At 35.9% G+C, this 115,343-nt stretch carries 111 protein-coding genes, 1 tRNA gene and 1 riboswitch (1 of these 113 only partly in view); of the genes, 84 read left to right on the top strand and 28 right to left on the bottom strand.

Annotated elements, in window-relative coordinates:
* Positions 1-605: 605 nt before the first annotated feature.
* The 5 genes from ACIQZA_RS11360 (at position 606) to ACIQZA_RS11340 (ending at position 4,599) form a co-directional block, all read left to right on the top strand.
* Positions 606-1,322 (top strand): vWA domain-containing protein, encoded by a 717-nt coding sequence (locus tag ACIQZA_RS11360; protein WP_402881637.1) that lies wholly within the window; start codon positions 606-608, stop codon positions 1,320-1,322.
* A gap of 116 nt (positions 1,323-1,438) precedes the next feature.
* Positions 1,439-2,290, top strand: coding sequence for a hypothetical protein (locus ACIQZA_RS11355; RefSeq protein WP_402881635.1), 852 nt, complete (start codon positions 1,439-1,441; stop codon positions 2,288-2,290).
* 346 nt (positions 2,291-2,636) lie between these two features.
* Positions 2,637-3,221, top strand: coding sequence for a hypothetical protein (locus ACIQZA_RS11350; protein WP_402881634.1), 585 nt, complete (start codon positions 2,637-2,639; stop codon positions 3,219-3,221).
* A 193-nt stretch (positions 3,222-3,414) separates the two neighbouring features.
* On the top strand, positions 3,415-4,038 hold the full coding sequence (locus ACIQZA_RS11345) for a recombinase family protein (RefSeq protein ID WP_402881632.1): 624 nt from the start codon (positions 3,415-3,417) through the stop codon (positions 4,036-4,038).
* Positions 4,039-4,071: 33 nt separating this feature from the next.
* Entirely contained in the window at positions 4,072-4,599 is a 528-nt protein-coding gene (locus ACIQZA_RS11340) for a hypothetical protein (protein ID WP_402881630.1), read from the top strand.
* Positions 4,600-4,768: 169 nt separating this feature from the next.
* Here ACIQZA_RS11340 and ACIQZA_RS11335 read toward each other — a convergent pair whose 3' ends face one another.
* Positions 4,769-7,165 carry an HD domain-containing protein gene (locus tag ACIQZA_RS11335; RefSeq protein ID WP_402881628.1) on the bottom strand — a complete coding sequence of 799 codons (2,397 nt, stop codon included), beginning with the start codon at positions 7,163-7,165 and terminating at the stop codon, positions 4,769-4,771.
* Between the two features lie 965 nt (positions 7,166-8,130).
* On the opposite strand from ACIQZA_RS11335, the gene ACIQZA_RS11330 reads away from it, so the two are divergent.
* The 10 genes from ACIQZA_RS11330 to ACIQZA_RS11285 all read left to right on the top strand — a co-directional run bounded on the left by ACIQZA_RS11330 (position 8,131) and on the right by ACIQZA_RS11285 (position 21,607).
* Positions 8,131-10,254, top strand: a complete 2,124-nt coding sequence (locus ACIQZA_RS11330) for an HsdM family class I SAM-dependent methyltransferase (RefSeq protein ID WP_402881625.1) — start codon at positions 8,131-8,133, stop codon at positions 10,252-10,254.
* Positions 10,242-11,402, top strand: a complete 1,161-nt coding sequence (locus ACIQZA_RS11325; protein WP_402881623.1) for a restriction endonuclease subunit S — start codon at positions 10,242-10,244, stop codon at positions 11,400-11,402. The genes ACIQZA_RS11330 and ACIQZA_RS11325 overlap by 13 nt, the downstream gene beginning before the upstream one ends.
* Before the next feature lie 252 nt (positions 11,403-11,654).
* Entirely contained in the window at positions 11,655-11,804 is a 150-nt protein-coding gene (locus tag ACIQZA_RS11320) for a hypothetical protein (RefSeq protein ID WP_402881621.1), read from the top strand.
* Positions 11,805-11,915: 111 nt separating this feature from the next.
* Positions 11,916-12,800, top strand: a complete 885-nt coding sequence (locus ACIQZA_RS11315; RefSeq protein ID WP_402881619.1) for a hypothetical protein — start codon at positions 11,916-11,918, stop codon at positions 12,798-12,800.
* Between the two features lie 250 nt (positions 12,801-13,050).
* The gene (locus ACIQZA_RS11310; RefSeq protein WP_402881617.1) at positions 13,051-13,887 is read left to right on the top strand and encodes a macro domain-containing protein; all 837 of its coding nucleotides are present in this window, start codon (positions 13,051-13,053) and stop codon (positions 13,885-13,887) included.
* A gap of 78 nt (positions 13,888-13,965) precedes the next feature.
* Complete coding sequence (locus ACIQZA_RS11305) at positions 13,966-14,439, top strand: TIR domain-containing protein (protein ID WP_402881615.1); 474 nt, start codon at positions 13,966-13,968, stop codon at positions 14,437-14,439.
* 776 nt (positions 14,440-15,215) lie between these two features.
* On the top strand, positions 15,216-16,397 hold the full coding sequence (locus ACIQZA_RS11300) for a DUF2399 domain-containing protein (RefSeq protein ID WP_402881612.1): 1,182 nt from the start codon (positions 15,216-15,218) through the stop codon (positions 16,395-16,397).
* Positions 16,388-17,791 (top strand): hypothetical protein, encoded by a 1,404-nt coding sequence (locus ACIQZA_RS11295; protein WP_402881703.1) that lies wholly within the window; start codon positions 16,388-16,390, stop codon positions 17,789-17,791. Before ACIQZA_RS11300 ends, ACIQZA_RS11295 begins: the two co-directional genes overlap by 10 nt.
* The gene (locus ACIQZA_RS11290) at positions 17,742-18,413 is read left to right on the top strand and encodes a hypothetical protein (protein ID WP_400938905.1); all 672 of its coding nucleotides are present in this window, start codon (positions 17,742-17,744) and stop codon (positions 18,411-18,413) included. Before ACIQZA_RS11295 ends, ACIQZA_RS11290 begins: the two co-directional genes overlap by 50 nt.
* Positions 18,410-21,607: an AAA family ATPase gene (locus ACIQZA_RS11285; protein ID WP_402881609.1), complete on the top strand. Its 3,198-nt coding sequence runs from the start codon at positions 18,410-18,412 to the stop codon at positions 21,605-21,607. Before ACIQZA_RS11290 ends, ACIQZA_RS11285 begins: the two co-directional genes overlap by 4 nt.
* A gap of 23 nt (positions 21,608-21,630) precedes the next feature.
* Here the strand turns inward: ACIQZA_RS11285 and tnpB are convergent, their stop codons facing one another.
* From tnpB to ACIQZA_RS11265, 4 genes are all read right to left on the bottom strand, one after another.
* The gene (gene tnpB, locus ACIQZA_RS11280; protein WP_402881607.1) at positions 21,631-21,912 is read right to left on the bottom strand and encodes an IS66 family insertion sequence element accessory protein TnpB; all 282 of its coding nucleotides are present in this window, start codon (positions 21,910-21,912) and stop codon (positions 21,631-21,633) included.
* 471 nt (positions 21,913-22,383) lie between these two features.
* Complete coding sequence (locus tag ACIQZA_RS11275) at positions 22,384-22,971, bottom strand: hypothetical protein (protein WP_402881605.1); 588 nt, start codon at positions 22,969-22,971, stop codon at positions 22,384-22,386.
* A 19-nt stretch (positions 22,972-22,990) separates the two neighbouring features.
* The gene (locus ACIQZA_RS11270; protein ID WP_142509337.1) at positions 22,991-23,353 is read right to left on the bottom strand and encodes an RNase A-like domain-containing protein; all 363 of its coding nucleotides are present in this window, start codon (positions 23,351-23,353) and stop codon (positions 22,991-22,993) included.
* A 70-nt stretch (positions 23,354-23,423) separates the two neighbouring features.
* Positions 23,424-24,551 carry an RNase A-like domain-containing protein gene (locus ACIQZA_RS11265; protein ID WP_402881603.1) on the bottom strand — a complete coding sequence of 376 codons (1,128 nt, stop codon included), beginning with the start codon at positions 24,549-24,551 and terminating at the stop codon, positions 23,424-23,426.
* Between the two features lie 1,114 nt (positions 24,552-25,665).
* On the opposite strand from ACIQZA_RS11265, the gene ACIQZA_RS11260 reads away from it, so the two are divergent.
* Positions 25,666-27,132: a DUF7309 domain-containing protein gene (locus ACIQZA_RS11260; RefSeq protein ID WP_402881600.1), complete on the top strand. Its 1,467-nt coding sequence runs from the start codon at positions 25,666-25,668 to the stop codon at positions 27,130-27,132.
* Positions 27,133-27,198: 66 nt separating this feature from the next.
* Here the strand turns inward: ACIQZA_RS11260 and ACIQZA_RS11255 are convergent, their stop codons facing one another.
* Positions 27,199-27,639: a cell wall hydrolase gene (locus tag ACIQZA_RS11255; protein ID WP_142509340.1), complete on the bottom strand. Its 441-nt coding sequence runs from the start codon at positions 27,637-27,639 to the stop codon at positions 27,199-27,201.
* Between the two features lie 130 nt (positions 27,640-27,769).
* Positions 27,770-28,321 carry an ECF transporter S component gene (locus tag ACIQZA_RS11250; RefSeq protein WP_400938885.1) on the bottom strand — a complete coding sequence of 184 codons (552 nt, stop codon included), beginning with the start codon at positions 28,319-28,321 and terminating at the stop codon, positions 27,770-27,772.
* A 187-nt stretch (positions 28,322-28,508) separates the two neighbouring features.
* Between ACIQZA_RS11250 and ACIQZA_RS11245 the strand changes: the two genes are divergently transcribed.
* The 3 genes from ACIQZA_RS11245 to ACIQZA_RS11235 all read left to right on the top strand — a co-directional run bounded on the left by ACIQZA_RS11245 (position 28,509) and on the right by ACIQZA_RS11235 (position 31,298).
* Positions 28,509-29,360: a pyridoxamine kinase gene (locus ACIQZA_RS11245; RefSeq protein ID WP_400938959.1), complete on the top strand. Its 852-nt coding sequence runs from the start codon at positions 28,509-28,511 to the stop codon at positions 29,358-29,360.
* 137 nt (positions 29,361-29,497) lie between these two features.
* Positions 29,498-29,791: a hypothetical protein gene (locus ACIQZA_RS11240; RefSeq protein WP_400938883.1), complete on the top strand. Its 294-nt coding sequence runs from the start codon at positions 29,498-29,500 to the stop codon at positions 29,789-29,791.
* 313 nt (positions 29,792-30,104) lie between these two features.
* The gene (locus ACIQZA_RS11235) at positions 30,105-31,298 is read left to right on the top strand and encodes an alpha/beta hydrolase fold domain-containing protein (protein ID WP_400938880.1); all 1,194 of its coding nucleotides are present in this window, start codon (positions 30,105-30,107) and stop codon (positions 31,296-31,298) included.
* 76 nt (positions 31,299-31,374) lie between these two features.
* Here ACIQZA_RS11235 and ACIQZA_RS11230 read toward each other — a convergent pair whose 3' ends face one another.
* Both ACIQZA_RS11230 and ACIQZA_RS11225 read right to left on the bottom strand, forming a co-directional pair.
* Positions 31,375-31,713: a CHY zinc finger protein gene (locus ACIQZA_RS11230; protein WP_402881596.1), complete on the bottom strand. Its 339-nt coding sequence runs from the start codon at positions 31,711-31,713 to the stop codon at positions 31,375-31,377.
* Between the two features lie 29 nt (positions 31,714-31,742).
* Positions 31,743-32,315, bottom strand: coding sequence for a DinB family protein (locus tag ACIQZA_RS11225; protein WP_402881593.1), 573 nt, complete (start codon positions 32,313-32,315; stop codon positions 31,743-31,745).
* A 117-nt stretch (positions 32,316-32,432) separates the two neighbouring features.
* Here ACIQZA_RS11225 and ACIQZA_RS11220 point away from each other — a divergent pair, with 117 nt between their 5' ends.
* Positions 32,433-32,930, top strand: a complete 498-nt coding sequence (locus ACIQZA_RS11220) for a GNAT family N-acetyltransferase (RefSeq protein ID WP_400938872.1) — start codon at positions 32,433-32,435, stop codon at positions 32,928-32,930.
* Positions 32,931-33,009: 79 nt separating this feature from the next.
* On the opposite strand, the gene ACIQZA_RS11215 is transcribed toward ACIQZA_RS11220, so the two are convergent.
* The 4 genes from ACIQZA_RS11215 to ACIQZA_RS11200 all read right to left on the bottom strand — a co-directional run bounded on the left by ACIQZA_RS11215 (position 33,010) and on the right by ACIQZA_RS11200 (position 34,524).
* The gene (locus tag ACIQZA_RS11215; RefSeq protein WP_400938870.1) at positions 33,010-33,294 is read right to left on the bottom strand and encodes a hypothetical protein; all 285 of its coding nucleotides are present in this window, start codon (positions 33,292-33,294) and stop codon (positions 33,010-33,012) included.
* 563 nt (positions 33,295-33,857) lie between these two features.
* The gene (locus tag ACIQZA_RS11210) at positions 33,858-34,160 is read right to left on the bottom strand and encodes a hypothetical protein (protein WP_400938867.1); all 303 of its coding nucleotides are present in this window, start codon (positions 34,158-34,160) and stop codon (positions 33,858-33,860) included.
* Positions 34,161-34,238: 78 nt separating this feature from the next.
* Positions 34,239-34,412 (bottom strand): YvrJ family protein, encoded by a 174-nt coding sequence (locus ACIQZA_RS11205; protein ID WP_016993736.1) that lies wholly within the window; start codon positions 34,410-34,412, stop codon positions 34,239-34,241.
* A 41-nt stretch (positions 34,413-34,453) separates the two neighbouring features.
* A tRNA-Cys gene (locus tag ACIQZA_RS11200) sits at positions 34,454-34,524 on the bottom strand.
* A gap of 122 nt (positions 34,525-34,646) precedes the next feature.
* Here ACIQZA_RS11200 and ACIQZA_RS11195 point away from each other — a divergent pair.
* The 3 genes from ACIQZA_RS11195 to ACIQZA_RS11185 all read left to right on the top strand — a co-directional run bounded on the left by ACIQZA_RS11195 (position 34,647) and on the right by ACIQZA_RS11185 (position 35,822).
* The gene (locus ACIQZA_RS11195; protein WP_400938865.1) at positions 34,647-34,889 is read left to right on the top strand and encodes a glutaredoxin family protein; all 243 of its coding nucleotides are present in this window, start codon (positions 34,647-34,649) and stop codon (positions 34,887-34,889) included.
* A 144-nt stretch (positions 34,890-35,033) separates the two neighbouring features.
* Positions 35,034-35,618, top strand: coding sequence for a sigma-70 family RNA polymerase sigma factor (locus ACIQZA_RS11190; RefSeq protein WP_400938863.1), 585 nt, complete (start codon positions 35,034-35,036; stop codon positions 35,616-35,618).
* Between the two features lie 3 nt (positions 35,619-35,621).
* Positions 35,622-35,822: a hypothetical protein gene (locus ACIQZA_RS11185; RefSeq protein WP_400938861.1), complete on the top strand. Its 201-nt coding sequence runs from the start codon at positions 35,622-35,624 to the stop codon at positions 35,820-35,822.
* 103 nt (positions 35,823-35,925) lie between these two features.
* Here the strand turns inward: ACIQZA_RS11185 and ACIQZA_RS11180 are convergent, their stop codons facing one another.
* Both ACIQZA_RS11180 and ACIQZA_RS11175 read right to left on the bottom strand, forming a co-directional pair.
* The gene (locus tag ACIQZA_RS11180) at positions 35,926-36,825 is read right to left on the bottom strand and encodes a 3-hydroxyacyl-CoA dehydrogenase (RefSeq protein WP_400938858.1); all 900 of its coding nucleotides are present in this window, start codon (positions 36,823-36,825) and stop codon (positions 35,926-35,928) included.
* Positions 36,826-37,011: 186 nt separating this feature from the next.
* The gene (locus tag ACIQZA_RS11175; protein ID WP_400938856.1) at positions 37,012-37,668 is read right to left on the bottom strand and encodes a hypothetical protein; all 657 of its coding nucleotides are present in this window, start codon (positions 37,666-37,668) and stop codon (positions 37,012-37,014) included.
* 473 nt (positions 37,669-38,141) lie between these two features.
* Between ACIQZA_RS11175 and ACIQZA_RS11170 the strand changes: the two genes are divergently transcribed.
* The gene (locus ACIQZA_RS11170; RefSeq protein ID WP_400938854.1) at positions 38,142-39,170 is read left to right on the top strand and encodes an S-layer homology domain-containing protein; all 1,029 of its coding nucleotides are present in this window, start codon (positions 38,142-38,144) and stop codon (positions 39,168-39,170) included.
* Positions 39,171-39,211: 41 nt separating this feature from the next.
* Here the strand turns inward: ACIQZA_RS11170 and ACIQZA_RS11165 are convergent, their stop codons facing one another.
* On the bottom strand, positions 39,212-39,898 hold the full coding sequence (locus tag ACIQZA_RS11165; protein ID WP_400938957.1) for a ZIP family metal transporter: 687 nt from the start codon (positions 39,896-39,898) through the stop codon (positions 39,212-39,214).
* Between the two features lie 330 nt (positions 39,899-40,228).
* Positions 40,229-40,909: an NUMOD4 domain-containing protein gene (locus tag ACIQZA_RS11160; protein WP_402881587.1), complete on the bottom strand. Its 681-nt coding sequence runs from the start codon at positions 40,907-40,909 to the stop codon at positions 40,229-40,231.
* A gap of 432 nt (positions 40,910-41,341) precedes the next feature.
* On the opposite strand from ACIQZA_RS11160, the gene ACIQZA_RS11155 reads away from it, so the two are divergent.
* The 9 genes from ACIQZA_RS11155 (at position 41,342) to ACIQZA_RS11115 (ending at position 50,434) form a co-directional block, all read left to right on the top strand.
* Positions 41,342-41,785, top strand: coding sequence for an SACOL1771 family peroxiredoxin (locus tag ACIQZA_RS11155; RefSeq protein ID WP_142509353.1), 444 nt, complete (start codon positions 41,342-41,344; stop codon positions 41,783-41,785).
* 333 nt (positions 41,786-42,118) lie between these two features.
* On the top strand, positions 42,119-42,757 hold the full coding sequence (locus ACIQZA_RS11150; RefSeq protein ID WP_402881584.1) for a sugar transferase: 639 nt from the start codon (positions 42,119-42,121) through the stop codon (positions 42,755-42,757).
* A 47-nt stretch (positions 42,758-42,804) separates the two neighbouring features.
* The gene (locus tag ACIQZA_RS11145) at positions 42,805-43,899 is read left to right on the top strand and encodes a glycosyltransferase family 4 protein (protein ID WP_402881583.1); all 1,095 of its coding nucleotides are present in this window, start codon (positions 42,805-42,807) and stop codon (positions 43,897-43,899) included.
* Position 43,900: 1 nt separating this feature from the next.
* Positions 43,901-45,574, top strand: coding sequence for a GNAT family N-acetyltransferase (locus ACIQZA_RS11140; RefSeq protein ID WP_402881581.1), 1,674 nt, complete (start codon positions 43,901-43,903; stop codon positions 45,572-45,574).
* Positions 45,555-46,301 carry a hypothetical protein gene (locus tag ACIQZA_RS11135; RefSeq protein WP_402881578.1) on the top strand — a complete coding sequence of 249 codons (747 nt, stop codon included), beginning with the start codon at positions 45,555-45,557 and terminating at the stop codon, positions 46,299-46,301. Before ACIQZA_RS11140 ends, ACIQZA_RS11135 begins: the two co-directional genes overlap by 20 nt.
* Positions 46,289-47,314, top strand: coding sequence for a polysaccharide deacetylase family protein (locus ACIQZA_RS11130; RefSeq protein WP_400938840.1), 1,026 nt, complete (start codon positions 46,289-46,291; stop codon positions 47,312-47,314). The genes ACIQZA_RS11135 and ACIQZA_RS11130 overlap by 13 nt, the downstream gene beginning before the upstream one ends.
* A 381-nt stretch (positions 47,315-47,695) precedes the next feature.
* Positions 47,696-48,688 (top strand): agmatinase family protein, encoded by a 993-nt coding sequence (locus ACIQZA_RS11125; protein WP_400938838.1) that lies wholly within the window; start codon positions 47,696-47,698, stop codon positions 48,686-48,688.
* 141 nt (positions 48,689-48,829) lie between these two features.
* The gene (locus ACIQZA_RS11120; protein ID WP_402881576.1) at positions 48,830-49,375 is read left to right on the top strand and encodes a GNAT family N-acetyltransferase; all 546 of its coding nucleotides are present in this window, start codon (positions 48,830-48,832) and stop codon (positions 49,373-49,375) included.
* Positions 49,376-49,546: 171 nt separating this feature from the next.
* The gene (locus tag ACIQZA_RS11115; protein WP_402881574.1) at positions 49,547-50,434 is read left to right on the top strand and encodes a 5'-3' exonuclease; all 888 of its coding nucleotides are present in this window, start codon (positions 49,547-49,549) and stop codon (positions 50,432-50,434) included.
* A gap of 275 nt (positions 50,435-50,709) precedes the next feature.
* Here the strand turns inward: ACIQZA_RS11115 and ACIQZA_RS11110 are convergent, their stop codons facing one another.
* Both ACIQZA_RS11110 and ACIQZA_RS11105 read right to left on the bottom strand, forming a co-directional pair.
* Positions 50,710-51,213, bottom strand: a complete 504-nt coding sequence (locus ACIQZA_RS11110) for a C39 family peptidase (protein ID WP_142509385.1) — start codon at positions 51,211-51,213, stop codon at positions 50,710-50,712.
* 58 nt (positions 51,214-51,271) lie between these two features.
* Entirely contained in the window at positions 51,272-51,616 is a 345-nt protein-coding gene (locus ACIQZA_RS11105) for a thioredoxin family protein (protein WP_256469537.1), read from the bottom strand.
* Between the two features lie 364 nt (positions 51,617-51,980).
* On the opposite strand from ACIQZA_RS11105, the gene ACIQZA_RS11100 reads away from it, so the two are divergent.
* The 20 genes from ACIQZA_RS11100 (at position 51,981) to ACIQZA_RS11005 (ending at position 79,680) form a co-directional block, all read left to right on the top strand.
* Entirely contained in the window at positions 51,981-54,365 is a 2,385-nt protein-coding gene (locus ACIQZA_RS11100; protein ID WP_402881572.1) for a 3-hydroxyacyl-CoA dehydrogenase/enoyl-CoA hydratase family protein, read from the top strand.
* Between the two features lie 428 nt (positions 54,366-54,793).
* Positions 54,794-55,966 carry an acetyl-CoA C-acetyltransferase gene (locus ACIQZA_RS11095; protein ID WP_400938830.1) on the top strand — a complete coding sequence of 391 codons (1,173 nt, stop codon included), beginning with the start codon at positions 54,794-54,796 and terminating at the stop codon, positions 55,964-55,966.
* Between the two features lie 148 nt (positions 55,967-56,114).
* Positions 56,115-57,899 carry an acyl-CoA dehydrogenase family protein gene (locus ACIQZA_RS11090; protein ID WP_400938828.1) on the top strand — a complete coding sequence of 595 codons (1,785 nt, stop codon included), beginning with the start codon at positions 56,115-56,117 and terminating at the stop codon, positions 57,897-57,899.
* A gap of 364 nt (positions 57,900-58,263) precedes the next feature.
* Entirely contained in the window at positions 58,264-58,620 is a 357-nt protein-coding gene (locus ACIQZA_RS11085; RefSeq protein WP_400938826.1) for an arsenate reductase family protein, read from the top strand.
* Between the two features lie 173 nt (positions 58,621-58,793).
* Complete coding sequence (gene gcvH, locus ACIQZA_RS11080) at positions 58,794-59,174, top strand: glycine cleavage system protein GcvH (protein WP_142509367.1); 381 nt, start codon at positions 58,794-58,796, stop codon at positions 59,172-59,174.
* Between the two features lie 435 nt (positions 59,175-59,609).
* Entirely contained in the window at positions 59,610-59,951 is a 342-nt protein-coding gene (locus ACIQZA_RS11075) for a toprim domain-containing protein (protein ID WP_132361835.1), read from the top strand.
* A 15-nt stretch (positions 59,952-59,966) separates the two neighbouring features.
* Positions 59,967-60,269, top strand: coding sequence for a thioredoxin family protein (locus ACIQZA_RS11070; RefSeq protein WP_400938822.1), 303 nt, complete (start codon positions 59,967-59,969; stop codon positions 60,267-60,269).
* Positions 60,270-60,333: 64 nt separating this feature from the next.
* Positions 60,334-60,438, top strand: a riboswitch (SAM riboswitch).
* 289 nt (positions 60,439-60,727) lie between these two features.
* Positions 60,728-61,756: a methionine ABC transporter ATP-binding protein gene (locus ACIQZA_RS11065; RefSeq protein WP_400938819.1), complete on the top strand. Its 1,029-nt coding sequence runs from the start codon at positions 60,728-60,730 to the stop codon at positions 61,754-61,756.
* Positions 61,746-62,414: a methionine ABC transporter permease gene (locus ACIQZA_RS11060; RefSeq protein ID WP_402881569.1), complete on the top strand. Its 669-nt coding sequence runs from the start codon at positions 61,746-61,748 to the stop codon at positions 62,412-62,414. Before ACIQZA_RS11065 ends, ACIQZA_RS11060 begins: the two co-directional genes overlap by 11 nt.
* Positions 62,415-62,499: 85 nt before the next feature.
* Positions 62,500-63,354 carry a MetQ/NlpA family ABC transporter substrate-binding protein gene (locus ACIQZA_RS11055; RefSeq protein WP_400938817.1) on the top strand — a complete coding sequence of 285 codons (855 nt, stop codon included), beginning with the start codon at positions 62,500-62,502 and terminating at the stop codon, positions 63,352-63,354.
* Positions 63,355-63,814: 460 nt separating this feature from the next.
* Positions 63,815-64,699 (top strand): response regulator, encoded by an 885-nt coding sequence (locus ACIQZA_RS11050; protein ID WP_402881567.1) that lies wholly within the window; start codon positions 63,815-63,817, stop codon positions 64,697-64,699.
* Positions 64,696-65,742 (top strand): HEAT repeat domain-containing protein, encoded by a 1,047-nt coding sequence (locus ACIQZA_RS11045; protein ID WP_402881564.1) that lies wholly within the window; start codon positions 64,696-64,698, stop codon positions 65,740-65,742. The genes ACIQZA_RS11050 and ACIQZA_RS11045 overlap by 4 nt, the downstream gene beginning before the upstream one ends.
* Positions 65,739-67,163: a glycosyltransferase family 2 protein gene (locus tag ACIQZA_RS11040; protein ID WP_402881562.1), complete on the top strand. Its 1,425-nt coding sequence runs from the start codon at positions 65,739-65,741 to the stop codon at positions 67,161-67,163. The genes ACIQZA_RS11045 and ACIQZA_RS11040 overlap by 4 nt, the downstream gene beginning before the upstream one ends.
* On the top strand, positions 67,160-70,339 hold the full coding sequence (locus ACIQZA_RS11035; protein ID WP_402881561.1) for a hypothetical protein: 3,180 nt from the start codon (positions 67,160-67,162) through the stop codon (positions 70,337-70,339). Before ACIQZA_RS11040 ends, ACIQZA_RS11035 begins: the two co-directional genes overlap by 4 nt.
* A gap of 181 nt (positions 70,340-70,520) precedes the next feature.
* Positions 70,521-71,684: a dicarboxylate/amino acid:cation symporter gene (locus ACIQZA_RS11030; RefSeq protein ID WP_402881559.1), complete on the top strand. Its 1,164-nt coding sequence runs from the start codon at positions 70,521-70,523 to the stop codon at positions 71,682-71,684.
* A 540-nt stretch (positions 71,685-72,224) separates the two neighbouring features.
* Positions 72,225-73,550: a nucleotide sugar dehydrogenase gene (locus ACIQZA_RS11025; protein ID WP_402881557.1), complete on the top strand. Its 1,326-nt coding sequence runs from the start codon at positions 72,225-72,227 to the stop codon at positions 73,548-73,550.
* A gap of 15 nt (positions 73,551-73,565) precedes the next feature.
* On the top strand, positions 73,566-74,993 hold the full coding sequence (locus ACIQZA_RS11020; RefSeq protein ID WP_402881555.1) for a polysaccharide deacetylase family protein: 1,428 nt from the start codon (positions 73,566-73,568) through the stop codon (positions 74,991-74,993).
* 5 nt (positions 74,994-74,998) lie between these two features.
* Positions 74,999-76,864 carry a glycosyltransferase family 2 protein gene (locus ACIQZA_RS11015; protein WP_402881553.1) on the top strand — a complete coding sequence of 622 codons (1,866 nt, stop codon included), beginning with the start codon at positions 74,999-75,001 and terminating at the stop codon, positions 76,862-76,864.
* The gene (locus ACIQZA_RS11010; RefSeq protein ID WP_402881552.1) at positions 76,861-78,612 is read left to right on the top strand and encodes a polysaccharide deacetylase family protein; all 1,752 of its coding nucleotides are present in this window, start codon (positions 76,861-76,863) and stop codon (positions 78,610-78,612) included. Before ACIQZA_RS11015 ends, ACIQZA_RS11010 begins: the two co-directional genes overlap by 4 nt.
* 21 nt (positions 78,613-78,633) lie before the next feature.
* On the top strand, positions 78,634-79,680 hold the full coding sequence (locus ACIQZA_RS11005) for a glycosyl hydrolase family 18 protein (RefSeq protein ID WP_402881549.1): 1,047 nt from the start codon (positions 78,634-78,636) through the stop codon (positions 79,678-79,680).
* 279 nt (positions 79,681-79,959) lie between these two features.
* Here ACIQZA_RS11005 and gltC read toward each other — a convergent pair whose 3' ends face one another.
* Positions 79,960-80,862 (bottom strand): glutamate biosynthesis transcriptional regulator GltC, encoded by a 903-nt coding sequence (gene gltC, locus ACIQZA_RS11000; protein ID WP_142510741.1) that lies wholly within the window; start codon positions 80,860-80,862, stop codon positions 79,960-79,962.
* 391 nt (positions 80,863-81,253) lie between these two features.
* Between gltC and ACIQZA_RS10995 the strand changes: the two genes are divergently transcribed.
* From ACIQZA_RS10995 to sufB, 6 genes are all read left to right on the top strand, one after another.
* Positions 81,254-81,646 (top strand): hypothetical protein, encoded by a 393-nt coding sequence (locus ACIQZA_RS10995; protein ID WP_402881547.1) that lies wholly within the window; start codon positions 81,254-81,256, stop codon positions 81,644-81,646.
* 709 nt (positions 81,647-82,355) lie between these two features.
* Positions 82,356-83,135 (top strand): Fe-S cluster assembly ATPase SufC, encoded by a 780-nt coding sequence (gene sufC, locus ACIQZA_RS10990; protein ID WP_142510739.1) that lies wholly within the window; start codon positions 82,356-82,358, stop codon positions 83,133-83,135.
* Between the two features lie 18 nt (positions 83,136-83,153).
* Positions 83,154-84,461, top strand: a complete 1,308-nt coding sequence (sufD, locus tag ACIQZA_RS10985; RefSeq protein ID WP_142510738.1) for a Fe-S cluster assembly protein SufD — start codon at positions 83,154-83,156, stop codon at positions 84,459-84,461.
* On the top strand, positions 84,461-85,690 hold the full coding sequence (locus ACIQZA_RS10980) for a cysteine desulfurase (protein ID WP_400938781.1): 1,230 nt from the start codon (positions 84,461-84,463) through the stop codon (positions 85,688-85,690). The genes sufD and ACIQZA_RS10980 overlap by 1 nt, the downstream gene beginning before the upstream one ends.
* Positions 85,680-86,108: a Fe-S cluster assembly sulfur transfer protein SufU gene (gene sufU, locus ACIQZA_RS10975; protein ID WP_142510737.1), complete on the top strand. Its 429-nt coding sequence runs from the start codon at positions 85,680-85,682 to the stop codon at positions 86,106-86,108. The genes ACIQZA_RS10980 and sufU overlap by 11 nt, the downstream gene beginning before the upstream one ends.
* A 100-nt stretch (positions 86,109-86,208) precedes the next feature.
* Positions 86,209-87,606 carry a Fe-S cluster assembly protein SufB gene (gene sufB / locus ACIQZA_RS10970; RefSeq protein ID WP_142510736.1) on the top strand — a complete coding sequence of 466 codons (1,398 nt, stop codon included), beginning with the start codon at positions 86,209-86,211 and terminating at the stop codon, positions 87,604-87,606.
* A 195-nt stretch (positions 87,607-87,801) separates the two neighbouring features.
* Here the strand turns inward: sufB and ACIQZA_RS10965 are convergent, their stop codons facing one another.
* Entirely contained in the window at positions 87,802-88,659 is an 858-nt protein-coding gene (locus ACIQZA_RS10965; RefSeq protein WP_402881544.1) for a tyrosine-type recombinase/integrase, read from the bottom strand.
* Positions 88,660-88,963: 304 nt separating this feature from the next.
* Between ACIQZA_RS10965 and ACIQZA_RS10960 the strand changes: the two genes are divergently transcribed.
* Entirely contained in the window at positions 88,964-89,209 is a 246-nt protein-coding gene (locus tag ACIQZA_RS10960) for a hypothetical protein (protein WP_402881542.1), read from the top strand.
* A 220-nt stretch (positions 89,210-89,429) separates the two neighbouring features.
* Positions 89,430-89,663 carry a hypothetical protein gene (locus ACIQZA_RS10955; protein WP_402881541.1) on the top strand — a complete coding sequence of 78 codons (234 nt, stop codon included), beginning with the start codon at positions 89,430-89,432 and terminating at the stop codon, positions 89,661-89,663.
* Between the two features lie 187 nt (positions 89,664-89,850).
* On the opposite strand, the gene ACIQZA_RS10950 is transcribed toward ACIQZA_RS10955, so the two are convergent.
* The 4 genes from ACIQZA_RS10950 to ACIQZA_RS10935 form a co-directional block, all read right to left on the bottom strand.
* The gene (locus ACIQZA_RS10950) at positions 89,851-91,179 is read right to left on the bottom strand and encodes a hypothetical protein (RefSeq protein ID WP_402881539.1); all 1,329 of its coding nucleotides are present in this window, start codon (positions 91,177-91,179) and stop codon (positions 89,851-89,853) included.
* 59 nt (positions 91,180-91,238) lie between these two features.
* Complete coding sequence (locus ACIQZA_RS10945; RefSeq protein ID WP_402881537.1) at positions 91,239-91,496, bottom strand: DNA methyltransferase; 258 nt, start codon at positions 91,494-91,496, stop codon at positions 91,239-91,241.
* Positions 91,493-91,780: a hypothetical protein gene (locus ACIQZA_RS10940; RefSeq protein ID WP_402881534.1), complete on the bottom strand. Its 288-nt coding sequence runs from the start codon at positions 91,778-91,780 to the stop codon at positions 91,493-91,495. Before ACIQZA_RS10940 ends, ACIQZA_RS10945 begins: the two co-directional genes overlap by 4 nt.
* Positions 91,781-92,113: 333 nt before the next feature.
* Positions 92,114-93,379, bottom strand: coding sequence for a DNA cytosine methyltransferase (locus ACIQZA_RS10935; RefSeq protein ID WP_402881531.1), 1,266 nt, complete (start codon positions 93,377-93,379; stop codon positions 92,114-92,116).
* Between the two features lie 132 nt (positions 93,380-93,511).
* On the opposite strand from ACIQZA_RS10935, the gene ACIQZA_RS10930 reads away from it, so the two are divergent.
* The 8 genes from ACIQZA_RS10930 to ACIQZA_RS10895 all read left to right on the top strand — a co-directional run bounded on the left by ACIQZA_RS10930 (position 93,512) and on the right by ACIQZA_RS10895 (position 99,483).
* Positions 93,512-95,008 carry a Sau3AI family type II restriction endonuclease gene (locus ACIQZA_RS10930; RefSeq protein WP_402881529.1) on the top strand — a complete coding sequence of 499 codons (1,497 nt, stop codon included), beginning with the start codon at positions 93,512-93,514 and terminating at the stop codon, positions 95,006-95,008.
* Positions 95,009-95,173: 165 nt separating this feature from the next.
* Complete coding sequence (locus tag ACIQZA_RS10925; RefSeq protein WP_402881527.1) at positions 95,174-95,800, top strand: ParB N-terminal domain-containing protein; 627 nt, start codon at positions 95,174-95,176, stop codon at positions 95,798-95,800.
* 51 nt (positions 95,801-95,851) lie between these two features.
* Positions 95,852-96,379, top strand: a complete 528-nt coding sequence (locus tag ACIQZA_RS10920) for a DNA methyltransferase (RefSeq protein WP_402881524.1) — start codon at positions 95,852-95,854, stop codon at positions 96,377-96,379.
* A gap of 78 nt (positions 96,380-96,457) precedes the next feature.
* Complete coding sequence (locus tag ACIQZA_RS10915) at positions 96,458-96,643, top strand: hypothetical protein (RefSeq protein WP_402881522.1); 186 nt, start codon at positions 96,458-96,460, stop codon at positions 96,641-96,643.
* Positions 96,644-96,729: 86 nt separating this feature from the next.
* A complete protein-coding gene (locus ACIQZA_RS10910; RefSeq protein WP_402881520.1) occupies positions 96,730-97,254 on the top strand; it encodes a hypothetical protein in 525 nt (174 codons plus the stop codon).
* A gap of 71 nt (positions 97,255-97,325) precedes the next feature.
* Positions 97,326-97,532, top strand: a complete 207-nt coding sequence (locus tag ACIQZA_RS10905; RefSeq protein WP_402881518.1) for a helix-turn-helix domain-containing protein — start codon at positions 97,326-97,328, stop codon at positions 97,530-97,532.
* A 353-nt stretch (positions 97,533-97,885) separates the two neighbouring features.
* The gene (locus tag ACIQZA_RS10900; RefSeq protein ID WP_402881698.1) at positions 97,886-98,485 is read left to right on the top strand and encodes a terminase TerL endonuclease subunit; all 600 of its coding nucleotides are present in this window, start codon (positions 97,886-97,888) and stop codon (positions 98,483-98,485) included.
* 113 nt (positions 98,486-98,598) lie between these two features.
* Complete coding sequence (locus ACIQZA_RS10895; protein ID WP_402881515.1) at positions 98,599-99,483, top strand: GIY-YIG nuclease family protein; 885 nt, start codon at positions 98,599-98,601, stop codon at positions 99,481-99,483.
* Positions 99,484-99,502: 19 nt separating this feature from the next.
* On the opposite strand, the gene ACIQZA_RS10890 is transcribed toward ACIQZA_RS10895, so the two are convergent.
* Complete coding sequence (locus ACIQZA_RS10890; RefSeq protein ID WP_402881513.1) at positions 99,503-99,742, bottom strand: hypothetical protein; 240 nt, start codon at positions 99,740-99,742, stop codon at positions 99,503-99,505.
* Positions 99,743-99,964: 222 nt separating this feature from the next.
* Between ACIQZA_RS10890 and ACIQZA_RS10885 the strand changes: the two genes are divergently transcribed.
* Complete coding sequence (locus ACIQZA_RS10885) at positions 99,965-100,144, top strand: hypothetical protein (protein ID WP_402881511.1); 180 nt, start codon at positions 99,965-99,967, stop codon at positions 100,142-100,144.
* A gap of 880 nt (positions 100,145-101,024) precedes the next feature.
* Positions 101,025-102,383, top strand: coding sequence for a lytic polysaccharide monooxygenase (locus ACIQZA_RS10880; protein ID WP_402881509.1), 1,359 nt, complete (start codon positions 101,025-101,027; stop codon positions 102,381-102,383).
* A 128-nt stretch (positions 102,384-102,511) separates the two neighbouring features.
* On the opposite strand, the gene ACIQZA_RS10875 is transcribed toward ACIQZA_RS10880, so the two are convergent.
* A complete protein-coding gene (locus tag ACIQZA_RS10875) occupies positions 102,512-103,378 on the bottom strand; it encodes a ferritin-like domain-containing protein (protein WP_402881507.1) in 867 nt (288 codons plus the stop codon).
* Between the two features lie 1,056 nt (positions 103,379-104,434).
* Here ACIQZA_RS10875 and ACIQZA_RS10870 point away from each other — a divergent pair.
* The 12 genes from ACIQZA_RS10870 (at position 104,435) to ACIQZA_RS10815 (ending at position 114,529) form a co-directional block, all read left to right on the top strand.
* Positions 104,435-104,872 (top strand): Rrf2 family transcriptional regulator, encoded by a 438-nt coding sequence (locus ACIQZA_RS10870; protein WP_400938955.1) that lies wholly within the window; start codon positions 104,435-104,437, stop codon positions 104,870-104,872.
* Positions 104,873-105,172: 300 nt separating this feature from the next.
* Positions 105,173-105,772, top strand: coding sequence for a DsbA family oxidoreductase (locus ACIQZA_RS10865; protein ID WP_400938772.1), 600 nt, complete (start codon positions 105,173-105,175; stop codon positions 105,770-105,772).
* Between the two features lie 91 nt (positions 105,773-105,863).
* Positions 105,864-106,466, top strand: a complete 603-nt coding sequence (locus ACIQZA_RS10860; RefSeq protein ID WP_400938769.1) for a nitroreductase family protein — start codon at positions 105,864-105,866, stop codon at positions 106,464-106,466.
* 199 nt (positions 106,467-106,665) lie between these two features.
* Entirely contained in the window at positions 106,666-107,523 is an 858-nt protein-coding gene (locus tag ACIQZA_RS10855) for a DUF72 domain-containing protein (RefSeq protein WP_402881504.1), read from the top strand.
* Positions 107,523-108,344: a sulfite exporter TauE/SafE family protein gene (locus tag ACIQZA_RS10850; protein WP_402881502.1), complete on the top strand. Its 822-nt coding sequence runs from the start codon at positions 107,523-107,525 to the stop codon at positions 108,342-108,344. Before ACIQZA_RS10855 ends, ACIQZA_RS10850 begins: the two co-directional genes overlap by 1 nt.
* An 82-nt stretch (positions 108,345-108,426) precedes the next feature.
* Positions 108,427-109,791 (top strand): bifunctional metallophosphatase/5'-nucleotidase, encoded by a 1,365-nt coding sequence (locus tag ACIQZA_RS10845; RefSeq protein WP_402881499.1) that lies wholly within the window; start codon positions 108,427-108,429, stop codon positions 109,789-109,791.
* A 41-nt stretch (positions 109,792-109,832) separates the two neighbouring features.
* Positions 109,833-110,942 carry an HD-GYP domain-containing protein gene (locus tag ACIQZA_RS10840; protein WP_400938759.1) on the top strand — a complete coding sequence of 370 codons (1,110 nt, stop codon included), beginning with the start codon at positions 109,833-109,835 and terminating at the stop codon, positions 110,940-110,942.
* Positions 110,943-111,006: 64 nt separating this feature from the next.
* Entirely contained in the window at positions 111,007-111,774 is a 768-nt protein-coding gene (yunB, locus tag ACIQZA_RS10835) for a sporulation protein YunB (protein WP_402881696.1), read from the top strand.
* A 271-nt stretch (positions 111,775-112,045) separates the two neighbouring features.
* Positions 112,046-112,969, top strand: a complete 924-nt coding sequence (gene lipA / locus ACIQZA_RS10830; protein WP_132361772.1) for a lipoyl synthase — start codon at positions 112,046-112,048, stop codon at positions 112,967-112,969.
* 32 nt (positions 112,970-113,001) lie between these two features.
* The gene (locus ACIQZA_RS10825) at positions 113,002-113,355 is read left to right on the top strand and encodes a YutD family protein (RefSeq protein ID WP_142511003.1); all 354 of its coding nucleotides are present in this window, start codon (positions 113,002-113,004) and stop codon (positions 113,353-113,355) included.
* Positions 113,356-113,742: 387 nt separating this feature from the next.
* The gene (locus ACIQZA_RS10820) at positions 113,743-114,270 is read left to right on the top strand and encodes a D-glycero-alpha-D-manno-heptose-1,7-bisphosphate 7-phosphatase (protein WP_402881496.1); all 528 of its coding nucleotides are present in this window, start codon (positions 113,743-113,745) and stop codon (positions 114,268-114,270) included.
* Positions 114,271-114,334: 64 nt separating this feature from the next.
* Entirely contained in the window at positions 114,335-114,529 is a 195-nt protein-coding gene (locus ACIQZA_RS10815) for a hypothetical protein (RefSeq protein WP_142510565.1), read from the top strand.
* Between the two features lie 177 nt (positions 114,530-114,706).
* Here the strand turns inward: ACIQZA_RS10815 and ACIQZA_RS10810 are convergent, their stop codons facing one another.
* Entirely contained in the window at positions 114,707-114,973 is a 267-nt protein-coding gene (locus tag ACIQZA_RS10810) for a DUF3055 domain-containing protein (RefSeq protein ID WP_142510564.1), read from the bottom strand.
* A gap of 88 nt (positions 114,974-115,061) precedes the next feature.
* Between ACIQZA_RS10810 and ACIQZA_RS10805 the strand changes: the two genes are divergently transcribed.
* Positions 115,062-115,343, top strand: partial view of a DUF86 domain-containing protein gene (locus ACIQZA_RS10805; protein ID WP_400938745.1) — the 5' portion only. It continues 171 nt past the right edge of the window; the window shows 282 of its 453 coding nt (coding positions 1-282); the start codon lies at positions 115,062-115,064; the stop codon falls past the right edge of the window.

Below are 115,343 nucleotides of genomic sequence, written 5' to 3'. Positions count from 1 at the left end.
CTGGGAATTTTATAAAAGAAAAGAACGAAGGATAAAAGAGGAAGAGGCTTTTATAAAAGCCATGTAATTTTTTATAAAAGGGACTGCCTTTTCTTTTGATTTTTTTAAAATAAATGTTTTTTGATTGTTTGCTAATTTATTTGCACTTGTTTGCAATATACGAGATGTAAACTAATTTATTGTAAACAGCTATTCACCCTATAATCATGCCATAAAAAATGCTTCTTCTATATTTCAGCTCATAATTCGTTACTTCCACGAATACATCCCCAGTTTATGATTTACCTACTGAGAAAATCAGCGGCCTTTTTTTATATTTAAACCAACGTACGCACTACTTTTATTTGTAGTAGTGATAGTTGATATTTTTAACAGTTTCCATCTAACCAAAATTACTAAATAGGGGAAACTTAATAAATTACTTATTAAAAATTACACTAATTTTCTACTAGTCATTATTTTGAAGGCTTTATCTCTTGAGGCTCTAGGGGATTCTGACACATAGAAATTTTAAAAAACAAACAGTATCAAAAGATTAAGTAGTTTTCCAACATTTTATTAAGTCTCCCAGAAGCATCTGCTAATCACAGAGAGGATGGAGCGAAATGGCTAAACTGATTTTCAGAAAGTTTATAGAAGCAAAAGAGCAAATAGAGGCATCACTGAGAAGAAAAGAAATATCTGGTGAAGACTTTTCATTAGAAACTAAACAATTATGCGCCCTAAAGCATATCTATGAATATATCAGAAATGATGAAACCTGGGCGGGGCAAAAGAGGTCTAGAATTAAAGCAATGATTTTCTTAAAAAATCATTGTGACTATGAAAAAACAAAAGAAGAGCTACATGCCAAAAGTAAAAACAGCATCGAAGTATCCATGAGCTACTTATCAAAAAAACTTGAGTCGAAAATTGGTGCAAATACGATTTACTTGATAAAGGAAGGGAAAGTGGATGAGGCTATCATTCAATTCGAAATAGGAACTGGGATGTTAAATCCGAAAGATTATGTCATCGAGGGACTGATTGATTTGTTACCTGCTCCAGTTCGTTCACACACTACATTATCGGCGTGTGAAAAGGAGCTAAAGCTCTTGCTAGTCTTTACACAAAACCACTTAACGGAGCTAGCTGCAAAATATAATCAGGAAAACTTGTCCTACCTAATGTATGTTCTTACATCACCGGATAGAGCGGTAGCTAATGATCGGAGAGTATTGTATCAATTATTAAAGGGAGAATTCAGTAGAGACACAGGCGGTGAATCTGTAGAATTAAAAGTCCAAATAGCAATGGCACTTGAAGAGTATGCAAATCGATAGGAGCCCTAGCTTTGTTTAGAAATTATCGTATCATACCCGAATAAGGAACAAAATGGACATGTTGTCAATGGTTAATGCTTCTTGTTAAGATAGGGGAAAACAGGAGCTAATCTAAAATGAATAACTATAATACGGGAAAATCAAGTATACCAGTTGAAAATTTATCAAATCAAAAGAGCAAGAAAAACAGAAGTGAGCCAACTGTTAAATCGACATCGGAAAGTAAAGAAGGGAAGACATACTATAAAATAACAACAGCCAATGCCCTATTATTTGCCGAGGGAAACAGGCTGATAGAAGAAATGAGCGAAGAAGAAAAAGCAAGATTAGGTAGTCAGTCAGATACTTTACATTTTATATGGTTACTTGGTTTTGCATCAAAACAAAAAACCCGAAAAATAGCGAATTATTATGGGGTCGAAGCTACAAAAATATCAACTCCGATAGGGGTGAAATTAAGAACGGATATTGATATTGAAATACCTTATTTGAAGGATGTGACTAAAAATAATAAGACGGGGATTGACCCAATAGAAGATTTTGACTATAGAATAGTGAAAGCAGGGGAAGAATTCAACCTGACTCTTTACGAGTTCATGTATTTAATCATTCGTGATGAATACAACGGCAGATTAAGTGTTAATGGGAAAGATTTTTATGCTTATCTCTCAGTAAAGGCTCATGCTTATGGAGAAGTTTATAAGTTGAAAGATAATGAAGAGAATGTTAAGAATTCAGGAATACAGTCGTCTAAAGATAAAAGAACCAATCTACTACCTACCCCTACTATTATTTTTGAAAAAGATAATGGTTCATCAAGAGAAAATATGGTTGACATTGATGTACGAAATGAAGAAGGAGAATGGTTTATTAAAGAAGAAGAATACAAACGGTTTGAGCCATTACTTAATAGAAGAAAGAAAAATAAAAGAAGTAAGATTGTAACGGTTAGTGAAGAGACTGAGTAATAATTCAAAAATCAAAACAAAGAAAGTAATGTTCTTGGATATCCTAATTAAATAGGAAAATATAGAGAGTTTCATTATTATCTTTGGGGAAGAAAGAAATTGAAATTAAAAAGGATTCATTTACAAATGTAAAACATATTTTAGAGAGTCAGAATAAATCTGTACTCTCTTTTTTTATTATTTTGGATACATCTATAGAGCTACGTTATAAATCAAAGCAAGATATAGGTTTGGTAAGCCATATCTTTCGCTTTTATAAAATAAATCAGAGTTAACATATTTGTTTAGAATGTGTATGGGTTTTGCATTTGTTAACCTTGAATGTTTATCCAAAGGAGTGGTCACAATGTTTGAAGTAAAATCGCATAGCTTTGTTGTCGATGGAATTAAATCTATAACGAAAGGGGTAATGTACTATTTTATAGAACAATCGTACATGGAGCATACATGGACATTGATAGCCTATAATATTCTTTCAAAATACATTGTAGATAACCAACTTAGCACCATAGTTCCTGAGCCAAGCAATATCTTTTTACATGAGAAGGTTCCAAATAGTATTAGGGTTCAATGTAACGTGTTCCCAAGCATAGGTATAGAACAGGGGGTTTTTGACGCTACCCATGAATTTGAACTCTACAGGGGAAATACCAAAATAGAAGAGGTCATGTTCCACACTGTTTATTTAAAGACAGATTTTACTAATGATGTACGTAACCTTATTATAAAGAACCTAATGCAAGGTATCATTGGTGATAAAAAGAAAACCATTTTGTTGGCAATTGTTACTCCAGATATGGACTGGCATATTGGAATAATTACAATGGAAGAAATACAACGAGTCTATAAATTTGCCGCTACTGGAATAGGTATTCAGGTTAATATTTATCAAAACCGTGAGGATGTATTAGATTTATTAAGGGAATTTTAATAGTAATTTATATATATAGATATGACTTATAGGGTAAGGAGTCCTAAAAGCTTCGGCTTATGGGGCTTCTTCTTTTTTTGATAATAAGGTCTAAAAATTTTTAAAAATAAACCTTTTCGCCCGTCTAAAAAAGAATTGTACTTTTTGCATTATTACGTTAACATACGAACACTTATAAGAAAGGGGTGCTAGTATGGGTTTGAATTTTTGCTATATGAGGGTTAGTACGACAGCTCAAAATCTAGATAGGCAAGAGGATGCTTTGATGAAATTTGCATCTTTCGATGAAAATGGTAAACCTTACTTATATTGTGATAAAGCTAGTGGAAAAGACATGCAGCGTGAGGGGTTTCAAGAAATGTTTCGTGCTATGAGACCTGGAGATACTTTATACGTAAAGTCGATTGATAGGATTGGTCGTAATAAGCATCAAATTAAACAGTATCTTGAAAAGTTAAGAAACAAACAAATTCGAATAAAGATAATTGATATTCCGACAACTATGCATGACTTTCCATCGGAACAAGATTGGGTTGCTGATATGATTAATAATATACTAATCGAGGTCTATACTTCTATCGCTGAACAAGAAAGAAATATAATCCTACAGCGCCAGCGTGAAGGAATTGATGCAGCAAAAGCAAAGGGTAGGCATTTAGGAAGACCTATAATTGAATATCCCCCTGATTGGAGCCATCTGTATAAACTTTGGGAAAAGGGCATTATTTCTTCAAAAGAATTCATGATTAAAGTCGATATGAAAAAATCAACATTCTATGCAAAGGTTAAAAAATACAGACAACAACAAAAAACATAGTAGTTTAAATACAGGATTAGAAAGGAGTATTGTATGGAAGAGAGTAAAACAGGTAGTGTATTACCATTAGAAAATTTAAGAGCTATACAATGTATGCGTAGATTATCACTCTCACGTAGCATCATTGATACTTACAAATATCAAAATAAGGTATTGAAAACATTCTATTATAACTTAAATCATATTGAGGAAACTGAGATGGATGCCCAAGATCGATTGATAGTTGACGAACTGGATAAGTACGGTAGAAAAGTATTTCATATCTTTCACTCCAGAGGGATGGTCGAGTATTCTCCGAATAAAAAGGATTGGATGATGAGGCGAGCGTATGTATTTATTAACAGAATAAGCAATGATCACAATATTAATTCAACTAGTCATAACGAAATAGGACAAGGGGTATTAGAAGCCTTTGTTATTTGTGATCCAATTGATACTGAAACAACAGAGATAATAGTAGACGGTGTTTTTTCGCCTATAAACTTATCAAAGATTAAAAATTTAAATGGAGAAGAAAAGGTATTTTGGCATATTGGAGAGATCTTTGATCAGAACAGTTAGGCGGATACTTTTTAGCTCATTCATTATCAAGTTAATTAACTTGATAATGAATGAGCTAGTTTTAAAAGCTTAAACGCAGAAATAGTAAATAAAAATTTACTATTTCTGCGTTTTTTATAGATAATAAATATACTGGTTTCTAGCAGTTATAGTTTAGTTTTTGTTACAATTATTTTGATAAGACTTCTAATTCCTTTATTCTATTTTGTACTAAACTTTCGAATATATCATTAAACTCTGTGCCATAAACTTTTTGGAAAGATAATATTTTATTTACATTATTAAACTGTTTTAATAAGTTACTTAGGACAACTCGAGTTAAGGTGTTTTTAAAGTCATTCCACTTCTCATCAAGAATTATCTTATCTCTTGCTGCATTTAAGTTTAAATTCCTCTCATTACTTAAATTAATAATAAAATTAACTGGGAAAGGTAGTTTTATTTTACCTTTCTCGTTATTCTTCCAAAAATCCGGACTTTCAAATATCTCATCATCGACTAAAATTCCTTTTAAATAAATCTTTCCATTTGTTGTGATATGTGTTGACCACCCGGTATTAGGGGCACCATCAATATCTATAGATTCTGATTCTTTTTGTATCATATTTGTATTTATTCGCAAAGTTTCACTTAATTCTATTTCCTCAAAATAATTAGTATTAATAATAATGTTAGTTAAAAACGTATCATCTTCTGCAAGTAAAGCAACTCTTACCTTGCCAAAAATCCCCTCTTCACATATATCAAGATCATAATATTTTATATACTGTGATTTCATTTTCCATTGGTGATCGTGATACAGTTCTATTTTATTGGTTTCAATACGCTCGTTATCAATAAATATTTCTATATCGTTTGAAAAATTTATTAGGTCCTCTACATATTTTTTTAGTGAGTTTTTATCTAGAGGTAAATTATGCTCTTCTTTTAATTTCAGTGTTATTTTAGTACCAACGATATTGTTAATTCCCTTGTTAAAGTAGAAAAGGCCTGATAAACCGTCGATAGTTAGATCTAATGGCTGTGAAGTCTTATATCTATCAATAATTTTAGTAGTTTGGACATCTACTTGATCTGCTATCATAAAAACAGATAAAAATCCGATACCAAAATTGGAAATAGGACTATAATTACTTTTAATATTAGTTTGTAGTTTCATAAATTCTTCTGATTTATAATAAGATTTACCTACATTTGAAAAGTAGTTCAAAATAATGTTCTCATCCATACCAATTCCGTTGTCTGTGATTTCTAAATAATATTCATTATGGCTATCTTCTAATAAATTAATGTTAATAACAGCCTTATATCCGGTCTCTCCCCAGTTCTTACTACAAATACTTCTCACTCTACAAGCATCTATTGCATTTTGAAGTATTTCCCTCAAAGCTACAGAACTATTTCCGTATAAACTAGTTCCCATTAATAACTTTATTATTTCTTGTTGATCCAAATTAAAACTCAAGTCTTTATAAGTATAAATTGGGTGACCATCGTAATCGACTTTTGCTCTAACCTCCGAAGTATTAACTTCATACGGTAAAGGCATATTATAAATATCTTTTAAATTTTCTCTCTGTCTATCGTACATACCATTTAGTGCTATTTTGCAATTATATAGCTCTTCTTCTATATAATTGCAAAATTCTTTTATTGTTTTCTCAATTGCAGGATGTTCACATTCTGCTGCGAACATTATTCGTTCACCGCTAATAGACCAAGATTGAATAGAGCGATGTTTTGACCATTCTTGTACACTAATTGGATTTTGAATATCCAAGTGATTGTATAACACATCAGGGGTTCTTTCAGCGTCAAAATCTAAAATATCTGCTAAGCGTAATACTATAGATAAAAATAAAGAATTTAAATATTCATCAGGTGCAACGGGAATTGAAGTATTGATTAAAGGATTATTAATTTCTAATATATTTTCGTTATGACTTTCACATATTTTAGATAGAAATCTTCCAAAGCTAAAATTTTTATACTTTAAACATTTTGCCCATACTTCGTTATTTTCTATATCCTGAATTATTTCTTTAATTTTTATAGAATGGTTAACCCGTATGTATTCCGTAATTCTATGACTTTCTAAAATTCTAGCTAATCCCAAATCTCCGGATTTATAAGCACGTTCAATTCGTTGCTTTAAAGATAAGTTAGATTCGCAATAGATATAAAAATTTTCTAACAGTATCTCTTCTTCATCACTTAACTTTTCATCTTTAGCTAGTAATCCTTTATATATTTTGATTTCTTTTTCTTTGGGAGCCATTCCTAAATCGTGAAAAAATGCACTTAATATTAATAAAGCTAGCTCTAAAGGTTGTAAGTTATTTAGTGTTGTTTCTGGGATTATTTTCTCCATTAAACTTAATATTCTATGTAGATGAGTTTCATCATGCAATGTGTACTCATCCATATAACGAATTACAGTTTTTGTTCTACCTTCTGCATATTCTACACCACTTTCAACTATGGAAAGCAATGATCTTACTTCGGGTTCATGGTGTGAATGTTCTAATAGTTTATTATAAATTTTAGAATAAGTAATAGATATCAAAATACTTACCTCCATGCAAATAATAATATTGGAAAATAATTACGTTTAATTAAAACACTCTTTTTTCTATTAATTTAGATACTTCTTTGTTTCCTTCTTTGTTTATAATACAGTTCAAAAATATTTCATTCAATTTGTTAGACAAGCTTCTTCAACTAGTTATGGTGAAATAGAACAAGGGATATTAGATGCCTTTGTTATTTGTGAACCCATTAATACAGAAGCATCTTAAGTATTAGCAGACGGTGTTTTTTCATCTAGTTTATCATAGATTAAAAATTTGGTTGGCGCAAAAAAAGTCATTTGGTCTTTTGAAGAGATATAAATGCGATTTTAAATGTTTAAAAGCGCTTAATAGAAGCAACTTCGCATTATAATTCCCTTCTAGAGGGAAGATTTTTATGACCGTATTCCGTATCAATTTAATTTGAGCAGAACATAGATTTACCTTATGAAGAAAAACAGCTACCATCAACTAGAAATAGTCGATGGCAGCTGTTTTTTTTCTATGATATTACATCTAAACCATCTACGACTATGAGTAGGAAGAGACCCTTGTTCCTAAAGTGTTTAGAATGTTGATATAATAGCGTTTATAAGGTGTATTTTGTTCGGAAGATACGTCATCTGAAACAAATTTATTTCAAAAAGAGAGCCTTTTTTGTTACTAATTATAGAGCTACCAGATGATTTTAAGTTGAATCAGCAAATTCAAGGGAGAAAACCAAAATACATTTAGATGTGTATATGGTGATTAACAAGATGGTAATGAATTTATGCGTGATGAAATGCAGATATAGAGGGGGAATTCCGCATTATAGTGAGGTGTGAAAATGGATGTAGGTAGCTTAATCACACATATGAATGGTAATGACGATTCGTGACGAAAATATAGTCGATATAAATCGATAATCTTTGTAAATAGATGATATAATTTATCATTATATGGATTGAGGGGTAAGAAAATGGCTGAACAATTAAATAAGAATGATTATATAAATCATCCTGATAAAATAGGTATGCTAAATTACTATTCTTTGGGAGAAACGACTGTGAAACAATTACAAAAAAATGTGATTATTTCATCTAAGACAAAAAAATTTCTATCAAAAAGGCCAGATGCATTAGTAACAGATGACCATAAAAATGTTTTGGTATTTATTGAAAATAAGGATATCGGTGCTCTAGATACTGAAGAAAGTATTCAAAAGGCGATAGATCAAGAGCTTGAAGTTGCTAAGGCTTTGAAGGCGCCTATTTATGTAGTTACTGATACAAAAAAATCTTATTGGTTAAATACGTTGACTGGAGAACGAATCTTAAATGAAAATGGGGAAGAATTACGTACAGTATTTAAACCTAATGAAAATAAAAAACAATTAGAGAAACTTATAAAAAAAATTGTGAGTTCAATTGACAAGCAAAATAATCAAATAAAAGAGATTGTTTATCTTGACCCAAGCGATTTAGCTACAGCAGTACATCAAAAAATTTGGATTGCTAAAAATTCTTCTCCGGAAACGTGTCTATATACTTTTGTAGAAATCTTTATTTTTAAGTATTTAAGTGATCTAGGTGTTTTAAATGGGGATTATTCATTTGATGCATTATGTAGAAAATATGAAGATGAAGATAATAGTGATGAATATGTTTTAGACTTTTATTTAGGTGCTACAGGTCCAAGAGAAAAAATAAAGAGTTTATTCCCAGCTGGTGAAGATGGAACAACAGTCGTTAATGGTGATATTTTCCATGTTGTTAGAGATAGAGATGGTGAATATGTGAAGAATGGTGACGGTGCAACTTTTAAAAACATTATTGAAGAATTTAAAAAATATGAAGAAAAGTTTGGCAAATTTTTAAATGTAGATAAGGACTTTAAATCAAAGTTGTTTGAATCATTTTTAAAGAATGAGAAAGATAAACAGAAAATGGGGCAATTCTTTACGCCGCTAAAAGTAGTAGAGCAAATGAACCGCATGATTGAAATAAAGGAGGGCATGAAGATATGTGATCCTGCTTGTGGTGTAGGTAAATTCTTATTAGAAGCAATTGAACCAGAAATAGAAAATTTGTATAAATTCAAAGTAACGAGAGAAAATGGTAGAGATATAGTAAGTTTAGATAGTAAAGTCGAAATCTATGGTTTTGATAAATATTCTGAAGATAACTCTGATAGAACTATTATATTAGCTAAAGCTAATATGCTTATTTATTTTTCTAAATTAATTACTGAAAATCCAAGTCCGACATATACTCGAACATTAGCTAATGAACTATTTAATAAATCCTTTATTATGAAAAAAAGTAATTTAGGATCATTAGAAGATTTAGAAGAAGACAAATATGATGTAATACTTACAAACCCACCTTATGTTGTAAATGGTAGTGCAGATATAAAGAATGCAGCTAAAGATACTAAGCAATATACATGGAATGGTTTAGGGCTAGAAGCTTTATTTATGGAGTGGATTGGAAAATCACTTAGAGAAAATGGCACAGCTTTAATTGTAGTTCCAGATGGAATCTTTTCAAATTTAACAAATAAAACATTGAGAACAGCTATTTTAAAAATGTGTAAAATTGAAGCAATTATAAGTTTACCTATAAATACTTTCTTTGGTACTCCAAAGAAAACATATATTTTAGCATTAAAGAAAAAGGTTACTGATGAACTAGGAGATACAAAAAAACAAGAGACACCTGTTTTTACTTATATTTGTAATTCTATTGGTGAAACTTTAGATATATATAGATTTGATACAGATGAAAATGATTTAGAACAGGCTGTAAATCAATATAAACTTTATCAAGCTACGAATGAGAAAGATAAGTTTAAAGCAATTTTATATGATGAAAATGAGGTTCCTTTTTATGATAAAAAAATGAAGTTAGTTCCAATAGAATATTTTTACACAAATGTAGGGAAAGATTGGATAGTTGATAACCTATGGAGTGATGAAGAAAAAATTGAATTAGGTTTTAAAAAACAATCTAATGTGTTGAGTGTAGACGATCTTCAATCTTTAATCGATGTTATTGTAGAGGATATGAGCACTTATAAGGAGGATTTGAAGTGTCTGATGTAGTTTATAACGAGGTTGAACTTGATGAAATAATTGATTTCTCCCAAAGTAAAACTAATGGCAGTTTTTTTACTAAAACACTAATTAATAATTTTAAAGGTTTGATTCCTGTTTATGGTGCTTCTAAAGATGAAAATGAAGTAGGTTATGGATATGTAGTTGATAACCTAGAAATTCAGGATAAAAGAGGGAAAAAGGTTAAAGTAAAGTATTTTGAAGACTGTCTAACATGGAATATAGATGGTTCAGCCGCTATCTTTTATAGAGAAGGGAAATTTAGCCTTTCAGAAAAGGTTATTCCATTGATACCATTCGATGGAGTAAGAGAGTCGGTTGATTTAGATTATATAAAAATTTGTATTGAGAACTCTAAAGAAATGAATAATTTTAGTTTTTCTAACAAGGCTGGTAAAAGTAAGCTTAAAGAAATAAAAATACGTATACCTGTTAATGAGCTAGGTTATGACCTTAAGTTACAAAAAGAATTTGTTAAAAAGTATAAAGCTTTAATGGGTACCCAAAGTAAATTAGAGGGTTATAAAACGACTCTTGAAAATGCCTTGGTTGAAGCAGATTTTACAAATGAATATAAACATATCGAACTTAAAATCAATCAGTTATTTACTCCTATGAGTGGTGGTATGCAATACACAAAAACATTCTGTAATAAAAACAAAGGAGAATATCCTATTTACTCTGGGAACACTAAATCAGAATTTGCGAGTATAAATAATTATGATTATGATGGGAAATACTTAACATGGTCAATTGATGGTTTGGCAGGATATATTAAGGTTCTTGATGGGAAGTTTTCAATCACAAACCATAGAGGGATTTTAATTCCAAAAGAAGAAGTTGATTTTACATTGTTAGACATAGAATATCTTAAATATATAATAGAACCCATATTTAGAAAACACATTAAAGGTCGTATGGGGCATGATGGACAAAATGAATACACAAGTCTAAAGCTGAATGCAGTAAATAAAATAGAGCAGAAAATATTGGTTCCTGTAAATGATAATGGAGATTTTGATTTAGAAGCACAGCGAGAAATTGCAGAGAAGTTTAAAAAAATTAATAAAGTGAAAAACGGAGTGTGTGAAAAGATAGGTTCAATACTAGAGAAAAAGATAGCTATATTCGAATGAATTTAATCCCGAATATTTCGGATACGACTCTCTTTTTATACCAAATTTAATTTCATATATCCGTTATCGAAGTTGAATAGTGTTGTAAAATACCCTTTCATCTGCGACAATTGAGTGGGAATAAGATGACATACCTTATGACTCGTAAGAGGGTTGTCTGAGTGAGTAATTACTTGCTCACCTGCAATTGCGTTTCAAAACAGGACTTTCCTTTATTCATGTTTTTCATGATATAAGGGAGGTCTTTTTTTTATGGTTAGAATCATTGATTTGATTGATGATTTCAAAATGAATCAAGTAATCATTGGTCGTGCAACAGAAATTGAATCGGTAAAAGTCAATTATATTAAGAAATACATTCAGTACCGACAACATCTAGTTGAAACAACGCTTCAAGCATAAGGAGAGCTATGTGGTAGAAAGAGACAAACTCTATGGATGCTAAATTATAAGATTTATTTCTAAATTTGTTCTATAATGGGGTATTATGGTTGTTACAGGAGGATATGGTTTATGGTAAACGTTGCTACTGATTCAAGAGAAACTATCAGAAATGAAAAAAAGGTTTTAAAAGTTGGGTTAATCATGCCTATCTCTAATACAGAGGGGTTCCCATTAGGGCATTGGGCTGATGTTAGAAAAATAGTTGAAGAAGCACTTGAAGAAATTATAGAGTTTAAAGTTGATGTAAGTATGGTGAGTGAATCAGAAGATACAACCTTGATTCAAAAAACTATTATCCAAAGAATTTATGAAGATGATATTGTTGTTGTTGATGTAAGTTCTAAAAATCCTAATGTAATGTTTGAATTAGGAGTTAGATTGGCTTTTGATAGACCATTTATACTACTTAAAGATGATTTGACTGATTATATTTTTGATATATCATCAATACACCATATTAACTACCGCAGGGATTTAAGATACAAGGATATTGTAGATGTTAAGAACCAGATTAAATCTAAGTTAGTTGCTACATATAAAAAATCTTTATCTGAAGAAAGTATGTATCTAAAAGATTTCGGGACTTTTAAGGTGGCAAATTTACAAAGTACCGAAATACCTATGATGGATTACCTTCAAAAAATGTTTAGTGATGTTAAGAGAGAAATTAGAGAAGTAAAGCCTAATAAGGTTGAATCGAAATTAACGTATCAATTTAATGAGGAGAATAGGAGTAAAAGGGAAAAGATGTTAAAGGATAGAATTAATTTGATAGTTAATGAATACATTTTGAATAATGATGTAGGGGATGGTTCGGTGTTATTTAGTGAAGAACATGAAATTAGAGAATTGATTTATAGAGATAATATAGTTAAGAGAATAACTAAAGATGAGAATGAATTATATTTAGTATTAAGCAATGTTTTAAATGACCTCGGTTATTTACCATTTTAATATATTGCTATGAAGGATTGATAATGAAATAGAAAAACGATTTAGTGTATTGAATAAGTAGAAGCAAAATAGTTTAGACATATTGTATCCTATTGTTGATGGTCAGGCTATCTGAGTTGAGGAACTTAGACGCAGAGAAACTACAGGGGTGGTTAAATAGCTATAATACAAGACCGAATAAAGAAATTCATAGGCTAGATGTTTTATATTTGGGTAAGGACTTATTTAATATAAGGGGATATTTGGAAAAATGACAATTAAGATTAAATTTTTTGATAAAAGAATTATAGAACAATTTCTAAAAATTGTTGGTGGAGTTAGTGCTGCTCTGTCTTTAGTATTAATTTTTTGTGAGTTACCTGATAATTGGAAAATAAAAGCTGGGGTTATTTTTATTATCATTCTGTGTTTAATATACATTGGAGTTTGGATTTATGCTAATAGATTAGCTGAAACTAATTTAAGTATTGGAGGAACTACTGTTCATATAAAAAAAGGTGATATTTTTAGCCAAGAGGGGCTAAAAGTTATACCTTTTAACGAATATTTCGACACTATCGTTGATGATAAAATTATTGCAAAAACCTCTCTTAATGGAAAATACATTCTGAATATCTTTACAGATGCCAATGAGTTATCTAAAAGAATAAAAGAAGATGACGAATTAAACGTTTCTGAAAATATACTATGCGAAAATGTTCCTAGAAAAGGTGGAACAACAAAGTATAAATTAGGAAGCTCGATCGTAATAGATGACTATGTATTGACTGCATTTTCTAAATTTAATGATAAAAATGAAGCTGAGTTAACGATGACGGAATATATAAATTTTCTTCTACAATTTTGGAATGAGATTAATAGAGTTTATGCACAAAAAAGCGTAACTGTACCAGTATTTGGGTCCGGAATAACAAGGTTTAAAGGTGGATTTAATAATATTGAAATTGGTGAATTACTGAAAATAATGCTTTGGACATTTAGGATTAGTGAGACTAGGTTTAAATATCCAGCAAAATTAACTATAGTCATCTATGAAGGTTTATTTGATCAAATTAATTTATTTAGCTTACAGGAGGATGTAGACTAATGGCATATAGAAATGGGACATATGTAGCGTTTGACGGACAAGGTACAACAGATCCAACAAAAAGTGATATGAAATATTATGGACTGCTTCAAACAAAGTAAAAGCAATACTTTGACTTTTAGTGACAGTCACAAGAAAACATATCAAGTGCAAGATACAAGTTCGATGGTAACTTTGCAAAATAGATTACTTGAACGAATGAAAAATTCGAAAAATATGCTTCTGATAATTTCAAAAGATACGGCTTGGGATAGGGGGTTACTTAATTTTGAAATTGAGAAAGCTGTTGATGTATACGACTTACCAATAATTATTGCTTATACTGGATATAATGCTATAACCGCGCCAAGCCAGTTAAGCAATTTGTGGCCAAAAGCTTTAACTTCTAGGATAAGTGATGGATCGGCTAAATGTATACACATTCCTTTTAAAGAAAAAGCTATAATGACAGCTATATCACAATTTAGTATCCATAGTACAGGGGATAATATTCTGGCTAGTTCATATACTACATATACAGCAGAGACATACAGAAAATGGGGTTATATGTGATATTTCCGAAATTATTAACCGTATAAAAATGTTCCACGATGGTAAGTAGTGCAAGAGGAAAAATTTTATATTTATTTTTGTTTTATTAGATAAATGTTCTGTTAAAAAATTATTTTGTATTGATACATTCCTAATTAAATTATATTAAATATTAAAAATGCCCCCACAACATATAATTTTTAATTAAACGTAGTCAAATACGTAGTCAAATACGTAGTCAAATATTTCCGTTAGTAGCTATAAACCCTTAAGAACACTGATATTATAGTGTTTTATGAGACGGTAGGTTCGACTCCCGCCGTCTCCATACATTAGAAAAAAATAGTTTCAAAAAGTGCCAAGTTTCTTGAGATATCAAGGGTTTGGCACCTTTTTTGTTACCTAAATGAATTTAGTATTATTCAATCTCGAAATTTATAGGGCTGTAAAATTTCATGACATAGACTAGCTCGCACAAGCCCCTCTCTATCGGTGGGGGGTAAGATATAAAGAGTATTGATCCTACAGTTATAATATATAATTTAACTGGGGGAAAATCTTCAAGACCTTTAATCAGTCCTCTAATGCTTCTGTCTGTATTTAAGTAATGTCCCTCAAAAAGATGTACCAGTAAGAAATGGCTACGTACGAAAAGATCCACCAGTTGGTATACCCCAATCAATTTACTCAATAGCCATCGCAGGTACGGTTGTGTGACTCGTTTTCTTTCCCCACAACAAACAAAACATATGGTACGCTACTATCAACCTGGGCACAAAGTAGAGGAGGTTTTCAAGATGCATGAGGCATTTATCCAAGCGTATTTTTTGAAAAAAGATGAAACGATTGAAAGGGTAGAACAACAAGAGCAACTATTTGTTGCGACTATTGTCAAAAAGACGGCGCGTACATTTCGTAAAGTCGCTTATTTAAAGTTTACGATGAATACAGAATTCACTTCACCGCTTCCTAAAAAATTAGCATCCTATAAATTTACACCAAATGCAAAACGAACGTTACATGAAACGAATGACACGATTCAGCAGTGGCTACAACAGGGCTGGATTGTGCGCGAAATTCGTTATCACACAGACGGAATTAGCGTTAAGGAAGATTATTACCGCATTGGCCCGGCTTACATAGAAGCTCAACAAAAATCCGAGCAACAACAGTTCGCAAAACAACAGCAACAGATGCAGGCGTTAAAACAAAAAGCCGAGAAACTAGCGTTACCGGAGTTATTCCAACAGGCGATCGAATGGAATATGCTACCTGAACAGTGGACGCTGAAAAAGCGCATGAAATACATTGAGTTTTGTTTAGCGTTTTATGCGTTATCCTTGCAAAAAGAGCTATTTGATTTTAAAGAAATCGGCGCGGCCTTACACGATACGATTGGGGGTTCAAAGGTATTTGACCAAGAGCGCGAGGTTTTTTTAGCGCAGCTAGAGCACAGTGGTATTGACCCGATGCTTTACGGGCTAGTGAGCATCGGAAAAATTGTGCCAATTTATTTTACTGGTGATGTGCAAAATAACGTTGCAACGTATGCGATTGGCGCGGTGCATGCGACGACGGATAATGCGGTCTTAACATCACCTTTTACAACGACAAATACAACATTATGGCTTGTTGAAAACCGCGCTATTTTAACGCGTTTAGCTGTAGAGACGGAATTTTTACGGCAAACGAATTCTTGCATCGTTTGTTTAGACGGACAAATTCGTTCTGCACATAAACAATTTATTGAGCAATTACTGCAATCAGCTATTAAACAAACGATTATTTGGACAGATACCGATAGCGCGGGCATCACGATTGCCAAGTATGCTGCAGCATTAGTTAAGGGAACTGTAAAAATTGTTGGGCGGGATTATGAATTGTATCATTCGATTGAAAGCTTTACAGCCCAGGTGCAAGAGGCGCATGAACAGGAGCAGCAGTTAGGAGGGGTTGAACAGTGGATAAAATGGATGTAAAAGCACCGATTTCGATTTTTACAAGCGATTATCAAACCGCAGAATTTATGAAATCAATGCGGGATTTAGCATCGTTAGCAGGTGTGTTAAAAGAATTAAGTACCGAAAAAATGTACGATTCCCCAATCGAAATTATTCGTTTTTTAAATGTCATTCAGTTAATTAACGAAGCATCTCTCGGCATTAAAGATCCCATCGATAACGAGGAAATACTATACTATCGATATCAGTCTACGTATTCACTAGACAAAGAACCGCCAACATTAGCGCAAATTACAAGAATGCTCACGATTTTAGAGCGCAATAATTGGATCATAAAACAGAGTCGTCAAATTAAAATGCGTGACCGTGGGAAAAATTTAATGGATGGGTTGATTCGCATGGGTAACGATGCGCTTGCCTATTATTTGCAAGATGATATTGGACGCTCTCTATTTCAAGCAAGACGAGATGCTGAAATAAGCGCTGCCTACGACGATCAAGGAATTTCCGGAGGCAATAAAATCGCATCGATGATTTACAACGTTGAAGAGGCGATTAAGCAATTAGAGGAACGCCAGCTTGAACTTCTTGCTGATCGCAATGCCTTACCGCAGCTGGAAAAGATTAATCAACTAATGCTTGAGCTTGAAACAAAATTAAATGAACGTTTACAACAGTTTGGTACCGTCGAAGAAAGTACGAAAATGAGCGATTTAATGCGTCGTGGAACGGCTGCCATTTCAAAAGGGACCTCTCTTAGCTTGAGCTTACTGACAAAATATATTCGCTTTGTCAATATGCAGCTCACACCTACTGCTGACACCATTTCACCAGAAAAGGTGCGCCAGTTTATTTTGGCGATGCATTCACCTGAAGCTAATACGAATATCCCAACAGCTCATGATATTTTAAGTTTTATGGAACAAAATCAATATGAACAAGAAGCGATGGATGGGCTGTGGGTCCCTGTGAAATTTGCTGCACCGATTGGCCCGCAAGATATTACAGATGCTATATATTATTTACAAACGTATGAACCGAAGCTAGAAAAGCCGATGTCTCATCAACTTGAGGATGAATATGAAGAGATCGAAATGGATGTTCGTCCTATAAAAGAAGCATTGCAGGATGCTTCATGGAAAATGACACAATCTCTGATTGATACCGAACGAATTGAAAATTATTTAACCGAGCATGGTGAAACGGAAATGGAAGAGCTCATTGTGGAATCGAGTTCAAACAAATGGCATGATGCGATTCTTTCATTATTAGCTGTATCGGCACTTACGAGTAACAATAAGGTAGAACAACAGCCTATCGAGCAAGCGAAGGACTATGAAAAACAATGGGAGTGGATAGACGATGATGACAAACGATTTACCGTTCGACAATACCCTTATGATGATGAATAGCTTAAAGGGCTATTTGACGACCGAAGAGGAATTAGCGTTTATGCAGTTATTATTTTCTTCATCTGCATCGATTAAAGGGGCAAATTACGGCTTAGCAAAGAAGGATTTAGCAAAGATGCTAGGCATTAATAATGGAGATGATGAAGCTTTGCATTCATTTATCAATCGTTTAAATGCAGCGTTAAGTCGCTATTTCCGTGTCATTTACGATGCACGTCGAGACCGCGTCATTGTCATGATGCATGTAACCGCAAAACATGCGAAATCAACATTAAGCAGTGAAGCGCTCGCAATTATGCTGTATTTGTTTTATCACCAAGAAGTACTCGGGCATGAATTTACGCTCTTGCATCAAATCCTGGTTGATTTTGGACATGAATCATTGAACGCCAACCGCAAATTGAAAAATAATATTGACCAACTGAAAAAAATTGGTGCGGTTACAGACTACGAATCCGTTTCTGAAGAGGCATTTATGTTAACAGCCATAGGAGTACATATGTTTTCGGAGTCATTTTTACGACGAACAACGGAATTTGCTCAGGAAACACAGCTTAGTAAAGAAGAAGTAATGAAGTTTTTCAATCGTTATAACTTACATATTGAGGAGGAAAACGAATGATTCCGTATCAATTAAAAATTCAAGGCGTTCGCGACTACTCACCTCGCAGCATTTATTTTGGGGAACCAGACGAGCATATTTTAATTACTGGTCCAAATGGTGTAGGAAAATCGACATTAACATTTTGCCTTGGTGCCGTGCTACATTCATCAAAGGTAGAACTAGAGGGACTTCGTTCAACAAATTTAAAAGTAAATGACCCTTGGTATGCACGTATTACACTCGTATTTTTAAATGATGGCCGGACGAAAATTGATGGTCCAAAATTCATTGCCTTTCAGCTAACGGTCAATCAAGATACGAAAAATAGCCCGATTCAGCGCGAGTACGAGGTGTTAAATGGGCCAGACGAAGCGAACTTAACATCTCATGCCCGCTATACATCTGGTGGAATAGCGGGACGTACATTCAAGGCGTATCGTGAAGATTTGCGCGTGCGCTATAAAATTGAACCAGATGTTTTTTATTTAATTTGGTATCAGCAAGAAGTCAATCAATTTGCGGCGATGTACCCGGAAGAGCGTTTTCGCAAATTTAGTGACATGTTCGAGATTTCTGATATGCAAAAGGAATGGGAAGCTTCATTAGAAAAAATTAAAGAAGTTCGTATGGAAATTGAATATTTAAAGGGTATTCAAAAAGGTGCAGAGCTAAGCGTGAATGCGGCTCAAACCGAGCTCAATAAATATTTAGATAACAAAAAACGTATTTTCACATCTGGCCAGAAATATTATACGTTGCTCCATCAAATGATCGCGTATTATAGTACTTCGATTGAAAAGACGTCCGAGCAAAAAGCTAATGATCAAGTGGAAAAGGAAAAACTAGTCGTTTCGAGGCAACAATTAAAGCATAACATTAGTGAACTAGAGCAACAAAGAACACAATTGTCAGGGGATGTTGGGGCATTATCACAGCAATTAACCCAAATAGCAGGTCAGCTACAACAACAGCAAAATGAAGATACACAACAACAAAAATCGCAGGAGCAGTTAGAACAGCAGCTTGAAGCTATCGATAAAAAGAGAAAGCATTTACGCTTTGATGCCGAAACGGTACAACGTAAGCTAGAAGAAACAAAAAATCAATTAGCGATGATTACAAATCAATTAAGTGAGCTCAGTAATCAACAAATGCAACTGCGCAAGCAAGAACGCGAGCTCAATCAAGAAAAAAGCTTTTTACAAATGACTACATCGCACCTAAAAGATGAAATCACAAAGGCAGAAAAGCACAAGGCAATCTATGTAAGCAGTGTGCAGATCGAGCAAAAAATTAATACCTTAGCACTACAAAATGAACGGGAATTTGAACAGATACAGCGTCTTAAGATAGAACTAAAAATGATGGAACAAAACGTTAAACAGTATGAGCAAAAAAAGGTAGTATCCAAACGCCAGCAGCAAGGACTACTGCATTTAAAGCAGCAACAACTAGAAGCGTACCCGTTACGTGAGTTAATAGAGCTCATGCCATCTGCTCCATTGCAGTTAGAAAAGCAACTTGATGGGATTAAATATACCATTTTTTATGTTGGGAAAAACTATAAGCCGGTCAATGATTTATATTACGTATCACTTCAGCAACTTGTGCCGACAGAAAGTATCTCGAAGCTACCAGAGTACGGCTTACAAATTCGTAGTGATTTAACTGAACAGCAGAGGAATTATGCCAATAAAGCACTTTGGTGGGTGAAACAATTTTTCTTAGAGAGTCCGAAAATCGAGCAAGGCTTGTTATATGATACGCGCGGTATTCGTGGTGCACAGGAAGCGGCGCAATATATTTTAAGTGATGTGGCGATTGAAAGGCTATTGCAGGAAGTACAACAGTCATATTCAAAAACAAAGAACGAGCAGCAACAATTAGAACAACAATATGCAGAAAACAAGCGACAGTTGAAACAGCTACAAGGCCATCTTCATACGATGCAATTAGCCGAAAGTACACTATTAAAGCAAACGGATTATGCATCTTATATTCAGCAACTTGAACTAGTCGAACAAAAATTGTCAGCACTTTATGATGAGCAAACGGCAATTGAAATTCAACAAGACAAGCAAAAAAGCGAGCATAGTGAAGGAAAGTATAATCTGGATTTTTATGAGCAACAATGGAAAATTCATGAGGAGCTCGGCGCATTTGCAGAGCAGCAAATGCAACTACAACAGATTGAGCAGGCAAGAAAATACTTGCAACAAAAAATTCGAGTGCTTACAACGGAGCAAGAGATAAAAGAACATGAAATTATTAAACAAAAACGAAAGCAATTACGACTAGGTGAACAGCAACAACAATTCGAAAGCAATTTGAAAATAGTCGAAAGTCAAATAACAGGTTATGAGTTAACGATTAAAAAGGCAAAGGACAAGCTAGAATTAGATGAAACGATGAAAAGTCGCTGTGAGCTTGATATGATTGAACTTGAACAGGTGCTACCGCAAGAAGCACAGCAACTAGATGAACAACTAGCAACGAACTTGTCACTGACGATGCTACAGGCTGAAAGCGAACAAGCAAAAGCTGAGCTACGCAATGCCCGCTTAGAAAAAATTAACGAAAATGCCCAGCAAAATTACGATCAACAAAAAGCTGATTTCGATAAGAAAAATGCTGATTTAGCGAAATCAGAGCAACTCCTTGAAAGCAATACGGTTCGTGCAAATGAGTGGGAAGACCGCTTAGAAACCACGATTTCGATGCACTTAATCAAAATCAATACGCTTTTCCAAAAATATATGGATTTGTTCCAGTTTGAAGGGCAAGTGGAAAAGGAACGCATTGAAGAAAAATCAGGTCGTGTCAATTTCCGACTGTATATTAAAGCGCGTAAAATTGGGCATCAAGGTGCACTTGAAGATGTGAGTATGAAGGCTCGTAGTGGAAAGGTGGGGCTAGGTGTATCGGGTGGGGAGGAATCACTAAGTTCACTTCTTTTCGCGCTCGCACTACTGCAAAACTTAGCTACTTCACCAGGCTATATCGTGCTCGACGAGTTTGATAGCGCATTAGATGATGAGCGAAAAAATAAGGTGTTTAATCTTTATGCCGAGGAACTGCAACGTAAGCTGATTATAGTGTCGCCAAAGGGACATGATGAAACGTATTACAACTGCTTCTCGAAAGTATTCATTGTTGAGCATGATGCAACGATTCCGAAAAGTACGATTCGAGGGATACAGAATAAGAAGTGAATGTAATTGTTTTTGATTTATAATTAAGCATTGTCAGAAGTTTGTTCCAAACAAATCATTCCATAGGATTTCTTCTTTGAAATTTTAAGCGTTCTTTTTAGATAGTTTCCTATGAAACAATTAACCGCATTTTCAAGTTGTTCCCACTCAACCTGTGGGGTAAAACGGTCTTTGCTCCATCCTGAAAATAAGAAAATGGAATCTCTAAACGGATCTAATTCAAAAGAATCCTGAATGAGTATAGAGAGACCATCAATACCTTTACGGATGTAGACATTCTGCACGCTTGTAAAATCATGCATCATCGTTTGTTCAATCCTTCAGGATCGTTTGGATGATGCGCTTATCTCACCATTAAAAGAAGGAAATTTCAGCACTAGTTGTTTTAATGATGCAGCTCGGCTCTAGAGAATTTTGTGGTGAAGTTGTTGCTGAAGAGTTATTAGTGATGATAGGATCTAGTGTCATAGGGACAATTTTTAGTTTAGTAGTTGATATAAAGAAGCACCTCCTTAAATTGATATATTTATCGTACAGGAGGTGCCTGGTTGTTTATATGTGTTATTTGAATACGGGCTTACAATTGAAAAAGAATAACAATAAGAATAAATAAATTTTTATATTCGATAAACTTGTTTAATCAAAAGTATTATAGAATTAAGGTTAGGATGAGTTAGGCTTTATGAGGTCTACTCGAAATGAAAAAACTAACTATTTCGCACCCCGAAAGTTCATACTTATGGTGTGTGAGAGGTCAGCTAGCCTCATATCATTAATTATGACAAACTCTTCATAACTTCTTGAATAAAAGAATCTCTATATTCAGAGTCAAAAATATAAACACCTTTTTCATGCGAAATTTTAAGTATCTCTTCAATCTTTGATTTATCATTCTTTTTAAAGGCTTGTTCTACATACTCCAAATCTTGCTTGAAATGTTGAATAAATGTATCGCCTTCTCTTTGAATATCGATAGCTAAAAATGGATATGATAGTGATGTTTTTGTTGGGATTATTATAGTTTCAAACATATATTTTAGACTTTCTAATGGAATATAAGAAATTTCTTTTTTTAATTCGAATTTTTCAATAATAGGTAAAATTTCATTCACAAATCTTTGCATATGCTCAATATCAGATAATTTCGTACCTTCTAAATCGTTGTTCACAATAATTTTTTTTACTATTTCAAATTGATTTTGATCTAACAAATTTTTTATATATAAAATTTCTTCTTTGAATTTAGTTCTTTCCTCTTTACTTAATTTTCGGTGATCAATAACTACATCTTCTATCAACTCCCAGCCAATACCCGGGATAAAATGTGCGTCTATAAAATACTTTATTTCTTCTATAACTATCATATTTAGCGACTCCTTTTAGCTAGTATTCAATTAATGGTGCAGAAAAAATTATATAAAATCCTTCGTCATGCAAACCAGACTTTTCTAAAATGAGGTAACTCTTTGTTAAGTCAGTATATTTTTGCTTGCTCTTCTTTGAAATACCATAGCCTATAGGGAATTGGTGAGTGAACTCTAATCTCATACGTCTATGTGATTCACCGGGATCTTGCCATATCCATTCTGCGATTTCTTCGCTATGCATAACTAAATTTTCATTTATAGCCTTTATTGCAATATCTCGACTATAAAAACACGTAATATCAGTAAATGTAATTCTTAATTTTCTTTCAAGTTCTTCATCCGTCAATTTACAAAACATTACTTCATTGTTTGATATCATTTTTTTTCTCCCTTTAAAACTGATTAAAGAATATGTTAATAAATAAAACATAAAACTTCAACGGTTGTAATTATTTTTTCACTATAGGGTAACTGGTATATACAATAAAACCATATTCATTACTATTATCTTTTCTTAACACTACTTTTCCTGTATCAAGTTTATCAACATGTTTATATGTTTTCTTTTTTGCATCATATATGTATCCATCCCCTAAAGAGGTAGTAGACTTATGTTTTCCTGATACAAAATCTTTATTATTAGAGCTCTTTAACCAAGAGGCAATTTTATCTGCTTCTTTATCTAATACATTATTTACAAATTCATTCATAACTTTTGGACTACTAAATCTACTTGCACCATCTCGAGCATCGGTCTTAGAACGATATTGTAATGTTTCGTCAGTTATATTAAGATGTTTGTCTTTTGTATGTCCACGACCTTTACCTTCAGAAGCGTTAATAAGTCTTTTCGTATCATCTATATCCATTTTTCGGATTTTTGCAGCAGATGTTTTAACTAAAGCATCCGTTAATTTTTTTGCAGTAGATTTATTTAAACTAAATTTGTCTATAATTACATCAGCAAATTTTTTCAACTTGCTAACACTCGGTCCAGGAACTAAGTCAACTAAAGCCAATGCAATATCTGCAACCTTTGATTTAGGGTCTACGATTGTCTTATAAACATTATAAATGTCTTTTGCAGTGCCAACTCCAGGGATAAAATCAGTTACAATATCAAAAACAGTTCCTGCAATATCCAGATATTTATCTTTTGAAGATTTAGCCACAAATAATTCTCTTGATTTCCCTGAAATTTCCACGGTATCTAACGATGCTGTTCTCACACCGTCCATACTATTGAGATTGTTAAGTGTAATCACTGAACTACCAAGGCTAGAGGAATCAACACTATAAAAAATTTGATAATCAGTATCTGATCTAATATTAGTTGGATTGTTCGAAATTGAATTAGATTGTCTGTTAGTAATTTGTGATCTTACACCATTTTCTAGTGCAGATTTTGATTTAGTTATAACTTGTTTAGGATTTTGTTTACTACCTTTAGAAGAATTACTAGTGTTTGAGTTTGATTTTTTTTCTAAGGCAATGTTCCTCATGACTTTTGTCATTTTGTTTGTGTCAATACCATATGTACTAATTTTTTTACTAGGACCGGGAATACTTCGAACCATATACAAAACCACCTATAATTTATTTTTTTACAATTTTATTACAAAAAATAGTATATGTTACCAAGGTTGGGTTAGCAAATTATTTTTGTGTATATAATTTTGTATATTAAGCAATTTTATTCTCTTTTAGGTATAAATGTTAAGAAATAAGAATATAGAAACTTTTGAGAAAATATGTAATTATATGACAAGTGTAAGGGCTTTTGGATATGGGTTAGAAATAAATAAGGAGTCTAATGGTGTGAAATTCTCCCTTAGACATCGTGACAAAGGATTTATTATTTATTTAATGAATAGGACATTTAAATCTTACATAATAATTGGCAGATAGTTCGTTGGTGCATCAATCCTAGGAGTGAAAATACTTACATTTAAAATTGGATATAAACTTCCAAAAAAAGAATGCACATTATGATGCAATTATGCAACTACAACAATCGGGATGAATTAAAGCCGACGGAAAAAGGAAGCTTCAATCTAATGATAGGGAATTGTTGGATTTTCATAAGAACGAAATAATAGAAAAGGAAATAGAATTCGAGTACGAGGATGAGTGACTTTTTTTAAATACTATTAAATGACGAACTAAAATTCACAAAAACACCTTTCTAAAATGTAATTTTTATAAACACAATAAAGCGCTGTTACTAGACAACTTATGGTGTTTTTCACAATTTACACTGCAAGTATTGAGGTGTGTAACAATTGGTGAGAAATGGATTTTGAAGTATTGCAGAACAGACAGGTTGTTAGTAGAGTTAATAGAGAGTGGTTTAATAGCTACAAAGTAGAAATGTTTAACTTCTTTCAGCAGAAATCTCCCGCCTCTGTAGGTGGTGAGATGCTGTACCTGTTGCTACGCTTTCGGTACAAAAGATATTTGCTAAAAGAAGTTAAAGTCTCTGGTGGATGTCACGGAATCGGAAAGGAGTTAATAACGGCTAACTACCTGCGTCGTGCAGGCCTAAGCACAAGGCCGATTCTGGACGCATCTATGCCGAGGCATAATTGATTGAAGAGATAGAGCAAGTGATTATTGCTCTAGTGTGTGAATGTAACGTAAGCCGTAACTTCATTAGCATCACTTTAACAAGTAGAAGAAGGAGGTTAAACAATGATACAGTTGCATATTGAAAGTCAGAAAAACCCAGAGATTTATCGAAAGTTATTATTACCGAAGAACAGTAGTTTTTCCTTGCTAGATAACATGATATTACTTAGCTTTGATTTGGATGGGGCGGACTATTTTAATTTTGAAATGGTTAAAAAAGATGGACGGGAATCTAAAGAAAAGATTTGTTTTTTACCTAAAAATGATACGGATTTAGATACAGATGAAGAGTTGGTCGACGAATGGCTTCGAAAATCTGGTGATGAAGCCATTGCACATATAATTGATAATAGTGAATCGTTTATTATTCGATTAGAGAACAATGAGGATTTACCGACGAACTGTGAAACTTTTTTATGTATTGCGGGAGCAGGTAATATTCATACGGGTAAGATGGACAAGATTGATTTGGAGGAAGTTAATGAACGGATAAGGGAGGATGAAGAGGCCAATAGTTTACTAGAAAACCTAGAGCCGGATTATCTTACTTTATTGGAGCTCACAAATTACCTAAAAAAACTAAAGCCATGGCAATATTTTAGTGATGATGAAGTTGTAGGCATTCATTTTGCAGATGTAGATTACAAAGTACTTGTTTCTGTTATGGGAGCGGGTGGTGAAGAGTTTGGGTTAATGATTTTTGACATGGAGCTTGGCTATCATAGCTTAGCTAACATTCTTTATGAGAAAAATTTACCGAGCGATTTCTCTTATGGTTTAAATGCTTTAACTGTGAATTTTGTTGATAGGGAAGAGTTAGACCTAGCAGATTATCTATTAATTAAAGATTATGGGCTGTCGTATAGAGGGAAGAAGAACTGGATTCAGTTCCGTAGCTATCTGGAGGGAACGCATCCTGAAAGACCAGATTATTTAGAGGTAGAGCTATTAATTGATGTTATAGGTAGGATGATTAATATTACAGAAGCTCGGAAGGATGGCTGGGAATATCCGCAGCTAGCTGAACATCAATATCCAATGTTTAAAGTGCAAATGGATGGTGAGTTACAAGAGATCTATATTTTGCAAATAAATATGCCCAAGCCAACGTTTGAGTGCTATGAGGAAATTTCGATGTTTGAAAAAGCAAAATATAAGAAAAAGCCTAAAAGCGCGTTACAAGTAGAATATGATGTATTTTACATGCCTTTTGGCGTAGAATCGGAAGAAACGAGCCGCACTGTTTATCCGATTGCTGGTATGCTTGTAGAACGAGGAAGCAATTTGGTTATTGAACATGAATTGTTCCCGATGCCTAAAACGCCACCAATTGCACAAGGTGTGTTATGGGCATTTTTACAGGGCTTAGAGGTAAGACCAAGTAAAATATTTGTTTCTAAAGAGTTAAGTCCGATGCTTCAACCACTAGCAAAAGTTGTAGGGGTGGAACTTGTAGAAAGTGAACTTCCTTGCATTCGAGAAGTGAGACAATTTATGAAAGACATGTCAATGGATTTAATTGAAGAATAGTGAATAAGCAGACTACACAAAATCCCACTGAAAAGTTGACTTTTCCGTGGGATTTTTTTGTTATACCTATCCTTGATAAACACTTTCACATGTATCAGGTGCTGGTTCATAGAAGCAATGATTTTTAAATTGACCAGTAAAAGGTTGACCGTACCATGTTGGAGGACATGGTGCGTATGGATTGAAATACCAAAGTGCGTATTTCGCTGGATGATCTCGCCAATAATCCAGCGTCAGTTTTGCTAATCTTCTTTCATTAGGTCGCGCCCTTTGGTAAAACATATTCCCTTTTTGAACAGCTTCAAAAGAATAATTTCCTCCCTGTACCTGATAAATAACATCATTAATCGTTCTTAAATCTTTAAAGTCTGGACATTCTGCTATCACACGATTCACAATAACATTGCCAACATATAGCATTCCTTGGTTTCCTTCACCTACCGCTTCTGCCCTCATCATCCTTGCCACTAGGTCAACGTCGGAATTTATATACTTTACTCTTGGCATTTTTTCACCTCCACCATATAGTATGAAAAAAAGCCTTCATTATTGTCATTTGAAATTCTAATAATAGTTTTATAATTGAAAAACACACCATCGATGCTGTCGGCAAAACAGTAAGATGGCGTGTTTATTATTAGAAATTCTTTTTGAAGTACGGTGTTTTTTTCATCACGATACATACTGGGATCGCGATCATTAAGCCGACAACGTTTTGAATGACGTCCCCTGGAATGGATGCCATAGGGGCAACCCAGCTTTTGAACATAATCGCTTGCCCGATATAGTAGACCGCAATCATCACGGGCATAGCAACACCGACTGCTAAAATGTTTAATCGGATGTCGTCGCCTTTATGTCCTTTAGACCAAGCGATTTTCCCAACGATGGCGCCTTGTAATGCGCGGGAGATAATTGTAGTTGGCGCCCAAATTAACCAACCACCTACGATATCGAATAAGCCCATTCCGATTGCTCCAGCAAGTGCCCCTTTTTTAGGACCAAATAAAATCGACGTGATCAAAAGCATGGATGTTCCTAGGTGAATAAGTCCACCTTGCCCGAATGGTAGCTTTATATTAATAAACATTGTCGCGACGAAAACAAGTGCTGCAAGAATGGAAGTAATGACTAAATCAAATGTTTTCGTGCGTGGTTTTGTATAGGATTGACTTTGTATATTTTGCATTTGCATGTCCTCGCTAGGATGAATTTTTTAATAATTTTTACTTTAGCAAAGGACTGACTATCGTAAAAGTGCCAATTTGATAAAAAAAGTAAAGGTCAGTTTGTTTTTCTATAAGGGAGTGCATTTTCGCATCTAGCTAATTATGATACGATGAGAGAATACAAGCAGGATTAGTTAGGTGGAGAGTATGATGAAAAAAGTTGCTGTAATTCAGGATATGTCATCCTTTGGGAAGTGCTCGTTAACGGCTGCGATGCCTGTGCTGTCAGTGATGGGTGTTCAGGCGGTGCCATTACCAACTGCAATATTAACCGCGCAAACAGGGTATTCAAGTTTTTATTGTGAGGATTTAACGTCAAAGATGGACTACTTTGTGGATGAGTGGAGCAAGCTTGGAGCAACCTTTGATGGTATTCACACAGGTTTTGTGACAGGGAAGGAGCAAATCGATAATATCTTTCGGTTTTTAAACGTCTTCCACTCGAGTGAAACAACGCTGCTTGTCGATCCGGTAATGGGCGATTTGGGCGAGGTTTATAAAATGTATACAGGCGAGTTGCTTGATCGTATGAAGGCGCTAGTGAAATGTGCAGATATTATTACGCCAAATATTACAGAATGTTGCTTGCTTACGGGATTGTCATACGAGAAGCTACAGAGCTATCAGGACGATTTAGATTATATTCAGGCGATAGAGGAAGCGGGCCATCAGCTGCAGCAGGAAACTAAAGCGAACGTTATAATTACCGGTTTGAATCCGCCGCCAGCAGACGCGAATAAGCGCTATGTAGGCAATATGTATGTCGATGCACATCGTTCGTTTTCTAGTATCCGAGAATACAACGGCGAGAGCTATTCAGGCACAGGTGATTTGTTTGCATCCGTCATTATGGGTGGCATGATGCGCGGACAGGATTTAGTTGAGTCGATGAAGCTTGCCGAGACGTTTTTGGCTGCTTCAATTGAAGCGACATCAAAAGCGCAAATTCCACGTGAAGCAGGCGTGAACTTTGAAACGTTTTTACGAATGCTGCTTTAGCAATGTCAGGGTTTTTATAACTGCGTTGTGACATGGATATTCATCAGTTTATTGAAGGTAAGGCCCGTGCGAATTGATAAGGGATGGATTTTTAGTAAACAGGTAATAATGAAAATCATGAATTAGGGAGGTGTATAATGGATTCAATTAGATATTATGTAGTGCAAGTAGATAATCGCTATTACCAGGGGGAAATTGACCTTCTTACATTTACGGATGACGAAGAACAAGCCTTTACGTTTACGGATATTGTGGCGGCAAACGAATTGGCTAATGAGGTCAATGGAATCGTCCTGACAAGAGAAGTCAGTTATAAGGAGCTAGAAGACTTTTCAGCACAATATCTGGTTGAGTACGAAGCATTGCCAAAAGAAGAGCGTGACACGATAGAATCATTTTGTAGGGAGCTCAGTATAGGAATGTTTGAATAAATGCCGAATCGAATCTTTTCGGCTCTTTTTTATGCAGTTTTTGACTGAGCTTAAGCATTCTACCCTTCTAAAACATGGCACTTTCTCAATTTATTCAATGAAATAGTGAACAGCCCGTAGCCAAGATTAATGGTTGCGGGCATTTTTTGAAATATCAAGTATGATTTATGCGTGTAGAATTAACATGTGGTGACAAAATTGAAACTACTAGATGAACTTGGGGCTGCATGTTTAAATGGGAATGATAATAACATATCGTATATATTAAACCATCGCACGGGTGAAGTTCTTTAGAATAGGGGAGGTTTTAAAAATGAATCAGACAACAAATTGGCGACCTAGAGGTTTTCTTCAGTGGCTACTCACAATCCTCTCTGTGATAGTATGTTTTATTATTATTATAGTGGCCTACTATATTTTTAATCCGAGTAATATGGATAAAATAATGAGTCTACTTGCATGGGGAGTTTCTATATTTCCGATTATTCTAGTAGTTACAGCATTAATACTAATAGTTTTATTAGCTCTTTCTTTTTGGAAGAAAACCTTAATTGCTCTTACAGTGTTATTTCCTATTTTGTTGTTATTAATGTTTTTAACTGTGCAGCCAATTAGTAATATGAAAAGCTATGCTAAAAGCGAGAATGTATCGGTTGCTCTTAGTTCACATTTTTTCTATAAACAAAATATCTCAACAAAGCCTAGTGTAGATGTGGTGTATGGGAAAACTACGGACGGCATTGAACTAAAGCTTGATGTGTGGCCAGCGAAGAAAAAATCAGAGGATGTTTTAACACCTGTCATTGTTCAAGTGCATGGGGGTGGTTGGGTAAGTGGGGATAAAGGCCAAGTGCAAGACTGGAATCAGTGGATGAATAATCAAGGGTACACTGTTTTTGATGTCCGATATCGTATGCCTCCTGAAGCAGGTTGGAAAGATGAAGTAGGGGATGTTAAATCGGCGATTGGTTGGATCGTGCAAAATGCAGATACGTATAAGATTGATTCGAATAGAATTATTTTAATGGGAGAGTCTGCTGGGGGAAATCTAGCTATGCTTGCTGCATATAGTATGGGAGATAAGCATTTACCGCCATCAACGGATGTTCCGGATGTACCAATCAAGGCAGTGATTAACATGTATGGGCCGTCAGATATGACTGCGTTTTACAAGAACAATCCAAGTAAGAGTTATGTCCAAGATGTTATGGCTAAGTACATTGGAGGTTCACCATCCGATTACCCTGAGCGTTATAAGATGCTTTCCCCTATAAGCTATATCCAGGAACATACGCCACCAACTATTATGTTTTTAGGGACGGATGATCGTATTGTTCCTGTAGAGCAGGCAAACGTATTGGGTGAGAAACTGACTACAAGCGGTGTAGCGCATGAACATTATCTTCTTCCAAAGGTCGATCATGGCTTTGATGCAAATCCAGGTAGTTTGAGCACGCAATTTGCCAAGGAGAAAGTAAAAGTATTTCTTCAAAAATATAATAAATAATCATTACGCGTAGCTCCTGTTATGGTAATAGGAAAAGCCTTTGAAGGAATTAATCATTCTTCAAAGGCTTTTATAATTAGAAAGTACATGTAGGATTATTATTATCCGTCTCAAAGTATATATGAAAATGCTTACTGCAATTTGGATTGAAAAGAGTATGACAATGTTTACAGCTTGTGTGATTCATATATTCATGAATCGTTAATTCACTTTTACATACACCACAAAATATTGCCTTTTCATGAAAGTCCTCTTTCTTCCATGGCTGAATTTTATGATTTGAATTTTCCTCATGACATTTATAGCAAGGATAATACTCTCCACAGCATTTAAATTTAATTGAAATGGTATCTTGTTTTTTAAAATAGTGTTTACATCTTCCTTGATCATCAATAATATTTCCTAGAATCTTCATATTTCAAACCTCTTTTCATTTTAAAACGCTTAAATTAAAACTTCACTAGATGCAATCAATCGATTATATTGCTCCGTCATTGTTGTAAAATGATGCTTTTCATGGATGGCAAGTAGCTGGATAGATTGAATAAGGTTAGGGTAGTGAGCAATGGGATCTGGAAAGACAATATGCCCGGCAATATCCTTCTCAATATTTTTTACTAATTCTTGCATTACACTCGTTTCGTTTACTAGTAATTGTTCGATTTCGTTGCTGCTTAGCATAAAACGAATTTTAGAGGGGGGCACTAATATTCCTGGAGCTCTCATGCCGCTTCCTTTTTTGTTTTTATATTCCTCGTATATATCATGTATTTCTGTAGCGAAAGGCTTGTTTCTTCGCATTTTTGCGTAAGGCGTCAGTAGTAAGGAAAACTTTGTTGCTGTTTTCAGCATTTTTAAGATTAGATAAAGGTGATAGAAGTGTTCACCGATAGACCATTTTCCTTCTTTATCGCGGTGCCATAGTTGTTCCTGTGGGAGTGAATGAATGCAAGATACGTAGTGAATTCGCTGCTCTTGTAATAGATGAAAATGATGCGCCATACTGTTAGATTTCATATTTTAACATTCTTCTTTGTGCTGTTATTTCCATTTTAGGGAATTATCTTGTGGAAGTACATAAAATACTATTAAGAATTGGCGATAAAAATGGAAAGTATCGTAGGAGGGATAAAAATGAATAGTAGACTTTTAATAGCTGCAGACGCTGAAGCCTATCGGAATTTAAGATTAGAAGCGCTACAAAATAATCCTGAGGCATTTGGCTCTAGCTTTGAGGAGGAAAAGGATAATCCGATTGAGCTGTTTGCCAGCAGATTTGAATCACAGGGGGCTTATACGATAGGGGTATTTGATCAGGAAGAATTAGTGGGTGTTGCGACGTTAGTGCAGGAAAGTAAGCTTAAGTTAAAGCATAAAGCGAGCATCTTTGCGGTGTATGTTTCTCCGAAAAAGCGAGGGCTTGGTATTGGTAAGCATTTAATGGTCGAAGCAATTAACAAAGCGAGGGAGTTAAAGAGAGTTGAACAGCTTCATCTAACGGTTGTGTCAACGAATGCTTCAGCAAAAGGACTGTATTCTTCTTTAGGGTTTGAGGTTTTTGGAACGGAGAAGAGGGCATTAAAAATAGGTCAGCAATATTTTGATGAGGATTATATGGCTTTGTATCTATAACTTATTTCAGTGGATGCAGCCACTGAAATAAGCTAAAGCGAAAACTCCAAGAGCTTTTACCCTTGGAGTTTTTTGATTTTTATGGCGTGGTCCAATGAAACAAATAGAATAAAGCAATGATTAAAATAATGACAGCAATCGTAAAAGTGACGTAGCTACTAGCATTACCCGTTTTATTTTTCAGTAGCTTTAAGCTCAGTACTATATTGATGATTGATAATGGGAATACTAACCAAAATCCTAAATTGCCTAAGAGTTCAATTTGAATTGGTACATGATTGTAAAAATAATTATAGGTGATACCTAACGCAAGTAAAATTGCCAGCGCAATATTGACCTTTGCAATTTTAATGTTGCTAATCATAATTGCCTCCAATCGATCCCTTTATAGTTGTATAGTATGCTTAAAATAAAAATCTGATAAAGCATGTAAGCTTCCAGGATTTGATCACATTACTCGGTTCATTAATCTGAATATTCAGATTGATGAATGTGTAAATCTTTAGTTTCTAGGACCTATTCTTCCACCTTTCGTTAACCAATTCCAACATATCTCGAAAAACTTTACCTTTTCTTGTAATAAATAAGGAAAACCAATAAACAACCAATACAAAAAAGCAAGAACCAATACACCGGTTAATATACTGTTCATTTGTGTTGCAATAAAAATGCTAAGGAACATAATAAGAAAATATAGTACAGCAATTCTCCTGTAGGCTATCATAAATTTCCCCTTCCATTATTTACAATCATACAGAAAAGATAACCTTTTTAGCAATAAATTATATGCTGGTCAAAATCGAAAGCGAAAGACAAAATAATACACCCACTAACGCGAGTTAGTAGGAAATGCAAGTGTAAGTCAATTACCTGCACAATAATAAATATAAGCGTCAAATGAAAGTCATATAAAAGCAATAAAAGCTGTTACGCATCCGTTGGCTTAATAGCTTTAGCTTTCCCTTTTTTAAAAATTCCTAAAAGAAGAAGCACAAGTCCCGTTAAAAATAGAAGTGGAAACATGACCATCATTAGTACGACCGCCGCAAATCCCTCACCTTCATATCTCCCATACAGAATAGAAACAACCCCTGAGAATAAAGGAGCAATTACTAACATCATAGTTATTCCCAAAATTATATATTTCTTTTTACTCGATTTACCAAGACTTATCATAATAGCTATTCCTAGTACTAATACTAACCCCAAAGCAACTAATCCAATTCCCAATTTAGACCCTCCCACCCTTCATTTAAATTTTAGCAGATGTTTGAACACCCGCCATTAATTTTTCAATTTCTATGTGGTTCACCCTCCTTTTTTGTAATTAAGAGATTTTATAACTTCCGATAACTCCATGATAACCGCTTCTAATTTATCTATTTTCCTTTCAAAGCGAATGAATAGATAGACTGTAATGGCAATAGGGAATCCAAAATTTCCTATTAGGCTAATCCAAATTGGAACATTTTCTGGTGTCATAATGTAAATCACCCTCCCTCTTACTCCAAATTAGTAATATAAGGTGATACTCGGATTCGAACCGAGGATCCAGGTTTTGCAGACCCTTGCCTTACCGCTTGGCTATATCATCAAAATTGTAACTGTACTATGTAAAGAGGATCCTTCTGTAATAAAAACAACCTTCCTGTAAAAAAATATTATTTTGTCATGGTTTCCATTTCTTATGTTTTAGACCTCTTTAAGGTCTTTAAGATGAAATATGATATAACGGTATATTCAAGCGAGGAATGTCAATATTGTGTTAGGTTAAAGGAATGGTTAGAAGAAAATAATATTACGTATACCAATAAGGATATTAATGAAGAGCACGTATTAAAGGAGTTTAAGCATTTTAATAGTAGTGCTATCCCATTTACTTTAATAGTCGCTGATCATAAAGTGGAGAGAATTATTGGTTATCAGCCAGAAAAAATAAAAGCTATTTTAGATATTTGAAAGAGTTGGATTAAATCACCTTTTTTGTATAAAAGGTGTTTTTTTTATTCTTTTTAAGAACATTTGTTCCTATTTTAGTTTATAATATAGATACAACATTCACTTTAAATAGAGAGAAGGCGGAAGTATTGGAGGGATAATTAAATGGAGAAACAAAAAATAGAGGAATTCTTCTATAGAAATAATGCGCAGGTTAACAATCCAATCATAAAAAGCTTTTTGTCGGATTCCAATAATCTTTATTTGGTGCAAAAGGCGATCTTATATCCAACCGAACAAAATAAGAAACTTGTCGATGAATCTTTCCAATCTCACTATATAAATGTTAGGAAAATCAAATATGTCAGTAATTTAATTTATTTTTTTAGCTTAGATTTTGATAAAAAAAGGAGAAGGCTACAAAATCGTGCTTTATTAATATTAGATAAGGGCTTATCAGAAGAAGGTGGCACGACTGCGAAAGAGCTAATAGAAGATGCAAGCGTCGAAATTGAACTGGATCATATAGTTGATGGAGGATTATTTGACAATATTGAAGATGAATTGCTTTTAAAGTCTTTGCAAAAACTAACGGTTAAACAACTTCAAATATTAGAGATGATTTATGTAAAAGAGCTTTCTATAAAAGAAATAGCTCACACATTACAAACTACACCGCAGAATATATCAAACCTTCATAGGAAGGCTTTAAATAAACTCAAAACTACACTCAGCAAAAAGGGGGAATAATATATGACGATTTTAGAAAATCAATACAATGAGGAGACGCTAACGATTATAGAGAATTTCATACCGAAAATAAAACAATGTTTGCACAATACAGACTTTCAGGAAAGGGAAGACTTGGAACAAGAAATTAAATTGAAAATTATAGAGAAGCTTGCAACAGTAGAATTTCAGGATGCACCTAGTTTTTGGGATTTTTTCTCGTGAACTTTATACCCGGTTGTTTCGAGTGACTACCCGCAACCTAAATTCCGCCTTGAAATAAAAAACGATGCACATAGTGAAGACACTATGTACATCGTTTTATTAATTAGCCTTTTAGGAAATCAGGCTTTGCGAAGTTAGGGTTTGGATATTTATAGAACCCTTCGCCTGTAGCGCGGCCTAGTTTGCCTTTTTCGATATACTCTGTTTTTAAGAGGTTGGCTAGTTTATTAAAGTTTTCATTACCTGTAGCAGCGGCTTTTGCCTCTACAATGTTGAATGCAGTGTTAATGCCGACAATGTCAAGGATGGCGAATGGACCTAGTGGTGCTCCTGTTCCAATCATCCATGTTTTATCGATTGTTTCTGGGTCTGCTACTTCTTTTACTAATAGTGATTCAGCAGCATCTAAAAATGGAACTAGTAATGAATTCAAAATATAGCCTGGTTGTTCTTTATATAATGGAAGTGGAACCATGCCGATTGCACGTGCAAATTCTACGACTTCATCGAACACTTTCATATCAGTGCCTGGATGCTTCATAATTTCGGCTGTGTTGTTTTTCCAAATCGTATTTGCAAAGTGAAGCGCTATAAATTTCTCTGGACGACCAGTTGCTTCAGCAAATTGGCTCGGTAATAATGTAGATGAGTTTGTCGCAAAGATTGTTTTAGCAGGGGCAACTTTGCCAAGGTTTGTGTAAAATTCCGTTTTAATTTTAACAACTTCGGGAATCGCCTCAATCACAAGATCGGTATTTGCAACCGCTTCTGATAAATCACTTTTAAATGATAAACGTGCATATGCAGCATCAACTTCTTCTTGCGTCGCGCCTAAGTCTTCTTGGTATAACGGTTTTAATTTTGTGATACGATCTTGTGCATTTGTTAAGGCCTCATCATTAATATCGTATACTGTTACATTAAATCCTTTAAAAGCTGATTGATAAGCAATTTGACTACCTAGAACACCGCTACCTGCAACTGTAATATTTTGATAATTCATCCTAAATTCCTCCTTCGAAATTGCTACATTAATATAATTGTATGGGTATGTGCTGTATCCCTTGTTACACCTCCATACTACTTCTTCTAATATTGAAAAATCAAATGAAAGCCTCAATTATTATAATAATATAACGACTTCATTAATTTCCCCAAAAGTAAAAAACGTCACCCGAGAGAGTGACATTTAATGTTCAATAGACGCTAATGCTTTGTTCATTTGGCGTTCATTATATTTTATTGCATGACTATTAATGGATTCAAGTCCCTTAAAAGTATAATTAACGTTTTGATAAAATCCAAAGACAAAATCATTGATTGGCGTTTCTTCTTCCCCATAGTATCTATTCACTACATATGCCTTAAAAATATTTTCTAGCATATATTCATTATTTTGTACGTCTGCCAAATATTTTTTATTTTTATATTCGGCTTTCATGTAATCCTCGAATTCTTTGATTTCAGTCTTTGTAGCGGGATACTTTTTAGCGTAGGCTTCAATTGTATCGAACTTTTTAGAAGAAGTGCTATTAAGAGAAGCAACCTCCTTTACTTTAGTCTGCCAAGTTGCATCTTCTGTTGATTCTACTTTAGCTACTGGTTTTTCTTCATATGTAATAGTCATCTTTTCTTTATTTGCTTTGTATTCAGGGGAAATATCCCAAAATCCTATCATACAAAAAATCATAATGATAATGGGGATCGCGGTTAATTTCAACATTTTCAGTGCTTTAATCTTATCCATCTTTATGAAATTGATCACTGCAAGAAGAAGAAAAACAATTGCTATAACAATACTGAAGAGAGTTATAAGGACAAATATATTTACAAGAGTATTTACCAAGTACTAAAACTCCTTTCTTTAGATAGAAATCTTTATATATCAAATATTTTAATATATAGAATAAAATAGAACTATACTTAACATTGAATTTTTTTCCACGCAAAGAAAATCCTTTGATTTTTTCAATTTAAAGAGCATGAATTAGTGTTGGCTATCTACTTTATACCTACTAAAGAAAAAACAAGATTTACTAATTTTTCTGCATAAATAAAAAGAGGCATAAAGCATATTTATGATACGGTGTTTATTCTAAACGAAGAATAATGGTACATTTCATTGGATTTATTGTAAAAAGTACCTGATGCATTGTAAAAATTATGTAATATACTTCCTGATATTTTTGGAGATTTAGTAATTTTGTATTTTTAAGAAAATAGGACTTTTTTATAATTTTGAATAATTTACATATTTTTATAGATTTACTAACAGTTGTTTTAGTACACTGAATTTATGAATGGAAAGGGGCAAGTATAATGAAAAAGACGTTTTTAGCTGGTGCACTTAGTATTGCATGTTTTACAGGAGGTTTTGGATTACAAGCAAATGCTCAAGAAACTGTAGATGTTTCTAGTATTATCCATCCGAAACAGGCAGTTGCAGCGACTAAACAAGCGCAATCGATGACATACCAAGATCTTTATAAAACACTAGTAATTTCTAAATTATCTTATGAAGATAAAGAGATGACATTAGTAACGACGAAAAATAATATGACAGTAAAGATTTCGTTACAAGCACTATTGAAAACTACTGAAATGAGTGCACAAGAACAAAAAGAATTTAAAGAGCTTTTCGGTGACTCTATTCAAATGAGATTTACTCCATCTGGAAATGCATTTAAGGCGGAAGTTTATGCTGAAGGGAAATGGCAAGCTTTTGCTGATGAGGATTTGAATGATTTTATTGGATCAATTAAGGAAAATGATCTTGTGTTAAAACCAGGTGGTTACTTCACGGATACTATTGGACATTGGGCAGAGGGCTATATCCAATTATTGTTCCAATTAGACATTATTAAGGGTACATCTGCTACAACATTTAATCCAAATGGTCAAGTAACACGCGGACAATTAGTTACTATGATTTTCGGTGCTTCAGGATTAGATGTGAAGGAAGATTATGAAGGTCCTGCTACATATAAAGATTTGGCAAAATACCCGGGTGCGAAGGAAGTAGCGATTTTAGAGGAATATGGCATAATTGATATTTTTGATGGTGTTAATTTTGAGCCGTATAAACCTGTTACACGTGAGGAAATGGCATTTGTAACTGCAAGATACTTAGAAGGAATGGAATTTGATGTAAGTAAGGTTAGCAAAAATAACCCATTTGCAGACAAAAACCAAATGCGTAAGGAAACTGTTGAATCAATCGGATTATTAAAGCAATTAGGTGTGATTGATGGAGCAAACGGTCAATTTAATCCAAAAGGTAATCTTTCACGTGCACAGTTCGCTAAAATCTTATCACTAACATTTATGTTAATTGGTGACGAAAAGTAATTAAAAAAGAAGCAATCCACAATATGGGGTGGATTGCTTTTTTATTCGACTAGCATATGAAATACGTGACTTAATAAATAACCTAATAAAACGAATGCTATAATTGATTTTATTGATACTGAACGAATATGATGCAAAATAAATTCTGAAATACTGGCTGTTGCGATTAACCCAATCGATACGCCCATTAGTACGCCTTGTGCCTTATCAGATAACTCCCAATATTGACCAATCTGTATGAAAACACTAAAGAAAATCGAAAATGCTATAAAATAAATAAAGAGTCTCCAAAGCCGTTCTCCTTGTGATAATAATGCTGTAGAAAGTGCAAAGCCTTCTGGTAGATGATGTAGAATAATAGAAGCTGTAATAGCAATACTTAATGAGGCTTTCCCTAACAACTGTCCGATAGTAAGACTCATCGGAATAGTGTGGATAATGATAGCGATTGCCAATAGTGATACTGAGGAATTTTGAGTATGAGAAGTGTGAAATAAACTATTAAGTATTTCAAACATTAAATAGCCCAACAAAATGCCAAGTAACAGGCCAAATGATTTGTATATTTGAAAAGAAGAAGGAATGACGTCTACTACAAGTAAGCCAACTAAAAATCCACCACATAATAATGATAATCCATGAGTTGTATGCTGGAATAGCCTAGAGAATACCCAAGCTAGAGCTCCTCCAATGCTAGCACTAAAAAAAAGAAAGCCACCAAGTATCATTGCGCTCAACTGCAAAATTCCTCCACCCTATATATTCTTTAAGCTGTTTTTAAAAAATATATGCTAAGTAGAAACGAATATGATAGTCGTAAGTTTTAGAAAAAGGTCCGTTGTATGAATTACTAAAAAGTAAGAGATTAATTTATCGATAAATCTATTATTAGGGGCTTTATTATCGAAATCTGCGTAATCAAACCGGAATAGATATCAATCGCAAATTATAGTAGGTTCCTTTCCATAATTTAAAAACCCCGAGCGTCAATGCATCGACGTTCGGGGTTTATAAATCAATTATGCTTCTGCAAAATTTCGTGACACTCACTAAGAGGGTTAAAAGTGTATACCCGGTTTATCGCTTAGCTTGCAGCCTGTACCATATTTCGCTTTTAAGGCACCTTTAAAATTAGTTTGTTCAAGTTCAGGGTATGCCTGTTTCCAAAGTTCAAATACATTGTGACTTGAAGCAGTACCCTCTTTTGTTAGTCGAACAATATGGAAACCATATTCATCGTTGCATCGAGCTAATGGGCGATTCTCACGCACTGTAATGATCCGACCGCTCGCCGAAACATCATATAAGCCCTCGTAACCTGAAATAGCACGTCTTTCTTCATCGAAGTCAGCTGTTTTTTCTACTTTTTCTTTTTTTGCTTCTTTGGCTTCATTTTTTTCTACAGGTTTAGCAGTTTCTTTAATTTCAGCTTTCTCTGCAGGCTCCACTACTTCTTTGATTTCATCATTCTCTACAGATTCAGCCTCTCCTTTATTTTGAGTTGAAAGCTGTTCCACAATAACGAAATCCTTGTTAGAAGCTTTGTCGCTCATTGTAGCCATGACGTTCATAATAGAACCTACATAACGTACTGGTTTATCTTTGCCTTCTTCAAATACAAAAATATTATAATCGGTTTTATTCATCTTCCTTATAATAATATTTCCTGTTTTAGTAGTAAAACCGATAAATTTGTTCTTTTTAAGTGCTTGTATTGCTTGTTGCTTTGTTAAAATCATTTTTAAAATCTCCTAAAGAATTGTTTTTTCTATTTTACCATAAAATCAGTTTTACTGTTTTTCTTAAATATTGGATGTTTCATTATTGCACTGATAATTCTTTATGCTAAGGGAAGAATTGTGTTTGTCGCTATAGTGTGGGGTTGATTTCCGTTCGGGTTGGGCGTTATCCTAGGGGCGTACGATGATCCCGAAGGAGTCGACCAACCTCCATTTCCATAAAATCACTTTAAAAAATTAGAATCCTTCGAAGGGAGAAATGGAGTTGTACGTAGAATTGTTCTAGTAACCTTGCAAACTGATTAGGCAGATAATAGAATTGGTCCGGTAACGAAGAAAACTGATTGGGTAAAGTGATGGAGCAAAGAACTGCTCATGTCCCAAAGGTAAGCGCTCTACTCGTACCCAATATAATCAAAGGAGGATTTATTTATGGTTCAACATTTATTTACTATGAATTTACAATGGTCGGAGGGGAGAAATGGGACGGGTAATATTGTTGCAGACAATCTAAATACGAAAATTTCTATTCCTCGAGAAATGAATGGACCAGGGATGGGGACAAATCCTGATGAAATGCTGCTAGGAGCGGCAGCAACCTGCTATTTAATTACACTGGCTACATTACTTGAAAATTCGAAGATTGCTGTGTTGGATTTGTCTATGCAAGCTGAAGGTTTTGTTGATGTCACGAACGGTGTTTTTACTTATGAGAAAATTTTACATAAGCCGAAAATTATTGTACAAAATTTATCTGAGCGAGAACGAAAAAGAATTAATCGATTAGCTGAGAAGGCAGAACAAACATGTATGATTAGTAAGGCATTAAAAGGAAATGTTCAAATTACATGCGAAGTACAGATTATACAAGGATAAAAAGGAACATCTCTATTAAGGGCTAAATATGAGGAGTTATTCAAAAATGATTTTGAAATAACTCCTTTTTTGATTTATTACATGTATGCATTTTTAGTAGGCAGATTGGAGTAAAGACTTTACGTCTTATTGACGGACGCTTCACTTTCGGGCAATAAACATCGTTTCCCCGACATCCCCTAGAAAGCGCCTAACCAGAACGGAAATCAACCCACGTTATGGTGATGTACCTTTTTTCTACATATTATTATGGAATTGCTTCTTCAAAAGTAGTTCTATAAATGTCCCAAATGAATATATAAAGTTAAGTGGTAAAAAAATACGAAGGATGATGTGTTGCACGAGCAGTCAGCTCAGACTATTAAATTTTATAGTCAGTACGGGAAAAGAATTTTTGATATTGCGGGGGCACTCCTATTACTTTTCATTACCATCCCTCTTATGTTAGTAGTATTCCTCGTTTTACTTATTAGCACAGGCCGCCCTGTTTTTTTTAAACAAATCCGTACCGGACAGGATCATCAGCGCTTTGTTATTTGGAAGCTGCGGACAATGACCATACAAGCAGTTCCAGTGAATATGCCTACTATGTGTGCAGACGGAATTCCGGATGATTATTTTTTTAAAACTGAACAGGATGCACGAATCACAAAAGTTGGGGCCACTCTTCGCAAGTTCAGTATTGATGAAATTCCACAGCTCATTAATGTTTTAAAAGGAGATATGAGTATTGTTGGACCACGTCCAGAAGTTCCAACCATCACAAATGCTTATAACACTTTACAGGCACGGCGTTTAGAAGTAAAGCCAGGTTTAACAGGTCTAGCTCAAATTAACGGCCGCTCTAATATTTCTCACGGGCAAAAAATTTCATATGACTTAGAATACGTTGATCGTTATTCCTTTTGGATGGATTTTAAAATTATCATCAAAACACTTTTCGTAGTTTTAGCGAGAACAGGTGCTTATTAAAAATTAAGGAGTGTTAGGTTCTGAAGATCGTTCAGCTTATTACACGTATGGATAAGATTGGAGGAGCGCAAAAGCATGTGGAGGCACTCGCCATAAAATTAAAGCAAGATAGTCACGAGGTAACTATTGTAACAGGCCTTTATGATCCGTCACTGTGGCGCTTTCAAGAAGAAAAAATTGATGTTATCAGTATCCCAGCCATGCAGCGAGCGATTCATCTAAAAAAGGATTTACAGACCTTTTGGCAATTAAGAGCAACATTTAAAAACATACAACCAGATATTATTGCTGCGCATTCATCGAAGGCGGGCGCAATTGGTCGTGTAGTAGGAAGGCTTTTACGCATTCCAACTGTTTTTACGGCTCATAGCTGGAGTTTTACAGAAGGCGTACCGCACAAAAAAAAGAGGATGTATCGTCGAATGGAAAAATCAGTTCAGCCGTTGACAACTAAAATTATTACGGTATCTGAATATGATCGCAAGTTAGCATTAATGCAAAAAATTGCTCCTGCTCATAAAATGCTGACGATTCATAATGGCATCGATCAAATAGAGAAGCAAGTAGCACCTATAAAAGAGAATGAGGAGCATCCATTAATCGTGATGGTTGCTCGTTTTGAAGTGCCAAAAAGACAGGATTTATTGCTAGAGGCTTTAGCGGAGCTTTCTGATGTACCTTGGCGCTTGCAATTGATCGGTGATGGCTCACTGCGCCCTAGTTTAGAAGAATTTATTGCCGATAAAGGTTTAATAGATCGTGTCTCATTTTTGGGCAATCAATTAGATGTCACATCCTTACTTGAGGAAAGTCATGTATTTGTCTTGTTATCAGATTGGGAGGGCTTACCGATTTCAATTATTGAAGCAATGCGAGCAGGACTTCCAATTATCGCTACGAATGTGGGCGGTGTCAATGAGTTAATTTCTGAGTATGAGAATGGATTTTTAATTAATCGAGATGATAAAGATCTACTAAAGAACAGGCTTAAACAATTGTTAATAGATGAGAGCTTACGTCAAAAAATGGGGGACGCAAGTGAACGCCGCTTTTTAAGGAATTTTACGTTTCTACCAATGTATCAGAAAACGCTATTTATCTATGAACAGGCTGTATTAAAATCGGCTAAGAAAGGTGATTAATTTGCAATTAATTCGCATTCGAACTGATGATGAGCTTATGTGGTACAAGGATATTTGGGATGAAATTTTAGCATCTGAGGACAATGATAATCCATTTATAGAATTTGCTTGGTTTTATAACTGGTGGCAAATTGTTGGACGAAGAGAGCGTGTCGAGCTCTATGCTGTTGAAGAAAATGGTACTATCATTGCCTTTTTCCCCTTCATGGTTCGACTTCGATGGGGAGTACGAATTTATGCCTTTGCGGGAGAAAATATTGCGAATTATTCAGGTGTTGTAGCGAAAAAAGAATGGCTGTTACCCGCTACAACCTTTGTGTTTGATCAGCTCATTGAAAAGTATAAACATCTACTATTTTCATTTCATGGATTATTGGAAAGCAAAGACTCTACAAAAGTCATTGAGCAATATTTTGTTGAAAGGCAGTTACGTCCAAGTATTTTTCGTGTAGTGACTCCGTATCTTGCCTTTCATGATGTAGATATTCCTAACTACTTTAATCAACGTAGAAAAATGCATGGTATGGATAGAAGAGAACGGAAGCTACGAAAATTAGGCTCATTAACGAGGAAAATCCCTTCGCGAGACGAACTTTGGCAAATGTTTAGATTATTTGATCGACGATGGGCTAAAAAAATAGATACAAGTGATTTTACGAAAGGGAAGAAAAAGGATTTTTTCGAACAGTTAACGCTTCTTAAAGGGGAGGCATTGCAAGTCGAGGTAGACGCACTTGTTTTTGAAGACCAATGGATTGCCTTCACATATGGAATTTGCTGTCGTGGACGTTATGTAACTTACGCACTTGCACATGAGCCAACATTTAATATATTTGGGCCTGGCAGATTAGTGAATCAAGAAACGATTAAGCGAACGTATTCTGAAAACTATCGCTTGTTCGATATGAGTATTGGCTATGAGCCGTATAAGTTCGATTGGCGCTCTAATATTGATTTTACGAGGCGCATGCTCGTAAGCGGTGGAACGAAGCAAGCAAAGCTATTGGCGAGTAGCTATACGCTGAAGGAATGGCTCAAGGAATTTTTAAAGGGCAATCATCGTGTCGTGGAATGGAAACGCAATACTCTAGGTCAATTACGTTACTTAGTAAAGTATGGGAAAGTAAAAAATTGGCTAGAATATGGACAACTATTCGTAGAAAAATTTATTCGTTTTAAGCAAGTGAATTTGTATGAATTATCCCCATCAGATAATGTTACACCGCAACGACCTGTAGGAGATTTATTTGAGGAGTTGTCGATACAGGAGGCGATGCAACTCGATAAGGAAGAAATTATTTCTCTATTTTATAAGGGATACACGATTTACAAAGATTCTTATGCAGAAACGAATAAACCTGCGTTTGCATTACATGCGGTGAACTGGCGTGTAGATGATTTGCAAATTGTTGAAGCATTGCCAAAGCAGACATATTTTTTAACATATGATGTTTATAAAAATATCGATATTATTACAGCCTTCTTCCAAAAAATGAAACCTGCACAAACACTTTGGGTTACTGCGAGATTTTGGCAATGGCGAAAGCGTAAACGATTATTGCAGCTAGGCTATAAACGTATTTCTCGAATGAAACATTTTAAATGTGCTCGTTATGAGCGAAATCATGTAGAAAAATACACAGAGAGTGGGGGCGATGTTCATTCTGTCCATTAAAAGTAAGCGATGGAATATCGCAATGCAGCATTTTTATTTCGTAGAGAAGCCAGCCAATGTTAGAAAATCAATGAAGGTTATTGGCTATACAAATTCACTTGTACCAAGCCGTAAGCTTGTTAAAAGTGAAACGGTTCATATTCACCTTACAGATAGTGAGTTATCATTGTATCTTGCTCTTTCAGAAAGTAATCGAAAAATTCTTCGTCGTGCACAAAAAGAGTCCTATCAAGTTTTTATTTATAAAGAACCATCAGATGCCAATTTACGAGCCTTTCAACAGTTTTATAATGACTTCGCAAAAAGAAAAAAACTCGAGCTAATTAGTAAGTCTCAAATGGAAGCTATTACGCTTTTAAAAAATAAAGGAGCACTATGGTTGTCTGAGATTCGCAGTATTTGTGGACAAACACTATGCTATAGACTCGATATTATATACGCTAAAAAAGCGATGTCCTATTATGTAGCGACTTGTCATTCACAATCAATGCCAGAGCATTTAAAAAGACCAATTCGATATGCAAATCGGTTCTTACTATGGCATAATTTATTGCATTTAAAGGAGCAAGGCTTTGTTTTATATGATATGGGGAAGCTGACAGATGATCAAAATGTTCGAGCGTTTAAACTAGGCTTCGGTGGACAAGTCGTCGATGTATATTCTGGTTACATTACCCAATCCAAAATACGTGCACTGTTACTGGGCGTGCAAAAATGGAGGAAGTAGTCATTGAAGTAAATCGTGGAGGTCTTGTTATATCATTGGATTTTGAGCTAAATTGGGGTGTCCACGATGTATTTAAGCACGGGCAATACAATAAAAATTTATATGGCGTCCGTGAAGCATTGCCTAAAATACTAGAGTTGTTTGAACAGTATGGCATTCATGCGACTTGGGCAACAGTAGGTCTATTGTTTGCAGAAACAAAAGCTGAAATGGCTCACTACTTAAGAGGTATTCCAATAAAATATAAAAACATGCGCTACGCAGCACATACACAACTTGCAAAAGTAGGAGAAAATGAGCAAGAGGACCTTTTACATTTCGGCAAATCCTTAATTGAGAAGATTAAACGTACGCCACATCAAGAAATAGGCAGTCATACATTTTCACATTTTTACTGTTTAGAAAATGGACAAACTGAGGCAAATTTCCGTGCAGATTTACATGCTACTGCTATGATTTGTGAAGAAAATATTGGACCGATGAAATCGATTGTCTTTCCGCGTAATCAAGTGAATGAAGCATATTTTTCAGCATGTAAGGAAGTAGGGTTTGTATGCTATCGAGGAAATGAAAAACACCCGTTGTACGATCCTCAAAAATTTACGAAAAAAAGTCGACTATTAGGTGCGAAAAAATGGCTGGATAGCTATGTTAATATAACGGGAAATCATCTAGTAACGCTAGAAGAAATGCAAAAGGATTCCTTTATTAACATTCGTTCAAGTGCATTTTTAAGGCCCTATTGTAGCCCTTTACGATTTTTTGAAGGCTTAAAAGTCCAACGTATAAAAGAGGGAATGCATGCAGCTGCAAGGTCTAAAGCTTTTTATCATTTATGGTGGCATCCTCATAATTTTGGCAAGAATATCGAAAAAAATTTAGCTATGCTTGAGGAACTTTTACAGTATTATCAGGAATTGCATAATCGATATAACTTTCAAAGCTATACGATGTACGAAGTCGCAGAAATTTGCCAAACTTTATCCCGCAAAAGCCCGATAGGTGAAGACTAATAATCAGTAGGGGTGAAAAAACCCCACTGAATCAAACATAAAAAGTAGCAAACTAGAAAATTGCCTAGTTTGCTACTTTTTGTGTATAAAGGGGTAAATGGAGTATGTAGATTTTTTAAGAAATTAAGAGGGAAAATACCGAACTTTGACGAAATTGTATGTACTAATGGTACTATTAATATGGAAGATATTTCACTAGGTATATTTATAGGATCAATAAAGAAGTATAGGGCAATTAACTTTAATTCGGCATTGGACGCCCCAGGGAAACGCCCAGCCGAAATGGAAATCAACCCTTCGTTATGCTGATGAATTTTCAATATATAGAATGGGAAAATTTGAAGATAGTATAGAAAAATGACGTAAAGGCGGTCGGTTAACATGTTTATTCAACCAGAATGGCAGTATAAGCAAGAAAATGGTTCAGCTATGCATCAATGGGTGAAGCAAAAAGAAAATCCACTTCCAAATGATGTAGATATTATTTTGTACGGTGCTTTATTATCGTATGATAGTAAACCATCCGAAAAGGCACTGTATCCAACAGCATTTCGAAAGGCTTGGCCAAGTTTTCAATCTTATAATTTAGATGAGCAAGTAGATTTGCGCGCGTTGGCAGTCGTTGATGTAGGTGATGTGGCAATCCATGAGACGGATAGAATGCTTTCAGAGTCAGCTATAGAAGCTGCGGCTGAAAGTTTAAGCACCGCATATTCTAAAAGTTTCACGTGTCTGATAGGTGGAGATCATGCGATAACAGCTTGCTCTCTTAGAGGAATAAAGAATGCATTTCCAAAGGATCGCATAGGGATTATTCAAATTGACACGCATTTGGATGCTCGGAATCAGGAGGAAATTGGTTTAGCTATGGATTCTCCAATACAGCAGCTCATTGCAGCAGGCGTTGTAGAAGGGAAACATGTTTATAATGTCGGGTTACACGGATTTTTTAATTCACCTGAAATGATTCACTACGCGAAAGAACAAGGAATACATATGATTACGTTAAAGCAAATGCGTCGTGATGGCATACAATTAACAATTCGTGAAATGCTCCGTCAGCTTATGTATGAGGTAGATCGTATTTATGTATCTGTTGATTTGGATGTGCTCGATATTACATTCGCCCCAGATGTACCTGCTGCAACACCAGGTGGTTTAACGGCCTGTGAATTATTTGATATTCTAAAGCTCATTGGAGAAAATGAAGGAGTCCGCCATATTGACTTTGTCTATGCCGATCCAAAGGAGGGGGATCTACGCCCCGAAACAGTGAAAATGGGTGTGACAGCATTTTTACAATGGCTAACAGGTATTCGACTGGATTACCGCAATCGTATTCAAAAAAATAACGTCCAAGGTGTCAGTAAATAATCCAGTAAAAGTCGGTTTCTCACGCAGGTCGTAAAGTGTGATGCAATCAACTTAAAAATTTTATGGCCTATAAAAAGTTATCGTTTTGCATAAAGATTGTCCAGAACAAGGGGGCTTATTGATAACAAAGGGGGAGGAAATATGGTTATAAAATTAGAATCCGAGCGTCTATGTATAGAACCTTTTACTATGGATGACGCATCCAGAATCAAAAAATTGGCTAATGACAAAAGATTAGCAGATATTCTTGGGCTTCCGCACCCATATGAATTGAAGTTCGCACAAGATTGGATTAATATGCAGCCAGAACTTATAAAACGAGGAGTCGAATACCCTTTAGGAATTGTTTCAAAAGAATCGAGAGAAATTGTAGGTACGATTACGTTAAGAATTGACAAGGTCAACAATAGAGGTGAACTTGGCTATTGGCTTGGTCAGGACTATTTGGGGAAAGGTTTTGCAACCGAAGCTGTAAATAGCATGATTCATTTTGGTTTTATCGAACTAGGTCTTAACAAAATTTGGGCATCTGCCATTTCTAGAAACAAACCATCGACTAGGGTGTTAGAAAAGTGTGGATTGCGCAAAGAAGGAACATTGAGACAAAATAGATTTTTAGTGGATACATATGAAGACGTTGATGTTTATGGGCTTTTAAAGGCAGAATACCCCGTCTCGGCTCTCTAATAAAATGATGATTATGGCGAGGCATAATGATGGAAGTTTAGGTACTGCATAAAATTAACACTATGCTATATATTGTAGATGTTCTCATATAGTTTGCTATAATAGACAATGCTTCATAAAAGTATGATAGATAAATACAATTATTGTATTGTAATAGAGAGGACTATTTATATGACAACAAAACCAAAACTTTTAATTGTGGATGGCATGGCGCTATTATTCCGTTCATTTTTTGCATCGGCTGCGATGGGGCATTATATTCGCCTGGCGGATGGGACACCTTCTAATGGTGCCCAAGGATTTGTGCGTCATGTATTAACGGCACAATCTATTATGAAGCCGACCCATCTTGCTGTTTGTTGGGATATGGGTGCACATACATTCCGTAATGAATTATTTGATGGCTATAAGGCTAACCGTCCATCACCACCAGAGGAAATGCAACCGCAATTTGATATGGCGAAAAATTTATCGCAACAAATTGGGTGGCAAAATTTCGGTGTTAAAGGAATGGAGGCAGATGATTTAATTGGCTCAATGATTACAAAGTTTCAGGATGAGGCTGACATTACGGTAATTAGCGGAGACAAGGATTTACTGCAACTTTTAAGACCATCAGCAGAAATTGCTTTTACGAAAAAAGGCTACTCAGAGTATGACGTTTATACGCATACGCGCTTTCAAGAGGAATATGGCATCGAACCTATTCAATTTGCACAGGTCAAAGCGTTTATGGGAGATACGAGTGACGGTTATCCAGGCGTTAAAGGTATTGGACCAAAGCAGGCACTTACGTTAATTCAAACATATGGTTCTATCGAAAATGTTCTTACGTCAATAGACGAATTAAAGCCAGGGCAACGCACAAAAATTAAAGAGAATCTAGATATGCTAAAATTGTCACACGAGCTTGCAACAATTCAAACGAACGTACCAATCGAGGCAGAATTAGCGAGCTTAGTATTACCTAATTACGAGCCTCAAATGTTCAAAGAAATAGAAGAACGTGGCTACACATTAATCGCCAAGCAGGCACGTTCACTGTATTCACTTATTTAACTTCTTTCAGCGGGGTGTCCAAACATCTGTATGCTTTCGGTACAAAAAACATTTGTTGCTACTGCTACGCTTAGCACTACGCTTTCGCACGAAAAACATTTGCATGCCTAGAACAAAGCAGATTCTGGGCGCAATTATGCCGAGGCATAATTAATCAACAAACATCAAGTTATCCACGCAGAGTATAGAATTATGCTCTGCTTTTATTGTACAAATTTTGAGTAAGCCTGAATTATTGATAAGAAAAGAGCGTTTCTAGCATTGCAAGCACTCGTCTAGCTCGGTGTAATTTTCACGAAGCTCAATACTTTTTCATTATCTTTAAAAGGAGCCGTTCGAATTTTACTCTCACGATTAGGGCCGCCATTATCATGGAATATTAACCACAGCTCATCATTGCGTATTTCATAGCCAATGAGGGGGACCCAATGATAGACGAAGGTAGATTTTTTATCGCGCCAATTTAAGCTGAAATATCGATCAAAGCGTATGGCGACAGGGCGACCTGCATCGATTTCCTGCATAGCTTCCTTTAACGTACAGTCACGAATATCCCATGTCGGACGGAGCCGACGAAGATTGCGAATTAGCCGCCATTTAAATAACCCGATTTTGGTGCCACCGAGAAGTTTATAAAGCTCATTTACCGAGGGAGCTTGATCTTCTAAATAATTTAAGACTACGTGTACAGTTGTAGGACCACAAGCTGAATTATGGTATTTTGGTGAAATGGATGCATCATATTGAGACTTTCCAAGTAGCGACAGTTGCTGGCGCATCATAATCTCCTTTTTAAAAAGAGCCGCATTTCAAAAAGAAATGCAGCTCGTTTTTCCATTATTGTTGTGCAGATAAGAATTCTATAACTTGCTGAGGTGTTTTAGCATTTGCACTATGTAAGTGTGCTAATTTTTCACCGTTTTGGAAAATTAGTAGGCTTGGAATACCCATTACATCATATTTGTCCGCGATTTCTGGAAGCTCATCACGGTTAAGTTCATACCAGTCATATTGGTTGTACTCTTCGATAATTGGATCGATGAACATATTCATGCGTGTGCAATCTGGGCACCATCCAGCGTAAAATTTCACTAGAACTTTTTGATCACCTGAGATAAGTTCATTAAATTGTTCAGCAGTTGTAATTGTTTTCATTAGTATTTCACTCTCCTTGCTTTCCATTCTACACATTTTTTCCTCAACCTGAAAGTTTTCTGTTTGGAATTATTGCTATCTACTTATTGTTATGTTTTCGCTCGTAAAAAACAAAAAAAGTTGTATATCGAAAAAATAATTGGTGAAAAAAGATTGCTAAATCAGACAAAATAATCTAAACTAAAAACAGAAAAAGTAGTTTTATCTTTATTCAGCAGAAGATATTAACCTCTAATCCAAAATGGTAGCTGAATGAAGATAAGCCTCAGTCGTATGTCACAGATTACGCGTAAAATGATCTGGACAAAAATACACTAAGGCAAACTTGAAATTTTTTTAGCCAAAAAATGAATGGCTATTCATTCAATGGGAGAATAAGGGGGAATTGCTTGTGACTTACAATATTAAAAAAGCTGCTGTTCTAGGTTCTGGAGTAATGGGTTCTGGAATTGCAGCACATTTAGCAAACATCGGTATTCCAACATTATTATTAGACATTGCACCGAAGGAACTAACAAAAGAGGAAGAAGCGAAAGGTCTTTCCTTAGAGCATCCTGCTGTAAGAAATCGAATCGTTAACGGAGCGCTTCAAAAGTTATTAAAGCAAAAGCCAGCACCACTTACTTCTAAGAAAAATTTATCACTACTAACGGTTGGTAACTTTGAGGACGATTTAGAGCAATTAAAAGATGTAGATTGGATTATTGAAGTTGTCGTTGAAAATTTAGCGATTAAACAAAGTCTATATGAAAAAATTGATGCTGTACGTAAGCCTGGCACAATTATTAGTTCTAACACATCTGGCATAAGTATCGATGCAATGGCAGAAGGGCGTTCAGAAGATTTTAAAAAGCATTTCCTAGGAACTCACTTTTTCAACCCGCCACGCTATTTGAAATTACTTGAAGTCATTCCGGCAAACACAACAGCGCCTGAGGTTGTAAGCTTTATGAAAACATTTGGCGAAGATGTGCTTGGAAAAGGTGTCGTACTTGCTAAAGATACACCGAACTTCATTGCCAACCGTATCGGAACGTACGGTTTACTAATTACTTTACAAGAAATGATGAAGGGTAGCTATTCGGTTGGTGAGGTGGATTCTGTAACAGGTCCACTAATCGGTCGTCCAAAATCTGCAACATTCCGAACGCTGGATGTTGTTGGTTTAGATACATTTATCCATGTAGCGAAAAACGTTTATGATCAAACAACTGGTGAAGAGCAGCAAGTATTTGCAGTGCCAGAATTCCTACAGAAAATGGTCACAAACGGCTGGTTAGGAGCAAAATCAGGTCAAGGGTTCTTCTTGAAGCAAGGTAAAGAGATTCTTGAAATTGATCCAGACACACTAGAATATAGCCCGGCAAAAAAATTAAAAACACCTTCTATTGAGATGGCAAAACAAACTCGTGGATTAGCCAATAAAGTAAAAGCACTAACATATGCGAAGGATCGCACAGGAGAGTTATTATGGGGTATCTTCGCTCCAACGCTAATTTACTCGGCACAGCTACACGGTGAAATTGCTGATGATATTGTTGCGATTGACAATGCTATGAAATGGGGCTTCGGCTGGCAGCAAGGGCCATTTGAAATATGGGATGCAATTGGTGTCAAAGATTCCGTAGCTAAAATGGAGGCTGAAGGTCGTGAAGTGCCGGCATTTGTCAAAGATATGTTAGCAAGCGGCTTTGAAACTTTCTATTCGGAAATTGACGGTGATTTAGCGTATTATAATGGCACTGAATATGTAAAAGTGCCAGTTAATGAAAAAGAAATTAACTTAAAACGCTATAAGAAAAAGCATGGTGTTATTAAATCAAATACAGGTGCTAGCTTAATAGATTTAGGTGACGGAATTGCCTTACTTGAATTCCATTCCCAATCAAATGCAATTGGCTTAGACATTATTCAAATGATTAACTTTGCAGTCGATGAAGTAGAAGCTAACTATAAAGGCTTAGTCATCGGTAACCAAGGGAAAAACTTCTGTGTTGGTGCGAATCTAGGAATGATTTTAGTAGAAGCACAGGATGATAATATTTTTGAGTTAGATTTCGTTATTAAAGCATTCCAAGATGCAATGCAAAAGATTAAATACGCTCGTAAGCCTGTTGTAGCAGCACCTTTTGCTATGACACTTGGTGGCGGAGCAGAGGTTTGCTTACCAGCTGCACATATTCAAGCAACAATGGAAACGTATATGGGCTTAGTGGAAGTCGGCGTAGGATTAATTCCTGGCGGCGGCGGTAATAAGGCACTTTACCAAAAATTCATCAAAGGGCTACCAAATGGTGTTGAGGTAGACTATCAACATATTGCAAATAAAGTATTTGAAACAGTTGCGATGGCAAAAGTTTCGACGTCTGGCGAAGAAGCACGTGAAAATAACTTCTTAAACTTTGCTGATGGGATTTCTGTTAACCCAGATCACCAACTATATGATGCAAAACAAGCTGCACTAGCGCTTTATGAGGCAGGCTATCAACCACCTGTACCTGCGAAAGTTCCTGTAGTCGGTGCATCAGGCTACGGTACGCTATTAATCGGTGCGCAAGGATTGTTTGAATCAGGCTATATTAGTGAACATGATTTAAAAATAGCTAAAAAATTAGCGTATGTCATTGCTGGTGGTAAAGTTCCATATGGCACATTAGTAGATGAACAATACCTATTAAACCTTGAGCGTGAGGCGTTCCTAAGCTTAGTTGCAGAACCTTTATCTCAACAAAGAATGCAACACATGCTTTTAAAGGGAAAACCGCTGCGTAACTAACTTTAACTTCTTTCAGCAGGAGTCTCCTAACTCTATAAGTGGTGAGATGAATGCGAATTCAAGTCACTTTTCAGCGGGTATCCAACATCCGCTGAAATAGAGGAACTCAGTCTAAGAACGCCACGTCCTGTGGCAACGACTGAGTGACCAACATCGTGTTGGCCTAAAGCCTCCGGCGGATGTCACGGAATCGGAAAGGAGTTCTTAAAGGATGTTAGCCTAAGATCATTGCATCCATGCGATAATGGCTAACTGACCTGCATCGGTAAAAACGCCACGTCCTGTGGCATTACCGAAATGACCGACATTGTGTCGGCCCTCGTGCAGGCCTAAGCACAAAGCCGATTCCGGACGCAATTATGCCAGAGGCATAATTGATAATACGAAATTAACCATACTTGCACATGAAACAAAGGGGGATTAATACGATGCGTGAAGCCGTTATTGTAGCAGGAGCACGAACTCCGATTGGAAAAGCGAAGAAGGGTTCTTTAGCAACAGTTAGACCAGATGATTTTGGAGCGGTTGTTGTCAAAGAAACATTAAAAAGAGCGGGCTATGAAGGTCCGATTGACGATTTAATTTTAGGGTGTGCAATGCCAGAAGCTGAGCAAGGCATGAACGTAGCACGTAATATAGGAGCGCTTGCCGGGTTACCAGATACAACACCAGCGCTGACAATTAATAGATTCTGTTCATCAGGTTTACAAGCAATCGCTTTTGCAGCAGAGCGTGTTATGCTAGGACATTCTAAGGCGATTCTTGCTGGTGGAGTCGAGTCTATGAGTATGGTGCCAATGGTAGGTAATACACCTCGCTTAAATCCAACGCTAGCAGAAACTGCTCCCCAATATTATATGGGGATGGGGCACACAGCAGAGGAAGTGGCACGTCAATACAATGTAAGTAGAGAAGATCAGGATGCATTTGCTGTTCGTTCACATGAGCTTGCAGAAAAAGCGATTAAAGAAGGTAAATTCAATGATGAAATCGTACCAATCGAAGTAGAGCAGCATTATGTAGATGACAACAACAAGCCACAGGTGAAAAAATTCACGTTTAGCATGGATGAAGGTGTACGTCCAGGTACATCTGTAGAAGGTTTAGCGAAGCTTCGTCCAGCCTTCCATGTTAAGGGCAGTGTTACAGCTGGTAATGCCTCTCAAACTTCAGACGGTGCAGCGGCAGTACTTGTAATGGATCGTGAGGAAGCAGAAAAGCAAGGGCTTACACCAATGGCGAAGTTTTTAGGCTTTGCAGTTGGTGGTGTACCTCCTGAGGTGATGGGTATTGGACCAATCGTGGCGGTACCTAAAGCACTTGAAATTGCAGGGTTAGTCATTGATGACATTGATTTATGGGAAATTAACGAAGCATTTGCGTCACAATCCTTACAGGTCGTACGTCAATTAGGCATCGACCAAAATAAAGTAAATGTCAATGGTGGAGCGATTGCCGTAGGTCACCCACTTGGTGCAACTGGAGCCATTCTAACATTAAAGCTTATTCATGAATTGAAGCGTCAAGGTAAGAAGTATGGCGTCGTGACAATGTGTATTGGTGGCGGAATGGGTGCTGCAGGGGTATTTGAAATTTTATAACTTAATTCAACGTTCGAAGAAATAGGGATAGTTGCTAGATCAGCTTGGAGTGCAGCGTTTCCGGTTGCCTCCGAACACAGTGCTTCAAGCTTTTCTATATATTGGGGATTAAAGCTACTAACAATAGATAAATAGGGAGGAATTTAGCATGACAGAAAAAACAACGGATTTCATTAAAGGCGGCGGATTTATTATTGAAGATGTGGAATTAGATCGTGTATTTACACCAGAAGATTTCACAGATGAGCATAAAATGATTGCTAAAACAACTGAAGAGTATGTAGCAAATGAAGTGTTACCAGTCGTTGAAAATTTAGAACACCATGAATTTGAGCATTCGGTTCGTCTACTAAAAAGTGCAGGTGAACTCGGCTTATTAAGCGCAGATGTACCTGAAGAATATGAGGGTCTGGGATTAGACAAAGTTTCTTCTGCATTAATCGCAGAAAAAATGTCTGTTGCTGGCGGCTTCTCTATTACACATGGTGCGCACGTAGGTATTGGTTCTTTACCAATTGTACTTTTCGGAAATGAAGAGCAAAAGCAAAAGTATTTACCGAAGCTTGCGTCAGGTGAATTAATTGCTGCTTACGCATTAACTGAGCCAGGTTCAGGTTCTGATGCATTAGGTGCAAAAACAACTGCGAAGTTAAATGATGCAGGGACACATTATATTTTAAATGGAGAAAAGCAATGGATTACAAATGCAGGCTTTGCAGATGTATTTGTTGTCTATGCGAAAATCGATGGTGATAAATTCACGGCATTTATCGTTGAACGTGACTTTAATGGCGTTTCGGTTGGCGCAGAAGAGAAAAAAATGGGGATCAAATCTTCATCGACACGTACATTAATCCTTGAAGATGCAGAAGTACCTGTAGAAAACCTTTTAGGTGAAGTAGGTCGCGGACACGTAATTGCTTTTAATATTTTAAATATCGGGCGCTATAAATTAGGTGTTGGAACAATTGGTGGCTCAAAGCGTGCATTAGAGCTTGCCATTCAATATACAAACCAACGTCAGCAGTTTAAAACAAAGCTGTCTGATTTCAATCTAACAAAAGAAAAACTATCAACAATGGCATCGCACTTATATGCATCTGAGTCATTAAACTATCGTACAGTAGGTTTATTTGAGGATCGTTTAAGCCAGCTAAGCCCAGATGAGCAAAAGCAAGGGAAAGTGATTGCTGGCGCAATTGCTGAGTATGCTATTGAATGTTCTATTGCTAAAGTATTTGGTTCTGAGACTTTAGATTACATTGCGGATGAAGCGGTTCAATTACACGGTGGTTACGGCTTTATGGCTGAATACGAAGTGGAGCGTATTTATCGTGATTCTCGTATTAATCGTATTTTTGAAGGTACTAATGAAATTAACCGTATGATTGTACCAGGTACATTTATGAAGAAAGCATTAAAAGGTGAATTACCATTGCTACAAGTTGCTCAAAACTTACAACAAGAGCTGCTTATGCTAATGCCTGAAGATGTAGGCACAGAACCGCTAGCACAGGAAAAATATCTTGTGAAAAATGCGAAGAAAATTGCTGTATTAGCAGCAGGCTTAGCAGCACAACGCTACGGCGCGAAGCTTGATCAAGAGCAAGAAGTATTGGTGAATATTGCTAATATCGCAAACCAATTATTCGCGATGGAATCAGCTGTATTACGTACAGAAAAAGCGATTGCTCGTGACGGTGCTGAAAAAGCGCATCAAAAATTACTGTACACTCAAATCTTCTGCCAAGAAGCATTTGCAGAAATTGAAAAAGAGGCAAAAGATACGATTCTTGCTTCAGCAGACGGCGACGCTGCACGCATGACATTGTCTGCACTACGTAAATTAACTCGCAACAACCCATACAACTTAATCGCGAAGAAACGCGAAGCTTCTGTTAAATTAATTGAAGCAGAAAAATTTGTAGTTTAATATGCAAAATAACCCTAGCTATCCGAGATGTGATAGCTAGGTTTTTTTGTTTGTTGAAAATAAAAGTGTAGCTCTTTGGCAAAACGAGGGGTTGATTTCCGTTCCGACTGGGCGCTTTGTGCGATTGTTGGCATGTTATCAGCGATTCTTAGTATCTTATCGGTGCTCGGCATTTTGGAGCGTCTAGCCACTCTCTGCGCTTTTGTTGCGGCTCATCGGATGCTAGTGGCCTGGAACTCCAATTAACCCACGGTTAGCATGAGGAGTTTCATTTTGGTTCGTAATGGTTATGATGGTATACTACAGAAAATGAGGGATACACTGAAAATGTAGTTCCTAAAAATGATAGTAGAGGAGCCTATAAATGACGATTCAATTTATTCAATATCCGAAATGTACTACTTGCAAAAAAGCTCAAAAATGGCTAAATGACAATGGGGTTTCATACGAAGAGGTACACATTGTCGAACAACCACCTACAAAGGACGAATTATCAAACTTATGGCAAGCTAGTGGACAACCTTTAAAGAAATTTTTTAATACTTCTGGTATGAAATATCGAGAGCTTGGCTTGAAAGATAAACTTGCTGCAATGACTGAAGAAGAGCAGCTTGAACTGCTGGCATCAGATGGTATGTTGATTAAACGTCCGATAGTAACCGATGGAAAAAAAGTTACTTTAGGGTTTAAAGAATCAGATTTTGAGCAAGCTTGGAAATGACGCTTGTAACTTGTTTCAGTAAAGGTTGTATGTAGTGAAAGCGAAGCGTCAGGTCAGAAGTCTTCACCTCTATATGGTTGAGATGAATGAGGCATAATTGATTCTTGTTTTTATGGTAGAAGTATGGCACACTGAAAATGAATATATTACATATTTATGGAGGGGTTTTTTGCATGAGCACACCTAAAGACTTACGTTACTCTGAAGAGCACGAATGGGTAAAAGTAGAAGATGGTAAAGTACGTATCGGTATTTCTCATTTCGCACAAGCTGAACTTGGAGATATCGTTTTCGTTGAGCTTCCACAAGTTGGCGACGAAATCAAAACTGATGATCCATTCGGTAGCGTAGAATCTGTTAAAACAGTTTCTGAATTATACGCACCAATCTCAGGTACAGTAGTTGAAGTAAATGCAGATTTAGAAGATAGCCCAGAATTCGTTAATGAATCACCATATGAAAAAGCATGGATGATCGTAGTAGAGCCTGCTGATGCTTCAGAAATTGAAAAGCTTATGACAGCTGAGCAATACGAAGAAATGATTGCAGAATAAGACAAGCCTTTAGCTTCTTTCAGCAGGTGTCCAAACATCAACTAAAAGAAGTTAAAGCCTCCGGCGTATGTCACGGAATCGGATAGGAGTGCTTAAAGGATGTTAGCCATCATCGCATCCATGCGATAATGGCTAACTGGCCTGCATCGGTAAAAACGCCACGTCCTGTGGCATTACCGAAATGACCGACATCGTGTCGGCCATCGTGCATGCCTAAGCACAAAGCCGATTCCGGACGCAATTATGTCGAGGCTAAATTAATCAGAAAAACGTCGGAAACTACCGACGTTTTTTATTATCCTCATTCATTCTTCCACTATAGTTGGTGAAGTAAATGCAAGTATATTCCTTTATTAATAGGTATCTAACTGTATCAACGACAAGGTTTATTGATATAATGAATTATAAGGGCTATGTCTAAATGGGGGTGGCGTGATGTTCGAGGGAAAATGCTTAATTGTCGAAGGCCGATCGGATAAACTTCAAATCGAACCTATTTTAAATGAAGACGTAAAAATACTTTGTACAAATGGTACAATTGGTGTGCATCAATTAGAAGAGCTACTCGATCCATATGAGGGTTGTGAGCTTTATACATTTTTTGATGCAGATACATCAGGTAATAAGCTACGGGCATTAATGGACAGACATTATCCAGAGGCTGAGCATTTACGGACGATGCCAACATATAAGGAAGTTGAGACAACTCCGAGGAAAGTGTTAGCGGCGATATTGCTTCGTGCACATTTCTCAATCCATAATGAGTATATTTTGTAAGGTTGCGTGAAAAAGATGGAAGAATGGTCAATAGAGCAGTGGAACGCGGCTATCCAGTCCGGTGAAAAGGCTGCCTTTTATTTATATACGCCAATGTGTGGAACGTGCGCAGTTGCATCGAAAATGATGATGGTTGTTGAACAATTGTTGCCACAACTACAGGTTGGTAAAGCGAATATAAATTTTATAGAGCAAATAGCTTATGATAATAAAATCGAAAGTGTACCATGTTTACTCGTATATGAAGGCGGAGAAATGACAGCAAAGGTTTATGCCTTTCAATCTGTACCGTATTTATACGAATTGTTAAAAAATTAATTGACGGAATATTAATCGCGTGGTAAAGTAACAAATATATTAAAAAAACAATAAATATATCGAACTCTTATAAAGAGCGGCGGAGGGAAGTGCCCTATGAAGCCCAGCAACCATCACAAACGTGAAAAGGTGCCAAATCACCCAAAGATTTATCTTTGAAAGATGAGAGAACGGTTTAGCGTATAAGTTACGTGACCCCTTCTACTTGTCTATAAGTGAAGGGGTTTTTTTAACTTCTTTCAGCGGATGTCCAAACACCTGTACCTGTCACTACGCTTTCGGTACAAAAGAAATCCGCTGAAATAGAGGAACTCAGTCTAAGAACGCCATGTCCTGTGGCGATAAAACGAAGCGACAGCAACACGGTTTTATCTGTGCGAAAGCGAAGCGACAGCAACAACAACGACTGAGTGACCTTATGCCGAGGCATAATTGATATGAGAAAAGGAGAATTCGCTATGATTAATCTTCAAAATATTACGAAGAAATACAAAACTACGAATGGCGAATTAACAGCAGTTAAAGACGTCAACCTTTCTATTAATAAAGGTGAAATTTTCGGCATTATCGGCTATAGTGGCGCTGGTAAAAGTACAATGATTCGCTTGTTAAATGGGTTAGAAAAGCCTACATCTGGTACGGTGACGGTTAACAATCAAGAGTTTTCATCCATAAAGGGGCAAAAGCTTAGGGATGCTAGACAAAAGGTAAGTATGATTTTCCAGCATTTCAATTTACTTTGGTCTAGAACTGTTGCAGAAAACATCGCTTTCCCACTCGAAATCGCAGGTGTGCCAAAGGCAAAACGTGAAGCACATGTGAAAGAATTGATTGCACTAGTTGGCTTGGAAGGGCGCGAAAAAGCATATCCATCACAACTATCAGGGGGACAAAAACAACGGGTAGGTATCGCTCGTGCACTTGCTAATAATCCAGAGGTATTGTTATGTGATGAGGCAACATCCGCACTCGATCCAGAGACGACAGATGCTATTCTTGATCTACTTGTCGATATTAACGAACGATTAGGTCTAACGATTGTGTTAATTACACATGAGATGCACGTTATTCGTAAGATTTGTCATCGTGTAGCGGTTATGGAAGCTGGAGAAATTGTAGAACGTGGTGAAGTATTACAAGTATTCCAAGCTCCACAAGCGGCCATTACGAAAAAATTCGTTTCTCAAATTACAGATACGAAGGAAACACAGGAAACTGTGGCACAAATTAAAGCAAATTATCCTAATGGACAACTTGTGAAGCTAATCTTTGTAGGAGAAAAAACAGAGCAGCCTGTCATTTCACATCTTGTGAAACAGTTTGATGTAGAAGTAAGTATTGTACATGGTAATATTTCGCAAACGAAAAATGGAGCGTACGGTACACTTATTGTGCAAATTGATGGCTTAGTGGCCAATGTTGCTGCTGCACTTAGCTACTTAAATACAGTTGAAGTACAAACGGAGGTGATTGCAAATGCTAACTAGTCTCTTTCCGAATGTCGACTGGGAAAAAATGTGGGACGCTACGTATGAAACATTGTACATGACAACAATTTCTACGGTCATCACATTTATACTTGGATTAGTAATTGGAATCTTATTATTTTTATCAAGTCCCAACCAACTATGGGCCAATAAAATTGTGAATTTTTTAACAGGATCAATCGTTAATATTTTCCGTTCGATCCCATTTATCGTATTGATTATCTTATTAATTCCATTTACGAAATTTTTACTCGGCACAATTCGTGGCGCAGACGCGGCTTTACCAGCATTAATTATTGGAGCTGCACCATTTTATGCACGAATGGTATTAATTGCCTTGCGCGAAATTGATAAAGGTGTTATTGAAGCGGCTCGTTCAATGGGTGCCAAAACGTCAACGATTATTTGGAAAGTATTAATTCCCGAATCGTTACCAGCGCTTATTTCTGGTCTTACTGTAACGGCTGTAGCGCTTGTTGGTTATACTGCGATGGCAGGTATTATCGGTGCAGGTGGTCTAGGAAACTTAGCATTCTTAGATGGCTTCCAACGTAATCGCTCAGATGTAACTTTAATGGCGACTATATTAATCTTAATAGTAGTATTTATTATTCAATGGATTGGCGACTTCATTACAGCGAAAACAGATAAACGTTAAAAAGAGCATCACACTACAAACATTTGGTTATCTCGGTTTTATACCGCTAACATATTTAATATAAGTAAAAAGGGAGAGTAATAAAATGAAGAAGTTATTAACAGGTTTATTTTTATCTGTATTAGTACTAGCTCTAGCCGCTTGTGGTGCTGGTAAAAAAGAAGAAACAGGCTCAAGCTCATCATCTAGTGATAGTGACAGTAAAGAAAATGTAACATTAACAGTAGGTGCTTCGAATACACCACATGCTATTATTTTGGAAAAAGCAAAACCAATTTTAGCTAAAGAAGGCATCGATCTTAAAATTGAAAAATATCAAGACTATGTATTACCAAACCAACATTTAGAATCTGGCGAACTTGACGCGAATTACTTCCAACACCTACCTTTCTTAGAGCTTAGCATGAAAGAGAATGGTTATGACTTTGTAAATGCTGCTGCTATTCACATTGAACCAATCGGAATTTACTCTAAAAAATATAAATCTCTTGAGGATCTTCCAGAGGGGGCAACAATTTTACTTTCTAGCTCAGTTTCAGACCACGGTCGTATGCTTTCATTGTTAGAAGCTAAGGGCTTAATTAAATTAAAAGATGGTGTTGATAAAACAGCAGCAGAAATAAAAGATATCGCAGAAAACCCTAAAAACTTCAAATTCGATGCAAATACAGCGCCTGAAATGCTTGTACAAATGTACGAAAATAATGAAGGTGATGCGGTTCTAATCAACTCGAACTTTGCAATCGATAACGGCTTAAATCCATTGAAAGATGCAATTTCTCTTGAAGATAAAGAATCTCCATATGTAAATATTGTCGCTGTACGTGCAGGTGATGAAACAAAACCTGAAATTAAAAAATTAATAGAAGTATTAAAATCTAAAGAAATCCAAGACTTCATTATTGAAGAATGGAAAGGCTCAGTTGTACCAGTTAAATAATTGGAATTTATCGAAAAAAGGGTATGTAAGCATGAAAGCTTACATATCCTTTTTTTTGTCGGAAAAAGAATAAATGCGTATAGATTAACAAAGGTTGATGTTCACTCCGGGTTCTTTTCCGTGGCCATTTGCTTCAATATCCTCTATGGACTGCTGTCACCTTTCATAATGCATGTCAAAAAAATACTATATTGTTACAGTCTTAAAGGGACTTTTTTTCTTGTTTAAAGAAGGGTGGTCTTTCGTCAGAAAAATATAACTTTTTTTCAAAAGAAGTCTTCTTTTGTATTTCATGACAAAAATATAATATATTTTAAAGGTGACTGATTTACCAAATATTTTATATAGTAATTGTTAAGTAATATTTATTACTATAGTTGTTGTGTTTGTAAATCAAAAAAATGATAGAAAAATAATAGAGGAGAATGAAATATTTCTTACATCACTGGAGTGAACACAAATGAATAAATTAATCATTGCAGAAGACATCATGCAGGAGCATGAGGTGAAGGGTTATTTTGAAATTTTACGTGAAAGTGTTATTCGCTCGCGTTTAACAATGACGGCAGTCTTTTTTAAATTAGCTAGTTCCTCACAAGGAACTGATATAGAACGTAATCAAGTGAATCATCAAATTTCAGCTTTTCTGACATCAAAAATACGAAAAACAGATTTACTTTTCCAATTAGCGGATGGCGTACATTGGGGAATATTTTTTCTGCAAAGTAGTGAAGTTGAAGTAAGGGCGTTTTTAAAACGGATTTTTGCAATTCTTAAGCAAGAAAGGGAATATCAGCAAATAGCTTTAAAAGCCTCCATTACTGAAATAAGAAATAATAGCGCTAACTTTGAAACGTTGTTAGACAAGAATAAGCAAAAACTAGCAGATGATGAACAGCAGATTTGGTCAATAGAACAGGTTACAGATTATAGTGTACAATCGATGGAACAAGTAAAGGTTAGTATTATTGAACAAAGTGCAATCTTTAGAAAAGTGCTAGAAACAACGTTCACTCACTTAGACATTCCTCATTTTACGCTAGACGTTGCTACCTATGAAGATGGCTATAGTTTTTTACAGTCCGAAACCTATAAAACAGGCCATATGCATTTAGTTGTCATGAACGATATTTTACCACGTAAAAATGGCTTAGAAATTTTGCACATTTTACGAGAAATGCCGAATGAGAAAAAGTTCATCATTTATATGATGTCGGAACGAAACTCAGAAGGGGCGACACTTAATGCTTATGAAGGTGGAGTCGATGAATTTATCGTAAAACCATTTAATTTACGTTTGTTAGAAGCAAAAATCAGGAGCACATTTGCGAGGTTTTGGCTATGATCGAGCTATCGATTTCTTTTCTTTTAACGGTCATCGTTGTTTTATTAGTCATGTTATTTTTATTTACGATATATCTACTTTTGCAACATGGGTGGGAGATTCGCTTTGCAAAAACACGTGATACTTATGTACAAAACTATTCACAGCACTGGTACAACTATTTATTCAATGATGAAAATTTCTCTATTGTGCTTGTACCCCGTGGAAGAGCTCAAGTAGCAGCTATCGAAATAATCTTTTCATCGTATTTGAAAAATATAACGAATGAAAAAGTTGAACATAAAATCAAAGAGTTTTCTAATCGCTATTTAAAAAAGTTTTATGAAAAGGATTTAGCAAGTAAACGTTGGAGCATTAGGATGAATGCTTTATATCGAATTGCTGATTTACAGATAGATGAATTATTAGATACTTGTCAACAATTCGAGAAAGCCAAAATTTCGGAGGAAGAATATTTTCAGTTGTTAAAAATATACTCTATCTTCCGACAAGAATTGTTTATCGAGAAAATTAAAGAATTGAGCATTCATTATTCTGAAAGCGAATATAGAAGATTATTTGTATTGTTAGAGGATTCCGTATTTATTCGATTGTTTGAAGACTTTAATAGCTGGGCGAAAAATATTCAATACGCTGTAATTGATACTGCAGCTGTCAAAAGAAACATGCAATATATTGAGAAATTAAAACAGCTATTAACATATGAGGAACCAGAAATAAAAATAAGAGCATTAAAGGGTCTTTACGAAATTGGTGTCATTGATGAAATCGATCCTTATGTGCCATTTGTGGCATCAGATATGTGGGAAGTAAGATTAATGATTGCAAAAATCTTTAAGCATGTGCCGCTAGAATATACCTATGCTTATTTAGAACAGCTTCTTGAAGATGAAAATTGGTGGGTACGATCACAGGCAGCAAAAACAATTGCAGAAAATAGAGAAGGAATTGCAAAATTACAGCAATTTATGGAGTCTTCAAACGACCAATATGCAATTGAAATGGCACAGGAAACAGTAGTCAGAAGGCAGGGGATCAAATGAAATTAATGTTAGATTATTGTACGTGGTTCTTTGGCGGCATTATTATGTTTTATATGTTATTCGTTATTGTTTCGTATTGCGCAATGTTTGTAATTGCCATGCTAGATTTACGCAAACGCTATAAATTAGATCCCTCAGAATATGATGATGCGTATATCGATGCCTTCTACTCAAAACCAGTATCCTTACTAGTCCCTGCTTACAACGAGGAGGTTGGAGTTGTAGATACAGTCTATTCATTGTTGAATTTACGATATCCGCAAACAGAAATTATCATTATTAACGATGGTTCTACCGACACTACACTGCAAACTGTCATCGAGCATTTCCGAATGAAACCCGTTGATAAAATTGTTCGTACAAATATCCCTACAAAAGAAGTTAAACAAATTTATGAATCAGAAATCTATCAGAATTGTATTCTAGTAGATAAAGAAAATGGCGGTAAGGCAGATGCATTAAATGTAGGGATCAATGTTTCGCAATATCCTTATTTTTGCTCTATTGATGGTGATTCAATTTTAGATGAAAAATCCTTACTTCGTGTAATGAAGCCGATTATTTTATCTAATGGTGAAGTGATTGCGGCAGGTGGAAATATTCGAATTGCCAATGGAGCGAAAATGCAGCTTGGTGCTGTTACTGCAACCCACTTACCGAATAACTACTTAGTCATCATGCAAATAATAGAATATTTGCGAGCTTTTTTAATGGGGCGAATCGCTTTAAGTAAATTCAATCTTGTGCTTATTATTTCCGGAGCATTTAGTGTCTTTTCGAAGGAATGGGCTGTGGAAGCGGGCGGTTATTCAACGAATATTATTGGAGAAGACATGGAGCTTGTCGTGAATATTCACCGTTTGATAAGAAAGAAAAAAGAAAAGAAACGTATTGAATTTGTACCAGATCCTGTGTGCTGGACGGAAGCACCTCAGACATTAGGGGTTTTGCGAAATCAACGTAGACGTTGGCATCAAGGATTATTCGAAAGTCTTTGGAAGCATAAAACGATGACATTCAACCCAAAATATGGCTTGTTAGGGTTTATTGCATTGCCTTATTTTTGGCTTGTAGAATGCCTAGGTCCAATTGTTGAGCTAGGTGGTTATATTTATATCGTAGTAGCATTTTTCTTAGGGAAAATCTATTATGAAGCAGCGGTAATACTGTTGCTGCTCTTCGTTATTTATGGAGTTATTTTTTCAATTGCATCTATACTATTCGAAGCATGGACAATGAACACTTACCCGAGAAAGAAAGAGCTATTACGAATGATACTTTTAGCATTTACTGAAATTTTTTGGTATCGACCACTCACTCTTTTATGGCGCTGTGAAGGATTAGTTCGGTTTGTGCTAAGAAAAAGCGATTGGGGCAATATGAAGCGTGTCGGTATTGCTGAAAAGGAGAAAAGTGTATGAAGCGAATATATATAGGGGTCATAGCTACTCTAATTCTCATTGTTACACCTATAGCATGGTGGTATTTGAGCGATGAAAAACCGCTGAACGTCGCGATCCTAGATAAAACGGTTTCGAACGAAACATATCGAGAGCATTTAGGTGTGAATTGGTTTTTAAACCATTATAAATACACAATTGATCATCAACCATATGATGCACAAAAGAATTACTATGGTACGATTCCGAATGATAAAACGAAAAGAGTATCTGAAAAAAAGTTTCCGACCGACTATAGCAATTATGATGTTATTTATTTGGCAGATACGTATGGTGTTTATAAGGATGATTTAATTGAAAAAAAGCGTCTAGGTAAACGCTCAGAAAAAATTGTTGGTGGCTTAGAAATGGAAGAATGGCAATCAATAGTAGGTCGTTTAGCAAGCAACAAGAAAAGTATGCTTATAGCTGAATACAATACATTTGCGTCACCAACATCAGAGGCAGTTAGAAAAGAGCTACAGGACTATTTAGGAATATCATGGTCTGGATGGATTGGGCGTTATTTTGATGAGCTTGATTATCATAAAAACTCAGAAATCCCGCAATGGGTCATAGATGAACATGGTGATAATTGGCCATATAAGGGCGGTGGCTTTCTTCTATTTAATGAAATTACAGAAAAGCTCATTGTGCTGGAACTGGACAAGCATGTAAAAACAGAAGGTATTCAGGTGCAATTTACTGAAGAAGGGCAAAAATTCTTTCATACCTCCGCTAGTGCAGAATATGGCTATTGGTTTGATATTATCACGCCTAAATATGCGGAGGATGCTCTTGCTAATTATAAATGGGACTTAACAAAAGATGGAGAAAAACTATTAAAGGACAACGATATTCCGCAGCAATTTGCGGCTATCGTTTCACAGGATAAACGTTACACTACAAGCTATTACTTTGCTGGAGATTTCAACGATATGTCACGGGTACCGAACCTTTATAAAATAAAGGGTTTACCGACTATTTATAAATATGCTGAAAAGTATGCAGATAGTTCATTTTACTGGTCGATTTATATACCAGTCATGCATAAAATTTTTGAAACGTTTGAGCAGAAAGAGGTGAAAGAAAACGTTAATCATGAAAAACAAAATTATAATGCACGTATTCAAGGTGAATCATTTGAAGTCTTACACGATGGGAAATGGGAGCCACTAGTCTTTAAGGGCGTTAATATCGGCATGGGGAAACCGGGAGCATTCCCTGGCGAGGCCGCAATTACGGAAGAAGAGTACTATCGCTGGTTCCGTCAAATTGCTGAGATGAATGCCAATACGATTCGTGTCTATACATTACACCCGCCAGGTTTTTATCGGGCACTTGCTAAATACAATGAGGAAAACCCAGATAAACCATTGTATGTATTGCATGGTGTGTGGATTAATGAGGAAGGCTTGTCTAATTCATTAGATGCCTATGATGAAACTACTTTAAAGGATTTCCAAGTAGAAATGAAGCGCATGGTAGATGTTATCCACGGTAATACTTATGTGAAGCCAGTAGCAGGACATGCTTCAGGCTTATACGATGTTGACGTTTCAAAATATGTTATTGGCTGGGTGCTAGGAATCGAATGGTATCCGCACATGGTAGTCGGTACGAACGAAAAACACGCTAATATAGGCGAATACAATGGGACGTATTTTGAGACGAAAAATGCTGCACCATTTGAGCATTGGTTAGCGGAGCAAATGGATCTTATTACTACTTATGAAAAGGATAAATACAATTGGATTCGCCCAATGAGCTTTACTAACTGGGTAACAACCGACTTGCTAGACCATCCGTCTGAACCTTCTGAGGATGAAGATTTGGTAGGAGTCAATCCAAATGTCATTTATACGAAGGGGGAAATGCAGGCGCCAGGACAATTTGCTTCCTATCATGTGTATCCATATTACCCTGACTTCTTTAACTTCGACCAAAAATATTTAAATTATAAAGATTTCCGGGGCAATAACAATAGTTATGCAGGATATTTAAAGGACTTACATGAAGCTCATCGTATGCCAGTTCTTATTGCGGAATTTGGAATCCCGGCAGCTCGCGGTATGACACATGAAAATGTTTATGGCTGGAATCAGGGGCATATGTCCGAACAGCAGCAGGGTGAAACACTTCAACATTTATATGAAGATATTATGCATGAAGGCTTGCTAGGAGGTCTTATCTTTACATGGCAGGACGAGTGGTTTAAGCGGACTTGGAATACGATGGATTATGATGACCCGAATCGTCGACCATTTTGGTCCAATGCACAAACGAATGAACAGCAATTTGGCGTGCTAAGCTTTGATAGGTTTAAAGTAAAAGTAGACGGCAATACAACGGAGTGGAAAGGTACACAACTGTACAATACCTCACCTTCAGATACAACAGATTTTGCTGTCGATTATGATGAAAGATATTTGTATTTCAAATTAAAAAGTGATGTTTTAGAAAAAGCTTCACCTCGTATTTTACTTGATGTAGTACCAAACCAAGGAAATACATCGGCAACATCAATAAAAGATATGACGTTTTCAAATGGCATAGATTTTATGGTGGAATTAAATAAAAGTGAAGACTCTCGAGTTGTCATCGATCAGTACTATGATTTCTATGATTATTTTTACGGTCACAATTTAAAAATGATTCCGCCCCGTACGTCAGCTGTCACAAAAAATAGTGGTAAGTTTGCGCCGATTAACTATGTGCTAAATAAACAGCTATACTTACCAGAGCAAAAAATTACAACCGATTTTAGTTATTATGAAACCGGGAAGCTGCTTCAAGGGAACGCCAATCCAAAAGCAAAAGATTATAATTCATTAGTAGACTATACATGGTCGGATGATCATGTGATTGAGCTACGAATTCCTTGGTTACTAATCCAAGCAAAAGATCCGAGCCAGCGTGAGTTTATCGGAGACCTATATAAGGATGGGAAGGAAGCTTCGTCTAAAGTCGATAATATTTATATTGGTGTCGTTTTTGTAGATAAGGACGGTAAGGTTATGAAATCATTACCAGAGACAAAAGATCATATCTTACCGGCGCTCTCTGCTTATTCTTGGGAACAATGGCAAACGCCAAAGTATGAAGAGCGTTTAAAACAATCATATTATATTTTACAAAAATTATTTAAAGCGTATTAAATAGAGGCTTAGGATAGGTGAGTATTCGCCTATTCTAAGTTTTTTGTATTTTTATCAGAAAATACAAAAAAGTTTTACAATTATGTCTATTTCACAAACTGTATATTCTCTCAACTGTTTATGGTAAATTACTAATATTACATTCTGGAAAGACAGTTGTATTTTTAAGGAGGACAAAATAATGAAGCTTAAATTTGGTCTATTGGCAAAAATTATTGTCGCTATTTTGTTAGCGGTAATACTCGGAAGTGTTATGCCAGAGCCAATTGTACGTATATTTGCAACATTCAATGGCTTATTCGGTAATTTTTTAAATTTTGTTGTACCACTTATTATTATTGCATTTATTGCTCCGGGCATTGCTCAGCTTGGGAAAGGCTCAGGGAAATTATTAGGTTTGGCAACATTCTTTGCCTATTTCTCAACTATCATTGCAGGAATATTTGCCTTTTTGGTAGCGCGCAATGTGTTGCCCACTTTCATATCAAATGGTGCTATGGAAAGCATGAAAAACCCAGAGGAATTTTTAGCACAGGCATTCTTTAAAGTTGAAATGCCGCCATTAATGGGTGTTATGTCAGCATTAATTTTTGCATTTATCGTAGGGATTGGAATGACAGCCATTCAAAGTGATGTGATGAAACGCGGTTTTGAAGAGTTTAATAAGATCATTGAAAAATTAATTTCATTTGTTATTATTCCACTTTTACCATTTCATATTTTTGGTATCTTCTTGAACATGACATTTGGTGGGCAAGTCGCAAAAATTTTATCTGTCTTCGCAATTGTCTTCGTACTTATAATTGTGATGCATTGGGTAATATTGCTAGTGCAATACACTGCTGCGGGAACTTTAAATAAGAAAAATCCACTTATGTTACTTCGAACAATGTTACCTGCGTATTTTACAGCATTGGGCACACAATCATCAGCTGCAGCTATTCCGATTACATTGCGACAATCACAAAAAACTGGAGCTTCAGAAAAAGTAACGAATTTTACAATCCCACTTTTTGCAACCATTCATTTATCAGGTAGTACGATCACAATCGTAACTTGTTCTTTAGGTGTTATGATGATGAACGGTATCGATATAGGTTTTGCACAATATATCGGCTTTATCTTTATGCTAGGTATTACAATGGTTGCTGCACCAGGTGTTCCGGGAGGAGGAGTCATGGCAGCAATTGGTTTACTACAAACAATGCTCAGCTTCGATGAAACAATGGTTGCGCTTATGATAGCGCTGTACGTAGCGCAAGATAGCTTTGGTACAGCTACAAATGTAACTGGAGATGGCGCATTATCTATGATTGTTGATCGTTTCAACAAAAAAACTAATTAATACAGGATGAGTCATGGACAGCATCATCTAAGCAAAAAAAAATCGCCTGCTACGGCGATTTTTTTTTTTGCTTAGGATTTAGTTGCTAACCGAGTATACTGATGTTGGAGTTTTCTTAAAGATTAATGAGAGAGTGCATGGATTTACTAATAATTTAAGAGCCTTTAAAAGAATAGTGATTTTTTTTTGTTACAAATTATTACAGTTTATGCTTGCTAAAAGTTAATAAAATTTCATGATTATGTAGGGAGTTATTGAAAAAAAACGTAGTGCTAAAGAATTGAATTTAAGGTTTTGTTAGAAAAAAATGCGATAAGATAGTTGTTTTTTCATTTTGTATGGAATTTGTTTAGAAAATGTTTAGTTTTATTTAGTACTATATGTGTAAAGAGATATAAATTTCAAAATTGTGGATTATATTACTGAGAATGGGTGTGGAAATGAGGGGGATTCATAATACAAAAGAATGAAGTGTAAAAGAATTAGCAATTGAGAAGTAGTCTTTGAATTTAAAATACCTTAGACAAGGAGTAATTGCTTATGGGAATAAAAATTGAATCACCGATATTAACTTTATCAAAAAAAATCAAAACAGGAAGTGCTGCAATTGGGGTTATTGGACTTGGCTATGTGGGGCTCCCATTAGCTTTAGAGATCGTCAATAAAGGTTTTGAAGTAATTGGTTTCGATAAAGATAATGAAAAAATATCTAAATTAAAAAGTGGTGTTAGCTATATTGCTGATATGTCTAATGCAATCATCGAAAAAGCAATTTATGAAGAGAACCTTGAGCCGACAAATGATTTTTCTAAACTTGCACATGTAGATGTCATTATTATTTGTGTACCGACACCTACGACTGCAGATGGAACACCTAATATCTCGTATATTGTTGATGCAGCTAATGCAATCGAACAAAACATGTCCCCTAATACTTTAATAATTCTTGAAAGTACAACTTACCCTGGAACAACCGAAAAAATAGTTCAACCAATTCTTGAAAAAGGTAACTTCGTTATTGGCCAAAATATATTTTTAGCTTATTCTCCTGAACGTGTGGACCCTGGGAATTTAAATTTTTCAGTTTCCAATACGCCTAAAGTAGTTGGCGGCATAACAGCAGCCTGTTTAGAAGTTTCCAAGCTTTTTTATGAAAAAGTAATCAATACAAATGTGTTTGCTGTAACAAGTCCAAACGTTGCTGAAATGGAAAAGTTACTAGAAAATACATTTCGACAAATTAATATTGCCCTAGTCAATGAATTAAGTCAGATTTGCCATAAGATGGATATTGATGTGTGGGAAGTTATTGAAGCCGCCTCAACAAAGCCTTATGGTTTTATGCCATTTACACCTGGCCCTGGAGTTGGCGGTCATTGTATACCAGTAGACCCTAAATATTTATTATGGGCCGGCCAGCAGCATGGTATTTCTGCAACATTAATTGAGGCAGCAGATAAAATTAATGATTCCATGCCGAACTTTGTAGTTGAAAGACTAGAAAATTATTTAAATGCACAGGAAAAAGAAATAAGTGAAGCAGAGATTGTAGTTATTGGAATTACTTATAAGCCTAATATTAATGATTTCCGAGAATCACCAGCACTACATGTTATTAAGAAATTAAAGGAAAAGCAGTGTGATCTAAAGGTTGTTGATCCATTTATCGGAACATTTTCAGTTGATAACGACATTTTTAACACTGTTTCACTAACACGAGAATTAATTCAAAAAGCTGATGCTGTCGTCATTTTAACGAATCATGCAACTATTGATTATTCATTAATTGATCAACATGCTGCTTTAATTTTTGATACGAGAAACACCCAATATCTATTTAAAAGTGAAAATTATTACAAATTATAAGGGGATTCTTTAGAAATGATACGACTAAAATTATGTAGTCTATTCATCATTTTATTTTTAGCTGGGTGTCAATCGTCTACTCAAAATCAGATTAAACCAGTTGATTCAACAATTGAGGTAAAGGAACATGATGGGACGATGAGTGATACTTATAGTCACATAGGCATTATTAGTCCAAAGGTAGCATTAACCTTTAATGGGCTTGCAGACAATGAAACAATGCAGCGTCTATTAAAGGTATTAGATCAATTTAACATGAAGGCAACATTCTTTGTAGAAGGTACACGAGTAGCGCAAGATCCGGAGTTAGTGAAGGACATTTTAACTAAAGGTCACGAGGTAGAAAACGGAACATTAACATTTACTGAAATGACTGATTTAAATTATGAAGAAACGTATAAAGAAATTTATTTAGCGAATGAAGTTTTTGAAGAGCAATTAGGTTATACACCGAAATACGTTCGTAGTCGTTCCGGTGACTCAACTGACAATATGCGTTTAGCGGCTAAAACCCTTAATATGAAGGGAGTTGTAGAGTCTTCCATTAATCCGAAAGATCGAAATATGCAAAGTGCTGAGGAAATAGTGGATTATATTCATCGCTTTATCAACAGCGGATCTGTTATTCATTTAAACACGTACATTAATCCTGCGATTATTGATGTTATACCACTACTGTCTAAAGTAGGGGAAGAAAAAGGATACGTTTTCTCTACATTAACGGATGTATTAGCTGAACGATATTTAGCAAAATCCTTAGAGGAAATTGCAGGCTATGATGCTATTAAAATGAACCCAGATTACAAAAATGTTAAACCAAATATGTTCTACCGTAAAAATACTTCAAAAAAAGAAATTGCTTTAACCTTCGATGATTGGGCAAGTGAGGAGAGAATTAAAGAAATTTTAGATGTTCTTGATAAGTATCATGTTCAATCTACATTCTTTTTAATTGGCAAAGGTGTAGAAAAGGATCCGCAATTAGCACGATTAATTGTTGAGAGAGGACATGAGGTTGCAAGCCATTCTTACAATCACCTTGATGTTACGACAATGACACCAGAAGAGTTACAACAGGATGTCGTGATGGCACATAAGGCGTTAACATATGCCTTACAGGAAGAACCTTTGCTGTATTTCAGACCTAATAAAGGTGCTATTAATGAGGAGTCAGCGAAAATTATTGCCGCTACAGGTATCAAATCTATTGCTATGTACGATATAGCATCATTCGATTGGAATTTAAAATATACCGTTCAAGATATTTATAATCGTGTGATGACTAGAATTGCTCCAGGAAAGGTGATTGTTATGCACATTTTAGACGGTACAAAAACAGTTGAAGCATTGCCATTAATCATTGAAAAGCTGCAAAAAGATGGGTATAGTTTTGCGAAAATGTCGACTTGGATTGAAGAAGATTCAAATAAGAAAGTGAATTGATAATCATGAATAAGAAAAAAGAGATTTTAACGATACCACGCTCTGATCGACGCATTTTATCGAATATTCCTGACCCAGAACATGTACGAAATCTCGTTAATCGTCGAGGTGCTTCGTATCAAAAGGAAGAAATCGATCCTACAGATGTCAATGAAATATATCGTTTACAGCTGTTAAGTTTACGCTATGAAACGAATTTTGAAGTACAAATTAAAAGAGCAAAGCAAAAGGGTAGTGACAAACATTATGCGGAGGATATTTCGGTAACAGGTATCCTTGTATTTTCAAATAGTCCTAATAATTTTTTAATAGATGAAATTATTACGATGAAATTCACCATACCTGGTGGTGCGATGCCGGAGGGCTATGAATCGAAGGTAAAGGTAAAAGCGAAAGTTGTTCGTCACTTTACAAAAGAAGTAGATGGTGAAACTAGATGCTATTATGCATGTGAATTTTTACAGCCTTTAAATGACTATATGATAAAAAAACGATGGGGACTATCGATCTTTATGGCAAGTATATTTTTATTGGTAGTTTCTCTAATCGTTATGTTAATGCGGGCTGAAAGTGTCATTTATTTTAGATTCAATAAATTCTTATATCTATATAGTATTATTGCTGCAACTTTTCTTTTAAGTAGATATTTATTTGGTATTTTCTATAGGACTGTTCCGATAAACCCTAAGTTTGAACCAGGCGTTTCTATTATTATTCCAGTATTTAACGAAGAACAATGGATTCATAGAACAGTGTTAAGTTGTATTAATCAGTATTATCCTGTAGACAAACTAGAGGTTATTGTTGTAGATGATTGTTCAACAGATAAAACTGAGGAAAAAGCAAAAGAAATGATTGACTTTATTCATAACGAGGGTGAGCGTTTTAAAACGGAGGATCGTTTAAGCTTCTATAAACTACCTCAAAATGGGGGGAAACGAGAGGCTTTAGTGGCAGGGGTGCATCTTGCTAAACATGATTTAGTTGTTTTCGTAGATTCTGATAGTTTTTTAGAACCTCATGCCATTCGAAATTTAGTACAGCCTTTCCAAGATCCTAAAATGGGTGGTGTGGCTGGAAGAACAGAAGTGGAAAATAAATTTACAAATGCTCTGACAAAATTGCAAACAGTTCGCTATTATATAGCCTTTCGGATCATGAAAGCTGCTGAATCTTGGTTCGATACAGTCACTTGTTTATCTGGTCCTTTAGCATGTTATCGAAAAGAGCTTATTTTGAAGAACGAGACAGCATGGTTAAACCAAAAATTTCTTGGACAGCCTGCAACATTCGGGGATGACCGTAGTATGACAAACTATATTTTGAAAACACATCGAACGGGATATCAGGACAATGCTGTATGTTCTACAATTGTTCCATCCGATACAAAAGTCTTTTTATCTCAACAAATGAGATGGAAACGATCATGGCTACGCGAATCGTTACGAGCATTTTTATTTATGTGGAAGAAGGAACCTTTTATGTTTCTTTTCTTCATCATCGGTTTAATCGTACCAATAGCAGCGCCTATTGTTGTTGTTTACAATTTAGTTTATGTGCCAATTATGCATGGCATTTTTCCAACTACATTTTTAATGGGCTTGTTATTGATGGCAATGTTAATGAGCTTGGCCCATCTTTTCTTTAAAAAAAGTAAATTGTGGACGTTTGGTTTTATCTTTGTACTTTTCTATGAATTTATTTTGCTGTGGCAAATGCCTGTTGCATGGGTTACATTTTGGAAATCAACTTGGGGTACGAGAGAAACACCTCAAGATGTCATCGCCAAAGAAAAGAAATTAGAAAAACAAAAATTACGAAAATCTCGATTTTCGATTCTAAAAATTAGCAAAATGGGTGAGAAGGAATGAGTGAAAAAAATGTTGTATTAAATCCAGCTAAAAAGAATCGAAGGAAAATAATACGATCAATTGTTCAAACGATTATCGTTGTATTTTTAGCTGTTATTTTAATACGTGTGGTATTTTTAACGGATAAAAGGGTAGAGGAAACGGTTCCTTTAGTGAATAAAGATGGTTTTATCGCATTATCTTATTTTGGGGTGAGCAGGGGTGAATCTCCAAAATATGTATCTAAAGAGAATTTGAGAAAACAACTAGCACTGCTTGAAAGTCAAGGCTATACAACCGTTACTCAGCAGGATATTTTAGATTTTTATCAGAAAAACAAACCATTGCCAGAAAAGGCGTTGTATTTATCATTTGAAGATGGACGTACAGATTCTAGTATATTTGCTCAAAACATCATGGAGGATCTAAATTATAAAGCTACCATGTTTACGTACGCCAATAAAATGGATACACGGGACAACAAATTTTTAAAGCCGAAAGACTTATTACTCATGAAGAAAAGTGGCTATTGGGAGTTGGGCTCTAATGGGTACCGTCTGACATATATTAATATGTATAACGATAAAGGACAGTCGTTAGGTGTAAAAGATGAAAATAATGTGCCGAATAAAACGACTATCGAATATTATAATCATTATTTAATGGACTTCATTCGCAATCAATATATGATTCCGAGTGAAACGCGACAAGAAATGGAAAAGCGTATCCGAAAAGATTACAAGCTAATGCATGATATTTATGAGGAGGAATTAGGAGAAGTTCCAAAGGTCTATGCTATTATGCATGCCAACTCACTTTATAATAATATGGATTCGTTAGTTGAAAGTGCGAATACTAAAGAAATTAAAGATATATTTAAAATGCATTTCAATTTGGAGCTAGGGGCATATAATGATGCGGATGCTAATCTCTACAATTTAAGTAGATTACAAGTATCCCCCTATTGGTCTACCAATCATGTGATGATGAAAATCCGCCAAGCTAGTAAGCAAAATGTAGAATTTGAAGTCGGAGATCATCAACGGGCAAAAGAATGGTCAGTATTGAAGGGGGCAGCAGAATTTGAAAATAATGAGATTACAATAACATCGGAACCTTCTAGTGAAGGACGGGTAATATTGAAGGAAACTCTGCCAGAGAACTATAATATAAACTTTGCCTTTAAAGGGAATGTCGTAGGACAACAATCTATTTATTTAAACTATGATGAAAAATATAATAGCTATATTCGTGTGGCATTAATAGATAATGAGATTGTTGTTTCTGAAAAATCACCAGAATCAAGCGTTGTTGAGAAAGAACGTTTTCCGTTAAACGAAATAAAGTGGAATGAAGAAGAGTATGCATTTAATAAGGCTACTGTATACGATTATCTGGATACGCAAAAAGGCTCTAGAATTGACGAGGAAGAGTATCCAAGAAACTTAACAAAAACGAGAGTATTTAACATTTATGTAGAAAATGGTAAAATTAACATAGGTGTAGATAGGGTATTATCCAAGACAATTCAAGTAAATCCTGACATTCAAGGATCTAAAATTGGATTTGGTGCGTTGTTCAGCAAAAAGGAAACATCGCATGAACAGTATGCAGATGATATTTATGATACATTCATCGAAGATATTTTGATTACAGATGTTAACGATCAGACGCTTTTTACTAACCAATATACGAAATTCGATAAAGTAAAGCACAAAACATTGACTTTATTTAATAATGTTGTTGATTTCTTTATTGAAACCTTCTAAAACGGGGGGAACTAGATTCAAGTGAAAAAAATTATTCTGTTTATCTGTATAGCACTACTAATTATCACAGCTTGTAGTAATAGCAAAGAAGCACCTGTTAAGGCAAGGGAAGGGTTGAAGTACAAAGACAAGCTTCAATTGTCTATTTGGTTACCTGAATGGCAAAATAAATCTGCCATCGAGGATGTGAAAAATTCACAACAGGGCTTACAAGACATTCACGTTTTTGGTGCTTATTTTAATGAGAATGACCAATTATTATTCACTGAAGATGCGATAGAAACATTGAAACAAACACAGCAACAATTTAATGAATCACATCATGTTATACTCACGTTAATTAACGATTATGTTACAGATAACGCCCCAATAGTTCAGAAGGATAGTGCGTTATTACATCGGTTGTTTCAAGATGCATCATCAAGGCAGCGACATATTGATAATATTATGCAGGTTGTTGAACAATACAATGTGAATGGTATCGAAATTGATTATGAAAAGGTTGCTAAAGAGGATATCTCTAAGTACGTCCATTTCATAGAGGAACTTTATGAACAGCTATTAAAAAAGGATGTTTCATTACATGTCGTACTAGAGCCTGAGTTTCCATTTAATGTTAAATTACCGAATGGGCCTAAATATACAGTGATGGCTTATAATGTGCACGGATATCATAGTGGCCCAGGTCCAAAGGCAACCTTTTCATTTTTAAATGACTTAGTAAAAAAAATTAAGAAGTCTAATCAAAAATTAGCGATTGCTTTTTCAACCGGCGGATTCCAATGGGTAAATCAAGGCAAGACGGTTGCTTTAACGGAGGTAGAGGCAGAGGACTTACTTAACAAAACGAAAGCGGTTAAACATCGCGATCAAGCAAGTGGTGCGGCTTATTTCACTTTTTTAGATGAACAAAATATTAAGCATGAAGTTTGGTATGCCGATCTTGAAACACTTAAAAAATGGACAGCGCACGTGCAAAAGAGAAGTTACCATGAGGTTGTTTTATGGCGTGCCGGAGGTCTAGGCTCAAAAACGTTACAATGGATTAACGAACAATCAAAGGAATGATTGAAAGAATTGCCGGAGTGACAGACAGAACAGTCATAGTCGTGGATAGAAACGTCAGAATCGTGGATAGAACAGCCAGAATCGTGGATAGAACAGCCAAAGATGCGGATGGAAGGCGAGAGCGACGGAAAGAAGAGCCGAGGTGACGGATGGAAAGGCAAGAGCGACGGAAAGAAGAGCCGAGGTGACGGATAAAACCGCCAAAGTCGTGGATAAAACCGCCGAACTGAAGTATGGAAGCACCTTAAACTAAAAAAATCGCCAGCTACGGCGATTTTTTTATTGGAATTGAGAAAGGCGTGAAAAGAAATTTGTCACGAAGTCTAAAAATATTTTTTCTGATGGTGCAATTTCACGGTTTACAGGTGAAATAATACCGACTGTTCTTGGAATCGCTGGTGCTTTAATCGGTACCTTTACTGTGAAGCGAGCAGTTGAATCATACAGTGAGCTTTCTGGTAATAAGCTGACCCCGATGCCTGCAGCGACAAGACCCTTTAGTGCATCTAAGTCTTCACCCTCGGAGATGACGTTTGGCGAGAAGCCGGCAGCTCGGCAGGCATCCATAGCTACTTTATGTAATATGTATCCATCTGGGAATAATACAAATAAATCGTTACGTAAATCGGCAAGCTGAATACTTTCTTTTTTGGCTAATGGATGTTTTGCTGGCAGTAATGCGGCAATATTTTCAGTAAATAATATTGTTGAATGGATCGATTCGTCCTTTGGTGGAAGGGGGCCTAAAAAAGCTAAATTTAACTCACGATTTTTGACTGCATCAATTAAAAAACGATAGGAGCCTTGGCGGAGCTGGAATTGCAAATCTGGATATTCACGCTTAAAGGCTGAAATAACAGTTGGCAATACATAGCTAGCCAAACTCGTTGGAAAACCGATTTTTATCGTACCTTTAGCAGGATCTAAATATTCTTCAACTTGCTTTGCGGCAAAATCGATGGCTTTTAAAGCAGTAATAGTGTGCTCGAGAAATATTTTTCCAATCGGTGTCAATTTAACATTTCGTCCGACACGTTCAAAAAGTGGTGTGCCCAATTCATCTTCTAAATTAGCAATTTGTCGGCTTATTGCAGATTGAGCAACATGAAGATGTACGGCAGCTTCTGAAATGTGTTCACGCTCAGCAACTTCAACAAAATAACGTAATTGACGTAACTCCACTAGATCTTCACCTCTATTAATCGAAAAATACGATTGATTATATCTCAATTATATACTATTAAGATGAAAAATGATTGTAAATAAACAAATGTTGGCTAGCAAGTTTTAATTGAAGGAGATGCTTAGTAACTTCATTGGAGCTCAAGGAAGTAAGAAGTAGGCTGTTTTCTCAAAGATTGTTGTTAAATGAAAGAGTCAGATATTTAAAAGATTGTGGAATATTTTGGATTGATGGAAAAGGCGAATGGAATAGTATAATTAAGCATAATTTAACTTATTCGTAAGAGGTGTCCTAGCAATTATCGAACACTTAGAGAAAAGTAGCATTCCGTTTGAAATAAGAATAAAAGATATTTTAAAGCGGTCGTCTGAAGAATACGAAGGTTTTTATATGGTCAAAGTTCAAAAAAGATGTGCGAAACAAGTAGTAGCCATTGTTGCGCAGTATGTGTCGCAAGAAGATTTGAAGAATTGGTATAAAGTGGAGAAAAAGAAAAGTAGAAAATTAGAGAGGAAGGAAAAAGCTCTATATTTGTTTGCTGCTTGCATATACTTTATAGCGGTAGCGGCCATCGAAATGGGTAAAGCTGTAGGAGTGGACATCGTTGTGTCTATCGGTTGTGCCGTGTTATTGATGGGCGGCGTGTTTATGACAACAAAATTTTACAAAGAGATGAAAAAGGAATCGGGTGATTTGAGAGAAATCAATAAGCTGTCGTTGAGTTTTGGTATTGGTATAATATTATATGCCGTTTCTTCTTTTATATCTGTACTTCTATATTAATTACTTCCTTCTTTTAGATAGAGACCTTGTTCAAGTGTCTTAAATAATAAAGTTTGTTGGTCTGCTTCTTTAATTTACTTACTGCTTCATACATACACAAATCTCCACATTTTGACCGCCTCCTGAAACTGCATATTCAATGATAATCGATATTTTCAAGGAACAATCTATATAAAATAGGCAAAGGGAAAAATAATAATTTTGGCCCACCCAAAGTATGGAACAACATTGGTTAAAACTAATACCATGTTTATAAGTTGATTTCTGTTCCGGCTGACGCCCCCATGAAATCGCCCAGCCGGAACGGAAATCAACCCCACTTTATATTAACTAGTACTCTCGAGAGTTTTTCCTTTATTTGATTCCATTCTAATAAAAATGGTTATAGTATTGGTATTGTTATTTATACATTTTTGTCACAAAACAGCTACAATTCGCACTTTCTGCGGGGTTTTCACTATGTAGCTAGATGAAACTGATTCTCAATTAGAATTATTTCATTGAAAATGAGGAAAGTTGATTCTCATTGTCAATGACGATTAGCAATAATCTGAAAATGCTTACAAACTCTTTATTATTAAGGATTGTTTCAGAGGAAAATGAAAGTGATTGAAATGGTTTGCATAGAGAACGATTTTCAGTTAAGATTAGAATGATGATAATTAAGGAATGGTTCACCATTCACTGAACACACTATGGAGGTATTTTCATGTCAACTTTAGTTATTAAAGATCTTCACGTTGAAATCGACGGGAAAGAGATTTTAAAAGGCGTAAACCTTACAATTAATACAAATGAAATTCATGCAATCATGGGACCAAACGGAACTGGTAAATCAACACTAGCTTCTGCAATTATGGGTCATCCTAAATATGAAGTAACTTCTGGTACAGTAGAACTTGATGGCGAAAATGTACTAGAAATGGAAGTGGACGAGCGTGCTAAAGCTGGTTTATTCCTAGCAATGCAATATCCTTCTGAAATCGCTGGTGTAACAAATGCTGACTTCTTACGCTCAGCTATTAATGCACGCCGTGAAGAGGGCGATGAAATTTCTCTAATGAAATTTATCCGTGAATTAGATAAAAACATGGATTTCCTTGAAATGCACGAAGATATGGCACAACGTTATTTAAATGAAGGTTTCTCTGGCGGTGAGAAAAAACGTAACGAAATTCTTCAATTAATGATGATTAAACCAGCTTTCGCAATTTTAGATGAAATTGACTCTGGTCTTGATATTGACGCACTAAAAGTTGTTTCTAAAGGAATCAATGCAATGCGTGGAGAAGGATTTGGCTGCTTAATGATCACTCACTACCAACGCCTACTTAACTACATTACACCAGACCATGTACACGTAATGATGCAAGGTCGCGTTGTTAAATCAGGTGGAGAAGAATTAGCGCAACGTTTAGAAGCTGAAGGTTATGACTGGATTAAAAAAGAATTAGGTATCGAAGAAGAAACTGAAGAACAAGAAGCATAAGAGGGAGGACGAACTAGCATGACAGTGGAACTTAACTTGCCTGTAACAGTACAGGACGTGCGCTCGTTCTCGGAAGCAAATGGAGAACCGGCTTGGTTTACAGAACTTCGCGCGGCAGCACTAGACAAAGTAACTGGTTTAGATTTGCCAAAACCAGACAGAACAAATATTACAAAATGGGATTTCGTAAATTTCCCAACTCACACAGTTGACAGTGAAGGATTCTCTTCACTTGATGCATTACCAGAAGAAGCAAAAGGTTTAATTGATTTTGAGGCACAAGAAAATCTTTATGTTCAACGCAATAACACACCAGCTTTCATTAAAACATCACAAGAACTAGCTGATAAAGGTGTTATTTTTACAGATATTTTAACAGCGGTTCGTGAACATGGCGACCTTGTTAAAAAGTACTTTATGACAGAAGCTGTAAAAGTTGATGAGCATAAATTAACAGCGCTTCATGCGGCACTTGTTAACGGTGGTGTGTTCGTATACGTACCTAAAAATGTCATTATCGAACAGCCGCTTCAAGTAGTATTCTTAAATGATAATGCAGAAGCTTCATTATATAACCACGTGTTAGTTGTTGCTGAAGCAAATTCAGCTGTAACTTATGTTGAAACATATATTTCAACAGTTGAAGAAGCAAAAGGTCAAGCAAACATTATTGCAGAAGTAGTAGTTCAAGACAATGCACAAGTAACTTACGGTGCGGTTGATGTACTTGCGAAAGGATATACTACTTATGTAAATCGTCGTGCACGACTAGCTCGTGATGCGAAAGTAGATTGGGCTCTTGGCTTAATGAATGACTCAGATACTATTTCTGAAAACATTACACATCTAATCGGTGACGGTTCTCATGCTGATACAAAAACAGTAGTTGTTGGTCGCGGTGAACAAAAACTTAACTTTACTACTGAGGTTCGTCACTGGGGTAAGAACTCAAATGGTCATATCTTAAAGCATGGTGTAATGAAAGATGCAGCACAATCAATCTTTAATGGTATTGGTTACATCGAACACGGTGCGACAAAAGCGGATGCGCAGCAAGAATCACGTGTGTTAATGCTTTCTGAAAAAGCTCGTGGCGATGCAAACCCAATTCTATTGATCGATGAAGACGATGTAACAGCAGGACACGCAGCATCTGTTGGTCGAGTAGATCCGCTACAACTTTACTACTTAATGAGTCGTGGTATCTCGAAAGCAGAAGCAGAGCGCCTTGTTATCCATGGATTCCTTGCGCCAGTTGTGAAGCAATTACCTATCGAAGGAGTTCAAAAGCAACTGACGGAGGTTATTGAAAGGAAAGTTCGCTAATGATGAATAAAGACATTAAAAGCTATTTCCCAATTTTAGATCAGGAAGTAAACGGTCATAAGCTTGTTTACCTTGATAGCGCAGCAACTTCTCAAAAGCCTATTCAAGTGATTGAAGCAATGAAGCATTATTATGAATTCGATAATTCTAATGTTCACCGTGGTGTGCATACATTAGGGAACCGTGCAACTGACAAGTATGAGGGGGCGCGTGAAAAGGTTCGTAATTTTATTAATGCTACATCAACACAAGAAATTATTTTTACTCGCGGTACTACAACTGCTTTAAATACAGTTGCATCAAGTTATGGTCGTGCTAATGTTGCTGAAGGTGATGAAATTGTTATTACTCACATGGAGCACCACTCTAATATTATTCCTTGGCAACAACTAGCAAAGGAAAAAAATGCAACGCTGAAATATATTGAGCTTGAAGCGGATGGCACACTTAACCTAGAAAAGGTTCGTGCGACAATAACACCTAAAACAAAAATTGTGTCGGTGTCAATGGCGTCAAACGTCCTTGGAACGATTAACCCGATTAAAGAAATCGCTAAAATCGCGCATGCTAATGGTGCTGTAATGGTAGCGGATGGTGCACAAGCAGCACCACACATGAAAATCGATGTACAGGATTTAGATGTAGATTTCTTAGGATTCTCAGGTCATAAAATGTGCGGACCAACTGGAATAGGTGTACTATATGGTAAAAAGGAACACCTTGAAAAGATGGAGCCAATTGAATTTGGTGGCGAAATGATTGACTTTGTTGGACTTTACGATTCAACGTGGAAGGAATTACCGTGGAAGTTTGAAGGTGGAACTCCTATTATTGCAGGTGCAGTAGGTTTAGGAGCCGCTATTGATTTCTTAACTGAAATTGGGCTAGATAACATTGCGGAGCATGAGCATAAACTTGCAGGCTACGCGATGAATCAGCTTGAAACAATTGACGGACTTAAAATTTTCGGCCCACGTGACCCAATGAAACGTTGTGGACTTGTAACGTTTAACCTAGACGATGTACATCCACATGATGTGGCAACGGTTCTTGATATGAATGGTATTGCTGTTCGTGCAGGACATCATTGCGCACAGCCACTAATGAAATGTCTTCAACAAGTAGCGACAGCGCGTGCAAGCTTCTATCTATATAACACGGAGGAAGATATTGACCGCCTAGTTGCAGGGTTACGTTCTGCGAAGGAGTATTTTGGCGATGTCTTTTAATAATTTAGATCAACTATATCGTTCAGTCATTATGGATCACTATAAAAATCCTCGTAATAAAGGATCTATTGAAGAAGATGCTGTTACTATCGATATGAATAATCCGACTTGTGGAGACCGTATTCACTTAACGCTAAAAGTGACTGACGGTATTGTAGAAGATGCGAAGTTTGACGGTGAGGGCTGTTCAATTTCAATGTCTTCTGCTTCCATGATGACGCAGCTCATTAAAGGGAAAAAAGTAGAGGAAGCATTAGAGCTTGCTGAAATTTTTTCTAAAATGATGATGGGCGAAGACTATAGCGAAAAATATGACCTTGAGGATGTTGAGGCACTGCAAGGTGTTTCTCAATTTCCGGCACGTATTAAATGTGCGACATTAGCTTGGAAAGCGATGGAAAAAGGTGTAAATCAATAATATCTAAATTTGGGTGAAAGTCACTATAGGTGCTTTCACTCAAAGCAAGATAACTGAGCTTGAAACAAGATAACAATAATGCATGAACGGAGGAGAAACGATGGCTAAAAAAATGCCTGATATTGGCGATTACAAATACGGATTCCATGACAAGGACGTATCAATTTTCCGTTCAAAACGTGGTTTAACTGAAGAAATCGTCCGTGAAATTTCAACTATGAAACAAGAGCCAGAGTGGATGCTTGAATACCGCTTAAAAGCACTTGAAACGTTTTATACAAAACCAATGCCGCAATGGGGTGGCGACCTAGGAGATTTAGATTTTGATGAAATTACGTATTACGTAAAACCATCAGAAGCTACACAAAAATCTTGGGATGAAGTACCTGATGAAATTAAAGCTACTTTTGATAAATTAGGTATTCCAGAAGCAGAGCAAAAATACCTGGCAGGTGTATCTGCTCAGTACGAATCAGAAGTTGTCTATCACAACATGAAAAAAGACCTTGAAGACCTTGGTATTGTGTTTAAAGATACTGACTCAGCTTTACGTGAAAATGAAGATATTTTCAAACAATACTGGGGCAAAGTTATTCCTTACACTGATAACAAATTTGCTGCACTAAACTCAGCTGTTTGGTCAGGTGGATCATTCATCTATGTGCCACCAGGTGTAAAAGTGGAAACGCCATTACAAGCATACTTCCGTATTAACTCTGAAAACATGGGTCAATTCGAACGTACGTTAATTATTGTAGATGAAGGTGCTCACGTACACTATGTTGAAGGTTGTACGGCTCCTGTTTACACTACAAACTCTTTACACTCAGCGGTAGTAGAAATTGTTGTACGTAAAGATGCGTACTGCCGTTATACAACGATTCAAAACTGGGCAAACAACGTTTACAACCTTGTAACAAAACGTACAGTTGTTGAAGAAAACGGTACAATGGAATGGATCGACGGTAACATCGGTTCTAAGTTAACAATGAAGTACCCAGCTTGTATCCTTAAAGGTGAAGGCGCTCGTGGTATGACATTATCAATCGCACTAGCAGGTAAAGGTCAACACCAACACGCAGGTGCAAAAATGATTCATATGGCACCAAACACATCTTCAACAATCGTTTCTAAATCGATTGCTAAACAAGGTGGTAAGGTAACGTATATGGGTCAAGTTCGTTTTGGCCCTAAAGCAAGTGGTGCACGTGCTAACATCGAATGTGATACGTTAATCATGGACAACCAATCTACTTCAGATACAATTCCATACAACGAAATCTTAAATGATAATGTTTCTTTAGAGCATGAAGCGAAAGTTTCAAAAGTATCAGAGGAACAATTATTCTACTTAATGTCTCGTGGTATTTCTGAAGAAGAAGCGACAGAAATGATCGTAATGGGCTTCATCGAGCCGTTCACAAAAGAATTACCAATGGAATACGCAGTAGAAATGAACCGTCTTATCAAGTTCGAGATGGAAGGTTCTATCGGGTAAAGAAAATGAACGTTGTTATATCAACGTTTGTGAGTGATTTATAATTAGAAAAAACGTTCATGGGGCAACTTTGGGGCAGAAAATAAAAATGCCCTAAAATATTGATAAATATAGCCTTTGAAAGATAATAGAAATAAATAATATTTGCCCCATGAAAAGTCAAACGTGCCCCATGAAAAATCATGGGGCACGTTTTTAAATTAAGCCATTTAGTTTTTTTACAATATCTACTTTCACGCTTTGAGTAACGTGCGAATAAATGCTGAGTGTAGTTTTGTAATCGGTATGTCCTACACGTTCCATGGCTGCACTTAATGGAACGCCTAGCTCGGCAAGTAATGCAATGTGTGAATGCCTGAAAATATGTGATGTAAGGTGCTTATCTATTTCCACTTTTTCCGCCCCACGTCGTACCACAATGTTCAAAGTATCCAGGTCAACGGCTGATCCGTTTACCGTGAAGAAGATGATGCAGTTTTCTTTGTTGAAATTGTTTCCTTTCAATGATCGGTTAACTTTTAGGCTTTCCAATTGGTCTTGGATAACTTCTTTGATATTATCGGGTATGGTAATCGTTCGGTATGAAAAATCTGTTTTAGGAGTCGTCTTTTTCTTTAACGCTCGATAATACGTCCCGTTTATTGTAATTAGCCCATTTTCAAGGTCAATTTCATTGATCGTAAGTGCTGCAGCTTCTCCGTATCTGACGCCTGTAAAAGCCATCAATTCAACCATATTTGCGATGTGTTCGACTCGCCAACTTGCACGTAAGGCTTGTATGAGCTTTTTTATTTCATCAAGTTCCAGGTTGTTGTTACGCTTTTCTTGAACTTCTTCAAAGGTTTTAGTCTTCTTCCGTGGTTTTACGTATTTGGCTTCATTCGTTTCTAAATAGCCCATACGGACTCCGTAATCGAGCACGGAGTGAAATCTTTTCTTAAAACCATTGTAGTAGGTAAAAGAATAACCCTCGTCCATCATATCATTGACTAGTTTTTGAATTACACGTCTATTGACATTTCTTGCTGGGGTATCTTTATCAATCAATAACATTCATGCGTTTATCATTGGCGATTGTTCCACGTAATGAAGGCGCCTTGACGGTTGGGGACCAATTTTTATAATACTCGTTATAAAGCTCACCCCATGTGATATCCGATATATCTTGATTCTTTATTATTTCTCTGATTTTGTCGTCAAGTCACGTTGTGCGGATTTTCTTGATTGGGGCGTGTTTTTATCAAGGACGATAGAGAGGGTAAGGTAGTCCGACCAGTACCTGACTGAATCAAGGACAAGGAAGAAATGCACATGAAGTTTGCAAGTCAAGAAAGAGTGGCGGAGGTCTTTGAGAAATATGGAATCAAGCAAAATTAATGAATTTCATCTGAGGCGTGTTGTGCTGGCTTTTTGGAAAGCAATCCAAGGCGTAACCGCAAAGCACTACTTTCAGTATGTATCCTGGTATTATCAGAAAGAGCGTGAGGAAGTATTTAATCCATTTCGCTTTGCAGAAATGCTGGGGAAAATTACGCACGAGGAGTTTATGAAGAGAATGGGAAATCCAGATGAATACGATCCTATCCATGCACCTGAAGTATAGCAGGGAGTAAAAGCTAGAGAGGAGGAAATATGAGCAGAAGATATAAATTATCGGATCCAGCCTTGAGTGCCCTTGATGATCGATTATTTAACTATAGAGTCATAGAACGACTGATTGCACGGCGAAAGTACGAGCTAGAGAATGATAGAAAGGCCAGTGATAATGTCGGTGGCGGGAAATCTAGCAAACGCTCAGGTCCCGTGGAAGATATCGTCATCAAATGGACGAAGACAGTCACTTGAAAAGTTTGTATGTCTTTAAGCAGGCTGTTGAGTTGACACTCTCTGAGCTGAACGAGGAAAGTAAAGAAATATTTACAGCACACTGGATGGACGTCAACAAGCCTTCTTGGGAAGAGGTTGCAGAGAAGCTTTATATGAGCGTGGCGAAAGTCTATCGTAAACGCCGAGTGATTATAGAAATATTTGATAAGCATAGTGGGGAGTTGGGGTAAAAGCAAGGAAGGAACGGTGGGAACCGTTCCTTCGTTTATGTATAGGCGTGTGAGCGATTTGGCGTGGCCTGTTAAGCGGAGAAGTGTTAAGTCTATTAAAAATACCGTAGGTCTAGATAAAATCGTACAGGAGGGACAGGAATAGTTAAAAAGTAGTGTGAGGGATATTATGTGCGTGATTTTTATGTTATAACGGCTTTCTTAGTCCCTGTTCAATAGCTTCTTGGATACTTCCGCACATTGCTTTTGTTTGTTCTTCAGTAAGGAGAGCGTGCATAAATTTTTCTTGGCTTGAACGAGCGAAATATTGGAAAAAGTTTTCAACGTGCTGTTCTGGATTTAATAACTTATATTTTCCATAGCTTCGATAGTCGGCAACATATTGAAGAAATGTTACAAAAAGAAGTAGATCATCAAAATAAGTGTCTATATTGATGCAATACGTTTTACCATCGGGAATATAAAACCTTCTCATCATTCTGATTAAATCAAAATGTTTACTAGATAATTTAAACCATTTTTCGGATAATAATTGACGTTCTTGTAAGTTTTTCATGTCATGCTTGGAATCCAAGTACATTCCTGATATATATTTTCCTGCAATTGCTACTAATATATCGGTGATTCGTATTCCTATACTTTCATGAGACAAAGTTTCTTCTTTAATACCTCCAAGTTCAAGAAATTCAAAGGGTTCAGAAGGGATTCCTTCGTCAAGATAAAGAATTCGTTCATTATTTTTGGATGATGAAGGGAGATCCAATTCAAGAAGCATTAAATCTAAAGGCCACGATACCTTATTCCAATTAAATTTAGAGTTGATTGTAGATTCTTTGAGTAACTCTTTGTTAGTCGTTAAAGTAGATGTTATCAAACTGATAATTTGTTTATAAGCCTGGACTTGAACTGCCATGCGTTGGTTGTTTAAGTTGTTCTTTACAATGTTAGACATATCATTTTTGATTGACTCTAAAACATCATTTAATGGAATAGTCTTGTCTAACATATTTTTTATAACTACTTCAGGTGCTTCGTTTTCCATGTACTTAGTTAACGAATACTTTAAGGTAAAAGCTCCAGCGTTGAAGTGTTTACTAGTCTCTAAAATCCATTCAGTTAAACGGGAATCTACGACGATTGACATTTTTCCCACTTCAAAAAGTAGATTATCTATTTCTTCGATGTTCTCTATAAGGATAGTAAAAAAATTCATTAAAAAATCGAAAGTAAAGTTATTGTCGTGCAAAGAGGCGACACCATATTGAAAATTCTTTTTATCAAGTATTTTTTCACCTTTCACTTCTTTTAACTGTGGTCGATTTTTTCTGAAAGCTTTTTCCAAAACAAGATACTTTTCCTCAATTCTTTTATAAGCCTCATCAGATATTTTTATAATATTTGCAACGTAACTGTGCATCCTGTCGTTAGCATTTTTTAATTTTTCATCTTTGTTAAATGGGTTAGAAATCTCAAATGTCTCTTGAGGACCTTTTTCGTCCATGAATAGATATTCCATATAATATCTCCTCCGGTATGTATGGGCTATAATAAATTTTTAAATCAGTATGAGTACCTTTAGATTTTGATTATTTCTAAATCATCAAATAAATCAGTTTGTAAATTTTCTTTAATGATGTTTAAAGCTACCTCTGATTTATCCATTCCTATAAATTTTCTTCCATTATTTTTTGCAGCTAAAAGAGTTCCACCACTTCCTGCAAAACAATCGAGCACTATAGAATTTTGATTTGAAGACTGTTTAATAATCATATCTAGCATATCTAAATTTTTCTGAGTTGGATACTGTGGATACATGGGGTTTTTATAGTTCAACCAAATATCTTGTATTTTTTTCCCTTATGTTCATGAGAATATTTTTTTAATCGAGGGTTGCCAGTACTAGACCATTCTATTAATCCCTGCTCATCTAGTTTAGTAAGTTCATCTGGTGAGACTCGCCAGTGTCTTCCTTCTGGAGGGAATTTGCCTTTCCACTTAGAACCTGTAGCACCTGAACTTTCTCCAGGTGCGTGAACAGGCACAGTGTTATAATGACCGATACTATTTAATTTAGGAAATTTCTCAACAATTTCTGTTTCTGATAGAGGAATAGTCACGGCATTCCAAATATTTTTCCCTCGGTTTTTGGCATAAAAGTAGATAACATCTTTTTGATTTCCGTAAGCTTTACGATTAAAGTTTTTGGGATTTGATTTTATCCTAGTGATCTCATTTAGGAAATATCTTCTCCGGAAATTTCATCCATCATTATTTTCACATAATGACCTATTTTGGTATCTATATGCAAATAAATAGAACCTCTATCAGATAATAGATCTCTCATAATAACTAATCGTTCATTTAAAAATCCGATGAATTCTTCACCTACTAAATCCATGAGGAAAAAAGTATCTCAAAAATAAGGATTTGAGATACTTTTTGATGATTACTTAGTCAATATTCTTGATGAAATTACCAATTTCTTTAACGATGTGAGTTACAAGAGCGTTCCCCATAAAGAACAATCGCATTCTATCAGTTACAGCAACAATTTCTCCATTTGATAACTTCTTTTTACTTGTCCAATTGTCAGGAAAGTCTTGTAGTCTTTCAGCTTCAATAGGGGTAATTAAACGATAACGATTTTCTCTAAATAATAAGTGGGTAGAACGATTTAAACTTCCTTCTGATGTTAACATGGTACGACCAGGCAGGTTTTCATCATCATATGGAGACATTCCGCCTTCTGAAAATGTATAAGAATAACCGTCTGCAGAGGTTCTCTCAATTCGCTTTGGTCCTCGAAGGTATTGGAACTTCTCGATTTTTTCTGAATCCGAAATATAGTATTTTTCGTCTACATCAGCTTCATTTTGAAGAATATCTCCAAGTGTGAGTGAATTGCCCTTATAGTTTGGTGCAGTTTCAATAGTGTAGTATTTCCCGTGTCGCATAACGCCAGTATTCCAGACAGTACCTGTAAAGTTATCGGAAACTGAGACAATGTCCTGATCTAATTCATAATAAGCTCGGCGATTTTTAACAATTTTATTTTCAATAGGGAATTGTTTTGCAAAAAGTCCATCAAAGAAAATATAGTCATCATATTTAGTTTCTTCAAAACTATTATTAGCTTTTTCAAATTTATCATCAATTCTTTGAGCAAAGTTTAAATCATTTCTATACACAAAGAAGAAAACACGACGACGACGTTGACTTCTTCCGTAATCTGCTGCATTAATAACACGCCATTCTACTGAATAACCTAAGTTGTTAAAGGCAGTAAGCATAATAGCAAAATCACGTCCTCGTTGCTTAGAGGGTGCTTTGAGAAGGCGATCAACGTTTTCTAAAATAAGATATTTTGGTTTGATGATTCGAGTAGCACGGATAATTTCCCAGAAAAGAACGCCTTTTTTACCCTCAATCCCTTGTTCATTTTTTTTAGTACGGGCCACAGAGTAATCTTGGCAAGGGAATCCACCTACAATAATATCAGCATCCATTGAAGCAAATTTATCATCTGTTATGTCTGAGATACTAATATTTATATTTTCACTATCAGGGAAATGATAATCGTATACTTGGAAAGCATCTTGAGATTTACGGGATGGTTCCCATTGATTAGCCCATTTTGTTTTAAATAAATTTTTATCTGCGTTTTCGAGTCCGATTCGGAAACCGCCCACTCCTGCAAAGAGTTCTAAAACTTTCATTATTTTCTCCTGTTATTTCGAAATTTACTTACTCCATTATATATCATTTTTTTGCTTCGATCAAGTTTTTAATTTGTCATTTGATATAATGAAACTAACGATTAAATTATGATAGTTTCTAGGGAGGCACAGATGGAAAACTTTCTTTTTAAATATGATGATAACGATATTAGTAGTGTACTGAATTATTCAGAAATACTGCTAAATAAGAAATTTATTGAAATTGCTGAAGAGTATCAACGAAGCTCTTATAAAACATATGAAGATTTTAAATCAAAAATAGTCTCAAATGTTGGTAATGCTAATAAAGGAATTAGTATGAACTCCAAAGGACAGTATGGAAACTATATAGAAAAATATTTTTATGGTTATCCACCTAATAATGATTCATCAGCAGATTTTTATAAAATTGGTGTTGAGCTAAAGGTTACACCATTCAAAATTAACAAGAATGGTAGCATAAGTGCTAAAGAACGATTAGTTCTCACTATTTTGAACTACATGGAAGAGAATTTAGAAGATTTTTATTCAACACATTTATGGAAAAAATGTGCCAAGATTTTACTTTTGTTTTATAATGGCTTGATACCTAATCGGATATTGGAAGAGTATGTTATTGAGAAAATTTCCTTATATGAATGGTTTGATGAAGATATGGAGGTTATTCTCGATGACTATAAAAGAATAGCTGCTAAGATAAAGGCGGGGAAAGCTCATGAGCTTTCAGAGTCAGATGGAAACTATTTGTCAACCTGCACAAAGGGAGCAGGAAAAGGGAGAGATTTTCGTGAACAGCCGTTTAGTGAAGAGCCAGCTAAACAAAGAGCTTGGGAACTGAAATCTAGCTATATGACTTATCTGATTAATAATAAAATTTTTAATCAGACGGAGCAAGAGAGTGTTATTGCGAGTTTTAGAGGGGAAAAGAAATCCTTTACAGAAATAATATCGGATAAAATTTTAACTTACAAGGGTTTTACGGACTCTGAATTATATAAAAAGTTCAATATAAATCCTAAAGCTAAAGGCAAAAATAGCATATTGATTAGAACAATTTTAGGTCTTACTGGTGACGTTGATAAAACGCAAGAATTTCAAAAAGCAAATATGAATTTACGTGTTATTAGAGTTGATGAAAATGGATTGCCTAAGGAAGATTCACCATTTAAAAACTATCAATTTGTTGAACTAATGGAAAATGATAATTGGGAAGAGTCTCACCCATATATAGAGATTTGTGATAAACGTTTCTTATTTGTAGTTTTTAAAGAAATTAAACCCAAAGTTTTCGTATTGGACAAAGTAAAATTTTGGGGATTTCCAGAACGTCAAATTGAGGAGGTAAAACGAGTATGGGAAGAAACTAGAAAAATAATTAAAGATGGGGTAATTTTAACTCAAAAAGGAAATACAGTTTCAACAAATTTCCCACAAAGCAGAAGCAATACAACAATATTCACAAAAATACATGCAACTAATTCTTATTATGAGATTGAACCAAATAAATTTGTGGGTAAAGGGAAGTTATCTGATACAGATTTATTACCTGATGGTCGTAGAATTACAAAGCATTCATTTTGGATGCCTAAAAAGTATTTAAAAGAAATTTTGGATGGCGAATGGGACTAATTGACTAATTATAAACAATCACTTTGTAGTGGTTTTTTATAAAATTTTATCTAAAAACCCCTGAATGAGAAATCCCACCTCTGTTTTTCTCACAAAACACATGATTTAATAGTACCATGAAATAAAAGAAACCAAAGCCGAGCGTGATTTCACGTTTGGCTTTTCTTGTGTCCAAGGGAGGTTAAACGTGGAGATAATACAGAAAAAGTAGAGGACTTAATCCCCTATATCAATAATCCCAGAAACAATGATGGAGCGGTAGATGCTGTCGCAAGTTCTATCAAGAACTTTGGGTTTAAGAATCCGATTACGGTTAACGGCAATAATGAAATCATCAATTGGCATACGAGGCTAAAGGCAGCGAAAAAATTGGGCATGGCTGAAGTTCCTGTGGTTGTTGTGCGTGATTTGACGGAAGCTCAGATAAAAGCCTATCGTCTAGCGGACAATAAGGTAGGTGAAATTGCCACGTGGAATGAAGAACTACTCGATATTGAACTCGGGGAACTGGTAAGCCTTGATTTAGATTTTGCTATGACCGACTTCGGATTTGATGAAATCGTGGAAGAAAATGAAGTCAAGGAAGATGAAGATTTTGATGTTACTCCTTCAGAGGATCCGACCTCAAAAGTCGGTGAGATTTATCAGCTGGGACGACACCGACTCATGGTTGGCGATTCTACTCAACCTGATATGGTCACAGCACTCTGTGGTGGTCAAAAGATGGATTTACTCCTGACTGATCCACCCTATAATGTAGCTACTGGGTATGGAAGGTATTGGCGATGCTGAAGGGACGGCAGCGGCACGCAAAAGGCACCGAAGACTGAAGGTCTGACTATCATGAACGATAAGATGGAGGACTCAGACTTTCGGGAGTTTCTGCAAAAGGTTTATTCTGCAGCGTCTCAAAACATGAAAGCAGGTGCTGCCTTCTACATTTGGTATGCAGACTCCGAAGGCTATAATTTCCGAGGTGCTGCAAGTGATATGGGCTGGGAAGTACGGCAAAACTTAATCTGTGTGAAAAATACTTTCACTCTGGGACGTCAAGATTATCAATGGCAACATGAACCTTGTTTATACGGGTGGAACTCAGGTGGTAGTCATGCCTGGTACTCCAACCACTTTGAAAAGCCTGCCAGATCGGAGTTACATCCTACCATGAAACCTGTCGCTCTCTTTGACTATCAAATGCAAAACTCCAGCAAACAAGGTGACAATATCCTTGATTTATTTGGTGGAAGCGGGACGACCATGATTGCTAAATGGATGTTGTGCCTTTCTCATGGAATACGACCCAAGATATGCGTATGTCATCATCCGTCGGTGGGAAGAATTGACGGGAGAAAAGGCTGTCAAAATAAGTGAAGGGAACCTGGTTTAATCGTTGACTTATCAAGCTTTAAGAGCTAACATGGACACACGATAACGAAGGAAGAAATAACCATGAAAAACTACACACGATTTGAAAACTTACAAGAAGTCCTCGATGATAAAGCGAAGGAGTTTTACGACAAGAAATATGATGAACTGGACTGGGGACAACAAGGTGATGTATTAGAAGCTCTCAGACTTTGGCTTGGAACAATGTGCAGTCCGAGCGGGAGTTATATTGAGTATTTTGATGAGTGAGCGGTGGAATCATACCAAAGTATGGGAATGTATGTTTTGCCTGATGATATAATTTACTTATAGATATATTGGATTGGAGTTTTTTTATGAAAAAGATGCTTGACGATGCTGTTGGAAAAGTTATTCCTATTAGTAAAAAAGAAGTTGATGAGTTTAAATTGCTTGTTGCAGAAGCGGCGTTTTTAACAGAAAACAGAGATAATCTAAACTTTTCAAGCAACTTTCCACCTGAACTTGCTGGTATATTAGGAGGGTTAGGTACAGGAACAGTGGGGGTTGGAGTAGTAGTTGCTTATTTTGCAGGGATGAGTGGTGCTGAAATCATGGCAGCTTTAGCTAGTTTTGGAGTTGCAGGTGCGGTTGGTGGAATAGCAAGTATTGCTGCTGTTGTTGCAGCACCTGTCGTTTTAGTAAGTGGTGGGCTATATCACGTTGCAAATCAAAATAAACTCGGTCGTGAATTAGAGAAACTCATTAAGCAATCTTATGAGTTTGAAAAACAGCTGAAAGATGATGAGAGAGGTAATGTTAAAGGGCTTCTCAAAACAATTCAAGAATATAGAGAGAAGTTTAAAAAGAAACATTCGGACTTAAGAAAAATCAAGGACTAACTGAAAAAATTGAAGAATAAAGGCAGGTGCTTTTCTTATGCACAAAAACAAAGGAGTGAAAAATAAATGAAATGGGAAAAAGGAAGACCTATGAAAACGTAATTCAGCCTCACCTCAAGCAAATCGTGGAATGGCGAAGACAGGGTGCAAAGCTTGATTGGATAGCCGAGAAGTTCGGTATTCATCGTTCGACCTTCTTCAGGTGGCGGGATAAATTCAGCGACTTAAGCGACGCCTTAAAAGAAGCGGAATGTGATTTTTATTTGACGGCAAGCTGACTGCTGAAAATTCCTTACTTTCAAAGCTCCAAGACCGAATGGAAACGACGGATGAAATCATAGAGCAGTAGAAGGATACGGATGGCAAAGTAATCAAAAGCCATGTGGTCAAGCGAAAGAAGCTCATCCAGGCAGATACGACAGCAATTCTATTCACACTGAAAACACGTGATCCAGAGCGGTGGAACGCTGAAGAGTCTGAGCTGGCCAAGGCACGGATTGCCAAGGTAAAGTTGGAAACAGATAAGATTGAGAAGGGCGAGGATATCGGATCACTCATCGTGCAACGGTTAGCATCTTATGTGTCAAGAGGTAATGAGGATGAAGAGAATGAATAAAACGCTCAGCAAGAGATTGAGGATGCCAAAAATGATCCAGTCGCTCAGGCCGAGATTATGGCGAAGACCTTCAATATCCTCGTCAATAATTATTTGGCCTATTTCACAAATGTGGAGTGTGGGGGCAATAAGGATAAACTTGACGGTCGATTGTTCAAGGGAACACGGGAAAATAATGTGATTGCCGTGGTCGGGATTGACCTGGCGGACGTCAACGATATTTGCTCGATTTCTTTCATGGTCGTCGAAGGTGAAGAACGGTACTTTTTCAATAAAAAATACATGCCCCGGATTCGGATTGACGAGTTGCCCAAAGAGCAAAGAGACAAGTACAACGAATGGGAGCAGAAAGGTCATCTTCATATCCACGAGCTGGACTACAACGACCAGAACTATATCTTTGAAGATTTGATGGCTTTCATGACCGAGAATCATATCTTGCCTATTGCTGTCGGTTACGACAAATGGGAAGCAATTGGAGGTGGCGTGCCCGAGATTATCAAGCGGTTCAACGACTTTTGCGGCAACATTTCTTTTGGGATTGCACAGACCGTCAAAGGCTTGTCCAATTGCCAGCTGGTGTCATATGAATGTATGGGTCAAGACGGACGCTAATGGCAATGTCTTTCCCAACAAAGAGAAGGCTAAGGATAAGATTGACGTCTTTGCGAGTCAGCTGGATGCTTTCATTTGCTTTGAGAATGAGAAGGAAAGTTTGGGAGTGTATTTTGAGTGAAAATAGAATTTTCACAAATGCTCTCTTTTTTGATAAGATAAGAATTATGGAAAATAACAGCAGAGTAACATTTAATGAGTTACTAAAAAAAGTAGGAATTAAACCTGAAGAAGTAGTCTATGTTTGGCATAATGAAAAAGCGATGAAAGCTGAAAAATGTGAATTTGTTGCAGATTATGAAACTTACACCATTCATCAACCTAAAAATCGCAAAGCCTTAAAGAGAAATTATTGGGCAGTTTTTATCTCTGAAGGAAATGAAAAAGCTAGATTTTATAAACTATATAGGAATAATCAAGCTTCTGAAAACTGCGACTGTTGCAATAAAGACAAAGTGATTCATGATTTGGTAGAACTTTATATTCTGGAGGATTATGTAAATAGATTGATAGTTGAATGGGGGAAAGCAACCACAAATGGATGGTCCTTAGAGGCTGATGAAAAGAAAAATGAAAAATTTATTTCTGCTTGGTTGGAACGTCCAAGAGGTGAGCTTGTTTTTGAAGGATTTGATAATATTAGGTTGTCATGGTATGACTTGAAAAAAGTACTACAACTCCCTGAATGGCAAACAGCTTTATCCAATCAAAAAGCTGTATATCTTCAAACGGATAAACTGACGAATAAACACTATATAGGTTCAGCAACAGGAAAAGAAAGTCTTTTGCAGAGATGGGGGAATTATGTTAGTAATGGACACGGAGGAAATAAGGGTTTGAAAAAACTAGATTTTGATTATATCCAGAAAAACTTTGAGTACTCTGTCTTAGAGACTTTTCCGAATAAAACAGATGATAAAGAAATTCTAAATCGTGAATCATGGCATAAAAGAATATTTCAAACTACTGAAAAAGAATTTGGTTATAACGAGAATTGATAAGAAAATAATTTAGAACTCAAACACCAGTCAAAAGACTCGGTGTTTTTTCATACCCAAGATCAGACAAGGAGGCAAGCAATTGGGCATTTTCAACAGCTTCTTTTCCTGGAGCTGGTTCAGCTTCGGAAAGAAAAAGTCGGGGCGTGATTACTACACACGGGTCCGGCAGAGGCGGTACTGGCAGAGAAATTCTATCTTTACCGATAACATTTACAACAAAATCGCCACTGATGTGGCACTCATGAAATTCAAGCATATCAAGGTAACCTCCGATAGCTGGGACACCCAGGAGGCCAGCGAGTTAATCAATCTAATTGCTCTATCCCCCAACGACTAAAGGGGTTAGGATTGATGCCAAATTTCCAAAGTGTGGCGACGACGAATCAAGATGCCTTCCACTTATGGCGAAGTTTGCGGATAATTTGCCTGGAGCGATAAATAAGACGCTGGACAGTATCAGAGCTTCATTAACTGGATCGTGAAAAATAAAGATAGTATAGTTTCCTTTGGTGTCGCAATTGGTGCAGCTGTATTAGCTTTTGAAGGCTTTTCTATCGTTCAAGGAGTGATACTCGGCATTCAAAATATGGTTAAAGCCTTTAAGGCTTATCAAATTGCCAATGAAGGGGCGACTGTTGCACAATGGACCTACGGATAATGAGAGTAAGGTAGATATGTTATAATGAAATCCAAACTATAAGAAATAAATGGGGCTAAATATGAATACTTTCTACACAGGAGCCATGGCCGTACTAATATCCATTCTAGCAATCCAAATCGTCAGACTATTGAAAGCCTAGAAAGATAAAAGAAACGCTGAAAAAAGCGTGAAAAACTAGAGGAAGAAAAAATTTCCAAGTCGTATAATTTTGAGTTACCTACCGAAATTAATATAATTATCTGAATTATTAGAAAAGAGGTGGTTATTCAATGACGAAAAACCTCAAAGAGTTAGAACACAAGAAATTGAGCATTGACGCTTTTGTTCAAATATTGAGAGATTATCATTCCAAGTTTTTAGGAATCAGAAATGAAATGTATTGAATGCCTATATATCAAGCTTTTCTTCTATTATATAGTTATTGTATTTTGCTACAATTTAATGGAAGGTTCTATCGGATAATACGCCGATAAACGAGGTAAATAAGGGTTTTACGCTAAAGCCAACCCCTTATTGTCCACAAATTTCCTTTGTAGAAATCGAGTGCAGTGCACTCGATTTTTTTTATGCGGATGTTGTTCACATAGCTTACTAACCTTTTTTACGCGAATAAAAACTTGTGGAGAAGATCATAAATTGACAAATTTTAATTTGAATATTTTATGAACACTTTGGTAAAATATATAGCTTTTTTAAATTAAACGGCACATTTTTATAAGAAAATTACTATATTTAGAGCTATTAATATACTTCTTTTGCGAAAAAACATAACAGTACAATGCGACTTTTATAACATTTATACATAGTTTGCCTAATTTTTAATCCATAGCTATCATACGAGTAGAAATACATTTTCAAAGATAAGGAGACTACTTATATGAATACTAAATTCGCAAAATTAAGTAAAAGTAAAAAGGGCATAAGTGCTGCCATATTAGCAGCTGGAATCATGGGGATGGCAATGGCGCCAAATGCATATGCACATGGGTTTGTTGAAAAACCAGCTAGCCGTGCCGCTTTATGTAACCAAAATTATGGCGGTCTTAACTTAAGCTGTGGAAACGTTATGTATGAGCCACAGAGCTTAGAGGCACCAAAAGGATTTCCACAAGGTGGACCAATTGATGGTAAAATTGCATCTGCAGGAGGTATGTTTGGTGGCATCCTCGATCAACAATCCGTAAATCGCTGGTTTAAGAATACGATTACAGGTGGACCAAATACCTTTACATGGAAGTACACTGCGCCGCATTTAACAAGCAAGTGGCACTATTATATTACGAAAAAGGGATGGGATCCTAATAAACCATTAACCCGTGCTGATCTTGAGCCAATTGGAACTGTTGAACATAATGGTACTGCTGCATCAAATAATTTAACTCATACAATTAACGTGCCAACTGACCGTAGTGGCTACCACGTGATTCTAGCTGTTTGGGATGTAGCTGATACTACAAATGCTTTCTATAATGTAATTGATGTAAATTTGGTAAATAATGTGGATGTGGATAAAGAAGCTCCAAGTCAACCGAATGGATTGCAAGCAATGAAAGTTACTTCTAACAGTGTTGAGCTAAAATGGAATCCTTCTACAGACAATGTAGGGGTAAAAGAATATCAAGTATTACGCGATGGTAAAGCAATTGGAACTTTACCGGGAACAACATTCACAGATAAAAATTTAAAAGCGAATACAAAATATACATATACAATAAAGGCAGTGGATGCCGCTGGAAATATTTCGAAAGAAAGTGAGTCTATAGCTGTAGAGACAATGAATGCAGTTCCGGACACAGAAGCACCAACGCAACCAACTTCACTTCATGCGATGGGAGTAACATCCTCAAGTGTAGACTTAATGTGGGGGGCATCAGAGGATAATGTAGCAGTTGACCACTATGTTATATATCGAAGCACACAAGTAGGGCAACTGACTGTAGTTGGAACATCGAAAACTACTTCCTTTATGGACATGAATCTACAATCCAATACAACATATATGTATGCAGTTACTGCCGTTGATGCAGCAGGAAATGAATCTAATAAAAGTTCTATTTTCACTGTGACTACAAAAGAGCAAGGGTCGACTTATGAGCAATGGAGTCCATATAAGGCGTACACAAAAGGTGATAAAGTAGAGCATCAAGGGGAAATATATGAAGCTGTGCAAAGTTATCAAGGATATGGAGATCCAAATTGGATATTCGCATTGTCTTTATGGAAAGAAAGTAAATAAAGTTTTAATAAAAGGGATTTTCTTAAAGAAATTATGTAATATTATTTTTTGGATATAAAGGTAAAAAATCTGCATAGCGTTTAGATTGAAGGAGACGAACATTGAAAATCGTCTCCTTCTTTTGATCTTCAAGGTAAGTACCTAATGTTGTTTTGATGGTTTAAAGAGCCGTTATAAAGTTGAGGGAAAACAGTTGGAAAACCTGTATTAGGAATATTATATGCAATAAAGGTTTCGGACATAGATACATTGTCTTTTTCCTTCTGACTCCTAGCCACATAGGCTATTTTATTGTTTTCTAAGTTTGTTACGAATAACTGCGATTCGTCATTAGAAAACGGTACCCAATTACGTTCGGAAAATGGCAATAAAGCATTTATATGCCCCAATGTATTATTAAAAAAGTTAAAGTTTCCTAGAAAATGATCAAAAATAGATTGAGCTAAGTTTTCACCAAACAGTTGAGGAGACGTCAATGTAGAAGGCAGTAATGTATCTTGATCACTGTCATTTTGAGTTTCCCTATTTATCTCGGGGCTTTTTGAAAAAAAAAACAAAAACCATACAGCGTGATTTTGCTCGTCCGCTGCTGCACGTCGAAATCTTTCTTTAATCATCGGATCATTTGCTTTATCTGCTATATCTAAATAAGAATCAACAGCTTCTTGTTCATCTTTAAAAGCAAATTCGATTCCAGCCCTATAGTTGTCCGGACATTCCTCAATTATTTGATAAGAAGGCTTTCTTCCTGTTAAATTCGTATAAAGTTTGCTAAATTCCTCGAGATGGCGTAGTTCATCCTTTTGAATCTCAAGTATTCTATTCTTTTCATCCTCGGTAGGAGCCATCTTAGCTAACTTCTCATAACAAGCAATGGCACTATATTCAGCATTAATTGCCTTCTGAATATCATTTACAAGTTGAGCATCGTTTAGCATAGGATAAGTACCATTATGCTGTGGAGCATAATGATAATAGTATTGATTTGGATACATCGTTGTCCTCCTTTTGTTTAACTCTTCTTTCAGCGGGTGTCCAAACACCTGTACCTGTCTTACGCTTTCGGTACAAAAGACATCCGCTGAAAGAAGCTAAAGCCTCCGGCGGATGTCACGGAATCGGAATGGAATTAATAAAGGATGTTAGCCTAAAATCATCGCATCCGTGTGATAACGGCTAACTGACCTGCATCGGTGTCGTTGTAGCGACACCTTCGCCCCAAAAATAATTGCAGGCCTAAGCACAAAGCCGATTCCGGACGTAATTATGCCGGGGCATAATTGATCCATCAACTTATCTTATGCTTTGTGTATAGGTAATTGTGCAAAGTCATTTCATTTTCGCCTAGCGAGGTTGTTAAACATAATTGCCTGGCATTTTATATAGGTTTGAATTCCTTGTATAGTCAGAAAATTGTAAAATGACAAATATGTAGTATAGTAGATGAAAATTACTATAAGTCGCAGATACAAGAATCCCATCAACGATTAGGAAAAAAGTAAATTCTCAAATTAACTAAGCTTATACGAATGGTTTTTTTTGTTATTGTTCTAATCACATCGGCTTTTGCGATTTGGACGCCTCAGCCGACGATTTGGGTGATGCAACTACTGGCTAGTAAGAATAATCCTGAAAATTTTGGCGCTGATCCATCTAATTTACCCGCGCTCATGGAGCAAACTCAGGTGATCTCAGACATTTCATATCCATCCCTCAAGGCGATTCCGGATGCCATGTATATCTGCGCGAAAGATTGCGACAGCTACAATTATACCGAGGGATAAATGATAATATTTTTTCAGACATGAATAGATAGGAAAATGAAGAGATGTCTTTGTTATGAACCTCTCTATAAAACTATTAACTGCGTGAAATAGCTTATTCGTTGATTGTAGCGAAGATGCTCGACTCCTAAGCGAGCAACCAGCAGTGTAAATAAGCCTTCGATATCACAGTAAAATATAGTTTATCAACATGTCTGATTTGCTTATAAAAACAGTTGACTTATTTTCTTGTTGTAACTATAATGGTTACAGCTGGAGGTGATGAAGATTAAAATTAGCAGTCGTTTTACAATTGCTGTTCATATTTTATCAATCATCAAACAAAATCCATCGACTATTTGCACATCAGAATTTATGGCGGAAAGCGTAAATACAAATCCAGTAGTGATTAGGAAGATAGTATCCTATCTTAAAAAGGCAGGTATAGTGCAAGTGCGTAGGGGAACAGGTGGAGCTTCTTTAGTTAAAGATCTGGATGCTATCACTTTGTTGGATGTTTTTCGATCAGTAGAAGTTGTAGAAGAAGATCAGTTATTTCATCTACATGAAAATCCAAATCCTGATTGTCCTATAGGTGCAAATATACAGGCTGTGTTAGAGCTAATTTTAGTGCAAGCACAAGAAGCAATGGAACAAGTATTGGCTAATATTACTATGGAACAAGTGATTACATCTTTAGTCCGTGAAATTCAACAATCAAAATAATGCATTCCTTTCACTTCTATCAGTGGATGTCGCAGAAATCGGAAAGGAATCATCGTATCCATGCGATAACGGCTAACTGACTTGCATCAGTGTTGCTGACGCTACGTTAGCACTGCGCTTTCGCACAAAAAACATCTGCTGCTGACGCTACGCTTTCGCGCAAAAAACATCTGCAGGTCTCAGCACAAAGCCGATTTCGGACGCAATTATGCCGAGGTATAATTGATCTGAATGCATTATTTATTTGACTTAGTTGTAACTATTATGGTTACAACAAAAAGAGAAAGGAAGGTTTATTGGATGACCCTTAAAATAAAAGCATATTCGGATTTTATTTGTCCTTTCTGTTTTTTAGGGAAAGGGCCATTAGATGAAATTGCAAAAGAAAAGGATATTGACATAGAATGGATGCCGTTTGAATTAAGGCCTAAACCGTATCCTAAAATTGATCCTTGGAAAGAGCCTGCTAAATTAGGTTCGTGGGACTCCTATATTCTCCCTACAGCTAAAAAGCTAGGGATTGATATGCGATTACCGCGTGTATCTCCACATCCTTATACAAATTTAGCTTTTGAAGGATATCAATTCGCTAAGGTATATCAAAAAGGAAATGAATTTCATCATAGAGTTTTCACAGCATTTTTCCAAGAGGAACAAAATATTGAGGATGTAGACGTGTTAACTCAATTAGCAAATGAGGTAGGTCTGCCAAAAGACGAATTCAAAAAATCTTTGCTTTCAGGTAAATATCGTGAAGTACATCAAGAGTCTCTAAGGCATGCATATGAAGAAGCAAATATTACGGCTGTTCCTACACTAATTATTGGTGATGAAATAATCCAAGGGTTAGCTAGTAAAGAAAGAATAGAGCAAGTCATCGATCAGCAATTAAAAAAATAGAAAATGGAAATTTAGATTTAAACAGTAGCCAAATGAAGGCTGCATGGAAAAGTCTATATATAAATTTAATTAAAATTTGGAGGAACTACAAATGTCAGTAACAACAACTAATTTAAAAGAAGCAATTATTAATCGCCGTTCAATCCGTAAAGTGAAAAAGAACGCAGCGATTACAAAAGAAAAAATGGAAGAGCTATTAAAAATTAGTGTACATGCACCATCTTCATTTAATATGCAAAGTGGACGCGTAGTAGTTTTAATGGATAATGAACATGAAAAGTTTTGGGATATTGTTAAAGAAACATTACGTGCGCGTGTTCCAGCAGAAAATTTTGCTGCAACAGAAGAGCGTTTACATGGCTTTAAAGATGGAGTAGGAACAATCTTATTCTTTGAAAATCAAGCAACAATCGAACAAATGCAAGAAAATGCTCCTTCTTATAAAGATCAATTCCCTTTCTGGTCTCATCAAGGAAATGCTATGCTACAATACGCAACATGGATGTCTTTAACTACTGAAGGAATTGGCGCATCTATTCAGCACTACAATCCAATTATTGACGAGGAAGTTAAAGAAACTTGGAATATTCCAGCAGAATGGAGCCTTGTAGCTCAAATGCCATTCGGTGAGCCAAATGAGCAACCAGGAGAAAAAACTTCTTTACCTTTTGAAGATGTAGTGAAGTTTTATTAATTAAATCAATAATAAACCCGGTTAAGTGGACGTGATGCACTTAACCGGGTTTTTAATTTTTAGTCAAATGGAAATTGACCCTATATATTGTATGATAATATCCATATATGCCTTGTTTATAAGCTAGGTTTTTTACGATACGTTCATATTTCATTAGAAAGTATATGCTATGATAAATATACATAGAGGAGGGGGTCACATGATTATAGTTGGATTAACTGGTTGGGGTGATCATCCTTCGCTTTATAGTGAAGTGACTGCCTCAAAGGACAAATTATTCGATTATACTGGTCACTTTTTAACAGTAGAAGTAGATACTTCTTTTTATGCAATACCTTCTAAAGAGAATGTTCGAAAGTGGTGTGAAGATACACCCGGAAATTTTCGTTTTGTTGTGAAGGCCTATCAAGGAATGACTGGTCATTTACGTGGCGACATACCGTTTGAATCAAAGAATGACATGTTTAATGCCTTTATCGAATGTGCCAATGAATTTAAACGTCATGGGAAGTTGGCGATTGTACTAGCACAATTCCCACCGTGGTTTGATTGTCAGACTAAGAATGTACAATATTTATTGTATATTAGGCAGCAGCTCAAAGGCTTTGACGTAGCTATTGAGTTTCGCAATCGAACATGGTATGCGGACAATGTAGTACAGCAAACAATGGATTTTTTACGAGAGCATCAATTTATTCATACAATTTGTGATGAACCACAGGCTGGCGTAGGTTCTGTACCATTTTATCCTACGGCTACTGCGACGAAGGCACTTGTACGTATTCATGGACGTAACATTCATGGCTGGCGTAATACTGGTAATGCCGAGAACTGGCGGAAGGTTCGCTTTTTATATGATTACAATAGTGAAGAATTGCAGCAGCTTGGACAGCATTTGAAACATCTCCAATCAGAAGTACAGGATCTATATGTATTATTTAATAATAATTCAGGGCTTCATGCTGCGAAAAATGCAAAGGAATTACAAGGTATTCTAGCGATTAAAGACATAGGGTTAGCGCCTAAACAATTAAACATGTTTGAAGGGGAACTATAATGGAATTTTTTGTTTTAGTTATTATAGCATTATTATCTGGGATAATTGGCTCGTTGGTTGGGCTTGGCGGAGGGATTATCTTAGTTCCAGCAACTTTATACGTTGGGTTAAATCTAGGGATGATACCAGATATCACTCCTCAAAAAGTAGTTGGTTTATCTGTTGTCATGATGATTTTTACTGGACTTGCCTCTACATTAAGCTATATGAAATCTAAAACAGTTGATTATAAGAGTGGTTGGATATTCTTTATAGGAAGTATACCTGGAACAATGCTGGGTGCATGGGTAAATAAGGGGCTAGATGTACCATCATTTAATTTGTATTTTGGTATTTTACTCATCATTTTAGCGACGATATTACTTGTACGTGATCGATTGAAACCTGTAGAATGGTTTGTAAAAAACGGCAGGCAACAGGAGTTCAAAGATAAAGAAGGAAATACCTTTATATATGGGTATCCCATTTGGTTTGCCATTGCATTAACATTTGGCATAGGCTTTGCCTCTGGATTATTTGGTATTGGTGGAGGCTCGATGATCGTGCCTGCCATGATTATTTTATTTTTATTCCCACCGCACGTTGCAGTGGCAACATCGATGTTCATGGTATTTTTATCGTCGATTGTTAATTCAGCGAGTCATGTTTATTTAGGACACGTTCCATGGCTCTATACGATTCCTGTTATCCCAGGAGCTTATATTGGAGCAAAGCTAGGGGCCGCATTAAATAAAAGAATTAAATCAGATACGCTTGTAGTAGCGCTTCGAGTTATTTTATTATTATTAGGAATTCGTTCTATTATCGAAGGGTTATTGTGATATTAGGTCCGGAAAGTAAAGATGATTTTGATAGAAAGTCTTCTACAGACATAGAAGCTATTTTAAAGAAGAGGTGGCTTAATTGCTGGAAAAAATTCATATATTTCATACGAATGATTTGCACAGTCATTTTAAGTATTGGCCACGAATGCAAACCTATGTGGAAGAAATGCGTACGAAGCTTACAACCATGGGAGAAACAAGTTATTTATTTGATGTTGGCGATCATTTAGATCGTTCAAATATTTATACGGAAGCAACAGTCGGTAAGGGCAATGTGAGATTATTGAATGAAGCGGGCTACGACGTAGTGACAATTGGTAATAATGAAGGTATAACGTTGTCCCATGAGGAGCTATACCATTTGTATGATGAAGCAACTTTTGACGTAGTAGTTGCTAATGTGAATGCCTCTCAAGTACCAAACCCAGCGTGGATGAAGCCGTATGTTGTATTAACAACTGCTTATGGCACAAAGGTTGCAGCCATTGCAGCAACGGCTATGTTTGAAATTTATTATAACGAATTAGACTGGGAGATAGATGAGGCACGAAGTTCACTCATTCGCTTAGCACTTCAGCTTCGCAAAGAAGTAGATATAATTGTTTGTTTGTCACATTTAGGGATAACAGAGGATGAGCTTTTAGCTGAGGAATGCCCAGAAATAGATGTTATATTCGGCTCACATACACATCATGTTCTCCCTAATGGAAAGCTAATTAATGGCGTTTTATTAACGGGTGGAGGGAAATTTGGACAATATACTGGCCATCTTACGTTAGAATATGATACAAAATCTAGGGAAATTGTTGAAAAAAAGGATACATTAATTCATAATAATGATTTGCCTGCGATTAAAAATGAACATGAAATCGTTCAATATTTTGAAAAGGAAGGCAAACGATTACTTGATATTCCAGTATTCACTACGGGAAAATCGTACAACAAGGAATGGTTCCATTATTCGCAATTATCAGATTTGTTCGCGCGTGCGATTTTAGAGAAAAGTGGAGCAGATTGTGCGTTATTTAACGCGGGTATTTTTTTAGATGGATTACCTAAGGGAACAGTGACAGCACTAGATTTGCATAGAATTTTCCCACATCCTATAAATTTATGTACGATTGAATTATCAGTTGCTGAAATGAAAGAAATTTTTCAGCAATCTAAAAATGAAGAATGGCCATATATTGAGCTAAAAGGATTAGGGTTTAGAGGCGTTATTTTTGGGAAGATGTTAACTTATGGCTTTTCGATGAATGAAGATCGCCAATTACTTATCAATGGGAAGCTTGCAGATAATGATCGAATTTATAAATTAGTAACACTTGATTTGTTTACGTTCGGTTATTTTTATCCAAGCTTTAAATATGCTAAGAAAAAATATATTCTACCAGAATTTTTACGAAACATTATGATAGATTATGGTCAAAGATTCTTTAAGTAATAGTAGATAAAACGCTTTAAGAATGGATTGGGGAAAAGGTCATGCGATTAATTTCAATCGATGTATTAAAAGAAGGAATGGTATTAGCAAGAACCATTTGGAATGAGGCGGGGCATCCTCTTTTAAAGAAAGATGTTGTCATTAATGAACGTATCATACAAAGGCTTCAACAATTAAATACGCATTATTTATATATTGACGATAAAATTTCTAAGGGTATTGAGGTACAAGAAACAGTTCCAACTGTTATTCGAAATAAAGCAATTTCAACCATTAAAGATTCTTTCCAATCAATCAATGGTTTAAATCCAGTAAATGCCTCTTATGTGCTTGACCAACAATCAAAAGCAATTGTCTCAATTGTAGACGAGTTACTGTTGGCAGTTAAGGGTAATGATGAAATTTTAACAATACTAACAGATGCGTATTTATTTGATGAATATTTATATCAACATTCCTTTCAAGTCACACTATATTCGATAGCGATTGCGAAAGAGCTTGGATACTCAGTAGAGGATTTACGTTTAATTGGGATTGGCGCTTTGTTACATGACATTGGGAAGCTTATGGTACCAAAAGAGATCCTCACAAAGCCTGAGCGCCTAACGTGTGAAGAGTTTGAAACGATGAAGCAGCATACTCGATATGGTTTTGATTTGTTACGTAATTTACATTCCATATCATTGATTGTTGCACATTGTGCTTTCCAACATCATGAACGGATTGATGGGAGTGGCTATCCAAGGGGCTTGGTAGATTTTGAAATCCATCCGTTTGCCAAAATTATTGGTGTAGCAGACGTCTTTGATGCGGTGACTACAAGTCGTGTATATCGAGAAAAAATGCTACCTTCCCAGGGTCTAGCAATTTTAGAAGCAGGCGCTGGAACGATATACGATGCACGTATTGTAAAAGCATTGAAAAGGTCTGTTGTACATTATCCAAATGGTGTTATTTTAAAATTATCGGATGGGCGCCGAGGTATTGTATCGAGACAAAATGCATTGAATGCCGCATTACCTTGGGTTCGTATTTTTGAGGAACAAAATCAATTAATAGCAGCTACATATGAAATTAATTTTGTGGACTACCCAACCGTAATAATAGAAAGCGTTGAAGTAGATTATGTTGTACCATTGAAAATCGAATAAAAATCTCCTCCTGTTCATACGTTAAGGAACAGGAGGAGATTTTTTGTTTTTCCCTCGAAAAAGAATGAAATTACGATCATATAGTAATCATAGCAACTATAGAAAAAAGGGAAATCGATTGAATCGATTAACCCTAGTAGTTGTATTTGTTATTATCGGTGTTTTTTTATTTATTTATTATTTAAATGAGCAGCTTATGCCGACCTACTTAGATTATGCTGAAATACAAACGGCTAAAATTGCATCTTCCGTTGTGAGTAAAGCGATTGATTCTCGTACATCAAGTGTTATGGATGTTAATGATATTCTTGTAGAAGTATCCCCTGGGAACCATGCTGATTTGAAAGTTAATACTGAAACGATTAATCGAGTTCGAACAGAAACGGTCAATCAAGTAAAATTGTATTTAGAGCAGGCAGAGCAAGGAGAGTTGTCGCATTTGCCAAATCTTGATAATGTTGAATATGATTATAACAAGATCAATGAAGGTAATGGGGTAGTTTTTTATATGCCGTTGAGTCAGGCGGCTAATATCCCTTTAATCGGGAATTTAGGACCTAAAATTCCAATACGCTTTCATGTAATTGGCAATGTGCATAGTGAAGTTACTTCTTCAATAGAGGAATATGGTATAAATAGTGCCTATATGTCGGTAGGGATTCATATAGAAGTAAAAGTGCAAATTATTGTCCCTTTTGCTAGTAAAACTACTACAGTTACTCAGGATATTCCAGTGGCAATGGGCTTAGTAAGAGGGGATGTTCCAAGTGTTTATTCAAAAGGTGGTGAAGAGGTACCTTCAATTCAAGTACCTATCACTCCTAAAAAGTAAAAATGTTTAACTTCTTTCAGCAAATGTTCTTTGTACCGAAAGCTTAGCGACAGGTAAAGTGTCCAAACACCTACTGAATAGAGGAACTAAGGCTAAGAACTTCACATCCACTGACATGCATCACGCAGGCCTAAGCACAAAGCCAATTCCGGACGCAATTATGCCGAGGCATATTAGATTGTTATAGTTGTTGGAGTTCATTTAATATGTTACATTGACAGTGAAGATAGTAATATAAAAACTGCATATATTTGATAGGGGCGATATCCGTATGACATCTTGTAAACCTACAAGCAAAGAAAAAGAAGAATATTTAAGAAAACCAGATTGGTTAAAAATTAAATTAAACACAAATGATGAATATAAAGGGCTAAAGAAGCTCATGCGTGAAAAAAATCTGCATACAGTATGTGAGGAGGCACGCTGTCCTAATATTCATGAATGCTGGGGTGAACGACGTACAGCAACAATGATGATCCTTGGATCTGTTTGTACGCGTGCTTGCCGTTTCTGTGCTGTTAAAACAGGCTTACCAAATGAATTAGACCTAGCTGAGCCAGAACGAGTAGCAGATTCAGTAGCTATTATGAACTTGAAGCACGTTGTTATTACAATGGTAGCACGTGATGACTTAAAGGATGGCGGTGCGCAAGTATTAGCTGAAACAGTCCGTGCGATTCGTCGTAAAAGTCCGTTTACATCGATTGAAGTTTTACCATCCGATTTAGGTGGTTTACAAGAGAACCTTCAAATGTTAATGGATGCGAAGCCGGATATTTTAAATCATAATATTGAAACAGTGCGTCGCTTAACGCCAAGAGTACGTGCACGTGCAAAATATGAGCGTTCATTAGAGTTTCTTCGTTTGGCAAAAGAAATGCAGCCAGACATCCCTACGAAGTCATCATTAATGATAGGCTTAGGTGAAACACATGAAGAAATTTTAGAAGTTATGGACGATTTACGAGCAAACGACGTAGATATTATGACAATTGGTCAATACTTACAGCCAACGAAAAAGCATTTGCCTGTTAAAAAGTATTATTCTCCAATAGAGTTTGGTAAACTGCGTAAAATCGCAATGGAAAAAGGGTTTAAGCATTGTGAGGCAGGCCCACTTGTACGTAGTAGCTATCATGCTGATGAACAAGTTAACGAAGCGACAAAAGAACGTCAGCTACAAGCAGAACAGTAAGAACAAATGCTGAAATAGAAGGCGGTGCCACTTTGATCAATATAGAAGGATATGAATACGAGATTATTGAAGATTACAAAGAAGCTTTTCAAGAGGAAGTATTCAAGGAACGATACTCAGATATTTTAGCCAGATATGATTATATTGTGGGCGACTGGGGCTATAGTCAATTACGCTTAAAAGGCTTTTTTGATGATAAAAATCAAAAAGCCACTTTCGATACGAAGATTAGTACATTACAAGATTACTTATTTGAGTATTGTAATTTTGGCTGTGCATATTTCGTCTTGCGAAAATCCGGCAAATCTACTCAACAGCCAGAAGCTGTAGTAAGTGAAGAACATGAAGTGACAAAGCTTGTTGAGAATGCACAAATAGCAGAATAAACTTTTAAAACCTGATGCGAATTTTGCATCAGGTTTTTACTTTGTAGTGATAGGTTTTTAAAATCTGGTAATAATAAAAATATGGCATAGCGTGTGGTTGATTTCCGTTCCAACTGGGCGCTTTGTAGCTGCCGCTTCGCTTTCGCACAGAAAAAACATTTGTTGCTGCCGCTTCGCTTTCGCACAGAAAAAACATTTGTTGCTGCCGCTTCGCTGCAGGGTCTCATCTGTGACGCTGTTCCCCAAAGAGTCGCCCAGCCTCCACTCCAATCAACTTATATTCAGGATATACGTTTTAACAAATACCATCTCCAACTTTTGGTGGTGAATCAAAAAGGACGGATTTTAAAATTAATTTTAGTTTTATTAAAGGTGTGTGTTGTTTAGATGAAAAAAGCTGTATTTTTGGATCGTGATGGGGTCATCAATGAAGTTTTAACAGATCGCGTTAAATTTGTCAATAAACCTAAGGATCTCTATTTCCTGCCGCATGTTTCGAAAGCTATAAAAAAATTGAATAAATACTTCGACTATATATTTGTAGTAACCAATCAAGGTGGCGTTGGATTGGGGTTTATGAAAGAAACGCAGCTACAAAAAATACACGAGCATATGGTAAAAGAATTGAAGAAGGAAGGGGCCATGATTCACGAAGTTGTCTATTGCCCCCATAAACCAAAGTCGGGCTGTGCCTGCCGTAAACCCAGTAGTAAATTAATCGTAGATCTTGGTGAAAAATATAATATTGACTTAGCAAAATCCTACATGGTGGGAGATACGGATACAGATATTATAGCAGGCAAACGAGCAGGAACTAAGGGAGTATTTTTAGGTGCGAAAGATCCACTGGCAGATGCGATTTTTCCAGATTTAATTAGTGCTGCTGATTGGATTATTAAGGATGCAATAGCATAACGCTAGTATTGTTGAAGTGGAAAGACAAAGCGTATAAATCATGTAAATAAGGATAATTTATTTATTGGAGGTGATTAATTTGACTAAAGAAAATAAAAAATCGTTAGATCGAGAAGAATATGGATTTGGCTTTGATATTAGTGTTGATGACTTAGGAGTAATTGGGCAAAATCAACAAGCCAAAAAACAAAATGACAATGAGAACAAAGACAAGCCTCGCAATAAGGATAATCCTGCTAAATTAAATAATGAAAAGTAGGGGCACGATCCGATGAGGCATAATTGATACTTAAGATATTTACAAAAAAATTCCGCCAACCTTCTGTTGCACAGTGCGTAAATTAGAACCCTATTTTCGCAGAAAAGCGGAATTTTTTTGTATTAAATTCTTAATTGCTATATTGCAGGCACAAAAAAACACCCACTTTGGAGGGTGTTAATTTAATAATTCACGTAAGTATTCCCGTAGCTCGACTGTATCTTCCTCTGTGCGATTGTATACGTGTTCAAGATAGCCAGGCTCTTCTACATCATCTGGACCAATTATAGCAAAGCGTCCAAATTGAATATCCATGACAAGCACTTTTCCAAAGAAACGACCCGATTGCAAAATGGCTAAATCATAACGTAACCTATTCCCTGCAAAACTAACAAAGCGTGTTTTTGTATCCTCTACATCATCATATAAAAAAAAACGTTCCATCTTTTAATCTCCTTCCAGTCCTATAGATATGGTACTATAGAAGAGAAATGACTATCAACTTTTAAAGATTTGAATGGGGGCTTTCCTTGTGTATTTTGTAGATCGTAATAAAATCACAAAAAACTTACAGTACTTAGATAGACTATTAGCAATTTTAGAGTCAGAAGATAGCTGGCTAGAAAACGATATGAAGAAATTAGCAATCGAGCGAATTGGTCACAATGTGATGGAGTCAATGATGGATGTAGGAAATTTAATGATTGACGGTTTCATTATGCGTGATCCAGGAAGCTATGAGGATATTATTGATATTTTAATCGATGAAAAAGTCGTATCTACTGAAATGGAAGCACCGTTAAAAGTAGTAGTT

The sequence above is a fragment of the Lysinibacillus sp. NPDC096382 genome, from assembly GCF_044762845.1.
Classification (GTDB): Bacteria; Bacillota; Bacilli; order Bacillales_A; family Planococcaceae; genus Lysinibacillus.
The sequence above is the reverse complement of the archived record's forward strand: the minus strand, read 5'-3'. Positions and strand labels throughout refer to the sequence as shown.

Bases quoted from the DNA above. Each gene is read 5' to 3' on its own strand.
- ACIQZA_RS10920 (WP_402881524.1), top strand. From the start codon at position 95,852: ATGAACGATAAGATGGAGGACTCAGACTTTCGGGAGTTTCTGCAAAAG.
- ACIQZA_RS10915 (WP_402881522.1), top strand. From the start codon at position 96,458: ATGAAAAACTACACACGATTTGAAAACTTACAAGAAGTCCTCGATGAT.
- ACIQZA_RS11250 (WP_400938885.1), bottom strand. From the start codon at position 28,321: ATGCAAAATATACAAAGTCAATCCTATACAAAACCACGCACGAAAACA.
- sufU (WP_142510737.1), top strand. From the start codon at position 85,680: ATGTCTTTTAATAATTTAGATCAACTATATCGTTCAGTCATTATGGAT.
- ACIQZA_RS10880 (WP_402881509.1), top strand. From the start codon at position 101,025: ATGAATACTAAATTCGCAAAATTAAGTAAAAGTAAAAAGGGCATAAGT.
- ACIQZA_RS11190 (WP_400938863.1), top strand. From the start codon at position 35,034: ATGGAGAAACAAAAAATAGAGGAATTCTTCTATAGAAATAATGCGCAG.
- ACIQZA_RS11120 (WP_402881576.1), top strand. From the start codon at position 48,830: ATGGTTATAAAATTAGAATCCGAGCGTCTATGTATAGAACCTTTTACT.
- ACIQZA_RS11345 (WP_402881632.1), top strand. From the start codon at position 3,415: ATGGGTTTGAATTTTTGCTATATGAGGGTTAGTACGACAGCTCAAAAT.
- ACIQZA_RS11115 (WP_402881574.1), top strand. From the start codon at position 49,547: ATGACAACAAAACCAAAACTTTTAATTGTGGATGGCATGGCGCTATTA.
- ACIQZA_RS11125 (WP_400938838.1), top strand. From the start codon at position 47,696: ATGTTTATTCAACCAGAATGGCAGTATAAGCAAGAAAATGGTTCAGCT.
- ACIQZA_RS11180 (WP_400938858.1), bottom strand. From the start codon at position 36,825: ATGAATTATCAAAATATTACAGTTGCAGGTAGCGGTGTTCTAGGTAGT.
- ACIQZA_RS11305 (WP_402881615.1), top strand. From the start codon at position 13,966: ATGGACTGCTTCAAACAAAGTAAAAGCAATACTTTGACTTTTAGTGAC.
- ACIQZA_RS11240 (WP_400938883.1), top strand. From the start codon at position 29,498: ATGGATTCAATTAGATATTATGTAGTGCAAGTAGATAATCGCTATTAC.
- ACIQZA_RS11030 (WP_402881559.1), top strand. From the start codon at position 70,521: ATGAAGCTTAAATTTGGTCTATTGGCAAAAATTATTGTCGCTATTTTG.
- ACIQZA_RS11320 (WP_402881621.1), top strand. From the start codon at position 11,655: ATGGTTAGAATCATTGATTTGATTGATGATTTCAAAATGAATCAAGTA.
- tnpB (WP_402881607.1), bottom strand. From the start codon at position 21,912: ATGATGCATGATTTTACAAGCGTGCAGAATGTCTACATCCGTAAAGGT.
- ACIQZA_RS11255 (WP_142509340.1), bottom strand. From the start codon at position 27,639: ATGCCAAGAGTAAAGTATATAAATTCCGACGTTGACCTAGTGGCAAGG.
- ACIQZA_RS11050 (WP_402881567.1), top strand. From the start codon at position 63,815: ATGAATAAATTAATCATTGCAGAAGACATCATGCAGGAGCATGAGGTG.
- ACIQZA_RS10965 (WP_402881544.1), bottom strand. From the start codon at position 88,659: ATGTTATTGATTGATAAAGATACCCCAGCAAGAAATGTCAATAGACGT.
- ACIQZA_RS11310 (WP_402881617.1), top strand. From the start codon at position 13,051: ATGACAATTAAGATTAAATTTTTTGATAAAAGAATTATAGAACAATTT.
- ACIQZA_RS11215 (WP_400938870.1), bottom strand. From the start codon at position 33,294: ATGATTAGCAACATTAAAATTGCAAAGGTCAATATTGCGCTGGCAATT.
- ACIQZA_RS11260 (WP_402881600.1), top strand. From the start codon at position 25,666: ATGATACAGTTGCATATTGAAAGTCAGAAAAACCCAGAGATTTATCGA.
- sufD (WP_142510738.1), top strand. From the start codon at position 83,154: ATGACAGTGGAACTTAACTTGCCTGTAACAGTACAGGACGTGCGCTCG.
- ACIQZA_RS10875 (WP_402881507.1), bottom strand. From the start codon at position 103,378: ATGTATCCAAATCAATACTATTATCATTATGCTCCACAGCATAATGGT.
- ACIQZA_RS11105 (WP_256469537.1), bottom strand. From the start codon at position 51,616: ATGGAAAGCAAGGAGAGTGAAATACTAATGAAAACAATTACAACTGCT.
- ACIQZA_RS11160 (WP_402881587.1), bottom strand. From the start codon at position 40,909: ATGATTTTAACAAAGCAACAAGCAATACAAGCACTTAAAAAGAACAAA.
- ACIQZA_RS10820 (WP_402881496.1), top strand. From the start codon at position 113,743: ATGAAAAAAGCTGTATTTTTGGATCGTGATGGGGTCATCAATGAAGTT.
- ACIQZA_RS10810 (WP_142510564.1), bottom strand. From the start codon at position 114,973: ATGGAACGTTTTTTTTTATATGATGATGTAGAGGATACAAAAACACGC.
- ACIQZA_RS10980 (WP_400938781.1), top strand. From the start codon at position 84,461: ATGATGAATAAAGACATTAAAAGCTATTTCCCAATTTTAGATCAGGAA.
- ACIQZA_RS11090 (WP_400938828.1), top strand. From the start codon at position 56,115: ATGACAGAAAAAACAACGGATTTCATTAAAGGCGGCGGATTTATTATT.
- ACIQZA_RS11025 (WP_402881557.1), top strand. From the start codon at position 72,225: ATGGGAATAAAAATTGAATCACCGATATTAACTTTATCAAAAAAAATC.
- ACIQZA_RS10865 (WP_400938772.1), top strand. From the start codon at position 105,173: ATGACCCTTAAAATAAAAGCATATTCGGATTTTATTTGTCCTTTCTGT.
- ACIQZA_RS10995 (WP_402881547.1), top strand. From the start codon at position 81,254: ATGGTCAAAGTTCAAAAAAGATGTGCGAAACAAGTAGTAGCCATTGTT.
- ACIQZA_RS10855 (WP_402881504.1), top strand. From the start codon at position 106,666: ATGATTATAGTTGGATTAACTGGTTGGGGTGATCATCCTTCGCTTTAT.
- sufB (WP_142510736.1), top strand. From the start codon at position 86,209: ATGGCTAAAAAAATGCCTGATATTGGCGATTACAAATACGGATTCCAT.
- ACIQZA_RS11045 (WP_402881564.1), top strand. From the start codon at position 64,696: ATGATCGAGCTATCGATTTCTTTTCTTTTAACGGTCATCGTTGTTTTA.
- ACIQZA_RS11360 (WP_402881637.1), top strand. From the start codon at position 606: ATGGCTAAACTGATTTTCAGAAAGTTTATAGAAGCAAAAGAGCAAATA.
- ACIQZA_RS11095 (WP_400938830.1), top strand. From the start codon at position 54,794: ATGCGTGAAGCCGTTATTGTAGCAGGAGCACGAACTCCGATTGGAAAA.
- ACIQZA_RS11075 (WP_132361835.1), top strand. From the start codon at position 59,610: ATGTTCGAGGGAAAATGCTTAATTGTCGAAGGCCGATCGGATAAACTT.
- ACIQZA_RS11060 (WP_402881569.1), top strand. From the start codon at position 61,746: ATGCTAACTAGTCTCTTTCCGAATGTCGACTGGGAAAAAATGTGGGAC.
- ACIQZA_RS11225 (WP_402881593.1), bottom strand. From the start codon at position 32,315: ATGAAATCTAACAGTATGGCGCATCATTTTCATCTATTACAAGAGCAG.
- ACIQZA_RS11055 (WP_400938817.1), top strand. From the start codon at position 62,500: ATGAAGAAGTTATTAACAGGTTTATTTTTATCTGTATTAGTACTAGCT.
- ACIQZA_RS11195 (WP_400938865.1), top strand. From the start codon at position 34,647: ATGAAATATGATATAACGGTATATTCAAGCGAGGAATGTCAATATTGT.
- lipA (WP_132361772.1), top strand. From the start codon at position 112,046: ATGACATCTTGTAAACCTACAAGCAAAGAAAAAGAAGAATATTTAAGA.
- ACIQZA_RS11340 (WP_402881630.1), top strand. From the start codon at position 4,072: ATGGAAGAGAGTAAAACAGGTAGTGTATTACCATTAGAAAATTTAAGA.
- ACIQZA_RS11235 (WP_400938880.1), top strand. From the start codon at position 30,105: ATGAATCAGACAACAAATTGGCGACCTAGAGGTTTTCTTCAGTGGCTA.
- ACIQZA_RS10890 (WP_402881513.1), bottom strand. From the start codon at position 99,742: ATGCTTGAATTTCATGAGTGCCACATCAGTGGCGATTTTGTTGTAAAT.
- ACIQZA_RS11035 (WP_402881561.1), top strand. From the start codon at position 67,160: ATGAAGCGAATATATATAGGGGTCATAGCTACTCTAATTCTCATTGTT.
- ACIQZA_RS10860 (WP_400938769.1), top strand. From the start codon at position 105,864: ATGTCAGTAACAACAACTAATTTAAAAGAAGCAATTATTAATCGCCGT.
- ACIQZA_RS10840 (WP_400938759.1), top strand. From the start codon at position 109,833: ATGCGATTAATTTCAATCGATGTATTAAAAGAAGGAATGGTATTAGCA.
- ACIQZA_RS11300 (WP_402881612.1), top strand. From the start codon at position 15,216: ATGCATGAGGCATTTATCCAAGCGTATTTTTTGAAAAAAGATGAAACG.
- ACIQZA_RS11065 (WP_400938819.1), top strand. From the start codon at position 60,728: ATGATTAATCTTCAAAATATTACGAAGAAATACAAAACTACGAATGGC.
- ACIQZA_RS11290 (WP_400938905.1), top strand. From the start codon at position 17,742: ATGATGACAAACGATTTACCGTTCGACAATACCCTTATGATGATGAAT.
- ACIQZA_RS11295 (WP_402881703.1), top strand. From the start codon at position 16,388: ATGGATGTAAAAGCACCGATTTCGATTTTTACAAGCGATTATCAAACC.
- ACIQZA_RS11070 (WP_400938822.1), top strand. From the start codon at position 59,967: ATGGAAGAATGGTCAATAGAGCAGTGGAACGCGGCTATCCAGTCCGGT.
- ACIQZA_RS11110 (WP_142509385.1), bottom strand. From the start codon at position 51,213: ATGCGCCAGCAACTGTCGCTACTTGGAAAGTCTCAATATGATGCATCC.
- yunB (WP_402881696.1), top strand. From the start codon at position 111,007: ATGAAATTACGATCATATAGTAATCATAGCAACTATAGAAAAAAGGGA.
- ACIQZA_RS11285 (WP_402881609.1), top strand. From the start codon at position 18,410: ATGATTCCGTATCAATTAAAAATTCAAGGCGTTCGCGACTACTCACCT.
- ACIQZA_RS11155 (WP_142509353.1), top strand. From the start codon at position 41,342: ATGGTTCAACATTTATTTACTATGAATTTACAATGGTCGGAGGGGAGA.
- ACIQZA_RS10930 (WP_402881529.1), top strand. From the start codon at position 93,512: ATGGAAAACTTTCTTTTTAAATATGATGATAACGATATTAGTAGTGTA.
- sufC (WP_142510739.1), top strand. From the start codon at position 82,356: ATGTCAACTTTAGTTATTAAAGATCTTCACGTTGAAATCGACGGGAAA.
- ACIQZA_RS11015 (WP_402881553.1), top strand. From the start codon at position 74,999: ATGAATAAGAAAAAAGAGATTTTAACGATACCACGCTCTGATCGACGC.
- ACIQZA_RS11265 (WP_402881603.1), bottom strand. From the start codon at position 24,551: ATGGTTCGAAGTATTCCCGGTCCTAGTAAAAAAATTAGTACATATGGT.
- ACIQZA_RS11230 (WP_402881596.1), bottom strand. From the start codon at position 31,713: ATGAAGATTCTAGGAAATATTATTGATGATCAAGGAAGATGTAAACAC.
- ACIQZA_RS11205 (WP_016993736.1), bottom strand. From the start codon at position 34,412: ATGACACCAGAAAATGTTCCAATTTGGATTAGCCTAATAGGAAATTTT.
- ACIQZA_RS11135 (WP_402881578.1), top strand. From the start codon at position 45,555: ATGTTCATTCTGTCCATTAAAAGTAAGCGATGGAATATCGCAATGCAG.
- ACIQZA_RS11315 (WP_402881619.1), top strand. From the start codon at position 11,916: ATGGTAAACGTTGCTACTGATTCAAGAGAAACTATCAGAAATGAAAAA.
- ACIQZA_RS11010 (WP_402881552.1), top strand. From the start codon at position 76,861: ATGAGTGAAAAAAATGTTGTATTAAATCCAGCTAAAAAGAATCGAAGG.
- ACIQZA_RS11355 (WP_402881635.1), top strand. From the start codon at position 1,439: ATGAATAACTATAATACGGGAAAATCAAGTATACCAGTTGAAAATTTA.
- ACIQZA_RS11085 (WP_400938826.1), top strand. From the start codon at position 58,264: ATGACGATTCAATTTATTCAATATCCGAAATGTACTACTTGCAAAAAA.
- ACIQZA_RS11185 (WP_400938861.1), top strand. From the start codon at position 35,622: ATGACGATTTTAGAAAATCAATACAATGAGGAGACGCTAACGATTATA.
- gcvH (WP_142509367.1), top strand. From the start codon at position 58,794: ATGAGCACACCTAAAGACTTACGTTACTCTGAAGAGCACGAATGGGTA.
- ACIQZA_RS11040 (WP_402881562.1), top strand. From the start codon at position 65,739: ATGAAATTAATGTTAGATTATTGTACGTGGTTCTTTGGCGGCATTATT.
- ACIQZA_RS11350 (WP_402881634.1), top strand. From the start codon at position 2,637: ATGTTTGAAGTAAAATCGCATAGCTTTGTTGTCGATGGAATTAAATCT.
- ACIQZA_RS10960 (WP_402881542.1), top strand. From the start codon at position 88,964: ATGGAATCAAGCAAAATTAATGAATTTCATCTGAGGCGTGTTGTGCTG.
- ACIQZA_RS11330 (WP_402881625.1), top strand. From the start codon at position 8,131: ATGGCTGAACAATTAAATAAGAATGATTATATAAATCATCCTGATAAA.
- ACIQZA_RS11170 (WP_400938854.1), top strand. From the start codon at position 38,142: ATGAAAAAGACGTTTTTAGCTGGTGCACTTAGTATTGCATGTTTTACA.
- ACIQZA_RS10950 (WP_402881539.1), bottom strand. From the start codon at position 91,179: ATGGAATATCTATTCATGGACGAAAAAGGTCCTCAAGAGACATTTGAG.
- ACIQZA_RS11020 (WP_402881555.1), top strand. From the start codon at position 73,566: ATGATACGACTAAAATTATGTAGTCTATTCATCATTTTATTTTTAGCT.
- ACIQZA_RS10935 (WP_402881531.1), bottom strand. From the start codon at position 93,379: ATGAAAGTTTTAGAACTCTTTGCAGGAGTGGGCGGTTTCCGAATCGGA.
- ACIQZA_RS11130 (WP_400938840.1), top strand. From the start codon at position 46,289: ATGGAGGAAGTAGTCATTGAAGTAAATCGTGGAGGTCTTGTTATATCA.
- ACIQZA_RS11275 (WP_402881605.1), bottom strand. From the start codon at position 22,971: ATGATAGTTATAGAAGAAATAAAGTATTTTATAGACGCACATTTTATC.
- ACIQZA_RS10955 (WP_402881541.1), top strand. From the start codon at position 89,430: ATGGACGAAGACAGTCACTTGAAAAGTTTGTATGTCTTTAAGCAGGCT.
- ACIQZA_RS11245 (WP_400938959.1), top strand. From the start codon at position 28,509: ATGATGAAAAAAGTTGCTGTAATTCAGGATATGTCATCCTTTGGGAAG.
- ACIQZA_RS11165 (WP_400938957.1), bottom strand. From the start codon at position 39,898: ATGATACTTGGTGGCTTTCTTTTTTTTAGTGCTAGCATTGGAGGAGCT.
- ACIQZA_RS11270 (WP_142509337.1), bottom strand. From the start codon at position 23,353: ATGATATCAAACAATGAAGTAATGTTTTGTAAATTGACGGATGAAGAA.
- ACIQZA_RS10905 (WP_402881518.1), top strand. From the start codon at position 97,326: ATGGGAAAAAGGAAGACCTATGAAAACGTAATTCAGCCTCACCTCAAG.
- ACIQZA_RS11220 (WP_400938872.1), top strand. From the start codon at position 32,433: ATGAATAGTAGACTTTTAATAGCTGCAGACGCTGAAGCCTATCGGAAT.
- ACIQZA_RS10850 (WP_402881502.1), top strand. From the start codon at position 107,523: ATGGAATTTTTTGTTTTAGTTATTATAGCATTATTATCTGGGATAATT.
- ACIQZA_RS11145 (WP_402881583.1), top strand. From the start codon at position 42,805: ATGGATAAGATTGGAGGAGCGCAAAAGCATGTGGAGGCACTCGCCATA.
- ACIQZA_RS10910 (WP_402881520.1), top strand. From the start codon at position 96,730: ATGAAAAAGATGCTTGACGATGCTGTTGGAAAAGTTATTCCTATTAGT.